This window comes from Maledivibacter sp., from assembly GCA_025210375.1.
In the GTDB taxonomy this organism is placed as follows: Bacteria; Bacillota; Clostridia; order Peptostreptococcales; family Caminicellaceae; genus JAOASB01.
This window is the reverse complement of the sequence record JAOASB010000005.1, coordinates 1-115343: the sequence shown is the minus strand read 5'-3', so window position 1 is coordinate 115343 and position 115343 is coordinate 1. Positions and strand designations below refer to the sequence as shown.

The 115343-nt window shown below is 32.5% G+C and carries 102 protein-coding genes and 1 pseudogene (1 of these 103 running past the window's edge); 31 read left to right on the top strand and 72 right to left on the bottom strand.

Features of this window, described 5'->3' with window-relative positions; all coding sequences use genetic code 11:
• Positions 1 to 746, bottom strand: the 5' portion of a protein-coding gene (locus N4A68_02115; GenBank protein MCT4563116.1) for a L,D-transpeptidase family protein. Its footprint begins 238 nt before the window's first position; 746 of the gene's 984 nt are visible here — the first part of the coding sequence; it begins with the start codon at positions 744 to 746; the stop codon falls past the left edge of the window.
• A 325-nt stretch (positions 747 to 1071) separates the two neighbouring features.
• Here N4A68_02115 and N4A68_02110 point away from each other — a divergent pair, with 325 nt between their 5' ends.
• The gene (locus N4A68_02110) at positions 1072 to 1758 is read left to right on the top strand and encodes a response regulator transcription factor (protein ID MCT4563115.1); all 687 of its coding nucleotides are present in this window, start codon (positions 1072 to 1074) and stop codon (positions 1756 to 1758) included.
• A complete protein-coding gene (locus N4A68_02105; GenBank protein MCT4563114.1) occupies positions 1733 to 3856 on the top strand; it encodes a sensor histidine kinase in 2124 nt (707 codons plus the stop codon). Before N4A68_02110 ends, N4A68_02105 begins: the two co-directional genes overlap by 26 nt.
• A gap of 93 nt (positions 3857 to 3949) precedes the next feature.
• Here N4A68_02105 and N4A68_02100 read toward each other — a convergent pair whose 3' ends face one another.
• The 8 genes from N4A68_02100 to N4A68_02065 form a co-directional block, all read right to left on the bottom strand.
• Entirely contained in the window at positions 3950 to 5014 is a 1065-nt protein-coding gene (locus tag N4A68_02100) for a Xaa-Pro peptidase family protein (GenBank protein ID MCT4563113.1), read from the bottom strand.
• A gap of 242 nt (positions 5015 to 5256) precedes the next feature.
• Entirely contained in the window at positions 5257 to 6213 is a 957-nt protein-coding gene (locus N4A68_02095) for an ABC transporter ATP-binding protein (protein ID MCT4563112.1), read from the bottom strand.
• 15 nt (positions 6214 to 6228) lie between these two features.
• Positions 6229 to 7251 (bottom strand): ABC transporter ATP-binding protein, encoded by a 1023-nt coding sequence (locus tag N4A68_02090; protein MCT4563111.1) that lies wholly within the window; start codon positions 7249 to 7251, stop codon positions 6229 to 6231.
• A 30-nt stretch (positions 7252 to 7281) separates the two neighbouring features.
• Positions 7282 to 8211 carry an ABC transporter permease gene (locus N4A68_02085; GenBank protein MCT4563110.1) on the bottom strand — a complete coding sequence of 310 codons (930 nt, stop codon included), beginning with the start codon at positions 8209 to 8211 and terminating at the stop codon, positions 7282 to 7284.
• 14 nt (positions 8212 to 8225) lie between these two features.
• Positions 8226 to 9146 (bottom strand): ABC transporter permease, encoded by a 921-nt coding sequence (locus tag N4A68_02080; protein MCT4563109.1) that lies wholly within the window; start codon positions 9144 to 9146, stop codon positions 8226 to 8228.
• Positions 9147 to 9402: 256 nt separating this feature from the next.
• Positions 9403 to 11061 carry a peptide ABC transporter substrate-binding protein gene (locus tag N4A68_02075; GenBank protein ID MCT4563108.1) on the bottom strand — a complete coding sequence of 553 codons (1659 nt, stop codon included), beginning with the start codon at positions 11059 to 11061 and terminating at the stop codon, positions 9403 to 9405.
• Between the two features lie 132 nt (positions 11062 to 11193).
• Positions 11194 to 12258, bottom strand: coding sequence for a Xaa-Pro peptidase family protein (locus tag N4A68_02070; protein MCT4563107.1), 1065 nt, complete (start codon positions 12256 to 12258; stop codon positions 11194 to 11196).
• A 641-nt stretch (positions 12259 to 12899) separates the two neighbouring features.
• A complete protein-coding gene (locus N4A68_02065; GenBank protein MCT4563106.1) occupies positions 12900 to 14357 on the bottom strand; it encodes a sigma 54-interacting transcriptional regulator in 1458 nt (485 codons plus the stop codon).
• Between the two features lie 220 nt (positions 14358 to 14577).
• Between N4A68_02065 and N4A68_02060 the strand changes: the two genes are divergently transcribed.
• Positions 14578 to 15576: an ABC transporter substrate-binding protein gene (locus tag N4A68_02060; protein ID MCT4563105.1), complete on the top strand. Its 999-nt coding sequence runs from the start codon at positions 14578 to 14580 to the stop codon at positions 15574 to 15576.
• Between the two features lie 145 nt (positions 15577 to 15721).
• On the opposite strand, the gene N4A68_02055 is transcribed toward N4A68_02060, so the two are convergent.
• A complete protein-coding gene (locus tag N4A68_02055; protein MCT4563104.1) occupies positions 15722 to 17314 on the bottom strand; it encodes a peptidoglycan DD-metalloendopeptidase family protein in 1593 nt (530 codons plus the stop codon).
• A 16-nt stretch (positions 17315 to 17330) separates the two neighbouring features.
• Positions 17331 to 17705: a BlaI/MecI/CopY family transcriptional regulator gene (locus N4A68_02050; GenBank protein MCT4563103.1), complete on the bottom strand. Its 375-nt coding sequence runs from the start codon at positions 17703 to 17705 to the stop codon at positions 17331 to 17333.
• A 229-nt stretch (positions 17706 to 17934) separates the two neighbouring features.
• Between N4A68_02050 and N4A68_02045 the strand changes: the two genes are divergently transcribed.
• Positions 17935 to 18738, top strand: a complete 804-nt coding sequence (locus tag N4A68_02045; GenBank protein ID MCT4563102.1) for a TIGR02206 family membrane protein — start codon at positions 17935 to 17937, stop codon at positions 18736 to 18738.
• A gap of 442 nt (positions 18739 to 19180) precedes the next feature.
• Here the strand turns inward: N4A68_02045 and N4A68_02040 are convergent, their stop codons facing one another.
• The 11 genes from N4A68_02040 to N4A68_01990 form a co-directional block, all read right to left on the bottom strand.
• The gene (locus N4A68_02040; protein ID MCT4563101.1) at positions 19181 to 19816 is read right to left on the bottom strand and encodes a methyl-accepting chemotaxis protein; all 636 of its coding nucleotides are present in this window, start codon (positions 19814 to 19816) and stop codon (positions 19181 to 19183) included.
• Between the two features lie 596 nt (positions 19817 to 20412).
• Positions 20413 to 20595 (bottom strand): hypothetical protein, encoded by a 183-nt coding sequence (locus N4A68_02035; GenBank protein MCT4563100.1) that lies wholly within the window; start codon positions 20593 to 20595, stop codon positions 20413 to 20415.
• Positions 20596 to 21090: 495 nt separating this feature from the next.
• Complete coding sequence (locus N4A68_02030; protein ID MCT4563099.1) at positions 21091 to 21459, bottom strand: hypothetical protein; 369 nt, start codon at positions 21457 to 21459, stop codon at positions 21091 to 21093.
• Between the two features lie 148 nt (positions 21460 to 21607).
• Positions 21608 to 22111 (bottom strand): Gx transporter family protein, encoded by a 504-nt coding sequence (locus tag N4A68_02025; GenBank protein ID MCT4563098.1) that lies wholly within the window; start codon positions 22109 to 22111, stop codon positions 21608 to 21610.
• A gap of 29 nt (positions 22112 to 22140) precedes the next feature.
• Positions 22141 to 23022 (bottom strand): L-serine ammonia-lyase, iron-sulfur-dependent, subunit alpha, encoded by an 882-nt coding sequence (sdaAA, locus tag N4A68_02020; GenBank protein ID MCT4563097.1) that lies wholly within the window; start codon positions 23020 to 23022, stop codon positions 22141 to 22143.
• Between the two features lie 26 nt (positions 23023 to 23048).
• Positions 23049 to 23720 carry an L-serine ammonia-lyase, iron-sulfur-dependent subunit beta gene (gene sdaAB / locus N4A68_02015; protein MCT4563096.1) on the bottom strand — a complete coding sequence of 224 codons (672 nt, stop codon included), beginning with the start codon at positions 23718 to 23720 and terminating at the stop codon, positions 23049 to 23051.
• 231 nt (positions 23721 to 23951) lie between these two features.
• Positions 23952 to 25301: a germination protein YpeB gene (gene ypeB / locus N4A68_02010; GenBank protein MCT4563095.1), complete on the bottom strand. Its 1350-nt coding sequence runs from the start codon at positions 25299 to 25301 to the stop codon at positions 23952 to 23954.
• Positions 25302 to 25317: 16 nt separating this feature from the next.
• Positions 25318 to 26208 (bottom strand): spore cortex-lytic enzyme, encoded by an 891-nt coding sequence (gene sleB, locus N4A68_02005; GenBank protein ID MCT4563094.1) that lies wholly within the window; start codon positions 26206 to 26208, stop codon positions 25318 to 25320.
• 514 nt (positions 26209 to 26722) lie between these two features.
• Entirely contained in the window at positions 26723 to 28024 is a 1302-nt protein-coding gene (locus N4A68_02000) for a peptidoglycan-binding protein (GenBank protein MCT4563093.1), read from the bottom strand.
• A gap of 320 nt (positions 28025 to 28344) precedes the next feature.
• On the bottom strand, positions 28345 to 29094 hold the full coding sequence (locus N4A68_01995; GenBank protein MCT4563092.1) for a tRNA threonylcarbamoyladenosine dehydratase: 750 nt from the start codon (positions 29092 to 29094) through the stop codon (positions 28345 to 28347).
• 278 nt (positions 29095 to 29372) lie between these two features.
• Positions 29373 to 29540: a hypothetical protein gene (locus N4A68_01990; protein MCT4563091.1), complete on the bottom strand. Its 168-nt coding sequence runs from the start codon at positions 29538 to 29540 to the stop codon at positions 29373 to 29375.
• Between the two features lie 222 nt (positions 29541 to 29762).
• Here N4A68_01990 and N4A68_01985 point away from each other — a divergent pair, with 222 nt between their 5' ends.
• On the top strand, positions 29763 to 30188 hold the full coding sequence (locus N4A68_01985; protein ID MCT4563090.1) for a universal stress protein: 426 nt from the start codon (positions 29763 to 29765) through the stop codon (positions 30186 to 30188).
• A gap of 59 nt (positions 30189 to 30247) precedes the next feature.
• Here the strand turns inward: N4A68_01985 and pepT are convergent, their stop codons facing one another.
• The 6 genes from pepT to N4A68_01955 all read right to left on the bottom strand — a co-directional run bounded on the left by pepT (position 30248) and on the right by N4A68_01955 (position 35233).
• Positions 30248 to 31471, bottom strand: a complete 1224-nt coding sequence (gene pepT, locus N4A68_01980; protein ID MCT4563089.1) for a peptidase T — start codon at positions 31469 to 31471, stop codon at positions 30248 to 30250.
• Between the two features lie 107 nt (positions 31472 to 31578).
• Positions 31579 to 32415 carry an aminotransferase class IV gene (locus N4A68_01975; GenBank protein MCT4563088.1) on the bottom strand — a complete coding sequence of 279 codons (837 nt, stop codon included), beginning with the start codon at positions 32413 to 32415 and terminating at the stop codon, positions 31579 to 31581.
• A gap of 146 nt (positions 32416 to 32561) precedes the next feature.
• Positions 32562 to 32768, bottom strand: a complete 207-nt coding sequence (locus N4A68_01970; protein MCT4563087.1) for a hypothetical protein — start codon at positions 32766 to 32768, stop codon at positions 32562 to 32564.
• Positions 32761 to 33027 carry a hypothetical protein gene (locus N4A68_01965; protein ID MCT4563086.1) on the bottom strand — a complete coding sequence of 89 codons (267 nt, stop codon included), beginning with the start codon at positions 33025 to 33027 and terminating at the stop codon, positions 32761 to 32763. Before N4A68_01965 ends, N4A68_01970 begins: the two co-directional genes overlap by 8 nt.
• Positions 33028 to 33159: 132 nt before the next feature.
• The gene (locus N4A68_01960) at positions 33160 to 34242 is read right to left on the bottom strand and encodes an endospore germination permease (protein MCT4563085.1); all 1083 of its coding nucleotides are present in this window, start codon (positions 34240 to 34242) and stop codon (positions 33160 to 33162) included.
• 157 nt (positions 34243 to 34399) lie between these two features.
• A complete protein-coding gene (locus tag N4A68_01955) occupies positions 34400 to 35233 on the bottom strand; it encodes a helix-turn-helix domain-containing protein (protein MCT4563084.1) in 834 nt (277 codons plus the stop codon).
• 133 nt (positions 35234 to 35366) lie between these two features.
• Here N4A68_01955 and N4A68_01950 point away from each other — a divergent pair, with 133 nt between their 5' ends.
• Complete coding sequence (locus N4A68_01950; protein ID MCT4563083.1) at positions 35367 to 36710, top strand: MATE family efflux transporter; 1344 nt, start codon at positions 35367 to 35369, stop codon at positions 36708 to 36710.
• Between the two features lie 95 nt (positions 36711 to 36805).
• Here the strand turns inward: N4A68_01950 and N4A68_01945 are convergent, their stop codons facing one another.
• Positions 36806 to 37684, bottom strand: a complete 879-nt coding sequence (locus N4A68_01945) for a cation diffusion facilitator family transporter (protein MCT4563082.1) — start codon at positions 37682 to 37684, stop codon at positions 36806 to 36808.
• 394 nt (positions 37685 to 38078) lie between these two features.
• Here N4A68_01945 and N4A68_01940 point away from each other — a divergent pair, with 394 nt between their 5' ends.
• Positions 38079 to 38243: an alpha/beta-type small acid-soluble spore protein gene (locus N4A68_01940; GenBank protein ID MCT4563081.1), complete on the top strand. Its 165-nt coding sequence runs from the start codon at positions 38079 to 38081 to the stop codon at positions 38241 to 38243.
• 146 nt (positions 38244 to 38389) lie between these two features.
• On the opposite strand, the gene N4A68_01935 is transcribed toward N4A68_01940, so the two are convergent.
• Genes N4A68_01935 through N4A68_01920 form a run of 4 tightly spaced genes read right to left on the bottom strand, consistent with a single transcriptional unit; the run spans position 38390 to position 42090 of the window.
• Positions 38390 to 39430 carry an ABC transporter substrate-binding protein gene (locus N4A68_01935; protein ID MCT4563080.1) on the bottom strand — a complete coding sequence of 347 codons (1041 nt, stop codon included), beginning with the start codon at positions 39428 to 39430 and terminating at the stop codon, positions 38390 to 38392.
• A 5-nt stretch (positions 39431 to 39435) separates the two neighbouring features.
• A complete protein-coding gene (locus N4A68_01930; protein ID MCT4563079.1) occupies positions 39436 to 40227 on the bottom strand; it encodes an ABC transporter permease in 792 nt (263 codons plus the stop codon).
• Positions 40221 to 41045: an ABC transporter permease gene (locus N4A68_01925; GenBank protein MCT4563078.1), complete on the bottom strand. Its 825-nt coding sequence runs from the start codon at positions 41043 to 41045 to the stop codon at positions 40221 to 40223. The genes N4A68_01930 and N4A68_01925 overlap by 7 nt, the downstream gene beginning before the upstream one ends.
• Positions 41035 to 42090: an ABC transporter ATP-binding protein gene (locus tag N4A68_01920; protein MCT4563077.1), complete on the bottom strand. Its 1056-nt coding sequence runs from the start codon at positions 42088 to 42090 to the stop codon at positions 41035 to 41037. The genes N4A68_01925 and N4A68_01920 overlap by 11 nt, the downstream gene beginning before the upstream one ends.
• Before the next feature lie 436 nt (positions 42091 to 42526).
• On the opposite strand from N4A68_01920, the gene N4A68_01915 reads away from it, so the two are divergent.
• Positions 42527 to 43186: an ABC transporter ATP-binding protein gene (locus N4A68_01915; protein MCT4563076.1), complete on the top strand. Its 660-nt coding sequence runs from the start codon at positions 42527 to 42529 to the stop codon at positions 43184 to 43186.
• On the opposite strand, the gene N4A68_01910 is transcribed toward N4A68_01915, so the two are convergent.
• Complete coding sequence (locus N4A68_01910; GenBank protein ID MCT4563075.1) at positions 43163 to 43330, bottom strand: hypothetical protein; 168 nt, start codon at positions 43328 to 43330, stop codon at positions 43163 to 43165. The two genes, N4A68_01915 and N4A68_01910, sit on opposite strands and share 24 nt — an antisense overlap.
• Positions 43331 to 43462: 132 nt before the next feature.
• Between N4A68_01910 and N4A68_01905 the strand changes: the two genes are divergently transcribed.
• Both N4A68_01905 and N4A68_01900 read left to right on the top strand, forming a co-directional pair.
• Positions 43463 to 45082, top strand: coding sequence for a recombinase family protein (locus N4A68_01905; GenBank protein MCT4563074.1), 1620 nt, complete (start codon positions 43463 to 43465; stop codon positions 45080 to 45082).
• 159 nt (positions 45083 to 45241) lie between these two features.
• Entirely contained in the window at positions 45242 to 46177 is a 936-nt protein-coding gene (locus tag N4A68_01900; protein MCT4563073.1) for an AEC family transporter, read from the top strand.
• A 50-nt stretch (positions 46178 to 46227) separates the two neighbouring features.
• Here N4A68_01900 and N4A68_01895 read toward each other — a convergent pair whose 3' ends face one another.
• A complete protein-coding gene (locus tag N4A68_01895) occupies positions 46228 to 47274 on the bottom strand; it encodes an FAD:protein FMN transferase (protein MCT4563072.1) in 1047 nt (348 codons plus the stop codon).
• Between the two features lie 130 nt (positions 47275 to 47404).
• Here N4A68_01895 and N4A68_01890 point away from each other — a divergent pair.
• From N4A68_01890 to N4A68_01860, 7 genes and pseudogenes are all read left to right on the top strand, one after another.
• Positions 47405 to 47593 (top strand): annotated as a pseudogene (locus tag N4A68_01890) (spermidine/putrescine ABC transporter ATP-binding protein).
• Positions 47586 to 48392, top strand: coding sequence for an ABC transporter permease (locus N4A68_01885; protein MCT4563071.1), 807 nt, complete (start codon positions 47586 to 47588; stop codon positions 48390 to 48392). The pseudogene N4A68_01890 and the gene N4A68_01885 overlap by 8 nt, the downstream one beginning before the upstream one ends.
• A gap of 16 nt (positions 48393 to 48408) precedes the next feature.
• Positions 48409 to 48843, top strand: a complete 435-nt coding sequence (locus tag N4A68_01880) for a DUF2935 domain-containing protein (protein ID MCT4563070.1) — start codon at positions 48409 to 48411, stop codon at positions 48841 to 48843.
• A 243-nt stretch (positions 48844 to 49086) separates the two neighbouring features.
• Positions 49087 to 49776: a DUF969 domain-containing protein gene (locus N4A68_01875; protein MCT4563069.1), complete on the top strand. Its 690-nt coding sequence runs from the start codon at positions 49087 to 49089 to the stop codon at positions 49774 to 49776.
• Positions 49777 to 49784: 8 nt separating this feature from the next.
• Positions 49785 to 50702 carry a DUF979 domain-containing protein gene (locus N4A68_01870; protein ID MCT4563068.1) on the top strand — a complete coding sequence of 306 codons (918 nt, stop codon included), beginning with the start codon at positions 49785 to 49787 and terminating at the stop codon, positions 50700 to 50702.
• Positions 50703 to 50780: 78 nt separating this feature from the next.
• Positions 50781 to 51422, top strand: coding sequence for a pyroglutamyl-peptidase I (gene pcp / locus N4A68_01865; GenBank protein ID MCT4563067.1), 642 nt, complete (start codon positions 50781 to 50783; stop codon positions 51420 to 51422).
• Between the two features lie 155 nt (positions 51423 to 51577).
• The gene (locus N4A68_01860; protein ID MCT4563066.1) at positions 51578 to 52261 is read left to right on the top strand and encodes a Crp/Fnr family transcriptional regulator; all 684 of its coding nucleotides are present in this window, start codon (positions 51578 to 51580) and stop codon (positions 52259 to 52261) included.
• A 69-nt stretch (positions 52262 to 52330) separates the two neighbouring features.
• On the opposite strand, the gene N4A68_01855 is transcribed toward N4A68_01860, so the two are convergent.
• From N4A68_01855 to N4A68_01840, 4 genes are all read right to left on the bottom strand, one after another.
• Positions 52331 to 53701, bottom strand: a complete 1371-nt coding sequence (locus tag N4A68_01855) for an ABC transporter permease (GenBank protein MCT4563065.1) — start codon at positions 53699 to 53701, stop codon at positions 52331 to 52333.
• A gap of 29 nt (positions 53702 to 53730) precedes the next feature.
• Positions 53731 to 55416 (bottom strand): efflux RND transporter periplasmic adaptor subunit, encoded by a 1686-nt coding sequence (locus N4A68_01850; protein MCT4563064.1) that lies wholly within the window; start codon positions 55414 to 55416, stop codon positions 53731 to 53733.
• Positions 55416 to 56117 carry an ABC transporter ATP-binding protein gene (locus N4A68_01845; protein ID MCT4563063.1) on the bottom strand — a complete coding sequence of 234 codons (702 nt, stop codon included), beginning with the start codon at positions 56115 to 56117 and terminating at the stop codon, positions 55416 to 55418. Before N4A68_01845 ends, N4A68_01850 begins: the two co-directional genes overlap by 1 nt.
• A 290-nt stretch (positions 56118 to 56407) precedes the next feature.
• Positions 56408 to 56728, bottom strand: coding sequence for a hypothetical protein (locus N4A68_01840; protein MCT4563062.1), 321 nt, complete (start codon positions 56726 to 56728; stop codon positions 56408 to 56410).
• A gap of 260 nt (positions 56729 to 56988) precedes the next feature.
• Here N4A68_01840 and N4A68_01835 point away from each other — a divergent pair, with 260 nt between their 5' ends.
• Both N4A68_01835 and N4A68_01830 read left to right on the top strand, forming a co-directional pair.
• Complete coding sequence (locus tag N4A68_01835; protein ID MCT4563061.1) at positions 56989 to 57783, top strand: endonuclease/exonuclease/phosphatase family protein; 795 nt, start codon at positions 56989 to 56991, stop codon at positions 57781 to 57783.
• 190 nt (positions 57784 to 57973) lie between these two features.
• Positions 57974 to 59761: a hypothetical protein gene (locus N4A68_01830; protein MCT4563060.1), complete on the top strand. Its 1788-nt coding sequence runs from the start codon at positions 57974 to 57976 to the stop codon at positions 59759 to 59761.
• A 792-nt stretch (positions 59762 to 60553) separates the two neighbouring features.
• Here the strand turns inward: N4A68_01830 and N4A68_01825 are convergent.
• From N4A68_01825 to lepB, 3 genes are all read right to left on the bottom strand, one after another.
• Entirely contained in the window at positions 60554 to 61279 is a 726-nt protein-coding gene (locus N4A68_01825) for a hypothetical protein (GenBank protein MCT4563059.1), read from the bottom strand.
• 192 nt (positions 61280 to 61471) lie between these two features.
• Positions 61472 to 62332 (bottom strand): methionyl aminopeptidase, encoded by an 861-nt coding sequence (locus tag N4A68_01820; GenBank protein ID MCT4563058.1) that lies wholly within the window; start codon positions 62330 to 62332, stop codon positions 61472 to 61474.
• Between the two features lie 483 nt (positions 62333 to 62815).
• Complete coding sequence (lepB, locus tag N4A68_01815) at positions 62816 to 63334, bottom strand: signal peptidase I (protein MCT4563057.1); 519 nt, start codon at positions 63332 to 63334, stop codon at positions 62816 to 62818.
• Positions 63335 to 64055: 721 nt separating this feature from the next.
• Between lepB and N4A68_01810 the strand changes: the two genes are divergently transcribed.
• A complete protein-coding gene (locus N4A68_01810; GenBank protein ID MCT4563056.1) occupies positions 64056 to 65078 on the top strand; it encodes a calcium/sodium antiporter in 1023 nt (340 codons plus the stop codon).
• A 72-nt stretch (positions 65079 to 65150) separates the two neighbouring features.
• Here the strand turns inward: N4A68_01810 and N4A68_01805 are convergent, their stop codons facing one another.
• Positions 65151 to 65702, bottom strand: coding sequence for an NADH peroxidase (locus N4A68_01805; protein ID MCT4563055.1), 552 nt, complete (start codon positions 65700 to 65702; stop codon positions 65151 to 65153).
• Between the two features lie 48 nt (positions 65703 to 65750).
• Complete coding sequence (locus N4A68_01800) at positions 65751 to 66155, bottom strand: transcriptional repressor (protein ID MCT4563054.1); 405 nt, start codon at positions 66153 to 66155, stop codon at positions 65751 to 65753.
• A 313-nt stretch (positions 66156 to 66468) separates the two neighbouring features.
• Between N4A68_01800 and N4A68_01795 the strand changes: the two genes are divergently transcribed.
• Both N4A68_01795 and prfH read left to right on the top strand, forming a co-directional pair.
• Complete coding sequence (locus N4A68_01795; GenBank protein MCT4563053.1) at positions 66469 to 67575, top strand: RNA ligase RtcB family protein; 1107 nt, start codon at positions 66469 to 66471, stop codon at positions 67573 to 67575.
• 4 nt (positions 67576 to 67579) lie between these two features.
• Complete coding sequence (gene prfH, locus N4A68_01790; protein ID MCT4563052.1) at positions 67580 to 68200, top strand: peptide chain release factor H; 621 nt, start codon at positions 67580 to 67582, stop codon at positions 68198 to 68200.
• A 95-nt stretch (positions 68201 to 68295) separates the two neighbouring features.
• Here prfH and N4A68_01785 read toward each other — a convergent pair whose 3' ends face one another.
• Positions 68296 to 68481 (bottom strand): aspartyl-phosphate phosphatase Spo0E family protein, encoded by a 186-nt coding sequence (locus N4A68_01785; GenBank protein MCT4563051.1) that lies wholly within the window; start codon positions 68479 to 68481, stop codon positions 68296 to 68298.
• Between the two features lie 297 nt (positions 68482 to 68778).
• On the opposite strand from N4A68_01785, the gene N4A68_01780 reads away from it, so the two are divergent.
• Positions 68779 to 69123 carry a helix-turn-helix domain-containing protein gene (locus N4A68_01780; GenBank protein ID MCT4563050.1) on the top strand — a complete coding sequence of 115 codons (345 nt, stop codon included), beginning with the start codon at positions 68779 to 68781 and terminating at the stop codon, positions 69121 to 69123.
• A 294-nt stretch (positions 69124 to 69417) separates the two neighbouring features.
• Here the strand turns inward: N4A68_01780 and N4A68_01775 are convergent, their stop codons facing one another.
• The gene (locus N4A68_01775; GenBank protein ID MCT4563049.1) at positions 69418 to 69621 is read right to left on the bottom strand and encodes a helix-turn-helix transcriptional regulator; all 204 of its coding nucleotides are present in this window, start codon (positions 69619 to 69621) and stop codon (positions 69418 to 69420) included.
• Between the two features lie 195 nt (positions 69622 to 69816).
• Here N4A68_01775 and N4A68_01770 point away from each other — a divergent pair, with 195 nt between their 5' ends.
• Together N4A68_01770 and N4A68_01765 are read left to right on the top strand one after the other, a co-directional pair.
• Entirely contained in the window at positions 69817 to 70167 is a 351-nt protein-coding gene (locus N4A68_01770) for a helix-turn-helix domain-containing protein (protein ID MCT4563048.1), read from the top strand.
• A gap of 126 nt (positions 70168 to 70293) precedes the next feature.
• Positions 70294 to 70950 (top strand): hypothetical protein, encoded by a 657-nt coding sequence (locus N4A68_01765; protein ID MCT4563047.1) that lies wholly within the window; start codon positions 70294 to 70296, stop codon positions 70948 to 70950.
• Positions 70951 to 71291: 341 nt separating this feature from the next.
• Here the strand turns inward: N4A68_01765 and N4A68_01760 are convergent, their stop codons facing one another.
• Positions 71292 to 71930, bottom strand: a complete 639-nt coding sequence (locus N4A68_01760; protein MCT4563046.1) for a DUF3841 domain-containing protein — start codon at positions 71928 to 71930, stop codon at positions 71292 to 71294.
• A 284-nt stretch (positions 71931 to 72214) separates the two neighbouring features.
• Between N4A68_01760 and N4A68_01755 the strand changes: the two genes are divergently transcribed.
• On the top strand, positions 72215 to 73798 hold the full coding sequence (locus tag N4A68_01755) for a tetratricopeptide repeat protein (protein ID MCT4563045.1): 1584 nt from the start codon (positions 72215 to 72217) through the stop codon (positions 73796 to 73798).
• Positions 73799 to 73924: 126 nt separating this feature from the next.
• Here the strand turns inward: N4A68_01755 and N4A68_01750 are convergent, their stop codons facing one another.
• The 5 genes from N4A68_01750 to N4A68_01730 form a co-directional block, all read right to left on the bottom strand.
• Positions 73925 to 76222: an ABC transporter permease subunit gene (locus tag N4A68_01750; GenBank protein MCT4563044.1), complete on the bottom strand. Its 2298-nt coding sequence runs from the start codon at positions 76220 to 76222 to the stop codon at positions 73925 to 73927.
• Entirely contained in the window at positions 76219 to 78729 is a 2511-nt protein-coding gene (locus N4A68_01745; protein ID MCT4563043.1) for a M28 family peptidase, read from the bottom strand. Before N4A68_01745 ends, N4A68_01750 begins: the two co-directional genes overlap by 4 nt.
• 263 nt (positions 78730 to 78992) lie before the next feature.
• A complete protein-coding gene (locus N4A68_01740) occupies positions 78993 to 79532 on the bottom strand; it encodes a DUF5698 domain-containing protein (GenBank protein ID MCT4563042.1) in 540 nt (179 codons plus the stop codon).
• Positions 79533 to 80446: 914 nt separating this feature from the next.
• Entirely contained in the window at positions 80447 to 81739 is a 1293-nt protein-coding gene (locus tag N4A68_01735) for a hypothetical protein (protein MCT4563041.1), read from the bottom strand.
• A complete protein-coding gene (locus tag N4A68_01730; protein MCT4563040.1) occupies positions 81736 to 83250 on the bottom strand; it encodes an amidohydrolase in 1515 nt (504 codons plus the stop codon). Before N4A68_01730 ends, N4A68_01735 begins: the two co-directional genes overlap by 4 nt.
• Before the next feature lie 240 nt (positions 83251 to 83490).
• On the opposite strand from N4A68_01730, the gene N4A68_01725 reads away from it, so the two are divergent.
• Both N4A68_01725 and N4A68_01720 read left to right on the top strand, forming a co-directional pair.
• Positions 83491 to 85104, top strand: a complete 1614-nt coding sequence (locus N4A68_01725; protein MCT4563039.1) for a M20/M25/M40 family metallo-hydrolase — start codon at positions 83491 to 83493, stop codon at positions 85102 to 85104.
• A 10-nt stretch (positions 85105 to 85114) separates the two neighbouring features.
• Positions 85115 to 86506, top strand: a complete 1392-nt coding sequence (locus N4A68_01720) for a sodium:alanine symporter family protein (GenBank protein ID MCT4563038.1) — start codon at positions 85115 to 85117, stop codon at positions 86504 to 86506.
• Positions 86507 to 86840: 334 nt separating this feature from the next.
• Here N4A68_01720 and N4A68_01715 read toward each other — a convergent pair whose 3' ends face one another.
• Both N4A68_01715 and N4A68_01710 read right to left on the bottom strand, forming a co-directional pair.
• Complete coding sequence (locus N4A68_01715) at positions 86841 to 87023, bottom strand: metallophosphatase family protein (protein ID MCT4563037.1); 183 nt, start codon at positions 87021 to 87023, stop codon at positions 86841 to 86843.
• 28 nt (positions 87024 to 87051) lie between these two features.
• A complete protein-coding gene (locus N4A68_01710; protein ID MCT4563036.1) occupies positions 87052 to 87756 on the bottom strand; it encodes a M48 family metallopeptidase in 705 nt (234 codons plus the stop codon).
• 201 nt (positions 87757 to 87957) lie between these two features.
• On the opposite strand from N4A68_01710, the gene N4A68_01705 reads away from it, so the two are divergent.
• Complete coding sequence (locus tag N4A68_01705; GenBank protein MCT4563035.1) at positions 87958 to 88347, top strand: hypothetical protein; 390 nt, start codon at positions 87958 to 87960, stop codon at positions 88345 to 88347.
• Positions 88348 to 88854: 507 nt separating this feature from the next.
• Complete coding sequence (locus N4A68_01700) at positions 88855 to 89559, top strand: N-acetylmuramoyl-L-alanine amidase (GenBank protein ID MCT4563034.1); 705 nt, start codon at positions 88855 to 88857, stop codon at positions 89557 to 89559.
• A 219-nt stretch (positions 89560 to 89778) separates the two neighbouring features.
• On the opposite strand, the gene N4A68_01695 is transcribed toward N4A68_01700, so the two are convergent.
• From N4A68_01695 to N4A68_01655, 9 genes are all read right to left on the bottom strand, one after another.
• On the bottom strand, positions 89779 to 90195 hold the full coding sequence (locus tag N4A68_01695) for a hypothetical protein (protein MCT4563033.1): 417 nt from the start codon (positions 90193 to 90195) through the stop codon (positions 89779 to 89781).
• Positions 90196 to 90239: 44 nt separating this feature from the next.
• The gene (locus tag N4A68_01690; GenBank protein MCT4563032.1) at positions 90240 to 91397 is read right to left on the bottom strand and encodes a hypothetical protein; all 1158 of its coding nucleotides are present in this window, start codon (positions 91395 to 91397) and stop codon (positions 90240 to 90242) included.
• Positions 91398 to 91731: 334 nt separating this feature from the next.
• Positions 91732 to 93699 carry an ABC transporter permease gene (locus N4A68_01685; protein ID MCT4563031.1) on the bottom strand — a complete coding sequence of 656 codons (1968 nt, stop codon included), beginning with the start codon at positions 93697 to 93699 and terminating at the stop codon, positions 91732 to 91734.
• Positions 93700 to 93701: 2 nt separating this feature from the next.
• On the bottom strand, positions 93702 to 94454 hold the full coding sequence (locus N4A68_01680; GenBank protein MCT4563030.1) for an ABC transporter ATP-binding protein: 753 nt from the start codon (positions 94452 to 94454) through the stop codon (positions 93702 to 93704).
• 154 nt (positions 94455 to 94608) lie between these two features.
• Positions 94609 to 95640, bottom strand: a complete 1032-nt coding sequence (locus N4A68_01675) for a sensor histidine kinase (GenBank protein ID MCT4563029.1) — start codon at positions 95638 to 95640, stop codon at positions 94609 to 94611.
• Complete coding sequence (locus N4A68_01670) at positions 95637 to 96311, bottom strand: response regulator transcription factor (protein MCT4563028.1); 675 nt, start codon at positions 96309 to 96311, stop codon at positions 95637 to 95639. Before N4A68_01670 ends, N4A68_01675 begins: the two co-directional genes overlap by 4 nt.
• A 215-nt stretch (positions 96312 to 96526) precedes the next feature.
• Positions 96527 to 97486, bottom strand: a complete 960-nt coding sequence (locus N4A68_01665) for a M23 family metallopeptidase (protein MCT4563027.1) — start codon at positions 97484 to 97486, stop codon at positions 96527 to 96529.
• Between the two features lie 189 nt (positions 97487 to 97675).
• Positions 97676 to 99496, bottom strand: a complete 1821-nt coding sequence (locus tag N4A68_01660) for a hypothetical protein (protein ID MCT4563026.1) — start codon at positions 99494 to 99496, stop codon at positions 97676 to 97678.
• Positions 99497 to 99571: 75 nt separating this feature from the next.
• The gene (locus N4A68_01655; GenBank protein MCT4563025.1) at positions 99572 to 101170 is read right to left on the bottom strand and encodes a FapA family protein; all 1599 of its coding nucleotides are present in this window, start codon (positions 101168 to 101170) and stop codon (positions 99572 to 99574) included.
• 470 nt (positions 101171 to 101640) lie between these two features.
• Here N4A68_01655 and N4A68_01650 point away from each other — a divergent pair, with 470 nt between their 5' ends.
• Positions 101641 to 102558: an exonuclease domain-containing protein gene (locus N4A68_01650; protein MCT4563024.1), complete on the top strand. Its 918-nt coding sequence runs from the start codon at positions 101641 to 101643 to the stop codon at positions 102556 to 102558.
• 126 nt (positions 102559 to 102684) lie between these two features.
• On the opposite strand, the gene N4A68_01645 is transcribed toward N4A68_01650, so the two are convergent.
• The 9 genes from N4A68_01645 to N4A68_01605 form a co-directional block, all read right to left on the bottom strand.
• The gene (locus tag N4A68_01645; protein ID MCT4563023.1) at positions 102685 to 103440 is read right to left on the bottom strand and encodes an exodeoxyribonuclease III; all 756 of its coding nucleotides are present in this window, start codon (positions 103438 to 103440) and stop codon (positions 102685 to 102687) included.
• Between the two features lie 101 nt (positions 103441 to 103541).
• Entirely contained in the window at positions 103542 to 104660 is a 1119-nt protein-coding gene (locus N4A68_01640) for an aminotransferase (protein ID MCT4563022.1), read from the bottom strand.
• A gap of 20 nt (positions 104661 to 104680) precedes the next feature.
• Positions 104681 to 105736, bottom strand: a complete 1056-nt coding sequence (locus N4A68_01635; GenBank protein ID MCT4563021.1) for an ornithine cyclodeaminase family protein — start codon at positions 105734 to 105736, stop codon at positions 104681 to 104683.
• Between the two features lie 180 nt (positions 105737 to 105916).
• Positions 105917 to 107077, bottom strand: coding sequence for a PucR family transcriptional regulator (locus N4A68_01630; protein MCT4563020.1), 1161 nt, complete (start codon positions 107075 to 107077; stop codon positions 105917 to 105919).
• Between the two features lie 180 nt (positions 107078 to 107257).
• Positions 107258 to 109516, bottom strand: coding sequence for a M56 family metallopeptidase (locus N4A68_01625; GenBank protein MCT4563019.1), 2259 nt, complete (start codon positions 109514 to 109516; stop codon positions 107258 to 107260).
• Positions 109517 to 109520: 4 nt separating this feature from the next.
• The gene (locus N4A68_01620; GenBank protein ID MCT4563018.1) at positions 109521 to 109922 is read right to left on the bottom strand and encodes a BlaI/MecI/CopY family transcriptional regulator; all 402 of its coding nucleotides are present in this window, start codon (positions 109920 to 109922) and stop codon (positions 109521 to 109523) included.
• A gap of 84 nt (positions 109923 to 110006) precedes the next feature.
• On the bottom strand, positions 110007 to 111740 hold the full coding sequence (locus N4A68_01615) for an ABC transporter ATP-binding protein/permease (GenBank protein MCT4563017.1): 1734 nt from the start codon (positions 111738 to 111740) through the stop codon (positions 110007 to 110009).
• Positions 111733 to 113544, bottom strand: coding sequence for an ABC transporter ATP-binding protein/permease (locus N4A68_01610; protein MCT4563016.1), 1812 nt, complete (start codon positions 113542 to 113544; stop codon positions 111733 to 111735). Before N4A68_01610 ends, N4A68_01615 begins: the two co-directional genes overlap by 8 nt.
• A 347-nt stretch (positions 113545 to 113891) precedes the next feature.
• On the bottom strand, positions 113892 to 114851 hold the full coding sequence (locus N4A68_01605; GenBank protein ID MCT4563015.1) for a threonine/serine dehydratase: 960 nt from the start codon (positions 114849 to 114851) through the stop codon (positions 113892 to 113894).
• Positions 114852 to 115343: the final 492 nt, after the last annotated feature.

The following is a 115343-nucleotide window of genomic DNA, read 5'->3' as shown; positions in this document are numbered from 1 at the left end:
AAAGGATTTTTAGGAGTCCCTCCTTCTATAGGATCTTTATGTCTTCCTCCACCCCAATATGGATCCTTAGTTTTCCCCTTTATTTTAAACTTTCCCTCTGGAGTAGCGTCTTTCTTTTTTCCCGTAGCTACAGAATATTTTTTGATAAGTTTTCTTCCCTTATAAAGCTTTAATAAATTGGCATCCTTATTAATAACTATCCAATAATCATTTGATAGAACTTTTTGTATTCTGGGCTCGCAATCAGGTAGTCTTATTTGCTTCTCCTTTAGTATATTATTCAAAGTATTAATTGTATACTTACCCGCAAATCCGTCAATCCTCAGATGATATCCTTGCTGAAAGGCTTTAACTGCTCTTTCTGTTTGTACGCTAAAGACTCGAGAATTCCTATTAGCTCCATAGCCTAAATAATATAATACTGTGTTCAATTCCTTAACGTCGGCACCAATACTATAAAGACCTAATGTTCGAAAAAAAGTCAATCTTTCTTTTTGATTCCTTACGGGATCATCATCTATGATTATCTCTCCAAGCTCTTCCTCCTCTCTAATTTTTTTTACTATATTGCCATTTTTAATTAGTCTATTAACAGAAATGACATTGCTATTACTTTCTTGCTGTAAAAATACCGAGGCCGTATTTAGATTTTTCATTATCTTAAGTGTACCTATAGAGATATTTACAAGAATGGCTATCATTATAGGATATAAAAATATACATTTCAAATCATACTTGTTTTTCATAAAATACCTCCTAAATTTATTATTTTAATTTAGAATGTATCTTATAATAAATATCTAGATGTAATATTTTCATTATTGTATTTATATTTAGATATTTTTCTATTAATTTGTACAATTTGTTTTTTTTTGAAAATTTGCGATCATAATATTTTATTCTTAAACTGAAACCCTATCTACCTCCCCCTATGTAGATTTAACTTCCTTAAGAAAAACTTAAGAATTTTATGAACCCTTTTGTAAGAAGTGAATGCTATTATCTTTATAGAGTTCATATTGAAAGGTTGTGATATAATATGTCTACAAAAAAAATTAGAGGTGATACGTTATGAACATACTTGTATGTGATGATGATAAGGAAATAGTTGAAGCCATAGAGATATATCTAAAGAATGAAGGCTATAACATTTTTAAGGCCCATAATGGATTAGAAGCATTAGAAATATTAGATAATACAGAAACTCATTTAATTATAATGGATATCATGATGCCTAAGATGGATGGTATGAAGGCTACAAATAAAATAAGAGAAACTAAAAATATCCCAGTTATAATGCTTTCTGCTAAATCCGAGGATATGGATAAAATCATGGGGCTAAATATAGGTGCCGATGACTATATTACAAAACCATTTAATCCACTAGAACTCACGGCTCGTGTTAAGTCTCAGCTCAGAAGATATACAACTCTTGGTAGCTTTACCCCTTTGACAGGAGTCTATAAAACCGGTGAACTAATAGTTAATGATGAAACTAAAGCAGTAACTGTGGACGGTGAATTAGTAAAACTGACACCTCTTGAGTATAAAATACTTAAGCTGCTAACAGAAAATTCCGGAAAGGTATTCTCAATAGATGAAATATATGAAAATGTTTGGAATGAACCTGCATATAACCCAGAAAATACAGTTGCCGTTCACATTAGAAGAATAAGAGAAAAAATAGAGATAAATCCAAAGCAACCAAAATATTTAAAGGTGGTGTGGGGAATTGGCTATAAAGTGGAGAATATTTAGTCATTCAATAATAACAAAACTTATTGTTTTTGTAATAGCTATAGCTTGCTTTTCTAGTGGTATAGCAATGTTTATAGATTTTATGGAGTCAACCAATGGTAATATAGATATAGTTTTTGAAGATAATTATTATCGTAGTTATGAATATATAGACGGACTAGACTCTTTAACTAATAATCTATCCAAATTAATTACAGTTTATAAAAGTAAAGATTATATATTATCTGGTAAAACCATTACTGGAGGAGAATTTGAAAAACAAAAAGAAATTCTTTTCTCAGAGTTTAAGGAAAATTCTAACAACTATAATCCTGATCGGTCTCTCGAAAAAAATTATGAAACATTTGAAAGATATGATGCTGATAAAATATTACAAAGCAAAAAGAAATTAATAGAAAAAGAATTAAAAGCATTTAATTCACATTTAAGAGAATTACAAAACTCAAATGAAATTTTATATTATGTAAGCGATGGTGAAAATGAATTTACCAATAGTCCAAGTAAATCTAAAGATTATTTCAAAAACCATCCTGCGTATATAGTATTTGATAAATCTGAAGAAATAGTATTTCCTGAGGAAGTTAAAAACAATCACAGGTACTATCGGATTACAAATGATACTGCACAATTAGAAGAGGGCATCCATACCATGTATATTGCCTTTGCCAAACAACCTTTGAATGACCGAATTAAAGAATGGGAAAAAAATAAAGCAAATACTACTGAAACCTTATATAAAATAGCAGGTTTATTAGCAGGCGTACTACTTGCTTTTATATACTTAATATTGGTTATTGGGAGAAAATCATTTAATGATAATAAGCTTCATTTGAATATCATTGATAGGCTATACAATGATATTAATATTGCCCTGTGCTTAGGTGTTATAGTATCATGGTTTGCCGCTATGGAATTTGTATTTATTAATGATATATATGAAATCATACTTCCTATAACAGCTATATTAGGCGCTTTTGGATTAATATTAGTTATATCATTAATTAAACAAATTAAAAATAGAACCCTTATTAAGCATACATTAATTTACAACATATTTAATAAACTATTTACATTGGTAAAGCAAATATTTAATAGCGGAAGCACTGGAATAAAGACTATATTAATAATGGTAGGTTATCCATTGATAACAGGCTTGGCTTCCTTTATGTTTGTACTATTTATAGATGATTTCATACCGGCTATGTTTATGTTCTTTGTATTTTTTACGACTATAGGTATAGCTACATGGATAACTCTAAAAAAAGTAAAGGATTTTAATTCAATAAAAGAAGGTGTGGAAAAAATAAAGAATGGGAATATTCATCATACAATAATGGTGTCTGAAAACGGAGAATTTGGTAAGCTTGCTTCTAATATAAATAGTATAGCCGATGGATTAAACAAAGCTGTTGCCAATGAACTTAAAAGTGAACGATTAAAGACAGAGCTTATTAGTAATGTATCCCATGATATAAGGACTCCCCTTACCTCTATAATAACCTATATAGATTTATTAAAAAAGGAGGGTCTAGCCTCCGAAAATGCGGATAGATACTTAGAGGTATTAGACCAGAAATCCATAAGACTAAAAACCTTGACCGATGATCTTTTTGAGGCCTCAAAGGCCTCCAGTGGCAATATTCCTGTTAATCTAGAAAAGATTGATATCATCTCTTTACTAAGCCAAGGTATGGGTGAATTAGATGATAAGCTAGCTTCTTCGGGACTAGACTTTAAGTTTAATTACCCAAGTGAAAAGGTATTTGTTAAGGCAGATGGAAAACTTTTATGGCGTGTAATAGAAAATCTAATGTTTAATATTTTTAAATATGCCCTTAAAAACTCTAGGGTTTACATTGATGTGATTGACTCAGATAATACTGCAAACATTATTATCAAAAATATATCATCCTATGAACTCAACATAGATGCAAATGAGCTTATGGAGCGATTTAAACGCGGCGATGAATCTAGAAATAGCGAAGGCAGTGGACTAGGGTTATCAATTGCTAGAAGCCTTGTAGAACTTCAGAATGGTAAATTCAATATAGAAATTGATGGAGACCTATTTAAGGCTATTATCATTCTGCCAAAATAAAAGCTCAGAGTCATAAAGTTGCTGGACTTTTGGTTAGATTTCTCTATGAGATATAAATGCGTCCTCTTAAGGACGCATTTATATTTTTAAGTTCTATAAAATCATCAAGTCTCTAGGAGTTTTTGTTAATATCTCATATCCATCTTCTGTAACTAGTATTACATCCTCAATTCTAACTCCACCCCAACCGGGGATATATATTCCAGGTTCAACTGTGAGGACATTGTTCTTCACTAAAATGTTTTTTGATGATTTACATAAAAAAGGTTCTTCATATAAGAATAAGCCTATTCCATGGCCCATTTTTTTATAATGATACTTAAGGTATCCCGCTTCCTCTAAAACTTTTTTTGACGCATAATATGGTTCCTTAGCAAGTACTCCACCCTTTATCCCTTTTATAGCCTCCATTTGGGCTTTTTGTACTACTGAATAAATTTCCTCCTGCCTTTCAGTGGGTTCCCCTACTACAACAGTTCTTGAAAAGTCCACTAAATAACCTTTATATCTTGCTCCAATATTAATTAGGACAAAATCTCCATATTCAATTTTTTTATCGGTAGGTAAGGCCACTATAAGGGACGAGCGTTTCCCAGAAAGGAAAACTGTTTCACTTGTTTTAGGATCTCCACCTTCAATTCTAAGATAATAATTTGCTTTTGCCACAAGCTCTTTTTCAGATATTCCTACTTTAATATCATTCAATATATTATTATATGCCCGCTCAGTAATATCACAGGCTTGTCTTAAATAGGATATTTCTTCTGGTGTTTTTATGACTCTCAATTGCTCAACTAGTCCAATTACTGGAGTTATCTCAGCTTTTATAATATCATACAGTTCGGTAAATTGTTTGTATGTAATATATTCCGCCTCAAATCCCAATCTATTTACTTTGTCTTTTATTACAATATCATTAATTGTTTCAGTTAGCCCTCTGCCATCTTCATTCCAAACTAAAATTTCAAAGCCTAAGCATTCCATAGCTGCAAGTTCTTTATATCTTCCATCTATTATAAGATATTGTCCTCTTTTCGTAATGACTGCATAAACATGTTCTTCTCTATATCCAGTAATATATTGTACATTAGATGGATTACTAATAAAGAAACCATCGATATACTCTTCCTTCATCATAGAAATCAGTTCATCTATCATCTTTTCACTCCCAATAGATTTATCCCCAATCAAAGCTACCTATATGTGAATTTCATTCCTAATTTTCCCTAAATTATAATTGAGGAAATTGCATAACTATTACTCCGATAGCCCTAATATGCAAATATTATCCTTGATTTAATTACTTAAGATATAAGCATATTTGATGGTACAGCTTTGAGGATTTTAGAACTACATGTAGTAAATATTTTTTATAGAAGGTAATTATGCAATTTGCTCAATTAATACAAATGACATGCTACGGTATGTCCATTTTCGAAATGTTTAGTTATAGGTTTTTCTTTTTTACAAATAGGTTTAGCAAAACAACATCTTTCCACAAATCTACAACAGTCCTTAGGATTTATTGGACTTGGAATTTCTCCCTTTAATATTATCCGGCTACTATTCCTTGATATATTCGGATCAGCCACAGGTATGGAAGAAAGTAGTGCTTTTGTGTATGGATGCATTGGATTCTTATATAAATCTTCTGATTTTCCTTGTTCCACAATTGTACCCAAGTACATTACAATTACTCTATCTGATATATATTTAACTACACTTAAATCATGGGCAATAAATAAATATGTCAAATTCATATTTTCCTGAAATTTTTTTAACATATTGATAACCTGGGCTTGTATGGATACATCTAATGCAGATATCGGTTCATCACATACAATAAACTTAGGATTAACTGATAATGCCCTTGCTATACCAATTCTTTGTCTCTGCCCTCCACTAAATTCATGGGAAAATCTTGACATATGCTCTTTATTTAATCCTACCATCTTTAACAGTTCTTCTATTCTATTTATTTTCTCCTTTTCCTTTAATTTAGAATGTAATCCTATTCCTTCTCCAATTATATCCCTTACAGTCATTCTTGGATTCAAAGAAGAATATGGATTTTGAAAAATCATTTGTACATCTTTGCAAAAGTTAAGCTTTTCCTTTCTTGAATAGCTAAATATCTCCTTATCCTCAAAATATATTTCTCCTGATGTAATATCATGTAGCTTCACTAGACATCTTCCAGTAGTAGATTTACCACAACCACTTTCCCCTACTAATCCAACGGTTTCGCCCTCAAATATTTCAAAGGATATATCATCTACTGCTTTTAATGTTTCCGTACTACTTACTTTAAAATACTTTTTCAAGTTATTAACCTTGACTAATGTTTTTTTTCCCATAAGCATCTTTTCACCCTATTCCATCGTAGTATTATTGACTTTTCTCCCTAAGACTACTTTAGGAGCATATTCATGTTGAAGCCAGCACATTGTTTTATGCTTGTCTGTTATTTCGTATTCCCTTGGCAGCTGTTCATAACATATCTCCATAGCATATTCACAGCGTGGGGCAAAAGGACATCCTATAGGAGGCGAAAATAAATCCGGAGGAGTGCCCTCTATGGGTTTCAAAACATAATCTCTTTCGATATTAAGCCCAGCAATAGAATTTAATAATCCCGACGTATAGGGATGCTTTGTATTATAAAATATATCATCTAATTCCCCAGACTCAACTATTTTGCCTCCATACATAACCAAAACTCTATCACATAAGCTTGCTATGACTCCTAAATCATGGGTAATAATAATTACAGATGTATTTAATTTACTTTGTAAATCCCTTAATAAATCTAAAATTTGTGCCTCTATTGTTACATCTAAGGAGGTTGTGGGTTCATCGGCGATAATTAGACTGGGCCGACCTATCAATGCTATGGCTATCATTACCCTTTGTTTCATACCTCCACTTAATTCGTGGGGGTATTGATCATATCTTTTTTCGCAGTCTGATATGCCTACCAATTTAAGGGTTTCCAAAGCTTTATCCTTAAGATCTTTTTTGGTATACAGGTTTCTTTCCACAAATACTTCTTCTATTTGCTTACCTATTTTCATAGTGGGGTTCAAAGATGTCATAGGATCTTGGAATATAAATCCTATTTCCAGCCCCCTAATTGCTTTCATTTCCTTTTCTGATTTTGTGATTACTTCTTCATCTTTATATCTTATGGAGCCCTTCTTAAAGAACCCTGGTGGCTCGGGATTAAGTTTCAATATACATTGGGATGTTACACTCTTCCCACATCCTGATTCCCCTACTATACCTACTATTTCCCCTTCTTCTACATTAAAGGAAACTCCTCTTACTGCTTTAACTTCCCCACCATAAGTATTGAATGAAAATTCTAGATCTGTAACTTCCAATATATTAGTCATTAAACTCACGTCCTTATAAAATTTCTAATTTTATAATCCTCTTAACTTGGGGTCAAAGGCATCCCTTAGTCCATCTCCTAGCAAATTAAGAGCAAGCATTGTCGTACTTATAAAAAAAGCAGGTATGAATAATTGATATGGATAAACCTTAAATAATCGTGCCCCTGCCTTTGCCAATTGTCCCCAACTACATTCTGGGGGCTGTATTCCAAGTCCAATATAACTTAGAAAAGCTTCTGAAAATATTGCATTAGGTACTGACATTGTCCAATTTGTTATTATTAATCCCATGATATTAGGAACAATATGTTTATATATTATAGTAAAATCCGACACCCCTAAAATTTTTGCCGCGGCCACATAATCTTGTTCCCTTATCCTTATTACTTCCCCTCTAATAAATCTAGCTGTACCTATCCATCCTACTATTATCATGGCTATTATCAACGGCATAACCCCTGCCCCTAATACAACCATAACTAAAATTGCAACGATTATATATGGAATACCATATAATACATCAATAATCCTCATGATGACCATATCAATTTTACCGCCGTAATATCCCGACAGGCCTCCCACCAGCACTCCTAAAAAGGAATTTATTAACGTTGCAGTAAACCCTATCATAAGGGATACCCGGGCCCCATTCCATATTCTAGCCCATAAATCTCTTCCCAGTGAATCCGTTCCAAACCAATGTTTTTGAGACATAGTTAAATTAGTTTCTTGAGCATTTGTAGTAGTATACTTATAATCTACCATGTATGGACCTGCAATAGCTAAAACAATATATATAATTATTATCATTAATCCAGTAAAAGCCACTTTATTTTTCTTTATTCTTCTCCATACATCCTTCCAGTAAGTTAAGTTTGGTCTTGATATCTCTTCCATTTTCTCATTGTTTTTTCCTACAACTCTAAACTTTGTTTCATCTACAGTTTTATAAGTATCCATATGTTTTGTCACTCCTACTTTTCAATAATTCTTATTCTTGGATCTATAAATCCATATAATATATCTACGATTGTATTGGCAATAACAAGAAAGGTTCCATAAAACACTGTCATTCCTAAAATCAATGTGTAATCTAAGGTTTGTACCCCTGCCACATAATATTTCCCCATACCCGGTATTGCAAAAATAGATTCTATAACAAATGTCCCCGTAAGGACCGATGCAGTAATAGGTCCAAGTACTGTTATAATTGGTAGTATTGCATTTCTTATTTGGTGCTTAGATGTAATTCTGAACTTGGATATACCCTTTGATTTAGCTGTTTTTATATAATCCTGTTGAACTACTTCAAGCATACTTGCCCTCATTAGTCTAGATACCAATGCTAATGTGTAAAATCCTAATGCTATTGAAGGTAATATTGTATATCTAAAACCTTTCCACTGGGCCACTGGAAGCAGTCCCCATTTTATTCCGAAAAAATATTGCAGCAAGGAGCCCATGATAAAATCTGGAACTGAAGTTCCAATTATTGCTATAATAATACATAAATAATCTAGAAATTTTCCCCTGCTCAAAGCCGCTCTAATTCCAAATATTAATCCCAGGGATACTGCAAATACCATGGCCCGGATACCAAGATTAGCTGAATTTGGAAATGAATCTTTTATTATACTATTAACTGTTATATTGACATAATTCATGGAGTAACCTAAATCACCCCTTAGTAAATTTGAAATATAGGTAAAGTATTGAATGATTACCGGTTTATCTAATCCATAGTATTTTTCAAGATTCGCTCTTATTTCCGGTGTCATTTTTTCACTTGCAAAAGGGTCTCCGGGCATAAGCCTAACTAAAAAGAATACTGCCGTTACCAGTACTATAATTGTAAAAAAAGAAATTATAATTCTTTTAAATATATACTTCCGCATTTCATCACCTCGTAAATTTAAATGAATTATAGAAGACAGTTCTCACCGTCTTCTCAGACTGCCTACCAATTCGAATTTCTTCGTTGTCGCTTCAATCAAGAACCCTTACGTATGTCTATATACGCTACGGCCTCTCGATTTCAGCACGCCTTGAACTTCGAATTGGTAGACAGCCTGTCATCTTATAGACTTTATCTACAAGATGAGAAGACAGTTCTCACCGTCTTCTATAACTCAGAATTAAAAGCATTATCATCTAATCTGTAAATCCAGCATAAATATAATCATAGTTTACTCCTACAAAGTATGTCTTAAATCCTATAAGATTAGGATTCATGATATATGCTTCTCTTCTCAATTGCATTGGTACTATTGCACCATCTTCTAAAATTGTCTTTTCTGCTTCAAACAAGGCATCCATTCTCTTTGCTTTCTCTGTACTTGTTCTTGCAAAATTTATTAACTCATCATATTTATTATTAGAGTAGGAACCGTGATTATAGGGTGAACTTGTTGTCCATAGTTCTAAATAAGTCATAGGATCAGAATAATCTGGACACCATCCAGAAAATACCATTTGGAATTTATGCTCTGCTTCCATTTGTAACCTTTGCTTATAGGGTACTTGTTTTATATTGATTTTGATACCTAAGTTTGTTTGTAACTGATCTTGTATAACTTCAGCTTGTATTCTTGATTTTTCCTGATCAGTAGTCAATAATTCAATCTCTATTTCAGCCGGATTATTAATTTTCAATTCCTTCATAGCTTCATTTAGATATTCCTTTGACCTTTGAATATCTCCTTTTTCAGGGAATGCTACTAAAGGATATTCATCTCCATATTTTCCATTTACTCCACTAACATCTGGTAATACATATCTAGTTCCGGGTTCATACATTCCCTGGGTCGTAATATCTACATAATCTCGTCTATTGATTCCATAATTTATAGCAAGCCTAAGATTTTTATTATCTAGCAAACATGTCCCATCCATATTTAACTTTAGAAAATCATCGGCTCCGTTAAAGTAATAGGTAGCTTTATCTTTATATTGAGGCAGTAATTCCGATGGAACATTTACAAAATCTAAGGAACCTTCTTCAAACATTGCCACTGCGGTCATTGCCTCTGGAACTACGATGATTTGAACTCCATCAAGTTTTATTGCATCCGCATTCCAGTAGTCTGGATTTTTTTCTAAGATCAATCTATCTTCGTGTTTCCATTCTTTTAAAACAAATGGTCCATTATAAACATTTTTATCTGCATCTGCTGCAAAATCCTTTCCATATTTATTTACTATATCCTCCCTTGCAGAATAAAGCTGCATCATGTGTAACATACTCAAGAAATATTCAGTAGGATTTTCAAGCTCTATTATTAAAGTTTTATCATCCTTAGCTTTAACTCCCATTTCATCAAGAGCTAATTCTCTAGAATTCACTTTAGCGGCGTTTTTAATTACGTATCCTAAAAATGAATAAGGGCTTCCTGTATCTGGATTCATTAATCTTTTCATCCCATATTCAAAGTCCTGAGCTGTTACAGGCTTTCCATCACTCCACTTTGCATCTCTTAAATGAAAAGTATAGGTCAATCCATCCTCTGAAATTTCCCATTTTTCTGCTATCCCCGGTAAAATTTCACCACCATAACTTCTTACTAAGCCTTCAAATATTTGAGCCCCTATTGTTGCAGTAGGTACAGCATTTGCCATTTGTGGGTCTAATGTAGGAGTATCGGCTCTTAATGAGTACCTCAATATTTTCTTCTCTGCTGAATTTTCTGCTGAATTTTCTATATTTGCATCAGCATTATTAGTTGGTTGTGTATCCTTCGATTTACATCCTATCAAACTAAATACTAAAATAAAAATTAAAAGATATGCACATATTCTCCCTATATTTTTCATTTATTTTCCTCCTCAATTTCTGTTTATCTTATTCATATACAATAAAGTCTCTATAAAATTTTTATTACACCTCCCTAGTACAATATTATTTCTAAGATTCGTTCTACATTCCTTATGTCTACATTATGAGTTTTAAATCTCGATCAATTGCTTTGGTGAATTTGTTAAAATCTCACAACCCTCTTTAGTAACCAAAACTTGTTCCTCGATCCTCACTCCTCCCCACCCAGGAATATATATACCTGGTTCTATGGTTATAACATTGTTTTCTTCAAGTATGTATTCACATAGTGGACTTATATAGGGTTCTTCATGAACTGCCAAACCTACACCATGTCCAATACTCCCATAATGATATTTTATATATTCTGTTTTTTCCATTGCTTTCAAAGAAGCATAGTATATTTCCTTTGTAGATTTTTTTGCTTTTATGGCACTGATTGCTTCTTCCCCGGATCTTTTCTCAATATCATATATTTCTTTTTGTTTCTCATTTGCTTTCCCAAGTACAACGGTTCTAGTCATATCCGATAAATAGCCATTATATCCTGCTCCGAAATCCATCAAAACAAAATCTCCATATTCCACTTTCTTATCCGATGGGATGCCATGTAGAAGGGATGTTCTTTTACCTGATACTAGAATATTTTCATAGCCCCTAGCATCTGACCCCTCCATTTTTAAATAATAAGCTAGCTTTGCAGATAGTTCCTTTTCTGTAACTCCTACTTTAATATCATTCAATATTCTCTCGAAAGCTTTATCACCTATCTCACATGCTCTCTTTATATACTCCACTTCCTTAGGTGTTTTTATGGTTCTTAACTGTTCAACTATTTTGGTTGTACAAGTAAGCTTAGCTGACACCATATTATCTAAATCTCTAAATTGTTTATAATTAATAGCTTCCGGTTCTATGCCCAATAGTTCTATATTTTCTTTTTTAGCTATATGATCAATTGCAGTACTTAGTTTCCCACCTACTATTTTCCAGTCTATGATTTCAAACCCTGGACACTCCTCAGCGGCTTGTTCCGTATAACGTGCATCTGTAATGAGATATTTTGCTTTTTCAGTCATTAGCAGATATGAATCATCACCTTTATATCCACTTAAATACCTCACATTATGTGGATTACTGATAAGCATACCATCGATATTATTCTTTTTAAATTCATTAATAAACTTATCTATCATCTTATCCTGCCTCCTATTTTTATATTTAGACATAGAGAAAATTGCATAACTCTTACTTGGCTAAGTTGCATATGCGAATATCATCCTTGATTTAATTGCTTAAGATATAAGCATATTTGACTGTATGGCTTTGAAGAATTTTAGACTACATATGGTAGATAGTTTTTGTAGAAGGTAATTATGCAATTTGCTCTATATATAAAATCCCAATATTTCTTTTATATTTTAATCTCTTAAATACTTTAAAAGCATTACCTATTCAAAACGAGAATGTGGATTTATTAGGGGTACTATATAGCTAAAAGCAATTATTATGCCAATTTTAGAAGGGAGTCTAAACCTACACTTCAGTATGACTATTCTCAATGGATTTCTCTCAATAAGAAGAAAATCATTTTTGAAATTTTAGAATTTTTTAATTTGCAAGAATATTTTGTCTGAATTATAGTCGCTAAAATATGCAATATTTTCGTCGTTTTGTATTTTTTTCGTCATGTTTTTATTGTCATAGGCTCCACCCTTGAACTTAAAATCATAAAACCCATTTATAATTTCTATAGTGGGTGATATAAAGCAATTTATATTTTAAAATAAAAAAATCTCCCAGTTATTAAAACTGCGAGATTCTTTTATCACTTTTTCTATTTTTCTAATACTTTTTTTAATTTAACCCCATACTCTTCTTCAATCCCATATTTATTTATCTTGCTATTCAGTGTTTGCCTAGGAATTTTTAAAATTCTAGCGGCCTTCGCCCTGTTCCCTTTTGTCTTTATAAGAGCTTTGGTTATGATTCTTATTTCTATATCTTTAACGGTATCCTTAAGTGGAGGAATTTCCTCTTCATCGATTTCATTTATTAATTCATTTTTTAATAATTTCTTTGACTCCCTATTAATATTTCTGATATACTCCGGCAAATTATATACCTCAATCCTATTATCATCTAGGAAACTAATTATATTTTCAATAGTATATCTCAACTCCCTAACGTTCCCCGGCCAATTATATTCATATAATCTTTCAAGGCATTCCTCGGATATCCCTACAATTTCCTTGTTTAGTGAATAACTATATATATCAATGAAATGCTTTGTCAATATTTGTATATCTTCTTTTCTTTCCCTTAAAGGGGCAACATTTAATGAGATAACATTTAACCTATAATAAAGATCCTTTCTTATTACACCTTTTTCTACTGCTTCTAATGGAGGTATATTAGTAGATGCAATAACCCTAACATTTATTCTTATGGTTTTATTACCACCGACTCTCCTAATCATGCCTTCCTGTAAAACTCTCAACAGCTTAGCTTGTAAATCAATATCCATAGAGTTGATTTCATCTAATAGCAATGTTCCCCCATCAGCTAATTCAAAAATCCCAGGTTTTTCTTTAGAATCAGTAAAACTACCTGCAGTGGTGCCAAAAAGTATACTTTCCAGTAAATTTCTAGGTATCGCAGCACAATTCTGTGCAATAAAAGGTTTTTTCCTTCTTTTAAAGCTAGCATTATGTATTGATTGAGCCACTAGTTCCTTCCCCGTTCCCGTCTCCCCATAAACCAATACGGGAGAAGAACTATCGGCGATCTTATATATTTTTTTCTTTAATTCTTGTATTTTATAACTATTTCCTAATATATTATTCAATGTATAAATCGTTCCATTTGATTTGATATCTTCATTATTTATTTTTGATTTCCCTTCAACATTTTGAAGTTCTAATATTTTTCTATAAAGTTCTTTATAATCATTTATATCCTCTAAAATTTCTAGTACCCCAATTATTTCATTGTCTTTAAACAAAGGTATGGTAGTAGTAACGGAAATTACTCTATTACCTTTAAAATTGTTAAAGGTATGGACATAATTAATTATAGGTGTGTTAGTTCTTAGCACACGATGAATTGTGCTTTCTTCTTTAGTTATTCCATCAAAAATATCAAGTACATTTTTACCGATAGCATATTTGGGATCTGATTCAAAAATATTTCCATTGGATTCATTAAAATAGACAATATTAGCATTATTATCGACTACTATTATCCCTTGATTTTTGAACTTTAAAATAATCTCTAATAAATATTTATAATCCACATGGCACTCCTTACTTGCTATTTTTTTGAATAATCATACTATTATTTTACAATTATTGAATATATTTGACAAGTATCATTATTTAGATTACGATCCCAACCAAAATTAGACTTTAAATATTGACCTATTATACAATTTCCTTATCCTTTCATTTGTAACCTTTAAAAAAATCCTGAATATAATAAAATTATAGGCAAATTTCTATTATGGAGGGATTTGAATGAAAAAATTTAAAGCTATTTCCCTGTTCATATCTATAGTGTTGATATTATCCATAGCTATAACAGGATGTGGCGAAAAAGAGCTTACAAAGGTTACAGTTGCAGAAGTAACCCATTCCGTATTTTATGCACCCCAGTATATTGCCTTAACCGAAGGCTTCTTTGAAAAAGAAGGACTAAAAGTAGAATTTTTAAATACTAAGGGTGCCGATAAAACTATGACCGCATTATTATCTGATCAAGTGGACATAGGCTTTATGGGTCCAGAGGCCTCAGTTTATGTTTATAACCAAGGCAAGGAGGATTACGCAGTAAACTTCGCACAGTTGACCCAACGGGATGGCTCCTTCTTGATGGGAAGAGAAAAGGCTGATAGCTTTAATTTTGACATGCTTAAGGGAAAAACCATTATAGGTGGAAGAAAAGGCGGTATGCCTGAAATGACTTTGGAATATGTACTTAGAAAACACGGTCTAGAACCTGGTAAGGATGTCACAGTTAGAACGGATATTCAATTTGCAGTAATGGCCGGTGCTTTTAAAGGAGGAGAAGGTCACTATGTCACCCTCTTCGAACCAACGGCAACAATGATGGAGAATGAAGGTGCTGGATATATAGTGGCCTCTATAGGCGAAGAAGGCGGATATATACCTTATACCTGCTACTGTTCTAAGAAAAGCTATATTGAAAAGAATCCTGAGGTGATTCAAGCCTTTACAAATGGGATCTATGAAGGAATGAAATGGGTGGAAAGTCATAGTACTGAAGAGATTGCAAAATCTCTACAACCACATTTCCCGGATGCTGATTTAGAAATCCTTACTGCTTTAGTGGAAAGATATAGATCTCAAGACACATGGAAGCCTGACTTGATTTTAACTGAAGATGGTTTAAATCATATGATGGATATTATAGATCAAGCCATAGGACTTGATAATAGAGCCCCCTATGAAAAAATAGTTACTACTGAATTTGCTGAAAAGGCTATGGAAAAGTAAGTGGATAATGTATGATTTAAAGTCCCTATGAATATAAAATTATTTAAGACCATTGCGATTTCAACCGCAATGGTCTTAGTCTAAAATTACACCAATTATGATATCCACATATGCAATTTAAGCAAATAAGAATTATATAATCTCCTTAATTACTTATATGTTTTTTATCAAGATATCCCTTGAAGGGGTCTACTGCTTTTCCGTCTTTTCTTACTTCAAAGTGTAAATGTGGGCCTGTAGACATCCCTGTGCTACCTACCTTTGCTATTTCATCTCCTGCATTTACTTTTTGGTCCTTTTTTGCTACTAATTCATTGCAATGTCCATAAAGAGAAACAATTCCGTCTCCATGATCAATAATTATTGTATTACCATAGGGCCCATACTCCTGGGAAAATATTACCTTCCCATTTGCTGCCGCAACAATTGATTTCCCAAGAGGCGCTGCTATATCTGTACCCGTATGTAACTTTTTCTTTTTCAATATAGGATGTACTTTCCATCCATAATGACTTGTTATCTTAGTATAATTAGGCAATGGCCATATCATTTCTTTAGTAGCTTCCCCTTTAGCTGAATCCCCTTGCCCACTATCCTCTTTTACTTCATTATCATCTTTAATAGAAACTGAGAGCTTCTCGCCTTCATCCTTCACTGGAATATTCTCCTCTACGTAGGTATCTGGCTGAGGAATTTCCTCTTTGGCATTAGTTAAAAACATACATCCCATCAATATTAAAATTCCTATTGACATAACTGACAATCTATAAGCATTTTTTTTGAATAAAGCTATCATTTTCATCCTCCTTTTAAGCTGTTTCTTTGATCCTAGCATTCCAGCCACCCCAATGTATTTTAAAGGCTGTGCAGTATTTTGTATTAAGTGAATTATGGTTTGCCCATATCCTTTGCAATCATCATGATCAACATAGGAAAGGGCTAAAGCATCACAAGAAATTTCACAATCTTGACGCATTTGATATAATCCATACCAAATAACAGGATTAAACCAATATAGTACCTTTATAAAGCTCATAAGCCAAAATGTGGAAATATCCTTTCTTTTAAAATGAGATAACTCATGAAAGAATATAAACCTTAATTCATTTTCATCTATCTGCCCTTCAATATTGAGGGGTAATAACAATCGTGGTCTAAACAGTCCATAAAGTGCAGGTGCCTTTACAGCACTTGTTTTTATCAAAGGTAAATTTGTATTAATTCCCATTTTCCCTTTGCATTCTTCTAGTATTTTTTTTGTGTTGTCACTTACCTCAAAACTGTTTTCCTTTATATATAATCCAAATTTCATATTTGCCAAAACGATAACTGCTAATAATATTATTGAGATTACAGCCCAAAGCATAACAAACTTGAACTGATTGCTACTTTGAAAAAATATACCCTTCAAAGTCAGGGGTGAATTATCATTAAATAATTCAGTTTCCATATTTTTACCATTGAACCAACTAATGATCTCATTTGGGTTATATTTCATATAGTTTTCTGATATAATGTTTTTGTGATCACCAAGGGTGAATATATTAAAAATGCTAATTGAACTTTGGGGGGCAAAGGGTATTATCAATCTTATCAAAGCTAAGAACCATATATTGTAATGCCATCTAGCCCCCAAACTATTTTTCAGAAGCCATTTAATTAATATGATACTTATTATCAAAAAGCTTCCCTTTATGGATGTATCTACCAACCAATATAATATCTTTGAATAATCCATATACAGCTACCTCACTTCAATCCTTCTTCTCATCTAAAATCCGTTTCAAATCGTCAATATCCTCTTGGGATAATTTCTGGATTTCTAAAAAATTTGCAATCATTGGCTTCAACGCCCCTCCATATACTTTTCTTAGAAATGACTTGCCTTCTTCCTTAGCACACTCTGACTCAGTTACTAAAGGAAAATAGTAATAATATCTGTTTTTTTTCTCAAAAGCCACGGCATTCTTCTTTACCAATCTACTGATCAATGTCTTCACAGTAGTAGGTCTCCAATTAGTACTCTCCCCTAATATTTCAATGATTTCACCAGCTGTCTGTGGTGATTTTTCCCAAAGTATCTTCATAATTTTCCATTCTGAATCTGATATTTGCGGTATTTCCTTCATCATTTTCACCCCCTTTCGACTACATTTGTAGTTTATAATCAGTCTACGCTTGTAGTCGCACTTTGTCAATACATTTTTTGATAAATTTATCCAAATTGATGGTTAATATGATATTCTTAATGTTTTCTTAAATTTATTATTTATGATATTCTTCCACTTTTAATGTTTATATTGTTATATTATAATAGATAATGAAATAATTTGTCGTTAATGAAGGGAGTAAATCAGGTTGTTACTATTATTTGCTGTTGTTAAGGGTAGACTTGCTTTGTGTGATATTTTTGACATGAACTTATTCTGGAATAATACTGTGGGAAGGGGTATATATGATTCTTTTTCTAAAAGCCATATATTAACTTTATGCTTTATTCTAGGTCTTATTTTTTTGATGTTTTCTAATAAAGAGAGGCTTAGAGAACCAAATACTAGAGTAAAAATAGGAAGAGTATTGGCATTCATTCTATTTCTCCAATCCTTTTTTCTGCATTTTTGGTATATTGAAAGGGGAGTATTTACTATCCAAGAATCATTGCCATTATATCTATGTAGAATAACTGTTATACTTTGTATTTTTATGATCTTAAAAGAAAGCTACTCTATTTTTCAAGTAGTTTATTTTTGGGGATTAGGAGGTGCAAGCCAAGCCCTTTTATTTCCTGATACGGGGGGATTTCTATTTCCCCATTGGATGTTCATTGAATTTTTTGTAGGTCACGGTGCAATATTAATTGCTACCTTTTTCATGATAATTGCCTATGAATATAAACCTACACTAAAATCCTTAAAGAAGACATTCCACTGGAGTTATATATATTTGGCCTTTGTTGGAATATTTAATTATATAGTTGATGGAAATTATTCATATCTGAGAAGTAAGCCGTTGGCATCATCAGTACTTGATTATTTCCCTCCATATCCATACTATATTCCAATATTAGTAGCGGGAATGTTCCTTATTTTCACCCTCATATATATACCTTACTATATACATGATCTGAAAAGAAAAAAACTTGATAATGTGATAAAAGCTTAGAGTATACTTTGCTACTATTTAGCTTTATTATTATAGACAAAGTCTACAATATGATAGGCCGATAATCTAAAGTTCAAAGCCTACTAAAACCCAGAAACCACGGCGTATATAGACATACGTAAGGATTCTGGGTTTTATCGACAAGGAAAAATCTCCACTTGTTAGGTAAACTAAAGACTCCCGAACATAAACAGGAGTCTCAGATTGTTGACAAAGTCAACAAGATGGTAGGCTGCCTAACAATTCGAAGTTCGAGGCGTGCTGAAACCGAGAGGCCGTAGCGTATACAGACATACGTAAGGGTTCTTGGGTGAAGCAACAACGAAGAAATTCGGGTTGTTAGGCAGCCTAAGACTCCTGAACATAAACAGGAGTCTTATTTTTTATAGAAAAATCTGATCAAAAGTCCAGAGGCTTGACACACTTAAATTTTTATTTTAATTTAAAGACTTTTAGCTAAATCCTTTAAAGAAATAATTAAGCTATTTAATTCTTGAACAGCAGCAAATATTTGCTCTATATCTTCGACATGCTCGCTGGATATGGATCTACTCTTTTCAACTAAGCTTTTTGTTAATTGATTCGATTTTTTTATTTCTTCTAGTATAGTTCTGACATCATTAACTGCATCGGCACTAGAAGCCCCAAGTTTTTTCACTTCATTGGCCACAACACTAAAACCTCTACCAGCTTCACCTGCCCTAGCTGCTTCTATTTGTGCATTTAATGCTAAAAGATTGGTTTGATTTGAAACCATTTTTATAAAATTTAAAACCTCGTCTGTCTTTTTATAATTATCTTCGGAGCCTTGTACAGTTCCCACCATATCTTCACTTATAGTCTCTTGGCTCTTGGAACCACTGGATATTTTATTTATGTACCCCAAGATGTTTTCTATGGATTCTAAAAGTCCTTCACTAATATTAGTTATATTTTCTTCTACCTCAAGTTCATATCCTAATGCTACGCCTCCCACTATTGTCCCATTTTCATCCTTTATCGGAATATAGATAGCTTTAAATGGAATCCCATACAGTTCTCTCTCTACCTTTATTTCTAAGGATTGTCCTGTCTTCATCACCTTCATCATAGGATCATCGGGGGGAAGCATTGAGTTAGGTTGTATCTGTAAATCTATAACTTCATTTGGAAAATATTTTAAGTTTTTTTCTAAATCTGTAATCCCTATCATAAAACCATTTCTTCTACCCTTTGAAAAATAAGGTGCTACATCAATAATTTTTTGAATAACAGGATGTATATTCTCCAAATCTAATCCCTCCAATTTAAAAATATAAATAATAATACTTGATTGAGCAAATTGCATAATCACCTTCTATGGAGGAGTTAGGGTAAATCCTAATTTATACATAGCAAAATATTATACACCTCTGCCAAGTGAGAGTTATGCAGTTCCCTCAAGTAATTAGTTCTTAACCATTAATCATTACTATCGTTTTCCTATTATATTTTCAATACAATTGTAACATTTTGCCTATATTCAGTCAATATTTTATGCAATATTATATTTGTTTCTTTTTGTTTATATTTGTTTATTTGTGTTCCGTTGTGTTTTTAGGCTTTTGTGACTTTTCGAAATAAATAAAGCATCTTGCTTAAAAGCAAGATGCTCAGATTGTTGACAAAGTCAACAAGATGCTTTATTTACTTTGATTATTCCCACTCAGGTGTATAAAACTTACCACTTTTCTTTATTCTCTCCCCTTCTTCCTTAGTAACTATGTATGCCTTTTTTCCTTCTTGCCCATATTCTTTTGCCATATTTATTGCCTTAACTCTATTCATTGGCTGGGATATAGAATTATTTTCACATACAATAACATATTTTTTATCCATTTTTTGACCTCCACTATTTTTATACAAGGAAATTGCATAACCTTTAATTGGCTAAGCCGCATATGGGAATATCATCCTTAGTGTAATTACTTAATACATAGGGATATTTGATGTTATAGCTTTTGAAATTTTAAAACTACATGGGGTAGATAGCTTTTATGGAAAGCGATTATGCAATTTGCTCATATAATTAGAATTTCTCCTATATACTTTTATATTCATAAATCTATAAAATTTTTCATTGATTATTGAGGAAATTACATAACTCTTACTTGGCTAAATCTAATATGGGAATATCGTCTTTGATTTAATTCCTTAAGATATAAGCATATTTGATGGTATAGCTCTGAAGATTTTCAAACTATATATAATAGATAGTTTTTATAGAAGGTAATTATGCAATTTACTCTATTATTAAATGCTCGGATAATATGGTGTCAATTACTATATATTTAAAAATAAAAGATAGCTAGGGTTTTATCCCAAAGCTATCTTTTATTGATCTGAAGCCTTACTAATTTCTTTATTAAAAAATGCTATATTTATTAAAAATAACGAACCTGCCTTAATCATTGGAGAATCGATTCCCAACCTATTTAATGATGTTATGGCAATTACTATTGCCCATGGAGCAAGTACTGATTTTACAAATAGCCCCTTGACATTTCTTTTCTCACTTTTGAAAATAGCAGAAAAAATTGTGCCAAAACTTAAAGAAATAAATATTAGTGGTATTATAAACCCTACAACTCCACTACTATGGGCAAATTGAATTCTTGATAACACTCCTGCTATAAGCAGTATAAAACCTGTGGATATAGATATTATTTTACTCCCAGTTAATAATCTTAATATTCTTTCCATTCAAAAACCCCCTTTATCATATAGCTTATCAAAGATACGAGGGCCTAATCAATACAATATTTCTGGTCATATTAGAAAAATTAGCCTATATAGCTTGCGACACATTGAAGAAATAAACTGGGTATCTTACTCATTCCTTTAATTTTTTCTATCTAGTAATTCTCTTTAAAGCTAATAAAAGATACTTTGTTGTTAAGCCAACAAATATACCCGTACCTATTGCAGCAATAAATAGTATGGGTAAATATATAAATATATTTATGTTGTTAATAATAAGGGCTGCTGCCAATAATTGTCCTATATTATGAAATACTGCCCCAACAACACTTATTCCTATTACACTGACATTTTCCTTCCCCAGTCTTTTAATAAACGCCATGGCTAAAATACTCAGTATCCCACCTGAAACACTATATATAAATCCCGATATTCCTCCCCCAAATATTGAGCCTAATAATATCCTAGCTATGAGTACAATAAAGGCATCTTTAAACCCAAAGATCATAAGGACAGTCAAGGTTATTATATTGGAAAGTCCCAGCTTTGCTCCAGGTGCTATAAAGGGTACAGGTATCATTTTTTCATATATATTAAGGGCTAGAGCCATTGATATAAATAACCCCAGCATTACTAATTTTCTTGTGCTTCTCATAATACAATCCTCCGAACGTAATCTATAGCCTATGTATGAAAAATTTCATTCATTATTCTTTTACCCGTTGGGGTAGCCGCCAATCCACCCAATGCCGTTTCTTTTAAAGCTATTGGCAAAGATTTTCCCACCCTATACATGGCATTAACCACTTCATCGAAGGGTATGATGCTTTCTATACCTGCTAAAGCCATATCCGCTGAAATCAGTGCATTTGCTGTTCCTATGGCATTTCTCTTTACACATGGACATTCTACTAAACCGGCTATAGGATCACATACTAATCCCAAAATATTTTTTATTGTCATTGCAGATGCATGGAGGGCTGACTCAGGGCTTCCCCCTAAGATTTCAACAACAGCTGCTGCCGCCATAGCAGAAGCAGTTCCAGTCTCAGCTTGGCACCCACCTTCAGCACCAGAAACAGTGGCATTTTGAGCTATAATGAGTCCAATAGCGGAAGCAGTAAATAAACCATTAACTAATTTTTCTTCATTTACACTAAGCTCTTCACCAATAGTTATCAAAACTCCAGGTAAAATTCCACAGGAACCTGCAGTGGGAGCCGCTACCACTTGTCCCATAGATGCATTCACTTCTAAAACTGCCATTGCACTAGCCACTGCCTTAAGCATTCTACTTCCGGAAACAGTTTTTTTATCTTCATATCTTCGTCTAAGCAGTTTTGCATCTCCTCCAACAAGACCACTCACAGATTTAATATCCTGTGTAAGTCCTTTTTCAACGGCTTTCTTCATCACATATAGATTTTCCTTCATCAAATTGAAAATTTCTTCCTTGGTCTTATCTGAATTTTCAACTTCCCTTAAGATCATAATCTCCCATATCTTTTTATCGTAATTTTTACAAAGCCCTACTAGCTCCTCACCACTATTAAATTTATACTTCATACGACTATTCCTTTCTTCCTTATAGATTATATAGAATTTATCAAGTAAATATTTTTTATTTCGTCTACGGACTTCTGTATATATTCAACTAGCTTAGGCTCTAACCTATTATCGGACTCGATTACCATAAATGCATCCTGTCCCTTATCCTGTCTATATACACTCATAAAGGCTATATTAATTTTATAATAGGCTAAAATTTTTGTGATTTTTGCTATAATACCTGGATGATCTGAATGTCTAGTTATGATAGTTGGATACTGTCCTGTAAATTCAAGCTTTAACCCATTCAACTCAATGATTTTTATGTTTCCCCCACCGATAGATGACCCCATAAGTTCTATTTTTCTTCCATCGGATTTTTCAATCATAAACTTAACTGTATTTGGATGAACTTCTCCTAAATCATCCTCCAAAAATTCATAGTCTATATCCTTATTTTCTGCAATCTTAAGGGAATTTTTGAGTTTCTCATCACTTTCCTTCATACCTAAAATCCCCGCCATAAGGGCCCTATCTGTCCCATGTCCTTTGTATGTTTTAGCAAAGGATCCATGAAGTATAAATTTCACCCTTTTAACATCATAATTTGCCAGCTTACCCGCGATCTTTCCCAACCTAGCTGCCCCAGCAGTATGGGAACTAGAGGGTCCAATCATTCTAGGGCCTATTATCTCAAATGCACTGTAATTATTCATTTTTTCTCCTCCATATATCTTTCATAAACATACAAACAAATAATCTGAGATTAATTTTATCATATCTTAAATATATAATCTACGAATTCTTTATAGGTTAAAGGAATTTAAAATGGCCCCCATACATTATAAAAATGAAGGCCACTCTGCATATGTAAAAAAGTAAGGCATATGAAAAAAAGTCAGAAGGATAGGTGAAATAGCCAGTTTATTTTTCGAATTTACCTAATACTACATCATCAATATACCTTGTTTTTTTATGATCATTTGTAATATTCTTTCCTCTTCTCCATTTAAAGCATTGACGTATATTAGAAAGGAATCTTCCTTATAATCAGCTATAACTTCGTAGCATAGAACTTCCTTAGAGCCTTCCGTGGGTATAATAGCTAGTCTGATCTTTTTAACCTCTGCATCTAGACTTATCATATTTATAGCATCTTTTTGGGAGATTTTAGGCTGTTCTATATTTCTTTTATGGTGGTTTGATAAATATCCATCGGCTTCATATCCTACAATACTCCCATCCTCTAAACTTACCTTTACCTTAATCAAGTCAGTATAAACTAGTACATCATCCTGCTTATATGCAAAGTTAATAACGCTCACTCCATCATATTCTTCAGAATAAGTTGGAACCATATTATTTAGACTATTCTTTTCTAAAAACTCCTTGGCTTTTTGAATAGCATCCTTTGGGCTCAAGGTTTTATCAATAGAAGGTTTTGTATTTAGCATCCATATGACTTTACCGGCCTTCTTAGTTATAGCCAACGTTATATATCCTTCTTGGTTTTCTTCATTCAGCTCAATAACATAAGCGGGGAATCTTGTGTTTTCTGTCTCCGATATTATGGTGGCGATATATTTTTTATTATCCTTTAAAAATTCCCTAGCGAGACCCTTTGCCTCATTTTTTGATATTTCTTCTCCCTTTAACCTAGGTTTGATATTCTTTAGATGCTCAGAAAAGGGTCCATCATATATTAATTCGGGATATTCTTGCATTCTTTCTTCCACGTTTAAAAAACTGGTGTTGAGCATATTATCATTTGTCTTATTTAATTCTTTATTTGTTTGTATTACAAGACCATTCAATCTGATATCATTCTGATTAATACCCTTCTGAAGCTCTAAAAGGCTTTGAGCTAAATAATTAGAATAATTATGTAATTCCTCTATTGTTTTAATATCCTCCTGGGTTAATGGTATTCCCTTTAAACATTTTTTAGACATTGCCATACTAAAATCTCCTACTTGACTTAAAAACTTCTGGGTTTTACTAACATCTTTATGTTTGATTGGAAGCTGTGTTAACCCTTCTTGGGCGTCATAGCACTTATACATCAGATCAGTAAATAATAGAACGTTTTGCTTTGGTGTTGCAGAAACCATTACCTTAGCAAGATTTGACTGTATATTTTCAACATTTCCAACTAAATCATAGAACATCCTTCTGAACTGATTTTCAACATATACGTTATAGTTACTAAGCTGGTCATGCTGGTTATATCCCCAGTTAAATGTCAATCCCAATATTATTAAAAGGGAAACGACCATACCTACTAATATATTTCTCATCCTTAGTCCCTCCCTACTATTTTTTTGCAAAAACATGTTTTCCGATTTTAAGAGTTGGTTTCAGTCTGGATATCCATCCACTAGTTGCCTTTGTAGGATTCCAATAATACAATGCTCCTCCTGTAGGGTCCCAACCATTCATAGCGTCTCTAGCTGCTTTCATAGCACTTGATTTTATGGGCTTATATACCTGTCCATTTGATACTGCTTCAAAGGCCAGTGGTTGATATACAACCCCCGGGATGGAATTCGGGAAGGAGGGATTCTTAACCCTATTAAGGATGACTGCACCTACTGCAACTTGTCCTACATAGGGTTCACCTCTAGCCTCTCCATTTATTGCCATAGCTAAGAGGGTTACCTCATCAGACTTCGATACCCCCTTACTTGTGGCTGCATATCCTTTACTTGCAGTTCTTTGGGATATTCCTAAGGCTTTACTAGTTTGGGCTCCAATATATCCATCAACCCTTAAACCATTTCTCCTTTGGAATTTTTTAATTGCATTATATGTTTGACTACCGTTAATCCCATCTATAGCTCCTTTATAGTAATCCCATTGCTTTAATTTTCTTTGGGCTGTCTCAGTGAGCTTGTTATAGGCTGGAGTTTTTCTAGTTTTTATAATTCCCAAAGCTTTTTTTGTACCATCTCCTACCAATCCATCAGCCCTTAATCTATTTTTTCTTTGAAAATTAATTACTGCTCTATAGGTTTCTTTTCCATATATCCCATCTACAGTTCCCCTATAATACCCCCATCTCTTTAATTTTTCTTGGACTTCCCTCACATCCCCTCCCCGAGTTCCCCAGTATAGGGTTCTTGCATAGCATACGTCTATATAAAATATTCCTACAAGCGTTATAACTAATAGCAACGATAAAAAAGTCATGTATTTTCTTTTCATTTTAGTCCTCCTCTTATAATAAAGTTACTAATATTTTCTGTTATATATCCCATATTATTCATAGTAATTCAAAACAAAAAAACTATAAGATTCCCTATGAAGGTTTCTTATAGCTTTAACTCATAACTATTTAATTTTTTCTGTAATCATTAAATGTTTTCATTATATCTATAGATACATAAGACAGTATTGCTACAAACTATCTTATATTAACGACATGGCTACTCATATTTAGAATAAAACCAGCGATTCCAAAAATAATTGAAAAGTATGTTCCCCCAACAACTAGGGCTTTAATATTTTTCATTTTTCTGTCTACCCCCCATAAAACTAATTATTTATCACTATAATGTATATAACACTTATTCCCTTATTGTAGATTATACCACAAATCATACTATCTTAATCACAAATTACATTCTGTAACAGTATTTTAACATCGAATCCATAATTCAAGTCATAATATATGGATATAAATATAATTTATTTATATAATCAAAAAATATTGTACTTATTATTTGATGCCTGCAGCCTTCTTTATACATACCTGATGCTTAGGATCCTTTTTATTATCCTTATGCCTTCTACTGTTTTTGAAGTGAATGTCTAAATGTCCAGAGATTCCATTCCCCTTAATGAAATCAAAGTTATATCCATAACCATATCCTCCACTTCTACCGGACACATTCTTTCCAGCAGGCTTGCTTTCAACTCCAGCATGGGGCATAGCTGTCATAGAAGCTGCAATCACTCTACCATTTAAATATACCAATGCAGGTCTTCTCTCCCAACTAAAGCCTCCCCATATCTTCTTTATGACATTTGTATCATTTTTTGATACAGGCTCTACATCTGCATGATTAGAACCAGCAGTTACCTTTACTTTGAATTTCAAACCAGTACTTAAATCCTTAACCGTTAATACAGTTTTATTCCTTACAAGCAACTTCTTTACATTTTTCCAATCTAAATACTCTCCTGCTCCTCTTTTTGCACTACCCCTACTAACTGTAAAATTTATTAATCCAAGGGACTTCATCTTCTCTAGAGTCCCTCCCCCTACAACTCCATCCACAGCTAGTCCATATTTACGCTGAAAATCCTTTACTGACTTTTCTGTTACAGAACCAAAATATGTAGTGAAACTATCTTCGTTAAAGGTTCCGCACTGTTTTAAAGCCCGCTGAATTATTTTAACCTCGGGATGGGACATCCCCTTTTCATACTTAGCTAATGTAAGATTACCTAAAACCCCTGAAACACCAATATTGTGGGTTACTAGTCCCAAGATCTCCATTTTCTTTATTGTTGACCCACCTACAACTCCATCAGAAGCTAATCCATGCATACCTTGAAAATCTTTAACTGCCTTTTCTGTTACTGAGCCAAAATACGTAGTAATGCTATCTCCTTTATAGGTACCGATATCACGAAGTGCTTCTTGGATAATTTCTATATCAGAGTGTGTCATTCCCGGCTTATATACCCTTAAAGAAAGATTTCCATGGGTAAAAAGCCCTAAAGAATCCATCTTATCTATTGTAGATTTTCCAATTATACCATCGGCCGTCAAGCCATATTTTTTCTGAAAGCTTATCACAGCATTTTCAGTAATAGTTCCATAGTATGTAGTTAATTCATTATGATTAAAAACACCATCCTTCTTAAGTGCTTCTTGAATCACCTTTATATCCGTGTTATCCATTCCCTTTTTATAGCTCGAAAATTTAAAATATTGACTCTCAGCTGCAAAAGCTGTTGTAGTTGTACTTATCAAACAAATTGAAGTTAAAATAGCCGCAACAATTCTCTTCACAAAATTCCCTCCTAACAGTTTGTGGACAAACTCTCTTAATATAACTATATCACTTTAAACATCCTTCAATCAAGTACATATCCAAACTTAACACTTTTTTCCTATGAATTTAGTATAGCAATCCTATGTACAATTGCTTATGAAAAATAGTTTGATTTTAAAAACAAAATAAAAGCGACTAAGGCCGCTTTTATAATTAAGAAGTTCTTAAATAACTATTTGATATATTTCTTTATTTTCCTCTTTGTAATTATTTCATTTAAAGGATTATTATTTATACATGGGTATTTATTAACTTATGCTATATGAGACTGAATCTCTTATTTCAACAAATCCTTTATGACTTCAGATGCTATTATTAATCCTGCCACAGAAGGAACAAATGCAATACTGCCGGGAATTTGTCTTCTTACGGTGCAAGTTCTTTCCTGATTAGTACAAATGCAATCTGTCTTGCAATCGGATTCTAATTCAATGGGCTTCAATGGCACTTCCTTGGAATATACAACTTTTAAATTATGGACATCCCTTTTTCTTAATTCTTTTCTCATCACCTTGGCCAAAGGACATATAGATGTCTCAAAGATATCAGCTATTTCAAATCTAGTGGGGTCTAATTTGTTTCCAGCCCCCATACTACTCATTATAGGTATATTTCTTTTATAACATCTTTCTATTAGATCTAATTTAGAGCTTACCATATCTATTGCATCAACCACATAATCATAGGTATTATCTAGGAGCTGCTCAGCAGTTTCAGCTGTATATAGCATTTTATAGGTTGTTATCTGGGCTTTAGGATTTATATCTAATATTCTATCCTTCATCACATCAACCTTTGCTTTACCAACGGTACTTCTAAGTGCATGTATTTGTCTATTTATATTGGTTAAGCATATATCATCATCATCAATCAATATAAATCTTCCAACTCCTGATCTGGCAAGAGCTTCTGCCACAAAGGTACCAACTCCACCTATTCCAAATATGGCTACTGTTTTTTTCGATAATGTTTTAATTCCTTCTTTTCCTATTAATAACTCTGTACGGGAAAAAGAATTTAATGCCATCTTTTCTGCCTCCTATATTAGTAATTTTTAACCTTTATAATACTCAGCTTGTTCTTTATAGTATATCATTTACCCTTAGTCATCTTTTCATGAATTTCAAAATTTCCATAGGAAAGCTCAAAAATATTAGTTTTTTCCCTTCGGTCAGATTTTTTCATGGAAAATCATAGGCAAAAAAAGAACTGTCTCAAAAGACAATCTTTTTTTAAGCCCTAGGGTGCTTGAGAATGAAGCTCATCATTCTTACACATCCCTTTAACAAATATTTTCTACATGTATTACTCCATTAATTCCTTAGATTCCATTAAAAACTCTATCTTGTTTTTAGTTATATACGTATATTGTTCTTGATCTATTCTTCCATTTCTTTTTAATTCGTCTGCAACCTCAACAAATTTTTCAACCAATGATATTAATTCCCTCAATTCATTTCCATTATCAATCATCTATATAGATCCTCCAAATAGATTTACTATAATCCAAGCTACTTAATAGAGCCTGGATTGCTAGATTATTATTAATATTATACACATTTTTTAGAATTCCTTCTTTTTTTTGTTAATTTTTCATTAATTTTTTTCTTTTTTATTCTTTTTTGAACTTATTTCATAACTATACTTTAAATAATAAATAATAATGATATAAATATACTTTGAGGAGGTATACCTATGAAAAAAATATTTTTGCCTATTGACGGTTCAGAAATCTGTCCTAAAGCCTATAATCATGCTAAAAAAATAGCACAAAAATTCGACTCAGAAATAATCATATTTAACGCTCAAGATTTGACGCCTCCCTTTGGATGGCTATATGATCCCGTCATGTCCAAAAATGAAAAAAACAATCCTGAAAAAATTGCAGAAAGAATTGTGGAGGATGCAAAAAAAGCCTTTGCTGAAACCGGTATAAGAATAACCACTAAAACCGCTTTAGGTGATCCTGCAGTTACTATTTTAGAAGTAGCAGAAAAGGAAGGCTGTGACCTAATAATCATATGTACCCACGGAATGTCAAGGAGCAAAAGGTTCTTATTAGGTAGTGTTACAAACAAAGTAGTACTGCATAGCAGTATTCCCGTATTAGTTATAAGATAAAGGTGTTAAAGTATAACTTTTAGGCTGTTGAGAAACCTAAATTTCTCAACAGCCCTTTATTATTTTGCAAAAAGTTCAGCTATCTTAAGTATAACATCTACTGATTTCTTCATAGAATTTATTGAGATATATTCAAACTTTCCATGGAAATTATGGCCTCCTGTAAAAAGGTTAGGGCATGGAAGACCCATATATGAAAGTCTTGCACCATCGGTTCCCCCTCGAATGGGTTTGATTATAGGTTTAACCGCCACCTCTTTCATAGCCCTCTCAGCGATTTCTACTATATGCATAACAGGCTCTATTTTCTCTTTCATATTGTAATACTGATCCTTCATATCTAATTCTACAGTACCTTTTCCCATATTGCCATTTAAATATTTTACAATATTCTCAACTCTTTTTTTCTTTTCTTCAAATTTTTCTTTGTCATGATCTCTAATAATATACTCTAGAATGGTTTCTTCTACATTACCCTTTATATCATGCAAGTGATAAAATCCCTCATATCCTTCAGTATATTCGGGAACTTGGTTTGTAGGTAACATTGAATTAAATTCCATAGCTATTGATATTGCATTAATCATTTTATTTTTAGCCGTACCTGGATGTACATTTCTTCCATTTATCTTAATCTTAGCATAGGCTGCATTAAAGTTCTCATACTCTAATTCTCCGATTTGTCCCCCATCGACTGTATAAGCAAGGTCCGCAGCAAACTTTTCAACATCAAATTTGTCTGCTCCCCTTCCGACCTCTTCGTCGGGAGTAAAGCCTATTTTTATAGTACCATGCTTTATCTCTGGATTATTTATGAGATGCTCTACAGCAGTCATTATCTCAGCTATACCTGCTTTATCATCGGCACCTAAAAGTGTAGTTCCATCGGTGGTAATTAAATCTTCTCCAATATAATCCTTTAGCTCTGGAAAATCCTTTGGGGATAACACGATATTTTTCTCACCATTTAATAGGATATCATTGCCATCATAGTCCTTAATAATTTGAGGTTTTACATTTTCCGCTGTCATATCAGGACTAGTATCCATATGGGCTATAAATCCTAGATTTGGTAGGTCTTTATCGGTATTTGATGGTAATGTAGCCATTACATAACCATTATCATCCATAGCTGCATCCTTTAAACCAAGTTCCTGAAGTTCCTTGACAAGTTCCTTTCCTAGATTAAACTGTTTTTCTGTACTCGGACACGAAGCTGAATTTGGGTCAGACTTTGTGTCAATCTTTACATATTTTAAAAATCTTTGTACTAATTTTTCCATTTAAACCAACTCCCCTTCATCTTGATTATACAATTTACTCAATTAAGGCAGATTCAAAAATAAACTTTTCATCCTATATTACTAGTCCCGTTTATTTTTTCATATGCCTAAATATTTCTCCTTTTATTTATATAATTTTGCTTATCCTTTTCATATATTTCAATGATTTTATTAATAATATCATTTTTAGACAAATCAAATCCTATTCCATCTATATTCTTAATAGGAAGTACATTAATTGAGGTTCCCGTTATAAAAGCTCCTTCATACTTACTTATACTATCTAAGGATATCTCCTGCTCAATAATATCTATGCTGCTCTGGCTGCATAATTCTATAATCTTAGAACGTGTAACTCCAAGTAATACCTCATGGGCAGGGGAGGTAAAGAGTTTTTCATCCTTTACAAAAAATAGGTTTGATCTGCTTCCCTCGGTTATCTGTCCATCATTATTGACAAGTAAGGCTTCAAATGCATTTCTTCTTTCTAATTCTATGGCTATCCCTTTTTTAAAGCTTCCATTAAAGGTTTTAGCATTTGGATTTTGTCTCTCACTTTCATAGGCTATAGTATGTATACCTTCTCTATACATTAATTCAGGAGGATAAAAACTTTTTATAAAGTATATATAAAGTTCTTCAACTTCTCCACCTTCTGCAACACATAATATTTTTACATTCAAATTATTTTCATCATTTATCTCTATTAATTTCTTAATTTCATCGGTTAATTCCTCATAGGTTCTATTCAGTTTTACATTGAGAAGTTTAGCAGACTTTGCAAGCCTTTCAAGATGTTCTTCTAAATATAAAGGAATTCCATCTATTATCCTTATGACCTCGTAAATGGAAACCCTTTCTGTATTTGGCCATATATCTATTTCTTTAGTGGAATAAACCCTACTGTTATATATCAGATAATCTAAGATGGCTTCTTTTACCATAAAAACACCTCCGCCCCTATTATATATCTTTTGCCCCCTAGTGGACAATAGCAAAAAAAGATACTATTATATAAAAAACACTAATAAATCAAGGTATAAAAGATTTATTAGTGTTTTTTATATAAATAATATCTGTTTTTAAGCTTCTAATACTCTATACAATCCCCTCTTTTACATTTTTTAACGTTTCCTTCAAACATACAATCCTTTCCCACACCACTTGTATTACTTAAGTCCCGCCTATTGGCTAAGGATATATATTGGGGTGAAAAATATTCGTCAATAAATCTTTCTACTTCCTTGCTTTCATTTATTCGCATAGTATCATCCTTTACTTTTAAGTCATTACTCATCAAGCGAACCTAGTTCGCCTTCAACATCCCTTAATCCCTTTAGGATAGAAACCATATCACCATAGTCTTTGTCTACTTTCTCACTTTCTACTATAAAATCACTAGTCAAAATACTCTCTGGATAATTTTCTTCTAAATATGAAATACTTTTACCAATCCATCTATTTCCCTTTTCTTCAATACCTCTTTGATTATAAAATTCTTTTTGTGTTTCCCTTCCTATTCTTTCTCCTTCACCAATTAGACTACTTAATTGCATTTACCTTAATCTCCTTTAAAATTTGTACTGTTCCTGTAATTATTATTAGTGAAAACAAGATCATTTATATAACTATTTTTTGTTCTCCTTTGACAATTTTTAGCAAGAAGGAATCAGAGTTGAAAAGTTGAATTAATTCAATTGTTTTTTCCTTATTTCAGCGGCAATCCAGATAATACATGGCAGAATCACTTGAAATACAGATGAATAATATGGCCATATTCCTTCAGCAAATTCAAATATTTCCATAATACTATCATTTTGAAAATAGGTTGCATTAATTGACATCAGTCCCATGGGTAAAGCTATAAATCCATATTCTCTAAATCCAAATGTTTTAGCTACCCCTTTACAAGAGGCAAATAGAAATATACTTATTTTCATAAATGCTCCTAATACTAAAACTATACCTATTATCACTTCGAATCTTTGTAGAACATTGAAAATTTTTACTCTGGTAGCGGCTAAATAGGTAGGATAATATACTGTTGAGACTGTATTCACCGATAAAACTAATAAGTTCGTTAAAGCAATTGTGTACATCATAAACCCCCCTATCAATAAACCAGTTATATGAATTTTATAAGGAGATTTTTTATTATCAAAACGAGTGAAAATCATTGTGAACACGTATGTCTCAGCAAAGGGAAATGTAAAAACTGAAATTCCTCCATATATTATGGGTATTATTCCGTTGTTCATAACAGGTAGGACATTATTTATACGCATTCTGGGTATCAATAAAAATACAAACGCACCTAATAAAATGACAATTATGGGAAGAAAAAAAACTATCCATTCACACATTACTTTTATTCCTTTTTTCACCGCCCACATAGCCATAATGGCAATAACAATTGTTGGTATAACTATAGGGGTTCTATATAATGAAACTGTATTGATAAATGTACCTACATTCTCCAAAATTAATGCTGCATGATGTAAAGTAAACCATACATATAATAAACAGATTCCTTTGCCTATAATCTTCCCAAAACAAATTTCAAGAATATCAAACAAATCCTTACCCAAAAAAATAAAGTGCAATCTAGCATAAATAAGTGTTATTGGAAATGATATAGCTATCCCCAAAAGAACAGCTAGCCATGCATCTTTTCCAGCTTGAATCCCCATTACCATTATTGAAGATGAACCCACTAGTAATATGATCACAAGATATATTCCTTGCTTATCAGAAATAACCTCTTTATTCATGATTTTCCCCTCCGAATTTACCTATGATTAGTCTTGACCAATTTCTATATTTATACTCCTAGTAGAAAGTATAAATATTAGTTATAGGCTTATCTAGACCAATTTTGAGGGAAAGAAAAAGGGATCAGACCAGCTAGTAAAAGTCAAGATATTTCTACTAGTTAGTCGGATCCCATTCTATAGGTATTTTTATTTCATTTAAAAATTCATTTTCATTATTAACTATAAAGCTGCTAATAATTGATGTAATAATAATATCTCCTCTTATTTGTAATTGTTTCATACTAATATATTCCTTTATTCTTAAAAAAGTATCCTTTATTCTATGGTGTGGCCCTTTATGGTAGGCTACTATACACATACCAAGCTGGTACTCCTGAACATTTGGATCATTAATAAATCGTTGATTAATTGGGATTGCTATCTTTTCCATATACTTATTTCTGGTGCAATGTAAATACTTTTCATTATGGATACATGATAAACCATGATTATGTCCAATTTCCGAATAGTTAGGATAATTATTAGTAAGCTCCAGTAATTTAGTTTCAAATTCATACCAGTCATTACTTGTTTGGCAATCTCCAATAATGCCATACAAAGAACCACAATTTTTGATTTGTATTTGTTTTTCCCCAGCCTCACTTGTGCCCTCTATGGTTTCTATAATATTCTCGATGTTTTTTGCCACAGCCTGCATTTTTTCGATTTTGTTTTCCATCTGTTTCCTTTGTGACCTAAGGGTTTCTAATGCTTCCTCAACATTATGGATATCCTTAAATTTTTTTATTTCTTCCAAAGACAATCCTAATATTTTGTAAAACTTTATACGATCAACATCTATAAATTGTTCTAGGGAATAATACCGATAATTGTTTTTATCGTCCACTATTTTAGGGGACAATATGCCAATTTTATCATAATATCTTAGGGTTTGAGCATCTATATTTTTGATCTTAGATATTTCCCCTATCCTATATCCTTTTTTCATGATGACATCAACTTCCTTCATTATATTTCAAATATTTTAAAAATATATTAGTATTTGCTATTGACTTTATAGTTACTATAAGGTTTATAATTTTTTTTGTCAACTAAATACGCATGAAGGAGAATATCAAAATATGCAAAAGCATAATTTACTAACGGGCAGCATACCAAGTCATATGCTGCGTCTAGCATTACCTTCCATAGCGGGTATGTTTTCATTTACTATATTTAATTTGACCGATACCTATTTTGTTTCACAATTAGGTACTAATGCACTCGCCGCTATGGGATTCACATTCCCCGTGGTTATGATAGTAGGAGGGATTTCAAGCGGTATGAGCAGCGGTGCTGCCTCACTTCTTTCCCGTGCAAAGGGTGCAAATGACCATCATCTAATGCAACGTATCGCTACGGATGGAATCTTGCTGTCCTTAATTTTTGTAATGTTCATTAGCCTTATAGGAATATTTAGCATGGATAAAGTGTTCACACTACTAGGAGCAGATTCCGACACCTTGGCCTTAGTTAAAGACTACATGCTAATATGGTATAGCTTTGTCGTCTTGGTAGTTACTCCCCCTGTCTGTGATTCATGTATGAGGGCAAGTGGAGACATGGTACGCCCCTTTATTGTGATGATCGTATGTTCAGTAGTCAACATTATATTAGATCCTCTTCTTATCCATGGGTATTGGATATTTCCAAGACTTGGCATACGAGGAGCTGCACTGGCAACCGTTATTGCACGTTTAATAGGTATGATCGTAACACTATCATTTACACATTTTCATCACCACTTACTGTCGTTTGAGTTTAATAGTAAGAAAGAAATCTTCGAATCATGGAAAAACATTTTAAAAATAGGCTTGCCTAGCATTACTGTGCTTTTTATGCCTCAATTATTACGTAGTGTGCTTACAGCATTGGTATCATCATCAGGTGGCACAGCCGCAGTCGCAGCAATCGCTGTGGGTACTCGTGTTGAAAGCTTTGTAACAATAATAACTGCAGGAGTAGGATTGTCTCTAATCCCTATAATTGGTCAAAATTGGGGAGCCGAAAATTATGATAGAGTATATACAACGAGAAAGATGGCTATAAAATTTGCATTAATATATGGAGTAATAGTATTTGCCCTATCTATTCCTCTGGCCAAGCCCGTGTCCCGTATATTTACAACCGACGAGGAAGTGGTATTATATAGCACACATTACCTATGGATAATGATATTTGGAATGATAGGTTTAAATATCACAAATTGGATGAGCCAAGCATTCACCACCATTGGACGCCCTATTTGGACTGTTGTGCTAAATGTCATAGGGATACTTGTCATAGTACTTCCCCTTGCAGTACTAGGAAAAATGATATATTCCTATATAGGCATACTTCTAGGCATTTGTCTTGGTCAAATACTGGTAGGTATAGGTGCTATTATATTATCTAAAAACAAGATGAATCCAAACACAGTTTCTTAATATCAATAAAGGTCGAAATCCTTTACAAAAATTTGTAAAGGATTTCGACCTTTATTGATATAGTAAAGTTTTAAATTTGTGGATATCGATGCCCATTAATTCTCTTCAAATGGATTCACATGAACCATACAATGCTTTACTCTTCTTATACCCTTCTCAATTTTGATATGTACATTTTCTGCTATATCATGGGCCTTCGACAGTGACAAGTCCTTGTTAACAGAAATCTCTAAATCAACATATAATTTATTCCCATGCATTCTTGTCTTTAAATCATCTATCTGAATAACACCTTCAGTTCCAAGTATTATTTTTTTTATATCATTTATGGTTTCTTGATCTGCCGATGAATCAATTAACTCCTTAACAGATTGAAGATAAATATCCATAGCAACCTTTGCAACAAATACACTAATAACAATCGCAGCTATAGAATCTAATATGGGATAGCCTAATATAGCTCCAGTAACACCTATTAAACTACCTATAGAGGATAATGCATCGGTTCTATGATGCCAAGCATCGGCGAGCAAGCCTGAACTTTCTATTTTTTTTGCCGCTTTAACCGTATATCTATACATCCATTCCTTAACTACAATAGAAAAAACGGCAGCATATATGGTAATTTTACCTGGAACAGTATAATCGCCTTGGGTAATACTTTTTATACCGTTATATCCCATAAATAATGCTGTTAAAAGCAAAATATTTGCAAGAATTTTTCCCATAACTGGTTCAATTCTCTCATGTCCATAGGGATGATTTTCATCATCAGCTTTACTAGCAAGCCTAATCCCTATTAAAGCAATAACCGTACTAAAAACATCGGACAATGAATGAAACCCATCCGCAATAATAGCATTACTTTTTCCTATAAATCCTATGATAACCTTTACTATTGATAAAATGATATTTGCTATTATTGTGATAAAAGATACTTTATTTGCTATTTTTATTTTTTCTTCCCTATTCATTCCTACACCCCCATAGTAACGAATTGTACATTAATACAAAGTTTCTTTTCAATTGATAATCCAATTTCTGACTATATATTATATTATAACGCTGTATTTTCTAATTTGCAACATCTTTTTCATTCGGAAATTTATTATCAATTGATAATGACATCTATTAAAATATGAATTATTCTATCAGTCCTATTTATTCTTCCCTAATATATCTAAACAACTACAAAAACTATCCACTATGATATAGTTTTAAAATCTTCAAAGTTATACCATATATATTATGACCTTAGCCAAGTCAAAATCATGCAATTTTCTAAGGTAATATTTACATGCATCATGGAGACCCAAATGGAAAAAATAATATTAGTTTTACATTATACAGTTAAAGGAGGTTATATAGATGTCCCATAAAAAAACCGATAGAAATGCTAGAAAAGCTTTAAATGAATTTAAATATGAAATGTCAAAGGAATTAGGAGCAAATGATTTTTCAAATAACAATGTAAATACTAAGAAATTCAATAAAAATGCAAAGAAGAGTATGCGTAATAGGAATGAATTTTAAGAATAAAAACCTCTTTCAATAAAACGAAAGAGGTTCTTACTATAGAAATCCCAACAAATCCTTTGCATTTTCACTCATCGAATACCCTATAAGCATTGGTTATTTGAAAAATCAAAATGCAGCTTTATAAGTGGGTTCTATATATATTATTTTGCGGCCTTTATCTCAGTCCAAATACGGTCATATACCTTTACCATTTCTCCTAAATCCCTATAAACTTCACATTTTTCTAGTATATCATCATCGGGATAAGCTACAGGATCATTAGCAATCTCTGGCTCTAGCATTTTCTTTGTTTCAGTATGAGGAGTTGAATATCCTATGAAGTTAGTATTTTTTAATGCTGTTTCCGTTTCACACATAAAGTTTATGAACATTTCAGCCTCTTTTTTATGCTTTGAGGTTTTAGGTATAACCATAGCATCAACAAAAACATTACTTCCTGTTTTCGGCACAGCATAGGCTAAATCAGGATTTTGTTCCATCATAAAAACGGCATCACCGGCCCATACTACTGCTAAACCTGCCTCTCCACCTATCATTTTATCCTTTACCTCATCAACAACATACGCCAACACCAATGGTTTTTGCTTTATAAGCTCCTGCTTTGCTTCTTCTAACTCGTCTAAGTTGTTTGTATTTAAAGAATATCCTAATTTTTGCAGTGCAACACCTATGGTTTCTCTTTGACTATCTTGCATAAGAATTTGCTTTTTATATTTCTCATCCCACAATACATTCCAGCTATCCACTGGTTCTTTTACGATAGTTTTATTATATAAAATGCCTACAGTTCCCCACATATATGGTACAGAATACTCATTATTCTCATCATATTCAAGGTTTTTAAATTTTTCATCAATATATTTATAATTAGGTATATTACTGTAATCCACCTTATAAAGCATATCTTCATCTATCATTTTGCTTACCATATAATCCGATGGGAATGCTACATCATAATTAACTCCACCTGGCTTTATTTTTTGATACATAGCCTCATTTGTTTCAAACATTTCATAATTCACATTGATACCATGCTTTTCTTCAAATTCTCCAATAACGCTTTCGTCAATATACTCTCCCCAATTGTACACATTAATCGTAACCTTTTTTTCTCCTTGACATGCTGCTAAAGAAACAATCACAAGCACAGCTAAAGAAATCAATACACATTTTTTCATCATTCTTTTCAACTAACATCTCCCTTTCCTTGTTGATTTTTATTGGTTCTATTATTTATTATTAAAAGCAATGCTAAAACCGTACCAAACATTAAGGTTGATAAAGCATTGATTTTAGGCTTTATTCCCCTTCTAGCCATGGAATAGATGATAATTGATAAATTAGATACACCGGATCCTGTAGTGAAAAAGCTTATAACAAAATCATCTATAGAAAGTGTAAAGGCAAATAGTGCCCCTGTAATTATTCCAGGCATTATTTCGGGTAGTATAACTTTTCTTATTGCATACCAAGGTGTAGCCCCAAGATCTAGGGCGGCTTCATATAAATTATTATCAAGTTGCTTGAGCTTTGGAAGTACCGACAAAATTACATATGGAATATTAAATGTAATATGGGCAATAAGTAAAGTAATAAACCCAAGTTGCAACTTTAAAAAAATAAATAAAATCATTAGCGAAATTCCAGTTACGATATCCGCATTAAGTACTGGTATATATGTCAAGTTCATAATAAGGTTTTTTTGCTTTTTATTCATCCTATGTATTCCTATAGCAGCGGCAGTTCCAATAAAGGTAGCAATAGCAGAAGAAACCACAGCAATACTTATAGTATAATAAAGGGCTGACATTATTTGAGAATCCTTAAATAATTGCCCATACCATTTTAATGTGAAGCCCCCCCAGCTGCCACGTGACTTTGAATTATTAAAAGAAAATGCTATTAGGATAAGGATAGGAGCATATAAAAATAGATAAATCAAAAAGCTGTAAAGCTTTTTTAAAAAGCGATTTACCACAATCCCACTCCTTCCTTGTCTTTATCATATTTGCTTAAAATGAGTGAACTAAGGAGTATCAACATAAGCATAAGCATGGATATTGCAGAACCAAAATTCCAATCTCCCGCAGTTAAAAATTGTTGTTCTATAAGGTTTCCAATCAAAGTAAACTGGCCTCCACCGAGCAACCTTGAAATTACAAAGGTGGTTATGGCAGGCATAAATACCATTATGAATCCTGAAATTACTCCAGGTAAGCTTAATGGAAGGGTCACCTTTAAAAAGACCTCTAATTCATTGGCTCCTAAATCTTGAGCTGCCTCAATGAGGTTTCTATCTATTTTAATAAGCACAGAATATATGGGTAGTACCATAAATGGCAAGAAGTTATATACCATACCCAATACTACAGCCCCATTAGTATACATAATATTTAGTGTAGGCAAGTGCAATAGCTTTAAAAATTTATTTATTAATCCACTTCGCTCCAAAAGACTCATCCACGCATAGGTCCTAAGCAAAAAATTCATCCACATAGGTATTACAAAGAATAAAACCATCATATTCCTATTCCGATTAGAAGCTTTTGCTATAATCATAGCCATAGGATAACCTAAAACTAGACATATAACGGTACTAATAAGGGCCAAATTGATGGAATGTATAAACACATTAATGTATAGAGGATCAAAAAATCGTTTATAATGCGCTAAAGTAAAGGTTAAGCCTGAATCATCTTTGTAGGTTATGCTATAGGATAATACCAAAAATATTGGAACTACGATAAATAGTATCATCCATATCATATAAGGATAGGTAATTAATTTATTCTTCATCTATTACCCTCTCCTTTTTCATGATATGTATATCATCTGGTTCTATTATAAGTCCAGCTTTTTTACCTACTGGTGCAATTTTAGTGCTATGTATTTTAAACAAGTGATTACCAGTTTTTATAAGTATTTCATAATGAACACCTTTAAATATCACGGATTTTACCATCCCCACTAACATTCCTTCATCAGGAGCTACTACTTTTATATCTTCAGGACGAATAACTACATCGACGCTTTCTTTTTTCTCAAAACCTTCATCTACACATTTGAATTTACATCCTGCAAATTCAACTAAGTAGTCTTCATGCATTATACCATCAACGATGGTACTTTCTCCGATAAAATCAGCAACAAATGCATTTTCAGGTTCATTATAAATATCCTCTGGAGTACCTATCTGCTGAAGTCTTCCATCCTTCATGACTATGATTGTATCAGACATAGTCAATGCTTCTTCCTGATCATGGGTAACAAAGATAAATGTAATTCCAAGACTTTGCTGTATACGTTTAAGCTCAGTCTGCATTCCTTTTCTTAGCTTTAAATCCAATGCCCCTAGGGGTTCGTCAAGCAAAAGAACATCGGGCTCATTTATCAATGCTCTAGCAATGGCAATTCTTTGTTGTTGTCCACCACTCAGTGAATTTATCGAACGTTTTTCAAATCCATTTAAGTTCACTAAGCACAACATATCTTTGACCTTTTTATCCATAAGCTTCTTATCCATCTTCTTCACCTTTAGCCCGAATGCAATGTTATCATACACATTCAGATGGGGAAAAAGAGCATATTTTTGAAAAACTGTATTTACCTTTCGCTTATAGGGTGGAAGATCAGCAATATTATTGTCTTCAAATAAAATTTCTCCCGATGTGGGATACTCAAACCCACCTATAAGTCTGAGTGTAGTAGTTTTTCCGCAACCACTTGGTCCAAGTAAAGTTATAAACTCATTTTTACGCACACAGAAATTTACATCTATCAATGCTTTATGTCCTCCGAAATTCTTATAGACATTTCTGAGCTGAATAATATTTGGGGCCATCTATCTACCTCCTTAAATTAATCATAATTAAGTCTTACACCTGTAGAAATTCCCAAGTGAATATTAATTTATACATATTTAAAATCCACGGGGATTCGTAAAAAGTCTTTTATATATAAATTAAAGTTTCCCATGGAATTTCTATATAAATATTTATAGTATATACGAATACACATTTATACTAAACTTTTTGTTTAGATTAACTAAACATATCCAGAAGAATTATATATGATTTTGGCCCTAATTGTCAATATAAAATAGGTATTAATATATAAGTTTTTTGAGTATTTGAAAGTGATGCACATAGCTTAGTATTCCATATAAAAAATGATGTATTTGTTTAAAAATATTAACTTATTCACAAAATCCAAATATTACGAATAGACTATATTATGACTTTTTTTGATGGGAGGATATCCAGTTGTATCATAAAGTAATGGACATACAAAATGTATCTAAGACATATCACACATTAGATGGAGAAACCCTAGCTATGAGCGATCTTTCTCTATCGGTCTATGAAGGTGAAATAGTATCTATAGTTGGACCAAGTGGATGCGGTAAAAGCACTCTATTATCTTTAATTGCAGGGCTTATCAAGCCATCCTCTGGTAAAATTTTAATAAATGGCGAAGAAGTAAAAAAATATGATAAGAAGATAGGATATATGTTTCAAAATGACAATCTTTTTGAATGGCGTACTATTCTTAAAAATGTGCTTATTGGACTAGAAGTACAAAAAAACCTAACACAAAAAAACATATCAAAGGTCGAAGCTTTGCTGACAACCTATGGCCTAAAGGATTTTAAAAAACATTATCCAAGTCAACTTTCAGGAGGTATGAGACAAAGAGTAGCCCTAATAAGAACATTATCAACGGAGCCTGAAATACTTCTCCTGGATGAACCCTTTTCTGCACTAGATTATCAGACACGACTTAAGGTAGCCGATGAAGTGGGCACAATACTTAAAAGGGAAAGGAAAACAGCGGTTTTAGTAACCCACGACATAGCAGAAGCTATATCTACAAAAAGACAAAAAATCCAAGTCAATATATCTACGAATAAACATTTATCTTCCCTTCATTTCTTCTAAAACCTTTTCTAGCACATATCCTTTATACTCCACTGGCAAATCATCTATTCTTGCCATAATTATCTCTCCTAAAACCTTGGCTATTGATTCCTCCATATTTTCTCCCCTTGGGATATTTACCTTGACCTGTATATCCTTTGCCATCTTCCTGCCTCCCTTTAAATAAATAATATTATAGAATGAGCTTGTTCTATTCATTTCCTTGTAATAATATCTGAGCATATTCTGTATTATTTAATAAAAAGAAAATCAATCTCAATTTCATATTTAAAAGAGGTGATAGCTATTTCTGTTATAGCTATATATTCACGCAAATCCAAGTTTACTGGTAAGGGGAATTCTATTCAAAATCAAATTGAATTATGCAAAGAGCATGGAAAAAAGCACTTTTCAGTAGAACACTATCTGATATATGAGGATGAGGGATATTCTGGAGGAAATACTAACCGTCCCATGTATAAGAAAATGCTCAAGGATGCATTGGAGCATAAGTTCGATGTGCTGATATGCTACCGTCTAGATCGTATAAGTAGAAATATATCTGACTTTTCTGGACTTGTGGAATTACTTAGGGATAACGATATAGATTTTGTATCCATACGGGAAAGCTTTGACACATCAACCCCAATGGGCCGTGCTATGATGTATATAGCTTCTGTCTTCGCTCAACTGGAAAGGGAAACCATATCAGAACGAATAAAGGATAATATGTATCATCTAGCCAAAACCGGAAGATGGCTTGGGGGCAGAACACCTACGGGCTTTAAAAGTAAGCAGGTAGAATATTATGATAATGATGATAACAAAAGAAATATATATGTATTAACTGCCATACCAAAGGATTTGGAGCTAGTTAAAGCTTTATATAATAAATATCTTGAATTAGGCTCACTTACAAAGCTTCATCAATGGACCTTGGAGAACAACATAAAAACTAGAAGCAATAAAGCATTCGACAAAAGCATATTGAGGTTTATACTTTCAAATCCAGTCTATACTATTGCTGATAAAGCAATATACGAATATTTTTCTCTTCTTCACTCTAAAGTAGCTAGTCAAAAAGAGGATTTTGATGGTATCCATGGATTAATGGTCTATAATAGACATAATGAAAAGAAGAATAAAGTAATAAAAAGACATGAATCAGAATGGATAGTTTCAGTAGCATTACATAGGGGGATTATATCCTCTGAACATTGGATAGCAGTACAAAACCTACTAAAAAGCAATAGTAGAAAAGCTCCTCGGGCCGGTACTGGAAGAACTGGACTAATTACAAATTTACTTAGATGCCAATGCTGTGGCTCTAAAATGGGAATATCTATATCTCGCAAAAAAAATGAAACCTACTATTACTATAAATGTATGGCAAAGGAAAAATCTAGAGGTGCAAAATGTAATGTTAGCAATCTCAACGGAAAAACTGCCGATGAATTAATACTCAATGAAATAAAAAAATTTAAATTTAATAAAAGAGACATATATAACAATCTCTACAAAACAAGAAAAACTCTGGATTCCTTATCCAGTAAAGAACTAGCCAGTATATATACCAAGGAAAATAAAATTAATTACTATAAAAACTGTATAAACAACTTAACATTAAGATTATCCGAAACTGAAAACTCCAAGGCTTCAAAATACATAATCAATCAAATAGAAAAATTTGATAATGAGCTTTCAAAACTAAAAAATAATGCAAAACATACAAACGAAAATATTAGAACAATAAATACTAAGGAAAGAAGCTTAAAATTAATATTAGACCTAATAAACAACTTTCCAAGCAATCTTGATGCCTTAAATTTTTTAGAAAAGAAAAAGCTTATCCATATGTTGATTGATGGGATAAGCTGGGACGGCCATATATTGACCATAAACTTTGTAGATATATGATTTTTAAACTACATGTAAAGATAAGCAATTTAAAGGTTTAATATATTTTTATAGAAAGTAATTATCCAATTTGCTCAATTACTAATTTATTTGGTGTTTTTATATGTTATAATCATTATTATCTGTAATTGCCATGTTCTAAAGAAGGGTGGAATGTAGATGCTTAATGGTTTAAGTAGTGTATTAACTATCTTTATGATGATAGGTACAGGTTTTCTACTTACAAAGAAGGGTTTTTTAAATAAAGACACCAGTAAGCTTTTTTCTAAGATTGTTGTAAATGTCTCTTTACCTTTAATGATGATTGTAAATATTCCAATGCGTTTTAGCAAGGAAAAGCTATTTAATTCATTAAACGGTATAATAGTAGCTTTTTTATCTATCCTTATAGCATTTTTAATAGCCGTAATTATAGCACGCATTTTTAAGATTGATGAGGAAAAAAGGGGAATTTTTTATGTAATGTTTGCTTTTTCAAACTCAATTTTTATCGGCCTTCCTGTGAATCTTTCATTATTTGGCGAGGATAGCGCCACCTATGTATTCCTCTTTTACCTTGCTAATACAAGCCTATTTTGGACCTTAGGAGTGTATAACATAAGAAAAAACGGCTCAAATATAGATAAAGCTTTTTCTAAAATGGATTCCCTTAGAAAAATCTTTTCTCCTCCATTTCTAGGATTTATAATCGGAATACTCCTCGTGCTTGTAGATATACGATTACCTGATTTCATGATAAATTCCTTTAGATATATTGGAAATCTAACTACTCCTTTATCTATGTTCTTTATTGGTATAGTTATATGCTCAATAAATATTAAGGATATGCGGCTGGATCTTACAAGTGCTTTAATCCTAATTGGAAGATTTTTAGTAGCTCCATTTATAATGTTTATGTGCCTTAAGATATTTGAATTACCTACTTTACTAGGCAATGTTTTCATTGTAGAAGCAGCTATGCCCATAATTACCCAAGCAGCTTTGGTCTCAGAATTTTATGGCGCCAACTCCAAATATGTTTCATACATGGTTGGACTTTCAACTGTTTTAATGATTTTAATCATTCCGATCTATTCACTTATTTTAATAAGATAAAGGGATCTCTCAGAACTAAAATTTCTTCGTTATTTGAAATTTTAGTTCTACTAATCCCTATTTACTATCTTAAATCTAGTATCCTCTAGTTTAAAATTATCCTTGAGTCCAGAAGTCATATAAACCTCTGAATCCCTAGTTACAAATACAGCATCTACATTCCCTAGCCCTTCAATAAGCTCCATACCTTTTTCAAGTCCTAGGGCAAAGGCAGATGTAGATAGGGAATCGGCATCTATTGAACTATTTGCAATTATTGTGATCCCCACAACATTGTTTTCCACAGGATATCCTGTATGTGGGTCCAATATATGATGATACCTCTTACCATCTTCTTCAAAATATCTTTCATATACCCCAGAGGTAACCACAGTTTGATCCGATACCCGCACTATGCCTAAATACTCTCCCCTTTCTGACAATGGATTTTGAACGCCAATTTTCCATCCAGTTCCATCGGGCTTATTACCATACGCAAATATATTACCTCCGAGATTGATAATTGCATGCTTCACATTATTGTCTTTAAGTATATCCACAACTTCATCGGCTCCATACCCTTTGGCAATTCCACCCAAATCCAATATCATACCTGATTTCTTCAGCATAACGCTTTTTTCAGACTCATTTAAAACAACATCGTTATAATCTACCCATATCTTCTTGTTTTCTATTTCCTCCTTATTAGGAACCTTTGCCTTGTCCGTTCCAATCCCCCATAGTTTGACTAGTGGTCCAATGGAGATATCAAAACGACCCTCAGATAACCTGGAAAAATGCTTCCCACTCTTTATTACATAAAAGGTATCATCGGATACCTTAACAAAATCCTTTCCAGCATTTGAATTAATAGCTATGACCTCACTATCATCGGCATTTATGGTCATTCTATTTTCTATTTCTCTTAGTCTAGCAAATGCCTTGTTAAAGACTTCTTCAGTAGCATTATCATATAACTTTATAGTTACTACTGTTCCTAAAACGAATTCTGTTTTAGCAACTGGCTCATTATTTACCCTAGCTGAACAACCAGAAACAATTAGAATTATTGATACTATCATAAATAAAGCTGCTATTATTTTTCTTTTGATTACCATATAAGTTCCTCCATCTAAAAAACATATACTTTTCCCACACCATATTATAACACATAAATAAAGTCATATAACAAGGCTTTATGGACTTTAAATTTCACAAGAATCCCTATAAATTTTCTGTCTTTTCATAGATATACCAGAAGCTATATCTATGGCAGACAGAGTTATTGTACTTTCAAACCGACCCGCGAGGGTTAAGTCTATACATGAGATAGAATTAACTTTAGATATGGATAGAACCCCTTTAACCTCCAGGAAGGCACCTCAATTCCGAGAGTATTTCAACATCATCTGGAAGGAGTTAGATATACATGTCTAAGACCAATTATTCAAAGGAACATATTGATTTTTTGCAAGATATAAAAAGAAAAAAAAGACTTATCTTTATTACCCAGATATCTATACTCATTATATTTTTTGCTTTGTGGGAATTGCTGGCTAAGCTTCAACTAATAGATACTTTTCTCACCAGTTATCCATCACAAATGTGGAAACTATTTTTGAAGCTATCCGCCGATGGTTCATTATTTATGCATATTGGAATAAGTGTCTTTGAAACAATTGTAGGATTTGTCTTAGGGACTATTTTGGGAACACTAATAGCCATACTTTTATGGTGGTCGGATTTTATTTCCAAAGTGCTAGACCCATACATGGTTATCCTAAATGCTTTACCTAAAACCGCATTAGCACCAATAATCATCGTTTGGGCAGGTGCGGGAATATGGGGTATTATAGTTACTGCACTAATGATTTCCCTAGTGGTTACGGTTCTAGGAGTATACGGTGGCTTTAAAGAGGTGGAGCCCGATAAAATCAAGATGCTTGAAACCTTTGGAGCAACTAAATATCAAATATTGCAAAAGGTAATAATCCCCGCCAGCATACCCACAATAATAAATGCCCTTAAGATAAATGTAGGCTTATCCTGGGTAGGGGTAATAGTAGGAGAATTTTTAGTTTCAAGAGCTGGTATTGGTCACCTTATAGTTTATGGAAGTCAAATCTTTAAGCTGGATGTTGTTATGACTAGTGTAATTATATTGGCAATTTTAGCGGGATTGATGTATCAAGGGGTAGCCTATATCGAAAAAAAATTATTAAGCTGGCGTCAGTGATATGGGAGGTGAAAAAGTGTATTGCTACACAATCATTAATAATCTGAATTGTGTGTTAACGGAACTTGATTTTTGGTCTAAAGCTTCAAAGGAACATCATACATTCATACTTAAGTTTGCTGATTGCAGAAATATTAGATTGAGTCATGATTTAATTACGGAAATCAAAAAATCTAGACAATGTTTTAAAGAACTAAATGAGGAAATAAACGATATAATTGCGGAATGTGAAAAAGGTGCCCTTCAGAATTATTATCAAAAGCTAGTTAAGGAAATCATACATCTACTTCAAAAGTTCATTAAATGTGATAAGAAGTTTATAGCTATCTTGAAGGAACTACAAACAATATCCAAAAGGGATGATATCTGGCAAACATTAATAGAACATATCATTCATGAACAAAAATATTCATTTAGATTAATGAAAAACTTTAAAAAACAGCTTCAATAGTATATTTGATAGTCTAACGGGCAGGATTACCTGCTCTTATTTTAATGGGGTATATTATATATATTCATAAATTTTTATGAATATAATTTATCAAAAATTTCAAAAATTGTGGTCTAGAACACAGAATTTAATTCATGCATTAATTTATAATATTCTTAATATTGATAGGCCTATCATACTTGCTTACTAAATTACCCTAATTAATAAGCATACATAAATAAAAATTTAAGGAGGGACTGATACATGTTAAAGCTTATAGGTGTTCTCATCATATTAATTGGCTTTATAAAGAAATATAACACCATAGCGGTGGTTCTTGTGGCCGGTATAGTAACTGGCTTAGTTGGAGGACTTGAATTTGTTAAAATTCTTAATATTATTGGAACTGCATTCGTAAAAACAAGATATATGTCACTGTTCTTATTAACTTTACCTGCAATAGGAGTTTTGGAAAGATATGGACTAAGGGAATATGCTTCTAAACTTATTAAATCAATAAAATCGGTTACAACTGGAAAGGTTTTAACTGTATATACATTTGCTAGAGAAATGGCTGCTGTTTTTTCCCTAAGGTTAGGTGGTCATGTTCAATTCATCCGTCCTTTAGTACATCCAATGGCCCATGGAGCCGCTGAAATTAATTTTGCCGAGGTTGGTGAAGAGGAAGAAGACATCATAAAGGGATATTCAGCCACAGCGGAAAATATAGGAAACTTTTTTGGACAAAATGTTTTTGTTGCATCAGGGGGTGTACTACTAGTTGTTAGTACATTAGAAGAACTTGGGATACAGGTTATACCCCTTGATGTATCGAAGGCCGCTATTCCTATAGCTATTTTAGCATTTATATACGCTTTAATTCAAAACTATCTACTTGATAAAAGGCTTGAAAGAAAACTAAATAGAAAAGCAAACAATATTGAAGGAAAGTAGGTGTAGCTATGAAGTCAATGTTATTAGAAATATTTTATGTACTTGCAGGACTGGTATCTATAGCAGCTGCAATATACGCTTTAAAGGATAAAAAGCATCCTGCTCCAAAAGGTACTGCTACTTTCTGGGGAATCTTCGGACTGATATTTATAATAGGTAAATACCTCCCACCAGCCTTAGTTGGTTTACTTATACTAGTTATGGGATGTTTAACTGCAATAAATAAAGTTACATTTGGGTCTTTAAAGAATTCAGAGGAACCATTTAGACAGAAGGAAGCCAATAAACTGGGATACAAACTATTTATCCCCGCATTAACTATAGGTATAGTTGCCTTTTCCGTTGCTCAATTTTTACCGGATTTAGGGGGACTTGTTGGGTTAGGATTTGGTGCAGTTCTATCCATATTATTTTGCCTAGGAATCACAAAATCTGCCCCTTCTAATTTAACCTATGATGGCAGTCGCTTGTTACTCCAGATAGGTGCAGCTAGTATACTACCTCAGCTATTGACAGCTTTAGGCGCATTATTTAAGGCTGCCGGAGTTGGTGAAGTAATTGCTAGTGGAATCGGAAGCATCATTCCACAGGGCAATATACTAGCAGGAGTAATCGCATATTGTGTAGGAATGGCGGTTTTTACAATGATTATGGGAAATGCTTTTGCAGCTTTTGCAGTCATTACTACGGGTATTGGAATGCCCTTTGTATTTTCCCAAGGAGCTGACCCCGCTATAGCTGGTATATTAGGATTAACAGCTGGCTATTGTGGTACACTGATGACTCCAATGGCAGCAAACTTCAATATAGTTCCAGCCGCCGTTTTAGATACCAAAAACAAAAACAGAGTCATCATTTCACAGGTTCCATTCGCCCTAGCACTGTTTGTTACACATATAGTTTTAATGTATGTATTGGCATTTTAGATAAACCCCATATTTATGACATAATTTTCTTATCATTATATTAAGGCAGTTATTTAACTGTCGTAAGGAGCTGATAATTTGAAAGTATTAATAACAGGATTCACTCCATTTGGTGGCGAAAAGATTAATCCTTCCTATGAAGCAGTTAAGCTTCTAAACGATGAAATAGCTGGAGCTAAGGTTGTTAAACTAGAAATACCAACTGTATTTAATAAATCAATTGAAGCCTTAGATAAAGCCATTGTAGCTGAAAACCCCGATATAGTTATGTGCATTGGACAGGCTGGAGGAAGATTTGAAATCTCAGTTGAAAGAATCGCTATCAATATGGATGATGCAAGAATCGGGGATAATGAAGGAAATAAACCCGTTGATGAAGCCATCTATCAAGATGGTGAGAATGCTTATTTTTCAAGTCTACCTATAAAAGCCATGGTGAAAAGGATTAGGGAAAATAATATTCCTGCAAACGTGTCTAATACTGCTGGCACCTTTGTTTGTAATCATATAATGTATGGATTACTTTATCTAGCAAATAAAAAATATCCAAATATAAAAGGTGGATTTATACATGTTCCATACATACCACAACAGGTAATAGATAAAAAAAACATGCCCTATATGACCTTAAATGAAATAGTAGATGGATTGACCTATGCAATAGAAGCTGCGGTAGAAAATAAAGAAGATATAAAGTTGTCCTGTGGTAAAATCTGCTAGAGTATGCTCGTAAATGAGTGCTACCTAGGGAATACTCCAAAACACTTCGTACTCCGAAGTGTTTATTTTTTTCATATGACTAAAACAATCTATAAATCCCCTCAAATCATCTGGTATAATAATATTATTCAGATTTAGTGTTTGGGGGATTTTAAATGTATAAGGAGCTATTTGATTTAAAATTGCAAAATGAAATGACTTCTTTTTTCTTAAATCACTTATCAAGATTAGGTGACCATAGATTATATAAGAAAGGGCAGGAAGTTAAGTCAACCCATGCGGACGAAATATATATTGTCCTAAAGGGAAGCTTAAAAGAAGTTCTATATAGCACCGATGGGGATGAAGTATGCTTTTTTAGATTACCAAAGGGTACTATTTCAGGAGAGATGGACTACTTTGATGGACATAGAACCTGTGTTATCACAAAGGCCATGCAAAACAGTATTGTATCCGTTATCCATAGAAAAATTTTAGATAAGGAGCTACAAAAAAACCCTAAAATTCATGGATATTTTATCCATAGTATCACTAGAAAATATCGTCTATTAATGCTTAAAATAACTGATGACAAGTTTAATGATTCTATAGGCAAGGTAGCCAGTACCCTGTTACGGTTCACTGCACTTCAAGAGGGCGAACCTAAAAATGGCACCAAACTGGGCTACCAATATACTTACACCCATGAGGAATTAGCTAAATATCTAGGTTGTTCAAGAAGCACTATTACACATGTATTAAACAGTTTTAAAGAAAATAATCTTATAGATGTTCAAAATAGACGTATAATAATAAAGGATGTGGATGGTCTAAGAAAACATACTAAATCAATATGGTGATACGGCAAATAAGACCTGATATAAAATCAGGTCTTATTTTATAGTTTATACTACCCCTAGATACTTTTTTTATTGACTTCTTAAGGCTTCTACCGGTGGTACTGAGGATGCTGATATTGCAGGATATACTCCAAATAGTAATCCCGAAGATAATGCAACAACAGTTGCTATCTTTATGGCCTTAAAACTAACTGCAGTTTCAAAGCCTTGTCCCTGAAATATACTCAGCCCCCATATACCAGCAGCAACACCTGCTACTGAACCTATCAAACTTACATATAATGCTTCTAAAAGAAACTGTAATAGAAGGTCAGTTTGTTTCGCCCCCAAAGCTCTCCTAACACCTATTTCAGTTTTCCTCTCGGTAACTGAAACAAGCATTATGTTCATAATCCCAAGTCCACCAACTAAAAGGGATACTGCCGCAATACCTCCAAGAAGTAAAGTCATAACCCTATTGGCTTTATCAGCCTCCTGTACAAGTTGGTTAAGACTGGTGATACTTATAAGCTCATCCCCGGAGCTTTGTATAATTGGATTAGGATCTTCGGATTCCATGGGCTTCGATGACATCATAGAATTCATCCCATCCATGCCATCCATAACATTCATTTCGCCCATTTCCATATCATCATTTCTCTCGGGTCTGCTTGATTCTCCTCCTGAGCTATGGGTTGGTGCCTTCTGATCTAGTCCTAGTTTCCTTCTAAATATTCTACCTAGCTGAACAATTACTAAATCCGCATCCTTCTCAGAAGCTGCCTTTCCCCATATAGCATCAACAGTTCTTTTTTCTGCGATCTTTAGTGCCGACGTATATGGTACTACTATTTTATTATCTATATCATCGGCTTTCCCTTCACCCTTTGGACTAAGTACACCAATTATCCTATATGTATTACCATTTAAAGTAAGGGATTTACCTACAGGGTTTCGACCTCCTAAAAGGTTAGTTCCTACATTATATCCTACGACTGCCACAGGAATTCTTTGCTCAACATGGGCCTTAGTAAAAAAGTGGCCAATAGCTAATGGATGATCCCTTATAATCGGAAATTCATTATCTACACCTACAATTCCAACCTTTCCCCTCGTTCTTCTCCATTTCATACTTGATTTAGTATTAACTACTGGGGTAGCCGCTTCTAGTCCTTGTACTCTTTCTACCAACTCTTCACTATACCCTGGATCAAATTCTACAGAAGGATCATGGGCTGTAATTGTAATAACATTAGAACCAAAGCTTTGAAATTGTTCCACAACTGCCATTCTGGCACCTTCTCCAATTCCCATCAAGCTTACTACAGAAGCTACACCTATTGCAACCCCCAGTATTGTGAGAGCAGAACGTAAAGGATTAGCTAAAATTCCATGTAACGCCATTTTTGCAGTAAACCACCATCTTACTAAAAAGGAGCCTCGTTTTTTATTATCGTGCATTATTTATTCCTCCTTTATTAGACGGCATATTAATTAACTTTTCCCTCTTTATCCTTTGATTTGTCCTTTGTTGGAAGTAAGTTATCCTTGTTACCTAAACGTTGACTTGGAAGCAAGTCAGCAGTACTTCCTGTTATTACCTTATCTCCTTCTTTAAGTCCTTCCTTTACTTCCGCCAATCTTGCATTCATTAACCCTAGCTTAATTGGTACTGCTTTTGCATTACCATCTTCATCGAGTATCTCTACCATTGTCTTACCTTCTTCATCAAAGACCGCTTCCATTGGTACCAATAAAACGCCTTTAGCACTTCCAGCATCTATATACGCTTTAGCCTGCATACCCGGCTTTAATTCTGCATTACCTTCAACATCGATACGTATAGGATACTTAGTTACACCATTATTATTACCGCCCCTTGAACCCGTTCTTATATCCACTACTTTACCCTTAAATATTTCTCCAGGTAAAGCATCAAAGGTAACTCTAACCGGTGAATCTACCTTAACATTCAAAATATCTATATCATCTATTTGTGAAAATAGCTCCATAGAATCAAGATTGAATAAATCACATATATAGTTTCCTGGCCTTACTGTTTCCTCAGCTTGTACATCCATATAAGCAATAACACCATTAGCAGGAGCCCTAACCTCAAGATTATCTAAACCTTCTTTAAGCTCACTCATTTCTTGTTTTATGCGTTTTATCTTATATAATTTTTCTTCTATAGTATCCTGTATATTCTTACTTGCCATAGTAACTATAGGATCACCTTTTTTAACCTTTTCCATTTCATCAACATGTATCTCTGTCACAACGGCCTTGGCTGTATTTGATACCTTTTCTTCCTTAGCAAATCCAATTACTTCAGCCATATTACTCAAAAAGATAACATAGCTATTATCACCCTTAAGGCCCACACTTACCTCCATCCCATTCTGAACTAAACCTGGATTTTTTGCTTCTATTTCAGCTATATGAACAAACCCCTGGGCATAAGACTCATCGTTTCCTTTTTTTCCATTATTAGGTACAGGATTAGCATTGAGCTTAGTAATTTTTCCTGGGTAAAAAGCATCAAATAAAGGAAATTTTAAAGAAACTTCATCTCCAACTTTAACTCTACTAAATTCAGTGCTAGTCAACTTGGCTTTTATTTTAAAAGTACCATCATCAACTATTCTACCTATAACTTGGCCAATTTCAAGCTCTTCAGCCTCTTTAGCCTTAATATCTATTATAGTACCATCAATGGGAGCCTTTAAAACAATACCCTTTGCAGGGTTAAGATTGTATACTTGATCAGTACCTACACTAGCCATATTAGCTAGCTGTTCAACCTCTGTTCTTAACTCCTCTTCCTTTTCTTTAACCTTTGAACTTATATTGGAAGCATCAAGGGTAACGATTACTTCATCCTTCTTTACACTATCCCCTTCTTCAACAAGGATCTCATCTATCTTATATTCCGCAGTACCCCAATCATAATAACGTCTTTGTCCTCCAACTCTTACTCCATTTGATCTAGAAGATTCTAATGATCCAGTAACTTCTACTCCTACGGAAATATCTCCACTTACAACCTCCTTAGTAGAATACACTGGTCCCTGAGCTTCTTCTGTCTCAGTTGGCATAAGCTGGTTATATGCATAAAATCCTCCGCCAAGCACAACTATAATTATTAAAGCTATCATACCGATTCTTTGAAACATTAAACTACACCTCCTGATTGTATTTCTTCTATCCTTTCGATTAAACCATCTAATATGTGATAAATCCTTTGTCCATGTAATGCAACATCATAATCATGGGTTACTTGAACAACAGTCATTCCTAGATCCTTGTTTAACTTCTTAAAGATGTCCATAATATTGCTACTTGAACGGGAATCCAATGCTCCTGTAGGTTCATCAGCAAGTATTACTGCAGGCTCCATGGTGATGGCCCTTGCTATGGCAACTCTTTGTTTTTCTCCACCTGATAATTGGGATGGCAGGTGATGAAGTCTATCTCCTAGTCCTACAATCTCAAGGGCTTTAGTAGCTTTAACCTTACGTTCATTCCCCCATACCCCTCTATATACCAGTGGTAATTCTACATTTTCCCTGGCACTTAAGTGGGATAAAAGATGAAAGTGTTGAAAAACAAAACCTAAAAATTCGTTTCTAATATCAGCAAGTTTCGAATCCCCTAGCTTTTCAATTCTGTTATCATCTATCTCATATGTGCCCGATGTTGCTATATCTAAACAACCCAATATATTAAGCAAAGTAGACTTACCAGAACCCGAGGGACCCATTATAGAAACAAATTCCCCCTTAGAAATCTCTAAATCAATTCCTTTTAATACATCAACACTAATTTGACCCATTTTATAGCTGTGATGTATATCCTTTAATTTTAACAGCGCCAAATTTTACTCCCCTCCTTAATAGAATTGCATCTATAATCATTAGACAAATCCTAAATGGTTTTTGTTCCCATGTGAAACCTAAATTATCAACCAAAATTCGACAACACCATTTCCATATTTTTATAGATTTTCCACTGTAAATTATAACATATTATTAATAAAAAATTTCTTACAAAACAATTACGATTCATAAAATTATAACTTTTTTACAATAAAGACACATAATCCACCCATAAAATTTATGTTTTAACAATAAATCACATGAAAAAAAGCCTTTCTTCGGCTTTTCTTTAATTCAGCATGCTACTAATGGCAGTATAAGTTATTTCCTTGATTGGCATAAACCTATCTATAATAGTAATTACCAAGCTCGCTATACCACATAGGGCCCCTATTTTATAGAACCTCTCAAGATGTTTTTTCTTCCTATATTCTTCTACCTCATACTCCCAAGCATATTTCCTTGATCCACTACCACATTGGGAATTTTCATTTTTAGTACTAATTTTACTATCTATCATTGCTAAATTAGGATTTGAGTTTTTTATTCTCCTAAGAATTTCTCTTTTATTTTTTTCAAACTCTCTATCTCCCTTTAATAGACTTCCCAAGTTTCATCCCCCTTTCTGTACCCATGATCGTTCACATATTATTTTACTACAAATACCTTTGTTTTCCTCCATAATTTTTCATGAGAAAGAAGCTTTTTGTTGATTTTTACAATATTTAGGTATAAAGTCCCATCCCTTCCTTTTACAATATTTTACCTGGAGGTAATGGCAGAAAAATGTCGAAATTATTTATATCTTTAATATTCAAAAAAATCTTGCATATTTTTTAATATAACATCATATTGAAGGGATAGTCATCTATGAAATATAAAATTATTTCTTATTTGCTTTGCTGCTATATGATTTTTTCACAAATGAATCCAGATGTTTCTTCTACATTTTTTAATGAAAGCTTTGCTTCTCCTGGAGATAACTCTATTCGTGTAGTTAGCTATAATATTCATTTCGGAGCTAGTAAAAAGGGAAAACCCGCCATATCCGTAGTATCCAGATTTTTGAGCCTTATAGACCCAGACATACTTTGTTTACAAGAAGTTGACCAAAATACCATAAGAAGCCTATTTTTAGACCAATCCACTAAGTTAAACGAAGACTTATCTATGAAAATTGCTTATGGAATAACAGACAATATAATCCTTGGTAAAACGGGTAACCTTATCTTAAGTAAATTCCCTATATTATCCGTAAAAAATAGGGTTTTACCTTCTTCCAAATATAAAAGAAGTGCCTTAAAGGTAACCCTAAAGACTCCTATAGGTAAAATTAATGTTATAAATACCCATTTGTCCTTATCAAGGAAAGAAAGAAAAAAGCAAATAGAAATTATTAAAACTTGGATTCTAGAAGATAGGCTACCGACCATCTTAGCAGGTGATTTTAATACAACGGATATGACGGAGCTAAAACCGCTACTCTATTTTTTGAACGACCCCGCTGACATAACAAATCAAACTCATTTAAAAACCTTTAAAGATCATAAGTATCACGCCAGAATAGACTATATATTTGTACCCAAAACCTATTTCATTAAGTCCTATGGGGTTTCGGACTTTGATTTTTCAGATCATTATCCAGTTATCGTTGATATATATTGATTCAACTTTGTTCAACGATTTCCTATCCCTCTCCCATATGAAACTCCATGCCTATGTTATATGAAATATAGATGAAATTTTATATCCTAGCAGGAATTTAGGAATAAATGAAGAATTTCTTATTTTAACCAAGAAATTTGTCGGATATTATTTTTTCAAATATAAATCATTTAAAAGGCAGGTAATGCATGTGAGTAATTCATATACTAATAAATACGAAATACTTAGAACCTTCAAAAGGGATGATCGTCAAAATGTATTGATTGGCTCAAATAAAGAAGACAGCAATGAAGTTGTTGTTATCAATATCTTATATAAGGACAAAGTATCAAAGGTAATATCTAAGTCTCAGTTCCCAAAGGGCTTGCATAATCTAGTTCATTTAGAGGAAGAGGATAATGACTTAATTGTTATAACCGAATACAAGGAAGGAACTCCTCTTGATTCATACCTAAGCTATTTTAACACTACAGTAAAGCATAAGATTAATTTAGCCTATGAGTACATGACGAAAATAGTAAAGTACGATATTTTCTCCAACTCCATAAAGAAAATATTGATTGATGAATCCCAGGTAAATATTAAGAATAATGAACTCTATTTTAGCGAATTATTATTTCTTAATAATAATTTTTCTGAATCAACGGATTTTGATATTATAGTTTCTCAGATAGGAGATATAATTGAAAAAATTGTTTTCTCCAATGCCCCTACTGAGGACAAAGATAACGCCCTAGCTTCCCAAAAAATTTTAGAATTCATACACAAATTAAAAAATGGTGATCATGATTTCAATACCATCGAAGGGGTATATAATGGTTTTAGAAAAATATACATTTATGATCTTTTCATGGGGGATGAGTACAAATTAGCTGCAAAAGAGAACCCCCATGTAATTCCTTTACCTATAGGAACTACCGATACTGATATCATAGTCAATAATGAAATATCTGAGTCCGGAGAAAACAAGAAAGCTAATAGTACTCACCTACAAGAAAACAAAATGCTTGATGATGCCATAAACGGTTCCTTAGATTATATAGCAGATAATTCTAATGTCGGGGACTCCCCTGGCATAAACCACAGGGAAGTACTTATAGGAAACGAGATGGCAATTGATGAAAGAGAAGAATATAATGATCATAAAAAAAGATCAAGGAATTATATACCTATGGCAGTAGTTGGTATACTTCTAGCTTTACTTTTATCTAGTGCAATATTTTTATACAAGCCTGTACTTAACACCTTTAAACTGCAACAGAAGACTCCTCTGCAAAAGCCAAATGCCTATTTTGAATATAGCAAGGTGACTCCTAATACATATTATTTTGAAGATAAAAGCAAAGTTTTTGGTGATGATAATAGGATAACTGAAATATCATGGGCCATATATAAGGGGGATGAGGTTGTAAAAGAGGCTAGTAATTCAACCCGTTTTGAAGTAACATTTGAAAATGAAGGTGAATACAAGGTAGTTGTAAGCATAAAGGATATATATAATAATATCGATGATTATAGTCAAATTATATATAATAATCAAATACAAATAGATGAATTGAAAAATAAAGTTGATTCTTTAGAAAATCTTGAAGCATTAAATCTAGTATATTCAAATAAATCTATAGTGAAGGATTATAGTGCCTTCAGAAGTGGCAACTATTCCTTAAAACTTGGTGAGGCAGGAAGAACTAATTCTGAAAAAATAATCATAAATGATATCAAAATTAATGATAAACCCATCATTTCCATGTGGCTTGCCTCAAGCTCAAAGGAAAATATTAAGATATCGGTAGGGGGTTATAAAAACAATAAACTAAAATTTCAAAAACAGCTTTCATTTACTCCAAAGGAGATAAATGCCTGGGAAATGATTGAAATTGGTGATACAACTACTAGCATAGATAAAATAGAAATAACCTTTAAAGACTTCATCTCTCCTATTTGGTTAGATGATATTCAAATAAGTTCATATAAGTAGCAAAAACGTCTAATAAGACGCTTCAGGCTGCCTAAAAACCCGAATTTCTTCGTTGTTGCTGAAACCAAGAACCCTTACGTATGTCTATATACGCTGCAGTCTCTTGGTTTCAGCACGCCTCGAACTTCAGATTTTTAGGCAGCCTGCTATCTTGTTGAGTTTGTCAACAATCTAAAGCGTCTAATAAGACGCTTTTTTAGTTGCATATCCCATGTTGGATGTTCAAATTTACAAGTTTTAATATCAGTCTTCAAGGCTCAAGAGTTCAGATTCTAGAATTCAGACAAAAAAATAATATAACCGATTCTTATATAATCTATAAGAACCGGTTATGGGTTAGATTCTAATTCACTTAAAAGCTTTGACTCTTCTAACTGTATTGAATCCTCATTCCTTTCCTTGAAAACAACCAAATATAACAATACTTCTAATTCTTGAATGTTAATATCATGTTGCTTAATTAATCTAATATTTATGTCATATCCAAGTCGCAATTTTACAGGCATTCCGCAAAACTAACAAATCCTTAAGCTAAAAAAAGTTATACATTAACTAAAATCCTAATCTTCATTACTGTTTAAAAAATTTTTAAAAAAAGTGAATTAGAATCTGTTTTAAGAAGATTTCTCTTCTTATTTATATTATACCATAGATTTTAAAAAATATGCATACATTATCAGAAAATTCCGTTGATTATTTTTGTAAAAATTTACATTATTTTCATAGTGATAATAGCATTAAATTTGAGCTTTTCTTAACAGCCTAAAACACAGCATAAGCTGTGCTTTGGATCTATTGTTTCTCTTCAATTATTTGTTTTACAGCTTCTATCTTTTCCTTAACTAAATCTGTGCGGTTGTCTAACTTTTCAAAGATTTCATTTAATATATCGTTAACTTCGTCTGCGTCATCTTCTTTAACTGCTTCAGTCAAGGATTTTCTAAGTTCCTTTATTTCTTCTCTTTTTTCCTTAAATTCTTCTCTCTTTTCTTGTCTTTTTTCTTTAAAATCTTCTCTTTTTTCTTTAAAACCACCCTTTTTATCTTTTATGTAATTCTTAAATTCTTCCTTGGCTTCTTCCTTAGTAAGTTCTCCAGCCTCAACCTTGTTTTTTAGCTCTTCTCTGAATGATTTTCCTTCTTCTTTCTTGTCTTCCTTTCTTCCACCCGCTAATTCCTTTAACTCGTCACGCAGCTCATTTAACTCTTCCTTTAAATCCTTTTTTTCTTCAAACAAATCCTTCCAATCATCTAAATCCCCTTGTGCATATTTTTCAATAACACTAAGCAATCTTGCATGATCTCCGTCTTTATATTTTTCTCTTGATGCCTTTAGCTCTTGTCTTCTTTCCTTGAAGTTTTGTTTCTTTTCCTTTAGATTTTGTCTTTTTTCAATAGCTGGTTTAGATCTGTCCTCTGTGACGTCATTTTCGTTTGCAAATGCCGCTGTTGGAACCAATAAAGTCACCGCTAAACTCGCTGTTACAATACCCTTTAATAATTTTGAATTCCTTAACATTTTCTACACACTCCTTTTTTTGTTTTTTGTTCCTTTCTTATTTTTATTATAAATTCTGATCTTGGAATAAAATTGTGATAAATGTGTAAAAAGTGTGTAAAAATATTAGTTTGCTTCCTCATCTCTTATTGAATTCATGAATCTTAAAGCTATTTCAGCTATAGTTATGAATACTACGTATACTTGTAATAATCAAGTCAATATCTCTGTTCCTGTTTCCGTAATAACAATAGTATGTTCCCATTGTGCCGATAATCCTCCATCTATAGTCTTTATAGTCCAATTATCACTCATTTGTCTGCAAAAAAACAAACCTTCATTTATCATTGGCTCTATGGTAATAACCATACCTGGAATTAAAATCATATCATTTTCATTTGTATCAAAATGATGCACATGGGGCTCTTCATGGAAATCTAAACCGGTTCCATGGCCTCCTAGATCCTTTACCACTGAATACCCCTTTTCCTTAGCATACTTTTCTATTTCCATCCCCTGGGCTTTTAACGTTTCAAAGGGCTTTACCATGCTTATTCCTATATCTAAGCACTCCTTGGCAGTCTTAACTAAGTCCTCTGCATTATGGGATACATTTCCTACCTTATACATCCTACTTGAATCTGCATAATATCCATCTAGTATAGTGGTTATATCAATGTTAATTATATCCCCTTCCCTTAAAACAGTTTCATCGGGTATACCATGACAAATCACATCATTGATAGAAGTACACACACTTTTAGGAAATCCATTATAATTTAAGGGAGCAGGACGGCCACCGTCTTCAATTGTTACCCTATGAACTATATTATTTATCTCATCCGTAGTAACTCCAGGACGAATAAAGTCTTGTAATAAGTCGAAGATTTTTCTATTTATATTTCCACTTCTCTTAATACCTTCTATTTGATCATGGGATTTTATTAGTTTCCTCGAGGGTATCCTATACCCCTCTAATTCAAATTTTCTAAGCATCTCATCGATTTCTAAGTGACACTTCTTATATTTTTTACCGCTACCACACCAACACAAGTCATTTCTTGAAAGCTTCATCATTACATTACTCCTTCTAAATTATATATTAATATAAATAGAACCTCCCTAAGGCACATTTAAAAATAAACTAGTCATCCTACTCGCTCCCCTAATTCCTTTCGTCGTTACTTCATCCCTTACATATGGTGAGTATGCCCAAAATGAACTACTTAAAAAAAATCAAAATCACTTCACAATCTAACTTGTTTATTTTTTCATCTGCCAAAAGCTAAGCCCTAATAACATTCAATCTACAATATTTCATTTATAATAATATATTCAAATGCATATTTAATTGATTCTAGAAAGTTTCGATTGTAATCCCTATATTTTAAATACTAGAGGAAATTGCATAACTCTTACTTGGCACAATTGCATATGCGAATATCATCCTTGATTTAATTGCTTAAGATATAAGCATATTTGATGGTATAGCTTTAAGGATTTTAAAACTACATGTAGTAGATGGTTTTTACAGAAAGTAATTATGCAATTTGCTCACTAGTTAACTCTTCCAATTCTATTAAAGGGAAAAAGCCTTACCAAAGCCTTTCCTTCTATATTATCAATATCAATTGTTCCTAGCCTTCTACTATCAAGGCTTCCCTGCCTATTATCTCCCATTACAAAAACATTATCCTTTGGAACCACTACATCAACATCACCGGGAGTAACGCCTCCATTGATATAATTCTCTTTAAGCTCTTCATCATTAACATAAACTTTGCCATCCCTAATAACTACTTTATCTCCCTCTTCCCCGATCACCCTTTTAATTAAATTCTTAGCCTTACCCTTCTTTGATTTCAAACAACTCTCAAACACCACTATATCCCCTCTTTCAGGCTTATGAAACCTATAGGAAATCTTATTGAGCATCAGATAATCATTTGAGTTCAATGTAGGATACATGGAGGACTGCTGTACCAAAGTAGGTCTCGCAATAAATGTTGTGATAAACAAAGCAATAACTACGGATAGTCCAATGGTTTTTATCCATTCAAGTATTTCTTTAGTCATATTATAATCATCCCCTTTATGTTAAAAATAATATAATTCAAACCATTTTATCTAATTTATCATTCATATCATTGATTTTTCTTTCTAGCTCATCAATCCTCCTATCACGTTCCTTCCCCTTCTTAGGCAGCTTGAATATCAAATAATAAATAGCATAAATAAATCCAATTAGGAATATTGTATTTATTAATTGAGGAAATTGCATAACTCTTACTTGGCACAATTGCATAATATATATGGTATAGCTTTAAGGATTTTAAAACTACATGTAGTAGATGGTTTTTACAGAAAGTAATTATGCAATTTGCTCAATTGCCATATTATACTGTGTATGGATATACCTACAGACCCTAAGGCCTTCATTACAACCCCTCCTTCAATCCTCAAATAAAAATCATTATCTAATGGAATCTATTAACAATAATTCTTTATCCATACCTATTATCCTCCAATATTTTTATTTTTGCAAATAAGATTGACAAAATTTATTAATTAACTTATAATTACTATCGTGAATAGAGGGAGTAACTGACCTTGAAAAAGGGATCAAAGTCGTCATTTCGGAAAGGATATTTTCCCGGCTTTGATGGCAAATATGTCTGGTGAGACTCTACGATCAACCGAGGTTGATTGTAGAGTCTTTTTTATTTTTTCAATCTACTCCTTTAATCCCGATACATTATAAACCATAAACCATGTGGAAAAGAAAGGAAGTATATTTATGGAAGAACTTATTCTCAGTTATTTAACATCATTTCCTACTCTAGTATTGGTCTTGATTGTGGCAGCCATGCTGTACACCTTAAGTAAAGGTGCAGATATGCTAGTTGATGAAGCTGTTAGCCTTTCTATACATTGGGGTGTACCTAAAATTATTATTGGAGCAACTATTGTATCCCTGGGAACCACCCTTCCCGAAGCAACTGTTTCAGTCCTAGCAGCTGTGAACGGCAACCCTGATCTTGCTTTAGGCAATGCCATTGGGTCTATAATAGTCGACACCGGACTTATAATAGGTTTAGCTGCCCTTATTGGGCATCTCCCAGTAGATAAAATGGTGGTTGATAGGCAAGGCAGGATTCAGTTCCTTTCTGGTCTTTTATTAGCCATCGTCAGTCTTCCTATTTTATCCAACGGTGTGACTGGTAATATAAGCCAATGGATGGGATGGCTCTTTCTCCTAATACTTATAATTTATACTTACGTTTCATTAAAATGGGCTAAAAATACGAACTGTCCCGGGGATGATGTAGCAGATGAAGCAGCCTTCGCTGTAGAAAAAAATCCCATAGTAATTCAAATACTAAAGCTAATCATTGGCATATTACTTGTTATCGTCTCATCCAAGATACTTATACCCTCTGTAGGTATTACAGCTGTTAGAGTAGGTATCCCACAGAGTATCATTGCTGCTACCCTAGTTGCTTTTGGTACCAGTTTACCGGAACTAGTAACGGCTGTAACGGCTGTGAGAAAAGGACACGGCGAATTAGCTGTAGGGAATATAGTCGGGGCCGATATCCTCAACGTACTATTTGTAGTTGGTAGTGCAGCTGCTGTAACAAAGGGTGGACTGGATGTTCCCGTTAATTTCTATAAGCTTCAGATACCAGCAATGCTTATCATACTATCTGCATTTAGAATTTTTTCAAAAAATAAAAATGATGAGATTTCAAAGAAAGAAGGTCTATTCCTTTCGGGTATTTATTTTACCTACCTAGTTTTGAACTATGTATGGATATAGATATATAGGAAAAAAAAGATAGCATCGTTGTCAACGATGCTATCTTTTTATGTAGAAATAATAATTCCTGTATTACTCTCCAAAATATCTCTTTAATAATCCTTTAAATGCCATACCGTGTCTAGCTTCATCTTTACACATCTCATGTACTGTATCATGGATAGCATCATAGTTTAATTCCTTTGCCCTCGTTGCAAGATCCTTTTTCCCTTGACAGGCACCATGCTCAGCATCTACTCTCATCTTTAAGTTAGTTTTTGTATCAGCTGTTACAACTTCTCCAAGAAGCTCTGCGAATTTTGCGGCATGTTCAGCTTCTTCAAAGGCTATTCTCTTATATGCTTCCGCAACTTCTGGAAAACCTTCTCTATCGGCTTGTCTACTCATAGCTAAATACATACCTACCTCTGTACATTCACCCATAAAGTTAGCCTTTAATCCTTCTACTATCTCTGGGTCTACTCCTTTGGCGATACCTATTTTATGCTCATCAGCCCACTTTAATCCTTCTGTCGCTACTTGCTCTTTAAACTTATCAGCTGGGACCCCACATTGTGGACATTTTTCTGGTGCGTTTTCCCCTTCATGAACATAACCACATACAGTACAAACAAATTTCTTCATTTTTGAATTCCCCCATTACTTTAATATTTTTATTTAAAAAAGCATATTTTATATGCACTTTTTACATATACCCTTCAAATACAAATGATACTCATCAATTTGAAAATCATCCATATCTTTTAATATGGGCATCTCAGTTTTGATATCATATACTTCATTACATTTTTTACATTTAAAATGTCCATGAAATGTTGTATCCACATCGTATCTTGTTTCATTATCTTCTATGTTTATCAATGCTACAATCTTTTTATCCACAAATAGTTTTAATGTATTATATACAGTAGTTTTGGAAAGTGTAGGAATCCTATTAACTAGCTCTTGATAAATCATATCTACTGTGGGATGATTTTTGTTTTGTATTAAATATTCTAAAATTTTTATTCTCTGGTAGGATGGCTTTATATCATTACTCTTTAGATACTCATCTATCTTATCAATTCTTAATTCCATTTGATCACCAACCTTTGAGATAAACTTATTTCCCACTACTATTTTGTAACAATTCCAAGTTTGTAACGATTACAAATATAGAATACTATATTCCTCTATTCTTGTCAACTTTTTTATGTTAATTATTATGTATAATGTGATAGAATAATCTATAAAGCCTAAACATCATAGGCTATATAATTTTTTGAAGGGACGTGATCAATATGATGAATAAATATAATACGGTGAGAGAATATAGATAGAATTAGACACTAATAATGATTCATATCTTTATTCTCTCTATAGGTGAAAAACTAAAAATTAAGGAGAGAATATGGATAAAAAGATTATAATAGTTAAAAGTGAAAAATCATGGATTGAAAGTAATGCTGTAGAGCAATTGAAAAAAGTATCAACTTTACCTGGGATCATAAAGGCCGTGGGGCTACCAGACTTACATGTTGGTAAAACTCCAGTTGGTGCCAGCTATATGACAAAGGATGTCATCTATCCCCATATCATAGGAAATGATATAGGCTGTGGAATCGCACTTTTTTCAACGGGCATAAAGAAAAGGAAATTTAATGTAATTAAAATAATGAAAAAACTTGAAAATTTAAAGGATACTAATCACATTGATATCAAGCACATGATTGAGGATAAAATATACGTGGATATTCCTTTCAAAGAAAAACTAGGAACTATCGGCTCTGGTAACCACTTTGCAGAGCTTGAGGAAATTGACACAGTTTATGATAAAGATGCTTTAGAAGATATAGGGATAGAAAAAAACAATATCTTTCTATTAGTACATAGTGGATCTAGAAGCTATGGTGAATACATCTTGAACAAGTATATAAAGGAATACTCTTGTCAAAATGGTCTTAATATTGAAGATATGGGATTTAATCAGTATCTAAAGGAGCATGATAAAGCTATAGACTTTGCAACTTTAAACAGAGAACTGATAGCCCATAGGATTTTAACTGCCATCAGCAGCAAAGAAAATATAAAGCTCTTAGATAGTATTCATAATAGTATAACAAAAAAAGAATACAATGGTGAAACCTACTATATACATAGAAAGGGTGCAGCCCCTTCTGACATAGGCTACGTGGTTATAGCAGGCTCTAGGGGATCAAAATCATATATAGTTAAACCTACGGACAATCTATTTGAATATGCTTTTTCTATTTCCCATGGAGCAGGAAGAAAATGGTCACGGCTTGGTTGTAAAGAAAGATTAGAAAAAATCTACTCTAAAAAATCCATAAGACAAAACAAATTTACAACAGGCATCATATACAAGGACAAAAATCTAATATATGAGGAAGCCCCGGAAGCATATAAAAATATAGATAGAGTAATTGAGGATATGGTAGGCAAAAAAATGATAAAGCCTATTGCTAGTTTGAATCCCTTAATTACCTATAAGGCTTAAAACCATGTGGGTTCAAATAAGCGCCGGGTCGGCGCCCATAGAATGTTGTAGATTTGTCTACCTTTTACTAAAAAAAATCGAAAAGGAATGTATTCGTAAAGATATTAAAACTACCCTCCTTGCCTATACTGAAGGTGAGGAAAGGAATACTCTAAAGTCCGTTTTTCTTAGATTGACAGGTAAAGCGGCTAAAGACTATGTGGTATCTATAGAAGGAAGTATGCTATGGGTATGCAAGAGTGAATTTAGACCTAATCATAAAAGAAAAAATTGGTTTATTGAGATTGAAACCTTTAATGAGGAAGAAAATATAGCTTTGAGCTTAAAGGATATTAAGATTGAGACCATGAGGTCCAGCGGTAATGGAGGTCAAAATGTCAATAAGCTTGAGACAGGGGTCAGAATCACCCATAACCCTACGGGAATAGTTGTAAAGGCTCAAGAGGAAAGAAGTCAATACCAAAATAAAAAGCTTGCTATGATTAGATTAAATAGAAAACTCGAAGAATTAAATAATGAAAAAAATAAAGAAAGACATAAAACTCTTTGGGAAAAACATCACAGCATTAAACGTGGTGATCCAATAAGGGTATTTAAAGGAAAAGAGTTTAGAGAAGTAAAATAAGCCTCCATGGAGATTTCCATAGGGGCTTGCCCTTTTTCCATATAAAATACTTAGTTATTACCCTATTATGTAACCCTACATGGGCAATCTAGTATCTATTCATCTCCGCTCTTTCTCATAGCTTCTCGCTGGGCAAAAAAAATATATTTATCTAATTCTTGACTCATCTTAACTACTTCCTTAGTATGTCCTTGTGTCTCATATACTTCATTTAATTCTAATCTTAATGTATCGATTCTGTTTTTGATATTTTGCTTAATCTTTGCTTCTATCTCTTTCATTATATACCACCTCCCAAACTATCCCTTTATGATGTTCATTGAACTTCCTTAAGCTTTACTACCTCTTTATATCAAGTCACTTCATAAATAATTTCAAATTTATAAATAATCCATTTTTCACCATAATATTTCAGCGGAATATATGTAACATTGAGTTACAACCATAAAACAATAATAGTAAATTTTTATATGATTGTCAATTATTATCATAGTTTTGCAACTTATCGTTTCAGTGGATTACTAGAAGCCCCATTTCATGTTACAATCAAAATGAAAGTCATTTTTAGGAGGCCCAAAATGTCATTTGGTAAAAAATTATCTTTATTACGCAAAGAATTTAATTTAACACAAAGTGATCTAGCAAAACAAATAGGTGTTTCTAGAGGCACTATAGGTATGTATGAGATTGATAAAAGAGACCCCGATACCTCCACACTAAAAAAAATATCGTGTATCTTTAATATTTCTATAGATTATTTACTTGATACCGCAGATGATCCAAGCCAAATACAATTAAGTAAACATTATCTCACCAAAGAAATATCCCATGAATATCTAATATTAGCCAAGGAAATACAAGATAAACAAATATGTCCCGGAGATATAAAAAAATTTATTGATATACTACAAAGGAATAAATAGAACAAACAAACGTTCGGGATGCCTCTTGGTATATTTTACCACAACATATATATTTTTTTCAATCCTTATTAAGAAACAATTTGAATTTAAATATAGTTTTTTATGGGCTAATAATAATTTGTAGAATATACCACGGGAACTAACCCATTTGACATGCTATCTTCATAATATGTCTAGGGGTCTGTCCCCGTATTATAATATAAAAGCTAATAGACTTTATATCTTCATAATAATAACTTTCCTTTCTTGCATCAATTCATTCCTCTAGTCTGTTTTTATGCAGCATTATATATATCACTCATTGTGAACTTTTTTCCCAAAAGCAATTTCTTCTATTGGTACTTCAAAAAATTTAGCGAGCTTTTTAGCTCTTTTTAAACTAGGCATTCTTTCACCTATTTCATACATTGCAATAGAACTCATTGGTATACCCGTTTTCTCATGTAATTCCTTTTGGGTCAGCCCAAGTTTCTGCCTTAGTCCACTAAGAGTTTCCACTAAACCACCTCCTCTACTCTTCACGTTATGTGAGTGTCGACAATAACATTGTATCACATTTAGTGATATTGTCAACAACTATTATATGCAATTTTCACTTTTTGTGATTTTGTCTTTATTTATTTGATAATTCTCACATTTAGTGATAAATTAGTTATATACTATGATACAAAATAAGACTAACAGGGGAATTGTATGAATGCAATATTAAAACAACTAAGAAATGAAAGAAAACTCACCCAACGACAATTAGCAAAATTACTTAATCTATCTCCAAGTACAATAGCCATGTATGAAACGGGACAAAGAAAACCTGATTTTCAAATACTCCAAAAAATTGCTGATTTTTTCGATGTTTCAACAGACTATCTTCTAGGAAGAACAGACATCAGAAATTTATACAAAGAAATAGTCCTAAAAGAAAGCAAAGCTTCTTATACCTTAGATGTAGGTGATCTGTCTAAGGAAGATATAGCTAAGGTTAAAGAATATGTTGATTTGTTGAGGCAGAAGGATAGTTTTGGTAAGGGAGTAGATAGGAAATAATTTTATCCAACTATATCTATGATAGTCAATATCTTTATTTTCACAAATTGTTATAGAAGCAAAAGCTGGGTTTTCCAGCTTTCTGTACTTTCATAATGATATAATCAAATCCCGAAGGAGTCTTTTATGCTATTTCTAATTCTCTTCGATATAATGCCGGTCTTAATAATCCTATATCTAATAGGTACAGCTTTAAAGAAGTATAATTTCAATAATAAAAAATACCTCATAGCATTAGCAGGGATGTTGGTATTAAATACTATAATCACATATAAATACATACAGATCAAAAGCAGCCATAATACTTCTACTTATATAGCCTATAACTTTGTAGAAGAAGCTTTTCATGCTATTAAATATCCAAATAAAATGGAAAATGAAGGAGATATTATCAAGCTTGTAACCATAATCGAAGAAATAAATAAAACGCTACAGCTCCTAGAGCTAGATTTGAGAGCTTCCAAACTAACCTATGATAGTGAGCGTTTCTATTCCCTAGTTAACAGCCTAAAAAATAACTTGAATGAATTTATCCATGTACACAATACCTACTTTTCAAATGATAAACCAATTACCCCACAGCTTTTAAATAATTATAAGAAACTGAAAGTTGAATTGGTGATGATCGAGCATTATCTAAGTCAACTAGGAAGCTCACAAACTAGTCAGTTTGGTATTAAACAGTATGAATTATTTTTATCGGGCAAAGAAAAATATGATTGGATTTTAAAGCTTGAAGAAAGGGTTGCTAATATAGATAAAATTGTTGAGAAGATGCATTAAAAATCGGGAATATGGAGTTCATTTAATACTACCTCCAGATTATTTTTTATGTCCTATATGGCAATTTATGTGTGATTTGGGGTATTCTATAATACTAAGAGATGTATAGTGTAAGTTACTTCTTATGATTACATTGTAATTCTTGTATTACTTTTTTATCAACAAATGGAATTTGTAAAAAGAATGGTTGAAGAAAATATTGACCCGGGAGTACTCACTGATGGTATAGAAAAATTACAGATGTTAAAAGAGTCTTTGGATAAAATGAACGGTAGGAGATGAAAAAAATTTCCACTGCAAGATAATGAAAACCTTAGTACTTTTATAAACTACCGTTTTCATTATTTTGCAATAAATCCCTTCACATCAATTACCTGCTCCCATCGCAGTTCCCAAAAAGTTGCTTGAATTGACTTTTTATCCTTTGGATAATTTATATATTTGTCGTACCACTCCAAATCAAATATTAAATCCCAGCTTTTTTCTATCCTCAATCTTAAATCATCAATTACCCTTGAATGTTTATTGAAATCCTGCAAGGTAAATAATTCTATTTGATTTTTCTCCATTTCAAGTTCAAATGATTTATCATCTTTTTCACCCTTAGGCAGGTACCAATAATTTATCACATGATGGAACAGGTCAAAATCCGATAACAATACTGCTTCCTCTTCTATCTCAAATTCAACTCTGTACCCTTTTTTCCCTTTTGGCAAATGGGCTGTATATCTTAAATCTGGCTTTCTTTTATTGGTACCATTCCACTGATACCATGCCCAGACTGGATATGTAGATAAATCTACTCTTGGGGTTTTGAGTCTCTTTTCCATCTGCTCGATCATCCATCTATATGGCCTTCTGAAATCATAATCAACATATTCAATATTCCCACTGAAAACTTTATTTTCTTTTAGTTGATTATATCCTCTTTCGTCTTGTATAGTCCAAAGTCTTATAAAAAACACCTCTTTCTTATCCATTATAAAAGTGGCTACTTACTACCTATAAGATGTAACACCTACTATCTTATTCTACTTTTTTGGTGTATAATCTTAATTATTGAATATTTTATTTTTTTTGATAATTTATGCCTAATCGTAATTATAATGCTGTACCTATAAATAAAAATTTCCTAGGGTATTATATCATAATTTTAGTAATAGGTATTATTACAGCTCAAATGTTGAAATTAAAAATGGAGCATGTAAAGCTGGTTGGTTACATACCTTTTAAGGTAGGATAAAAATTAATGGAGGTGTACCTAATGAAAAAAGGTCTTTTTATCTTTTTCATTGTAATGATTATGGCTTCTATGGGGATATCGGCTTATGGTGAAGAAAATGGAAACACAGCTGCTAGCAGTAATGAAGAAAAATATCCTGATTTATATGAAGCATATAAAAAGCTTAATATTTCAGATTATAATGGAGAAATAACAACCATAGATAATGTAGAAATATTAGAAAATGAAGTTACTCATAATGTGAATACAAAAACTACTATATTGTTAAATGAAAATAATATGGAAATTGTCTTTGATAAACAGGATAACTGCTCCGATAATCCATCTACTAGAAAAGTACATTATATTTTAGCAGATGGTAAATTGTATTTTAATGAGAACGATGGTTCTTGGATAAAGGTTAAAACAACAACCAAGGAAGATTTGAAAAAGGAAGATTTGGAAAAAGAATTCTTAGATATAAATGAAACTATAAATATTTTTCTTGAAGGATTCAATCTGCTAAATGATATTAGTGTAAATAAAATCACTGTTGAAGATAAAGTATATACAGAGTACACCATTGACTATAAAAATATAGATTCTCAGCTACTTTTTCAGTCCATAACCGGTAATATCGGCCTTAAAAAGTCTGATATTGAAAATTATATTTTAAAGGCTGTTATAGACGAAAACAATGAACTTATAAAAGAAACTACGATATTTGAAACTAAAGAAACAGAAAAGGGTAAGCTTAAAATTTCAAGGGAAATGACTTCAAATAAAAAAAATGTTCTTATCAAGGCTCCCGTCTGTGATCCCATTGCTTGTGCCAATTTTTATAATGAATACGGTTATAAGCTACATTCCGATGGAAGATATGAAGATGCCATAAAATATTATAATTATGCCATTGAATTTGATCCGGAGCATGATTCTGCCTATAATAATATTGGTTGGGCACTGATTGAGTTGGGAAAACCCGAGGAAGCATTACCCTATATAGATAAATCCATAGAGATAGATCCTATTGATGCTGCTGCACCCTACAATAATAAGGGAAATGCTTTAAAGAATTTGGAACGATATGATGAAGCTTTAAAGTGCTATGACAAGGCTTTAGCAATAGATCCGGAAGTGTCCTTTGCATATTATGGCAAGGGAATAACATATTTAGCCCTTAAAAAATATGATAAAGCATTAGAAAACTTTAAAAAGAATTTGGAATTAGTTCCAAATGATATAGATGCTTATTTTTATATTGCTGATATATTATTTGAACAAAAGAAATATAATGAAGCCATTGAAAATTATGATAAAATCATTATGATAAATCCTGATATTGAAATAGCTTATCTTAACAAAGCAGATGCATTGTTTATGTTAAAGGAATACACAATGTCTATCTCAAACTATGACAAATGCATAAAATTATATCCCGATGCAGCCGAGGCATATGCTGGTAAAAGCCGATGTTATGCTATGCTAAAGAATCATGATGAGACAGTTGCAAATCTAAAAATAGCAATCAGCCTTGATGAAAGCTATTTAGATTTGGCATTAGCGGATGATGTATTTATAGGTATAATTGGTCCTAAGGAATTTGATGAGCTAACGGGTGAATAGTTAATAAAACTAGACTGACTAGTAAGAATCATGAAAATTTCAAAGGCAAGGGTATGGGATTATGGCTTAGTTAACATAAAGTTTCATGGAAGAGCCGACTTCTATTCCCTTGCTTTATTCTTCACATCAATAATTGTTTTCATTTATAGTCCTAATTAATATCCTTCCAATATCCTCTAAATCAAACCTACCTTCATTATCTTCATCTGTAGTTCTAATAATGATTGTTGCGATCCCCCTTTCTAGGAACATGAGATTATCTACAAGGCTACCTTGTAATTTAGTCTGGTAATAATTCTTTACCCCATACTCTTTGATTTCAATTTCCTTTTCTTCACAGTTTTTCTCAAGCTGATGGCCTAGACTCCAGCCAAAATATCTAGTTAAAGGTGCTTGGGCTGTACTATAATTCAAGTAATCATATTTATAAGAGTTTAATTTACTTAAATCTATATAGACAGTACTTTTTTTAACAGGATATATGGGATTTTCTACATAATCCCTAATACCATCGTACTCATCCTTAATTGTCCCATCCCAAAAAGCAAATATAATCGACCTATTTCTATTTATATTGTCCTGGGAAAGTCTTTTCATAAGTTCTAAATCAAACTGAAGCCTTTTTTCTCCAAGTTCTTTATCAGTATAATTATAGCCTAAACCTACTATAATAGCTTCCTCCCCTACCCTTTGATCTTCTCCACGGAGTATTCCTAGGACATTTCTTCCTACGGAATTCAACTTATTACTTTTGACAGAAATATTTAAGTTTACATCCTTATTATCGATCAGAACCTTCCCCATATCCTTTGTTATTACAGCTACTATCCCACCATAAATATCATGTCCCAAGGACGTTGGCAGTTCTTGTTTTTCCTTGGCAATACACAGGACTCCCTTAGCACTGGATTTTTCAAGTATATTGTTAGCAAAATATTTTACTGCATCCTCGGTGTAAAATCTTGTATTGATAAGTACAAATTTATCTGAAAACCTATTATAATCCTTTATGTTAAACATGTCATCCCTAGTTGCGTCATAAATCTTCCCTGCCCTATCAATATCACCAAATCCAATAAGTGAATAATCCTTGCCTAATATTAATTTTCTTTTTTCATTACCCACTTTCATCTCAAAACTCTCCCATGTGGGAACATAAATATCCACAGTCTTGTATTCCTTTATAAATCCTTCATCATACAAAGGCTCTAGTCCTATTTCTTTCATCTTCATAGCAATATCCAAGGCTACTTTTTCAGCCTCATCGGATCCAATTACCACTTGATTTTCGAGGCTTGAAGTAAAGTTATATGTGGAGTTATTAAGACAGAATTCATATTTATTAGCCTTAGCATAAAATATGCCTGTAGCTGCAATTAAAATTACCAGAAAAACTGTTATGACTTTATAGTTTATACTCCTTTTTCCTCCATCACTTTGGAATGGGGATTTAAGCACTTTAAAATCAAAGGATAATATTCTTCTTAAAGTAGGAATGAATTTTGAATCTTTTTTTTGTAAATACCCCCTCAAGCCTTCACCAAATAGATTAAATCCTAATACACTTATAAAAAATGCACATGCAGGTGAAAAAACATTCCACGGTGCGCTTCTTATTTGGTTTCTAGCTGTACCAAGCATACTTGCCCATTCGGGTTCAAAGCTGATGTTTTTCGCTAATATTTTTCCACCCTCTGTATCCTCAATAATCCTAAGATTTCCAACAAAAACACCAAATATTCCAAGCTGCATGATTAGAGTAAGAGCCCTTGCTATTTCCATAAAGAAAATCACAACTATTTCAGCAGCTAGATGGGGAATAACATTTTCTATTGCTATTTTAAATCTACTCTTCCCTATGGCTATCTCATCTTTGATAAAGGGTTTAGCCAAAATCTCCTGAACCCTTTCCATAATAATCAATCCTAACTTAGCCCAGCCTACAAAGGAAAGGACAATAACAAAGGCAACAATAGACTGGTGCTTATCTAGATTCACAAAAAAATCTAGTTTTAGTACTATTAAGCTTATTAAGAGAGCCGGTATGGCACTGAAAATAACATTAAATTGATTAATTACTGCCTTTGATATTAAACTACCAAAGCCAGCTGTCATACCTATAGGCAAAGCAATTAAGAATCTGCCTATAACAACAAGTAAGCCTAATGAAATAGTTAGCTTTGTCCCGTAAATAATGAGGCTTAATGTATCTCTGCCTAATTCATCGGTGCCAAGTATGGCATCCCTAGAAGGTGGAAAGGGTGCGGCCTGAAGTTTAAACTTACCCACTTCTTCAGTCCATGTTTTAATCTGCTGTATACCATAGGGATTGACCTTGGTGAAAAAACTAGGAAACACCATCACCACAATAACAAGGAATATTATTATTCCTCCTAAAATTAATGGTAAATTAAACTTCTTCATTGGGCACCCTCCCTCTTCATAGGATTAATTAATTTTGAAACTGCCTTAGATACAGTAATAAATAGTATGTATATTAACCCCAGGGCCAGGGAGAAACCTATAAAGCTAGTTACATCATGACCCTCATAGAATCTATAAAGATTAAAAAGAATCCCTTTATAATTCAATAGATACTCCACTACAATTAAGTTTGAAATTATTATTGTAATCAATGTTGGGATGGAGTCAATAACCTTGAGTATTACGGAAATCAATATGTGTTTAGTAAATACTTGAAATTTCGTTAAGCCCTTACTTCTAGCTGCCACCACATATCCTTTTTGTACTTCCTCTTGTACAACAATAAATGTGATTCTAGATATATAGACCATTGGAATTATAGATAAAGTTAGTAGTGGTATAATAAATCCCCTAAGAACCTTTAAATCAAATAACTGCCTCATGGTATCACTCTTGGAAATGAAAGTAATCAACAGCATCCCACATAGAACTATTAAGACGTCTGGCAGTGAGAAGGTTATCAAGGTTCCTAACGTTCTTAAAGCTCCTTTTCTTCCACCTCTATAGCTATCAAACATCCCCTTTAGTACTCCCAATACTAAGGAAATAGCAATTGTTGTGAGTATTAGCTTCATACTTCTACCTACAGATGCATACATGATTTTAATTATTTCAACATGATTTTCTGTTGTACCTAGTCCATTAAAAATCAAATTTCTAATATATAAAACACTTTTTTTCAAGCTTAAATACATTGATAGATTAGTGTATACCTGACCATTATGAAATTCTAGGTTAAAGCTCGGAGGCAAGTTTGCTATAAAAATTAAAGAAAATAATATTATGAAGGCTGGGGTTACAAAATAATAGAATTTCAACAAAGCATTAAATCCCGATGAATAATATATATCTTCTATAGTTGCACTGAATATACTGATACCTAAATTTCCTTTATTAAATGATAGGATTATATAAATTAATACAGCTCCCAATAAAAATACAATTATTAATGCTAACTCAATACCATTAAAGAAGTCTGGAAGAGTGTCTTTAAAGACCTCTCTCTTGATATAGCTTGTTAAGACTATTCCAATTTTCTCTAATTTCTCTTTACTAACATTGTCTATAGTATCCTTATATGTATTCATATTTGAATAACCGTCTGTCACATTAATTGCAGGAACCTTTGCCTCTATAAAGGGCATATGGTCGCTCCAGCTCCCTACCTTTGCTTCAATCCCTTGTATTTCTAGTTTTTCTGTATCCTTTAGATCCTCTGAATACTGAAAAAACTTATTTCTTAATATCTTTCCAACCTTCTCTTCACTTTCAAAAATAATTTTTTCTTCGTTTTTATTGCCAATACACCCTAAATTGATAACTTGAGTTTTTCCCAAGGAATACAAAGGATTTTCCACATAATATTGGGACCCGGCGGCAACATTTTCCCTTGCATTCCATCCAGCAAAGATAATCGTTTTTTCCGGTAAATTCCTTTGAGATTTTATGATCCTTGCCAGTTCGAGCATCATTCCTGTTCCCGAAGCATTATTCAATGCACCAGGGAAATACTGACCATCTATTCCACTCCCTACATGATCAATATTAGCACCTATTATTAAATATTCATCCCTTCTTTTTCCTTCAATCTTTCCAAAAATATTTACGGATTTAACAACTGGGTAATCAATATCACACTTTAGGTCTACCCCCTTTAACAAGCCTACACTCCGGGGTATTTTTCTCTTTATTTCAATATCCTTTAGGACTTGTTTATCTATCGCTTCATGACTGGAATGATGCTTTATCTTGTAATATGCATCGCCGCCTAGATATCCAAAAAATATACTTTTCCCTGTTTTTATGGTGTTTTCAACCTTTTTCTGAAGCTGAAGCTCTCTATCCAGTTTGTCATAGGGAGATGTCCTTCTAAATAATATACCCCTACTCCCATTTTCAAGTACATATTCTACATCCTTTATCCTAATATCAAAGGTTCCCATAACAACTATTTTATCCTTAAGCAATTGCTTTGGAACATCATACAAATGCTTATCAACAAATAAAATGTCTCCTTTGAATCTTCCCCCTCCACCATACCAATAGGTGAAGAATTTATAATCCTTAAACAGTTTAAATTCTTCAAGAATTTCTCCATCCACATTTTCAATGGTAAAGTGCGGATTTGAGTCAATTTGAGTTATCATGGTATCAAAATCTTGATAATAAGTACCATTCTGACCGCCCGGCTCAATTCCCAGGTTTTTAAAGTGATTTTCTACATATTGAAGAGTTAATTCATTCCCGCGGCTCCCAACTAATCTGCCATTATACTTAGACGATGATAATTCTCTTATGTGATCATGGATATTATCAACACTAAAAATAGTTTCATCAAATGATCTCCCATATGCAACGATAAAGTATGTTGTTATTAATACTAAAACTAGAATAGGAACTAAGAAATTAAATAGCTTTATTTTTTTTCTCTTCTTTAAACCATACATTTTCTAGCTTCCTCCCGTCCAACGCTTTTAAGTAAAATCTTTCCCATTAATAAATACTTCTATATTGTTCTATGGATTCCTTTTATTACAAACAGTAAAACAAGAACACTTTAATACAGGATTAGTTTCCACAAAATAATATCAACATACAGCCTTAGCTATTAATCCCGGGTAAACATATCCTAATATTTTTATAGTCATAGAATGCGTTGAAGGAGCTAGGTTCGAATTTCAACCTAACTCCTTCTTCCAAATGTAATATATTATGTTGTTTTGATTCTTGTAGTACTTATTTTACCATTTACCTTACTTAGATTTTTAATCTTTAAAGTCGGATTACTTACACCGTATTTATCCATAATATCTTCAAGTATTTTAAATTCTTTTCTTTTAATTACCACTTCAACCTTGTACCTTCTATCCCCATTATTACCTCGTGCCAGAAAATTATTTACTGTATATCCTTCATCTCTCAGGTTCTCTGCTATCTTGATCATTTTATTTTTATTATCTAAAAATATATCTACTTCCAAAATACCAAGGGCTAATCGTTCTTCAAGCTTACTACCTATAAATACTCCCATCGTCCTCCCCAGAGCATATGCCATTGTAAAATGAAGTCCCTTTGAGCTAGTTACTTTAGTAACCACTGTTGCAAAAATCATAGCATCAATAAATACTACAAGATAAACCGGGTTCATAATTTTTTTTGATATCAATATAGTTTTTAGAGTTGCTAAGATATTGGTAAATGACGTTATTAGAAATAAACCTATCAGTGGAAATATAACACTTCTTGTCATTATAACACCTCCCTCATAATTTATTTATTGTTATTTTTTATTAGCCTATTATTTATATTAAAGCTATCTGCCATCAATCGTTTCTATAGTAGCTCTTAGCTCTTTACATTATAGATTTATCTGAGTTTAGGAATACTCAGCGTACTTTTCTTTTCACAAATTTTAAGCATAAAAAAACTAACATAGTAGAAGTATGTTAGTAAATAATCAGTTATTTAAAGATTTTTCATAATTTAAAACTTAAAGGCTTCACATAAAATATGTATATTTTTATTATGGGATAATAACATTCCATATCGTATTAAAGATTAATAAGAGTAATTATGTAATTGTTCATTTAAATAATCCATATTGAAAATTTAAGAATGGAATAAAACCGCTTTCATTAAATCATTCAAATATTTTGAGAATCCCCAATTAAAAACAAGAAAGGCATCTTAATTCTTGAAATCATTAGAATAGGATGAAAAGCATCTTGATGATACTTTTTTAAAGCAATGATAAGATTACTGTAAAAAATATCCTGTTGTTATCTATCCAATTTCCCTCAAACAATAAACTAACTTTTATAGTATATCATATATATTTAATATTTGCAATTTATTTTTACCCATACATTATATATATCACAGCAACTCTAGATATTTCCTCTAAATGCCTATATCTTTCTTTTTTACTTTACTATCCCATACCGAAAAATACACTATACAGATAAAAGGCGGCTCGATGGTTTCATATTCTAAATATAGAAAGTAATTATGCAATTTGCTCTATAATTATAAATTCTACATACAATTAGAAATACTATTAGTAAAGCTGCTATAATTTTTTATCCTATTACATCCTCCTAATCACCCCTACTTACATTCTTATTGAATATTATTTAGCCAGGCGAATGATTTTTCTTAATCTTTTCAACATATAACATTAACACTATCCTCGCTGTTAAAAGCTTTGAGAAATTGATCCACTCTGTTATGATACCAATTGGTATTATATATACCGTATATATATACCTTTTCTCTATATGCGTTTCTATATAAAAATGAGATCAAATCAATGGTTTTATCATCCAAATAATGTAAATTCCATATCTTTATAATTACTTTTTTATCTCCTAAAAGTCTAAATAAGTCTACTATTTTTCTAAACATATGGTATTCTTGTAGCTTATAGGAATGTTTTATGTCACTTATTATTTCAACTATTTTTTTATATTCATTAATACTATATTTATTCAACAGAGCTTCTATACCGTCCAATATTTCAAAGATTCCCTCATAGTCTATTCTGAGTCCTGGAGTAGTTGCAATATCAATTATATAATCTTTATCATTATAGATATTTGAGAGAATTTGTGAATAAGACTTTAATTTCTCAGGTATATTGGATTTAAATATCTTGATTTGAGTTTTAGAAAGATTAGTAGTATAATCTTGGAATTGTATCCCTTTATTTTCTGTATTTTTATAGGACTTTTCCATTAATATTTCATTATATAAGTTCTGAAGCTCTATTGCTGGACTTATATTTAACTCGTCTCTTAGAACTTGTTTTATCTTCTTATATGTATTTACTGCTGCAACTCGATTGCCTATTTGTTTTTGATATTTCATCAAAGTAAAATATACTTTTTCGTTTAATGGATCAATTTTTATTAGCTTGTTTAGTTCATTAGTAGCCTTCTTAAGTTCATTGTCACCTGCATATATTGATGCTAGCTTAATTTCAATATCAAAATATTTTCTCTGAAAATTTTCTCGCTCATTAAATATCCAATCATTAAAATATGTAGCTCCGTAAATATAGAAATTTTCCATGAAATTACCTCTATATAAGCTAGCAACTTTTATTAGATTTTCTTTATTGCACTCACTACTAAGATAGTTAAACTCCATAGCATCGATATTAAAGTATTCCTTTTCTAAAGTCAACTTGTTTCTTCCATTTCCTCTTAAAACATTGTATGATAGGTACTCATTTAAGACCCTTCTAATTTTCCACACTGTATATCTTAAGTTTCCATACGCAGATTCTTTAGTGTGACTATTCCAAAGCATAGCCGCAAGTTTCTCCCGATAAAATGTATCTTTATTACTAATCAGCATATACGCCAATAGTCCAAGTCCTTTTTTTGACAATTTTGAGGTTATATCATTATTTTTAGCATATACTTTAATATCCCCGAGGATCTTCATCTCAATCATAGATCGATCCCCCCAGCAGCTGTATATATGGATTTTCCTCCTTTAATTGTATTGAGAATATTGATATACTTTATCTTGTCCTTATCAGTTTTTAACGGGTCCTTATCTAGCATTATTAAGTCTGCAAGCTTGCCTTCTCCAATTGTCCCCTTTGTATTCTCATCAAATAACGAATAAGCACCGTTTTTAGTATACATCTTTAATGCATCAAATACAGATACTCTAGAATATATATTAGGGTGGTTTACTGCAGAATGCACCCCTAGCAGTGGATCTACTGGCATAACATCACTATCTGAGCATCCAATAACCACTATATCATTATCTAATATTTCTTTAAAAGGATTTGTCTTCAAAGATCTTTCCATACCTAATCTAGTATCATACATATCTCCTTTCCCCCTAAAAAAATACTCATATGTTGGATGCATTGCTAAAATCAACCCAAGCTCTCTTACCCTCTTAATCTGATTAGTAGTTGGAAGCTCAAAATGCTCAATTCTATGACGATAATCAAAAACATTTGAGTCTCGAAGAATTTGTTCATAGCAATCTAAAAGCATATCTATAGCTCTCTCTCCCACAGCATGTACAGATATCTGAAGTCCTAGACTATGGGCTTGTCCCATGAATTCCTTTAATTCCTCTTGTGTAAAGAAAAGGTGTCCATAGTTGTTGAGATCATCGGAGTAAGGTTGGTAAATGGCTGCATTTTGAGATCTAAAAGATCCATCTAAAAAAATGTCTCCACCTATCCTTGTAAGATCATATTGTATAGCCTTTTTTATATCAGTGGTGGAATAAAATATCTCTACATCAAAAGGAAATCTTCTTAAATTATCTTTAATCAAACGTATATGCTTTTCATGAAATAATGAACCGCTCTCCATGGTTACTGTAGTAGTTACCCCTTTACTTATTATTTTTTGTACAGCAGAGTCTATTCCCCTTAAATGATCTTCGTCACTCATCATTGCAAACATTTTTCTTCTTGCTATAAAGCTTCCTCTATTTCTTATCTTCCCAGTAAAATTGTTACAGATATCCTTCTCAAAGGAATTGCTTGTAAATGGGATGTTGAATAAATGCATTGCATAGGAATTCAATACTACGGTATGAAATTCAATACTACTAATGATTACAGCAACATCTGCTGCAACTTTGTCTATATCTTGTCTTGTAGGAAAGCTTCTCTCCTTCAAAGTGAATTCTGAAAGTCTATTCCCATAAAGCAAACTACCTTTTGAAAGTCCCTTAGCTTTATCACTTATCATCTGTAATACTTCTTCAATACATGTAGCCCTTTCAAAATTGAGAGAAATCTCATTTATTATGGTTGACATAAGGTGTAGATGTGAATCTATAAATCCAGGTAAAATCGTTTTTTTGTTGAGGTCAATTATCCTATCCTCATCCCAAGCTTTATTTAATATCTCTTCATCACTACCAAGGTCTACAATTTTCTCATCTTCAATGATTAAAGCACTGCAATAATCCTTCTCCTTAGTCATCTTTATAATGTTACCATTAAAAAGTACGCTTCTCTTTTTTATAGCCTCCACCTCCAAGATGTTAATACCATTGGATAATTACTATTTCTATAGAAAATTCTATTCCCCTTTGAATTATTACAATAAAATTACCTTTTTTTGTATATTTAACGTTGTACTAACGCTAAATAAATTACGTAATAAACATTAGAGTATTAGAATTATATATAAGACACTATATAAACAAAGGGGGTACAACTTTTGATTAATAGTAAGTTAAAAGAGGAAATAATGGAATTATTACTGAAAACCGTTGAATTTCAAAGCCATACGGGAACTAAAAGGGAAAGAGAAATTGAAAATTATCTACTAGACTATATATCTAATATTGAATATTTTAAAAATCGGAGCACACAATATGGTTTAAGAAAATTGGACAATGATCCATTACAAAGAGGCTTTATATGGGCTTATTATAAAGGTACAGGATCTAAAACCATAATCTTACTTAACCATCATGATGTAGTAGATAGCTTTGATTACGGTTCACTGTCAGATATTGCTTACTATCCTGAAAAGCTCAAGAAACAATTAATCAAACTAGATTTCAACAAAAATATTATGGATGACTTATCCTCAAAGGATTGGCTTTTTGGCAGGGGAACTGCAGATATGAAAGCTGGTCTAGCTATACAGCTTTCAATCCTAAAACAGATTTGTTCATCGCAAAGGCTTGCTAGTAACATTCTGTTTGTTTCTGTTCCAGATGAAGAAAGTCTGTCGGCAGGAATGAGGAATTGCAGTAAATTTCTAGTCGAGTTAAAAGAAAAGCTTGGTTTTGACTATAAGCTTGTTATAAACTCTGAGCCCCATGAAAGATCTGATAAAAACAGCTATAGAATATATGAAGGATCAGTAGGCAAAACCATGGCCTTTGTATATGTCAGAGGCAAGAAAACTCATATAGGTGACATTTTTAATGGAATAAACCCAAGTCTAATTCTTTCCAACATATTGCTAAAAACCGAAGTGAATAGTAAGTTTAGTGATAAATCCTGTGGACAGATCTCCCCACCACCTTCATGGAGCTTTGCCAGAGACTTTAAGAAAAGATATGACGCATCAGTTCCTCTTTCTGCTGGAGGTTATTTAAGCTTTCTTACATTAAATAAAACACCTAAGGAAATATTACTGAAGTTGAAAGAAATATGTCATGATAGTTTACTTGAGTCTATCAGTCAAATTAAATCAAATTATACCGAGCTTTATAATAAAGAATTTATAGGTTACAGACCCAAAGTCAAACTCTATAGTGAATTATATGATGAAGCAATAAACAATAATAAAGAAAAGACAATTGATGATTTGAATAGAGTTTTCTCTATTGTATCAAAAAGAATAAATGATAGTACTTTAACAATTCCTGAGAGTAACTTTTATATAGTTGAAGCTCTTCTGGAAAACATAGAGGATAACAACCCTACAGTAATAATAGGTTTATCACCACCATATTATCCTCATATATCAAATAATATCAGAGGCTTTAAATTAGATTTGAACCACCTTCAAAGCATATGCTCAAATTATTTCTCTAATAATCTACAAATAAGTGAGTACTTTATGGGTATTTCGGACTTAAGCTATTTGGGACTACAGGATAGTGATAAAGTTATTCCTTATATTCAACAAAATATGCCATTACTTTTAAATAACTATTACACTATTCCTTTAGAGGAAATGAAGCAGTTGAACTTACCCGTTGTTAATATTGGTCCTTGGGGGCAGGACTATCATAAACTCACAGAAAGGGTTTATTTACCCGATGCGATTGGTCAAACACCTATGTTAATACTAGAAACAATAAAAATGATTTAGGGGGAATTTGATGAAGGATGTTATCATTAATGCTGTTAATTATCTCACTGGACTTTTATGGGGCCCATTTATGCTCATATTGCTGGTTGGCGGTGGTGTATTTTTAACCATCAGATTAAAGTTTATACAAATCACTCATTTTAAGTATATGTGGAATCAAACCTTTGGTTCTTTGTTTAAGAGAAAATTAGAAAACAATGATGATTGTGATGGCAGCTTAACTCCATTTCAAGCTGTTACAACAGCTTTAGCATCTACAATTGGTGCTTCAAATATAGTTGGAGTACCTGTAGCTATTTTCTTTGGAGGCCCTGGAGCAGTTTTCTGGATGTGGATTACAGCAATTCTTGGAATGATTACTAAGTACGCTGAAGTTGTTCTAGGTGTAATATATAGAGAAAAAAATGCAAATGGAGAATTTGTTGGAGGCCCAATGTACTATTTGAAAAATGGCCTCAAATCTAAGTTTCTAGGTAATCTATATGCATTCCTATTTATGCTAACTATAGTTTCAGGAATAATGGTTCAAGCTAATTCAGCAGCAGGTTCAGTATCCACTCTAGGTATAAATGTGTATTTTTCAGGTGGCCTAATAACTCTCTTAGTAGGATTAATCGTTGTAGGTGGAGTTAAAAGAGTTGGTAAGGTTTCTGAAAAATTTGTGCCATTTATGGCTTCTTTATATGTATTAGGATGCCTAATTATAATCATAGCTAATATCAATCAGATACCTGCTGTATTTGCTTTAATATTTAAGACCGCTTTCACTGGACACGCAGCGATAGGTGGATTTGCAGGAAGCACACTTTCTATATGCCTAAGGTGGGGAGTTGCTAGAGGAGCATATTCAAATGAAGCAGGTATGGGTAGCGCTCCAATAGCCCATGCAGCAGCAAAAACTGACCACCCAGTTAGACAAGGAATGTGGGGTATGTTTAGTGTATTCTTTGATACCTTGCTAATATGTACAATGACAGCAATGGTTATATTGACAACTGGTATATGGCAAAATAATGATATAGTTGCATCAGGAATGACAGCAGAAGCATTTACTAGTTTCTATGGTGAAATTGGTGGAGGAGTAGTTAGTTTTTCCGTACTTTTATTTGTTATATCAACTATTTATGTAATACTTTTCTACGGTGAGAGATTGGCAGAATATCTGTTTGGTAAAGGCTTTTCACTATTTATGAGATATGTATATCTTGTAGCGTGCTTCATAGGTGCAATTGGCGGACTTAAATTTGTATGGGTTTTCTTAGATTTACTATTTGGATTAGCAGTTATACCAAATATGATAGGTGTGTTACTTCTGTCAGGAGTCGTAGCAGCTAAAACCAATGAATTTTTTACTTCGGAAAATTATTATCTTAAGGATATTAAACAAAAAGCTTATAAATAGTTATATTTATTATTTGTTTTGCCCCCAGTTTAAAAGCCAATGATGCTACACAGCATCATTGGCTTTTAATGAAACCTATAATACTTACGAGAAAGACATCATATTCTATACATTATTTCATCATAATCAATTATAGACTTAATAAATTTCACTTCTTTCTTATTTAAATTAAGGAGTTGTATTTCCTTTCCACAAAAGAGGAACCATCATATTAAATTCTGAAATTAATCTATGACTACGCTTGGCATGTACCATCAGAGCTTTTTCATTATTTATTTCTAAATCCATGTACCTTGGTAATGCCCTAATCCTATCTAATCTTTCCTGTCCAATCCTATCTTTTATCCACTATAATAGTGTCAAATACCTCACAAGGATTTGATCCGTTTTGGATAAAATTCCCCAAATTCAGAACATACTCTATTTCTTTATCCTTCTCCATATACTTTATAAATGCTTCCAATGCATATTTATTTGCCTTTATATCAGATATTATTGCTATCTTTTCTGCATCCACTTCTATTCCTCCATTATTAAAGCTAACGCTAAAGCTCAAGCCTATGGCCATTGATCCTTAGCCATTCTCTTTTCTCCAAATAGTCGGGCATATATTCCTCAACTAAATTCCAAAACTCCCTTGAATGGTTCATATGTCTTAGGTGACAAAATTCATGTAATACTACATAATCTATTACCCTTATTGGTGCCATAGCTAGCTTAAAATTAAAGTTAAGATTTCCCTTACTGCTACAGCTTCCCCATCTCTTTTTTTGTTTTTTTATTCTGATCATATTGGGCTTTAAACCTAACAAGCCCTCGTACTTTAATGAAAGACTAAAAATAATTTCTTTAGCCTTTATTCTATAAAAGGCTTCTAATACTTGTTTTATCAATTCAGATTTAGCCGATGGAGAATTTACTATAAGCTTATGTGATTCCAATGCTACACTGGATTTTTTATGATTATTTTCTGTAATGGATAATATATATTCATCCCCATATAAAAGGAGCTTTTCTCCCTCTACATATTTCCTATCCATAACCTGTATATTATGCTGTTCAAAGAAATCAAGCTTCTTCTTAATCCAGTTTCTCTTCCCCTCCACAAATGCTTTTATCTCCATGTTTGAAAAACCATAGGGAGCTTTTATACTAACATTATCCGGTGGTAATAGCTTAATCTGTATAGTTTTTCTTCTGCTATACTCTATTTTACATATTAATTGACGATCATATATATTTACATTCATCCATATGCACCTCATGGTCTACTATAATATGCTATTTATCATTTCTATAGCTTCTAATAAATAATTATACTACTTTTTTTCTTTCACTCCTATATTTTCAATAAATTTATATTTTGAAAATACCTTCATCCCATGTAAACTTAAGTGCATAATATTATATATATACATATATATATAGTAAAAAGGAAAGGAAGTGTATTAATGAAAAAAATAACTGCTACAGTTCTTATTATCCTATTAGTTTTTGGAAACTTGTCATTTGCCCTAGCTAATAATGGTTGTCCTTGTGGCGATAAAAATGTAGATACAGTCCCACATATCCCAGAATGCAGATATTACAATCCGAATTGGCAACCTCCACAGAAAGTAGTAAATCAACTAACATCCAATAACTATTCTTTCAGTTATAGACTTAAGTATTTCCCTCAAAATAAGATTGCTTGGATCGTAACATTCCATTTTACCAATGGTAGCTTAGTTACGTTTGAGGCCGCCCAAACTATAGAAGCACAATGGAAATGGGTTAAAATATCGGGGGGCAGCGGTGGTGGTAGCCACAATGATCCACCGGATGTAGGTTATCAAAAATAAAATGCAATACTATATATAAGAATTGGACTTTAATCATTTTAGAATTATATCACCATAATTTTTAAATAGAATAGAAAAAGCTTGTAATGATCCATGGGTTATTACAAGCTTTTTACTATGAAATTCAAATATAGAGAGTTCCAAGTAAATCTTAATTTATAAATTGAAACAGGATTGTGGGGATATGCTAATATAGGTCTCAAACTACCAACTCCAGATGATCGAAGAGAATATGCATACAATATTCAAGCTATGGTAGATCTAAGACCACCCTTTGATGAAGGTCACATGAACAATTTCCATCAAGATGCTAGGAGCATTAAAACCATACAATATCTGTTATTGAACAGGAGCCAAAATATACCCATTAGTATAGGCCTTATATAGTATTTCTTTTTGTGGAAATTTCACATAAACAGATTCATTTCCAAATATATATAGTATAATTAAATATGATGCAATAATTCATTAAATATTACAGGTCTGTTATCAAGGGGAGTCTACTTTATGAGGGTGAATTCTAAGAATATATATATATCCAATAAAAAACGTTTCTATAGGAGTATATTTATACTCACGGTATTAATTATCACTATAACTGTTTTTATTTTTATAAAATGTTCATCGGATCATATTTTTACTATTTGTATAGACCCTGGACATGGTGGATACGATACCGGTGCAGTCAATGAAACCTATAATGTTTACGAAAAAGACATAGTATTAGATGTTTCATTAAGATTAGGCGAGCTTCTAAAGAAAAAAGATGTAAAGGTTATATATACTCGCAAAAAGGATAAAGTCCCTTGGAAAAATCAAAGGGAATCATTAGAAGGCAGATGTAAAATATCTAATAAATATAATGCTGATATTTTCATATCCATACATGCTAACAATTTTCCAAAATCCAAGGACGTCAAGGGTACCGAGGTATGGTGCAGGTTTAAAGATACCGAAGCAGAAGTCCTTGCTAATGGAATCAGCAACGGTCTTTCAGATATAGGTTATACGAGGAATAGGGGCTTAAGGTATGAAACGGATAAGGGGCTTTATGTCTTAAGAAATACTAACTCAACTTCAATACTGGTTGAATTGGGCTATTTGAGTAACCCAGAGGATTTAATGTTTCTAATGTCAGAAGATGGTAAAAATCAGTGTGCCGAGGCTATGACTAAGGCTGTTATGAATTATTATTCTACAAAGAATGATTAATTTTAAAGACCCTATAATATGGAACTAACTAGAAGCATCGGATATTTTGATATGTATAAATTAAATTTAACTTTGGGAAATCTATATTATAGATAGGAAAAACCAATAATCTAAAAAGGGACTGTCCGAAAAGACAGTCCCTTGAGTTCAATCCCGAAATGTTTTAGGATACAATATCTAAAAGAACATAGCTAAATACTAAAAACCTCAACGATTTGCTTATTTAAGCTTTTTTACTACTTCCACATCCCTATTTCTCTCAGTTAACCTATTTGAGAAATGGTTAAATAGATATTTTTGTCCAAAATCAATTTCTCCATTATTTGTTTCATCCTCTTTTTTTTGTCTATCTCTATCATTGGATTTAACTTTCAAGTCAAAATCATTGGTTTCAAGTACTCTAACTCTATGATTTTCAACGGATTTACTACTTACTCTTTCTATTTTCTCTTTATCATCATATTTTATATCACGACTACTTTGTGCTTCACTTATTAACCGCGTAATATTACTGTTCAATTCATCAATTTCATTATGTAACTGTTGAAATTTTTTCCTCTGTGTGATAATTAAATATAGCAAAACCCCAGCAATAATGATGAGTGGAATCAATACAAAGAAAACATCACTCTTCATTCATAATGCCTCCTTAATATATAATCAATAATACATAAATTATATTATATTTTATCTAATCTCTCATTTTTCATTACTTTTATAGCTGAACGTGCATTAAACCAAAGTGCATCCTCAACATGTACTAGTTCAAATCTATTCTTCATGCTTTCTTCAATAAAATCTTTCATTAGGATTGAGCCCCCGCCAAAAGTGTATATCCCATATATTTTATTATTCATATTTACATCTATTCTATTGTCGAATGTATTTAGAGTGTTCTTTACACTTCTACGAAGCTCTACGGTTACAACTTCTTCTATATCCAGTTGAGTTCTTCCAAAGGGATATTTATTATCGAAATCCAATAAAACAACATTTAATTCTTCCACACTAATATCCACTTCTTTGTTATACTCACTTGCAATATATTGTTGTAATACATTTCTTACTCTATACAAGGGTTGTCTTATTCCTTCTCCAACATGATGGCAAAGCTGTGGTACAGCTTTTTCATTTCTTAATGCCCCCATATCAGTAGATATCGAACCAATATCTATCCCAATGATATAGCGATCACCAACATCTTCTGAGAACTCATCATTATAGGTACCATCATTATTATAATACAGCCCTTTCAAAGCTATAGTGCTTTCAGGATATAGAAAAACATCTCCTTTATCCACATTATATTCTACTGTTCTTCCCTTCAATGCACCCCTATTAAATTCAATCCTTACACTTCCTATGAATTCTTCCATCATTTCATCATATATATCTTTTTTTAAAAATTCAGCCATAGGTAAGCAAGTCCCAAACATAATATTTTCTTTTTCTATATGATCTTCTCTAGGATTTCTTTCTAAGATTTTAAGTGCTGTAGCTACATAGGAACAGATATAAGTCTGTTTGTCTTGGGCCTTTTTTATACTTGCATTTCTTCTTCCTGCCTTTGAACTAAAGTATTCAATTGCTAAATTTCCTAAATAATATCGGCCTAAATTCTTTCCATTTTTAAATATGGTTACATCAAGGCAATCATATACGGCTTTTCTTTCTTTCTGAAACCTTTCTTCGATTTCTTCATGATTATTGGCCTCAATATCTGTGACTTCTGTGGCAATATTCAGAAAATGAACTCTTCCAAAATCTTCATCCATAGCCTTTATCGATTCATTTCCATTATCATTAAAATAAATCTCTATATCGTCATAATTTTTCATATATACACGCCCCTTAATTTAAGAATTAAGAATATCAAATTATCTAATATGACTTTCCATTAGATAACATTATACTTCTTTCATCTTGTTTTTCCTGCATATTATTCCAAAATTATGCTAAATACGACAAAAGCCCTATGTTCTTCCCTTGCAACATAGGGCTTTTGTCCTATATTAAAATAAAACTACAATTGTCGACTTATGAAAAACAATTAAATACATTGGATTCAAAGGATAAAAAGAGGGGGACAAACCTATGAGCCCACTTAAAATCAAGGATCCCATAGGTCCACCCCCACGCCACACTTTATGGAATAAATACATGTCTTTACTTCTATTTTACTATCCTTGAATACTGCCTTTGAGTAATAAAATAGAATATACTATAGACTACAGCATATATTCCATACATTACAAAGGAACACATAAGTACCCTGGCATAGGAATTTTCTACTGATATCATATTTGAAAAGACCATTGTATCGGCGGATTTCATGGCAAATATACTATGTACAATGCCGACCAGCAAAGGCACCGCAAATACTGGTATCAATCTCTTTGCTATTACTATCTTCTCTGTCACTTCATTCATTCCAATCTTTCTAAGGATTCTATACTGATGTCTCTCTTCCTCTGCCGCCATAACCTGTTTAAAGTATAGTAGGCTAGCTGTCATCAGTATAAATACGACCCCCATAAAGAAACCTATAAAGCACACCAACCCAAAGATTTGTAAGGATTCATCATAAAGCCTATATGCGGTTCTAAAACTACCTACTTTGCCAGACAATATGTCAGTTAATTCTTTATTCAACTTTGGTGAACTCAAAGGCCTTTCATATTTAAATACCGTTACCTTGTCATAGAAATGATCTACACCATCTTTGTCGGTTATATCACCTTTTTCTAGAAGCTTATCAAAATCATTATCGCTGATAATAATCATATGAATTGCCCCAAAGGATAACATGTCTGACTTTATAGTCTGTGTAATAGTTAATTGTTTATCTGTATAATTAAGGCTCTGACCAATCATTGCATTCCCTATTCTATCAGCTAAAAAGGGATAGACATATATGGCCTCACCGGATTTAATCTTAGCAGGATTGTGATCACATCTAGTCAAGGACATAAGCTTGTTATACATTGATTCAGAATATACTCTAAAATAATCATCCTTAGTTATTTTAAAATATGAATCTTTAACCCGAGAAACCTCAATAGTTGATGGGCATGTATATCTCTGGGTAGTAAACTGTTCAATGACTTTATTGCCATGTCTTTCAAAGGCAGCCTCTACCTCCTCCAATACTTGTTCCTGCCCCCCATAGAAATACATATCATAGCCCAATTGCTCGTAGACATTGTTCTCGATATTATAATATAAAGTATATCCCGTGGCGATTGCCGTTGTAGCAACAGCTGATAAAACTGCTATCGTGGCCATGACAAGACCTATGGATCTCATCCTATGTGAAAATATGGAGATCGAGATTAGATTTACTCCTTTATAATAATTATTTTTGCTATTTTTCATGAGGCTCAGTACCTTAGGTAATCCCCCCCAAAAGAATAGATATGTTCCACTTATAACTAATATAAGTATGGGAATAGCCGATTTCACAACGGTCACCGGATTAGGCCTTGAAGCCAAATAATAGCCCGATCCAATCAGTAACAGTGATATAATAAGTGCTATGACTGAGCCCCTAGATTTTCCCTCTGACATCCTATGGGCCTTAAATAAATCTACCAGTTCAAATTTATTTATAACTATGAATCCTGACAATCCCATAATGGAAAATATCCCTATAAATATCATAGCTGTAATATAAGCTGCCCTAGGAGCAATAGTAAATTTTATATTGCCCGTAAAGGATGCTAGAGAAATATTCAATAGAATCATGGCTATAAGCTTTGACAGAAATATTCCTGCTGCTATACCTATTAGTAGGGCCATAATTCCCACTATCATAGTTTCAAGAAATAAAAGTCTTCCTATTCTACCATTTGTCATTCCTAAAAGTGAATATGTTGAGATTTCTTTCTTTCTAGCTCTAATAAAGCTCCTATTGGAGCTTATCAAAAAGAACATTACAAATACTATTATAATGATACCAAAGCTTTTAAGCATGGTTTTATATCTAAAATCATATGTGAACGCCATGGATACATATTCATTTTGCATCAAGGCAAAAAATGTATATGCAGTAAACACACTAAAGCTTAATGAGAAGAAATACATGACATATTTTTTTAGATTCCTTTTTATATTGGAGATAGCTAATGTGGTCAGCTTCATTTCTATTCACCTCCAATCACACTCATAACATCAATTATGGAGTCAAAAAATTCCTTCTTATTATTTCCCGAATACAACTCATTATATATCTCTCCATCACGTATGAACATTATTTTGTGACAATAGCTTGCGGCAAAAACATCGTGGGTTACCATAAGTATTGTAGTTTTGTATTCATTATTTATATAGGATAACAATCCAAGTAAATCCTTCCCAGATTTTGAATCTAAATTGCCCGTAGGTTCATCGGCTAATATGATTTTAGGACTTGTTATTAAAGCACGACACGCAGCGGCACGCTGTTGTTCTCCTCCCGATACTTCATAGGGGTATTTGTCCAATAGCTTATCAATTCCCACATTTTTGGTGATTTCCATTAGTTTTTCTTCCATGATTTTAGGTTCATGACCTGCCAATGCTAATGGCAGTATTATATTCTCCTTTAAGGTCATTGTCTCCAACAAATTATAGTCCTGAAAAATAAAACCTATATTCTCTATTCTATGCTTTGCAAGCTGCTTTTTATTGAAGGCCGTTATATCTCTATCTCCCATAAAAAACCTTCCCGTTGTGGGTTTATCAATACTTCCTAATATGTTAAGCAGCGTGGTTTTACCAGAACCAGATGGTCCCATTACACCGATGAACTGACCTTCCTCTACATCGAAGCTTATGTTATTTAAAGCCACATACCGCTTTGTGCTTTTTTTGCTTCCATATATTTTTCTAATATTTTCTACTTTTAGTACTTCCATTATGCTCCACCTCCATATTATTTATAAACAAATCATACTTTATAAATAATCCTAGGAAAATCGAATAGCCTTACATTTTGGCTGCTTCATCTTACATTTTCGTCATATGCTTTATATGCACTTTCATTATTGTTTGTCCAATTTATACATATGCTTAGTGGGTTCTTATCACACTATATACAGTGTCATTGTTTATGAAGGTAAGACTGAACTTAGCGTATTTCCCATACTTAGATTCCACAAGAAGCTCGTGCCCTAACATATCACTAAGTTTTTTTGAGAGATACATCCCATAACCCGTTGCCTTCATTCCATCTCTATCCTCCGATGAAGTATAACCTTTTTTAAATATTTGATTAATGTCTTTATCTAAAATCCCTTTACCACTGTTCTTTATCTGTATTGTGATTCTATTGCCACTTTTAATTGTATTGATTGATATATATCCATTAGTAGGCGTATATTTAACAGCATTTGAAAGTATCTGGGAAATGATATATCCACTCCATTTTTCATCGGTTAATACTCTATGATTATCCTCTGAAATAGATATATTTATCCTTTTATAGCTAAAAAAGCTTGAGTAGTTCTTAAGGGCGTCCCCAATCAATTTTTTGGTACATACCTCGGAAATTTTGTAATCATTATAGAGTGTATTAGCCTTAATATTATAGAAAACTCTTTGGGAGCAATGCTCTATAGCTGCTATTTCTGTATCCATCCTACGATAAAAAGCTTGCCCTATATCATCATGACTTTCTAAAATCAACCGCATAGCAGCTATGGGTACCTTTATATCATGTACCCATTTTGTAATAAACTCTAATTCCTCCGAGGACTTTGTATGTATATCCGATTTAAATTTTTCATATTCCTTAAATATATTATGAACGCTTTCCCCATATTCTCTATCCATAGGGTATACAAATAAATCCAAGGCTTCATTAGATAAGGCATCATTTCTACAATAGCTTTTAAAATTCTTTATCCTACACCTATAAATAATATAATCTATTGTACTAAATATAATCAGTAATAGAAAAAATCCTATAATAGCATATGTTGCATTTGACTTTGACATAGTAAACTTTCTGTCTAATTTATATACTGTAGAAGTGAATGTAACACTAGCTACAATAAAAGTATATATTAACCATTTTTCCTTTAGATAATTAATAATGCTCATATGAGTTTATACCCCTCACCCTTTATAGTCTCTATATAATCATCGCATCCTAATTCCCTTAACTTCCTACGCAACCGATTAATGTTTACAGTTAAAGTATTATCATCCACAAAGCTTTCATCATCCCACAGCGCTTTAATTAAACGAGGTCGAGTTATAATTTTATTGGAGTTTCTAATGAGAAGAGATAGTATCTTGCATTCATTATGGGTTAGTCTGATTTCTTCTTCTCTACAAAATACCCGCGAATCCTCTATGTTCAATAAAATATCCCTATGCCCAATTACATTTAACGTCTGGTCGCTATATGAATATGCTCTGCGTAATATCGCCTGTATTTTTACTATCAGCATATCTAGCGAAAATGGTTTTTCTATATAATCGTCTCCACCTTGAGTTATGCCACGTATCTTATCACCCTCTGTATCCCTTGATGATATGAAAATAATAGGAATCTTTGATATCTGCCTTATCCTAGCACACCAAAAAAAACCATCATAGTATGGTAGGTTTATATCCATTAATACGAGATGGGGCTGGAAGGCTGTATATTCTGCGATGACATTATTAAAATCTGAAATTACCAATGTATCGTATCCCCATTTATTTAATTTATCCCCCATGATTGAGGATATAGTATCATCATCCTCAACAATTAATATCCTATACATAATTATCACTCCTTGCTATTATTATATCAGAGTATCCAGGAATAAAAGCAACCTTACATTTTTGTTAGGCACATAAAAACAAGTTGGCTCATAAGGTAATTCCGATTATTTTAAAGGGACGAGTAAGATGGGCAGCTTATTTTTTAAATGTAACTTAGGTCAAGGAATGGCAAAACCAGGGCCTCACATTGAAAAATCATGAGTCAGCCCTGGCTTTAATTTTTCTTTTCTACTAATGTAACCCTATAATCATCTAAAAACTTAACAATATCATAGGGATTAAACCAAGTATAGCCCTTTGAAAATTCTCCCCTCCTAAAGCCTATCTGCACATGTAAATGGGGTGGGAATTTCCCCTTCGTACCCGGAGGTCCATACCCGGTATCACCAATGTACCCTATTATATCTCCAGCTCTTACCTTTTTACCCTTTACCATACCCTCAGCGTATCTATCCATATGAGCATAGTAAAAATACGTTCCTTTACTTGTAGTAATACCTATTCTTTGTCCACCATACTCAAGCCACCCTATTCTAGTTATTTCTCCATCTGTCATGGAAACTATGGGCGTACCCAAATCCGCAATCAGATCATTTCCTTCATGGGTCCTATCTCCACCATAGCTTCTAGCTGCTCCAAAATCATCCTCGGATATATAACAATATTCTTCAGTATCCTTCATTTCCCATTTATTTTTATTTTCATTCCATATATATATTTCTTTTTTATTAGGTATTGGCCCAACCCTAAGATCATCAAATACCTTTGCATAAATATCATAGAGGGCTTTTTGAGGTTTAGTCATTTCTTCATTTTTTTTAGCTAATTTCACTGCATTTCTTAATACTTTATCTGTATATGCTTCCACTGCAAAATCAGCTTCATTAGCTGAGTAAGTTAATAGCTTTGGAAAGGATATCCCCTCGCTATTTGCTTTAGTATATGCTTTTTTCAAATATTCATTGGGGATATACAAATCTTTTTGTGTTCTGATCTCATATACATCTGAAGGTTTTTGTTCAGATATATTTAGAATAAACATTATTAGCATGGGTATAAGAAGAATTAACAAAGATACTATAATGCCCTTAAAGCTAATAAATCTTCTTTTTCTTTTTTTTATCAATCTGCTTCTTATTCTAGCTTTAAGTAAATATTTTGTTCTACTTTTCATCTTGTCCCCCTTTTCCTATATTAAATTTTATATGCATAAAGTGGTAAAGAAAGAACAAGGATTTTTATCTTCACCTCTAGCTTTTTCATATAGATTCCAGCCAGAACTTTAATTTATACATACAAAAATACATTAGGGGGTCCTATTCATCTAAGATCAAAAATACAACTCTTAAATACTCAAGAACTTCTAATACGTAATTCCCTCAAAGGCTTCAAAAATCTCATTGAAATTGTTCAATTCCAATACTCCTTCAAAATCTTCATCCCTTAATTTATACTCACTTAAAACAAAAACGTAATTATCAAAATAATAGTATTCTAAATCAAAATATGGTGTAGTATCTATTTCCTCAAAGGGTTTTTTAATTATTTTTTTATAGTATACTCTAAAATCAATGTAGTATTTCTCTTTATTATAAAGCTTCTCCTTCAACGCCCTTAGGAATAACTCTTGCTGATCCTGAACATATTCCTTCTTCATTCTTTGTACATTATTCAGCTGCCTTATTACTGGAGCAATACTTCCACTTATTGTATTGATAAGGAGAATTTCTTCGGGTTCAAGACTCCTTTTGGTTTTAAATACCACTATGTATCCTAAAATATTATCCTGTGTGTCAAAGCCAATATTACTTATGGCTAAGGGCGAAATAACCAAACAATTGCTGTCTCCCACATCTACACATAGTTCTTTATTAAAGTATTTATTATTATGGACTGAAGAGAACTCATAGGTTATACCATTATTATCTATGGACTCCCATATATCATTTTTATATATTGTATCGATGGTTGTATGAAATCCAAGGGTATCTACTATGCAATAATCTGCATTATTTTTAAGAATAATACAGCCCTTTTCAATACCAAATCCTATGTTTAACGTTCGCATAAGCCGCTTAGAAAGTCCTTCTATATTTGAGGTTGAATTTATGTTTTTTATAATCTTGCTAAGTTTATGTAAAATATTATATTTCTTTTCAATAAGAACTTTTTGCTCATTGGTTTTCTTAAATAAATTAGCATTGTTTATTGCTATGTATATAATTGAAGCCAAGCTCTTAATAAGATCGAACATTAATTCATTGTATTCTCTATCATTAACTGGTTTACTGATTGTAATAAAACCATGTATTTTATCTTGAACTATTAAAATAATGTACTCCGTATCCAACTCCTCAAAAGCCTTCCAGTTTTTAAATATTTTTTTGATTTCCTCTTTATCCTCATGATAGTTCAAAATTATTTTATTACCCTTATATTCTCTATCTATTAATTCAAACTCTGAATAATATTTTGTGAAGCTAAAGATGTCTCTATAACTTCTTAAAATAATTTTCCCCTTTATCCCATCATACAACCCAAATGTAGTAATTTTGCTACAAGCAACCTCTCCAATGATATCCGTACATAATGAATATATGGATTCAATATCCAACTCTGATAACAAGGTTTTAGTAGTTTGGTATATAAAAAAAAGATTATATATCTGTGTATCCAGTTTTTTATTGTTTTCCTTTAATTCCTTAGCATACTGTCTATTTTCTAAGGATTTATTTATCAATCTCATTAAAGCCGTTGCAATCTCAAAATCATTATTATCTAGTTCTCCAATAACCTTTCCATCTGAAATAATAAAACCTAATGTCATATCCCTAACAATCAAAGGAATAATTAACTTAGGTTTAAACATCTCTATGTCTTTATCATCTAAAAAAGCAGAAAAATTAGAATTAATTATATTACCATGGAATCTTGCTATATTTTCAAGCTTATCCGAAGCATATATACCATAGCTTTTCAGTCCATAGTTCTTTGATTTATGTAAAACAAACTCATGGTTTTTCCTTAGAAATATAGCCGTGGAATTTAAAGTTAATATTTCATTGGTAAAATCAAAGGCGTGTTTTTCAATCTGGTATGTAGTAAATCCTTGGGAAAAAAAATCTATTGCATAAAGTAATATCTTGTGTCTATATAGCTTACATGTATTGTCATTATTGTACATCAATTCCCCTCCAAGTGGTCCCGTCACTATACTAGATAACCAATATAAAATTCATTTACTAAAGTCTGTTTTTATTTAGTCCTCATCAAAAAAGAGATCTCTGCCATTTATATAAAATGTACCCTTGACTAATGAATCTATCCTTTTTGTAACTCTTTTAAGCTCTAAGTATGTTTTAGGATAAGCCCCTGTGGCTATTGAAACCTGTCCTTCACCTTTAGATTTCAGTATTTCTTGAAGCTTAATTCTTTCCTCATCCAGCTGTGCAATTCCTTCAATTAATTTATCATACTTTTCAAGCTGCTTATTATAGTCTTGTACTAAACTTTCATCTTCATTTACCATAAAGTTTAGATCATAGATATCCAAATCGGCCTTTAACTCCTCTGCACGAATTAATAGCTTCCTATATTTCTGTAAAACCTCTTCATACTCCTTTTTAATTAATATTCTATCGAATCCATCTACGTTAACCTTTGTTTTTTTTTCAAATTTATTACCAATGGTTCCTGTTATGATTTGACTTCCAGCACATACATTTCCGCCAATCAATCTCCCATTTTTTTGATCCATCAATATTTTCTCTGCCTTTAGATCACTATCTATGGAATAATATCCAATATCTATTTTCCCACCAGCAGTTATTTTAGTTTCATTACAATATTTTATATAAACATCCTTTTTAGCTTCAATTTCTGTAATTAATTTTCCATTGACTCCTCCTTTAATAAAAATACTACCTTCAGTAGATTGAATTTTACCTGTAGCCCCTATACCCATTTTACTATGTATAGAAATATCATATTTAGCCTTGATTGAAAAACCATCCTTTACAGTACCATTAACGGTTACAAATCCATCAAAATCAATATTCCCACTGGAATAATCAACATCTTCATTTATAGTCAAGTGGTTTTCTACACATATTTTTCCATTATTAAAGGTAACAGCCCCATCCACCAAAGCTTTCAAAAAGAATTTTCCATCCTTGCCATACATTCCAACTGTTTTCCTATCATATCTTAAGGGCTTGTCCTTCCCCCGTTTTGCAGGTAAAGTCTTACCCGTAACCGTTATTCCATCCTTGCCTTCAGTTGGTGGTATTTTTTCTCCTAGCCAGTCATTTTTATAAACAACGTCGATTAAATTTAATTCATAATAATTAGTACTTCCATCCTTTCTAATCTGTGGCTTTCTCTCAGACATTTCATAATATTTTACTACTGCATCATCACCGTTGGTCGGCAATACTCCATTAGCCACCACAAACTCTTCACATGCCACTATGTCATTATTAATTGCATGGGATATTATCCCTTCTGTGATGCCTTCCTTCTTTAACTCCATAAGAATATCCGTAGTAATATTCTTGCTGTTCTCAAAAATATATTCCTTAGTATGGTTTACTCTAACCTTGCATTTCATCTCATCCTCAGATAAGATTACTTCTACCTCAGGTCTAAATTTACCTATTTTAATTTCATCATTATTGGCATCCTCTAAAGCCTTTTTTAGTCCTAAAAAATTAGTTAAACTCCCCCGTGGAATTTCTTCTAAGACTCCATTAAAATTTTTCATGTCAAATCCGGGTTTACTAACTTTGATGTAGACTTCATTATTATATTCAAGTAAATTAAAAAAATCATTGCTATATAAGTTGTTATACAAAATCATCTGTCCCACCTAACTTTTCAATCATATTCAAAATTATTATATACTTTTTTAAAATAAGGATATGTCAAATCTTGTCGAACGTTTTAAGCCTAATTATATAATTCTATATGCTTAGTATCTATTAAATTCTTTATTTAAAATAAAACCCATTTCAAATGAAATACAAATACCTACATTACATATATCGTCATATTTACAATAATTATTAATCTAAAAAACACCTGAAACAACTAATCCTATATGGGTTTTAAGAATTTATCATATAGGGGTTTTAGTATAACTTAATTTATACTATGAAAATCCTATATAGGAATTTTAGTATAGACTTTAACTTATACATGCCCAAAATGCCCAGAACCATCGCATATTTGTCCATGTATAAATTAAGTTATACTATGAAAATCCTATATATATGATAAAATCAATATATAAAAATTAGCTACTGAAGTGGGAATTAGGAGGATATCTATATGAATTTTGTAGCAATAGATTTTGAAACAGCTAATTCTAGAAGGTCTAGTGCCTGTGCAATGGGAATAGCCGTTGTTAAAGATGGTGAAATAATCGAAAAAAAATCCTGGTTAATACGTCCTAAGGAGCTTAGGTTTGATAGAATCAATGTTTATATTCATGGAATAACAAAGGAAGATGTTAAGAATGAACCTGAATTCAATGAGCTTTGGGACTCTATAAAAACCTATCTAGAAAATCAGATTGTTGTTGCCCATAATGCTAGTTTCGACATGAGTGTCCTCAGACATATTCTAAATGAATATGACATCCCTTATCCAAGCTTTGACTACCTATGCACCGTCGCTGTTTCAAAAGCCACATGGCAGGAACAGGTTAACAACAAGCTCGATACCCTGGCTAATATGCTCAATATCACCTTCAAACATCACGATGCGTGTCATGATGCTGTTGCATGTGCAAAGGTCTTATTAGCAGCTTTGAAGTCAACTAAGTCGAATTCCGTTGAGGATTTATGTATTAATACTAAAATTAAGCTAGGTAAGATTTATGAAAGAGGATATGAACCATGTAAGCAGCATAGGCATAGTACAAATATCAAGAAAGTAAAACCGATTGACCAAAAGCCCTTAAAAGCATGGGATAAAAACCACCTATTTTATCATAAAAAAGTCATATTTACGGGCCCTTTGCGATCCATGACCCGCTCTGAGGCCAATAAAAAAGTGGAAAGCCTTGGAGGATTTAGCGGATATGGTGTTACAAAGGATACAAGTTATCTCGTGGTAGGTATCAAGGATTATAAAACACTAAAATTCCATGAATTAACTACTAAATTGAGAAAGGCTTATTCCTATATTGAACAAGGAATTAATATTGAAATAATCCCCGAGGAAGATTTCTTAAGAATGTTATAATTTTTTTCAGTGTCATCTCCTCATGTCATAATAGATAAATCAAATACAAAAAACCTTTATGCTTCTTATTATTAAGCACAAAGGTTTTCTATTAACATTAAATATGATTACTTATAAGATATATAATTATAAACCTATTTCTAGAAAAACAGGACAATGGTCACTGCCCATTATATGGGAATGAATCTGTGCGTCCTTTAATAAGCCCCTTAGTGCTTGGGATACAATAAAATAATCGATCCTCCATCCAGAATTCCTTTCCCTTGCTTTCCTCATATATGACCACCATGAGTAAACTTCTTCCTTGTCGGGATAGAAATGTCTAAAGGTATCAATAAATCCTTCTTCCAATAGCTCTGTGATCTTCCCTCTCTCTTCAATTGTGAACCCAGCATTTTTAGTATTAGTTTTTGGATTTTTTAAATCTATCTCTTTATGGGCTACATTTAAATCCCCACATAAAATAACGGGTTTTACAGAATCTAAATCCTTAAGTTGGCTTCTAAAGGCATCCTCCCATAACACCCTATAGTCAAGTCTTGCCAATCCCCTTTGAGAATTAGGCGTATAGACATTAACTAAATGGAATTTGTCAAATTCAAGGGTTATAACCCTTCCTTCTTGATCATGTTCTTCAATTCCTAAACCATATTTAACGGATAAGGGCTTCTTTTTTGTAAATACTGCTGTACCTGAATACCCTTTTTTAACAGCATAATTCCAATATTGTTCATATCCTTCTAAGTCTAGATCAATCTGCCCCTCTTGTAATTTAGTTTCCTGAACACAGAATATATCTGCATTAACCTCTTTAAAATATTCTAAAAATCCTTTCTTAACACAAGCTCTAAGCCCATTAACATTCCAAGAGACTAGTTTCATATTATTACCTCCATATGTATTATCAATAGTATAATTGTACCATCCAAGGGAACACCTTACCACATTAATCTAAGAATCCATCAATATTTTAACCCAATATACTATAATTCCCTTAGAAATTCTGAAATCCTTTCTAAACCATCTTCAATAATCCTAGGAGTATTGGCAAAGCCTATCCTTAAATAGCCTTCCATGTCTAGTGCCTTACCGGGCAATAACATAACACTCTTTTCCTTAAGTAACCTTAAACAAAATTCCTCGGAAGACATATCAATATCATATTTTAGAAATGCTGTTGTTCCAGCTCTTGGTTTTACATATGTCATTAGTGGCTCATTGGCTATCCATCTATCTAGGGTCCTAAGATTCCTTCTAACTATTTCAAGATTTCTTTTTACGATTGCTTCCTTGTTTTCTATTGCAATAGCCGCCAATCTATCGTCGATCATTCCACAGCTAATAATATGATAGTCTCTTTGCTTATTTATTCCTTTAATAAAGTCCTTTGGCCCAGCTGCCCAACCAATTCTTAGCCCCGCCAATGAAAAGGTCTTGGACATACTACCAGTACTAATACCCTTTTCATATAAATCTGCAATTGAAGCAGTGAAGCTCTCCCCCTCATGGTTCAGCCCCCTATAAACCTCATCACTAAGAACATAGGCGTCACATGTTTTAGCAATTTCTACTATTTCCATTAAAAATTCCTTATCCATCAATGCTCCCGTTGGATTATTGGGATTATTGATGCAAATAAGTTTTGTTCTATCATTAACATAGGATCTCAGTTCATCTAAATCGGGCAAAAAATTATTTTCAGGTCTTAACTCTAATATCTTTACATCGGCACCTATTGATTCTGGAATAGAATAATGCTGCTGATAGGTTGGAAGAACTGAAATCACTCTGTCCCCAGGTTCAACTAATGTCATAATAGAAAGTGCATTTGCTCCAATTGCACCGTGGGTAATTGTTATATTTTCAATATCCATATTTTCATATAACCCAGTAATTCCCCTTCTTAACCTATCAGAACCTTCTATGGCTCCATAGGTAAGCTTCATGTTTAGGATTTCATCAATAATTTCCTTTTTATCATCTGTATAATTTAAGAGTTGTTCAACGGTTAAGGATTCAACACAGGTCTCCGCCAAGTTGTAATCGCAGTCATTTTCATATAATCCCATCCAAATTTCAACACCAAAATCTTTGATCTTCATAACAATTTTCCTCCACTTTTTTATAAATCTACCTCTACCCCTAATCCCCTTTTATTGGCAATATCTAAAACCAGCTTTGAGGTTAACAGGTCTTGAAGTGCAATGCCCGTTGTGTCATAAACAGTTATGTCATCTTTACTTATTCTGCCCTGTTTTTTTTCTATGATTACATCTCCAATTTCAGCTATAATATTTTCTTTTTTAATTATTCCCTTTTGAATTGGAATTTCTGTTTCTCCTACTTCTACGGCTTGGTTAATATCATCAACATATACTCTTGCACTACCAAAAATATTTTCATCTATTTCCTGCTTCCCTTCCATATCGGCACCTACACAGCTGAAATGTGTTCCTTTTTTCACCCATTCCTTCATTATCAAAGGCTTTCTAGAAGGAGTTGCAGTGATAATTACATCACTTACACCTACAGCTTCTTTAATATCCGATACGACTTCAAACCCTATATCAAATTTTTCATTTATTTTCTTGTATATTTCTGTACCTTTTTCATACTTAGATAAGAATTTATCCATTAAGGTGGATTTAATTGATCTACTTAATTTTTCGGCATTTTCATAGTTAATAGGATCATATATTCTTACTGTCTTAATGTTATCCATAGCAATTAGTACAGCCGCAATTTGAAATGTAGATATGTGCCCTGCTCCAACCATCAATAGGTTTTCCGAATCCTTTCTTGCCAAATATTTTGCTCCTATCGCTCCAGCAGCCCCGGTTCTCATTCCCGTAATATATTCTGCATTTAACAATCCTAATGGCATACCTGTTTTAGCATCAAATACCATAGTACTCCCAATCAATGCAGGCAAATCCTTTTTAGGATTTTCACCGAACCAACTAACTAACTTCAACCCAAAAATATCTGCCCCCTTAAGATATCCCGACTTAATATCCATATCAGCTACGCCTCTTTCAAATTCATGGAACACCATTGGAAAAAGCTCTGTACTTCCTTCTGATTTCAATGTGTAAACCCTTTCAACAATTTCAATAACTTCTTTCATATCCAAAATTTCTTCAATAACATCATGATTTAGAACCTTGATTTTAAACATTTTTTTCCTCCTCTTTTATTAGATGATAACCCTCAATGGATTCCCATTAACTTTTAATATAAATATTCAATTATTCTAGACCCATTCCCTTTGTAATAAACTATAATCTAACAGTATATTTTTGTGATTTCATAAAGAATATATGAAGATCATGAAACTTATATGTACTAATATGATAAGTTAACTTTTGCTAATAATTTTATGTATCTTTATGGCTATAGAAAGCTGTTCATAGAAGCCCCCATCTAAATCCTCCATATTTAATATTTCTTTCATTTTATTAATTCTATATCTAATAGTATTATCATGCTGAAATAATTCCTGGGAAGTTTTTTTAACATTACCATCATTCTCAATATATTTTATTGCAGTGGTTAAAATTTGAGTGTTATACTTTTCATCATAGCTTTTCAGTGGCTTAATTATTTCTTCATGGAAGTCTTTTATCCATACTTTATCTATAAATGGCATTACTATTTTATAGATACCAATATCCTTATAAAATGACTTCTTCTCTCCAGAAATCTCACTTACCTTTACCGCATACATACTTTCATTAATGCCCCTATCTAGTTCATTTAGATTAACATGACTGTTACTTATTCCAATAGTGTATTTGTCATTATCTATCCCTATATTATCCATTAAACCGTAGAGTTTATTTATCACAGTATTATATTCTATATTTTCAAAGCTAAAAATTATAAGGATACCACTTCTGTATTTAAAAACTGATTGATAAATACTTTTTGTTTTATTTCTTTTTAGTCCCTCTATTAGCCTAATAATATTTTCATTATTAATATACTTTTTTTCTTTACAATAAGCCACAATGAAGTTTTCTTTAAAGGAAGTATTTATCTCAAAGGCCAATTCCCTTACCATTGATTTACTTATACCATTTTTTATGATTATATCAATTTTAGTCTCAAGAAGCTCGTAATCATCCTTATTTCTAATAGCATCCATAATATCAGTTATTATGTCTTCGAAATATACGCTATTCCCAAAGATAAATACAGGGAAGGATCTTTCATTGGCATATTCAATTACTTGGATGGGTAATTCACTATAAAATATGCTTTTAATTGCTAAACCACTAACTCCTGCTTTAATCAACTTTTCAATGGATTGTATTAATAAATTAACATCATTTCTTGCAACAGTAAAACTGGTCAGTACAAAATCACCTTCCCCAAACTTGCCTTCTATTTCATCTATTATTTCATAATCCAATATACCAACCTTCTCTATCCCCTTATCAAGACCCCATTCACCGGCTACGAGCCTAAAATTCATTAAATTGTTTAACTTAAGAGCTTCTTTTATAGTTATAGACATAGAACCATCCCCCTTGAATTCAACTTTAAGTATAAAGCAATTATTTATATTTGTTTTTGAAACTTCTTTATGAATGTCACATATACCTTCTTACTTTTGGATTTAGACAAAAAAATCGAGAACATTCTAATAATAAATGTTCTCGATCTTCATTGTAAATTTAAAAGACCTCTTAGTTATTTAGTTTTCCTTAGAATTATCAATGACGAATTTTTTAATCATTAAATCCCGTCCATGCATATCAAATTCCTTTTCAGGATGGTTTTCATAGGGAAAACTATTTTGATATGCAATATATATTTCATTATTTTGCATATAAATTTCCACATTACCCAGTGTTCGTTTTTCATCCTCAGCCTTAATACTTTTAACTAGTATTTCAGCCTTTCCATCTTCAAATCTAGCTAATCCCATTTGTGGCATATATGATTCATCTACTGTATAATCATATGCCATATATGGAGTCCCCTTTTGAATAGCTAAATAGACATTTTGTAATCCATCTATATCCTCTAAATATCCTATCTCATTCCAAAGCTTACCATCATACTTCATCACAACAGCTCTCATATTACTTTCATCGGAATCATTACTTTCTTCCACATAGGCTATATATGGAATATGGTCTTCGAAGAACAATGAAATTTTATTATAGGAATTTTGTACATTATTCAAATTTGCCCCTAAATCTTCCCAATCAGTACCATTAAATCGTTTCACTGCTATTTTCCCTCGTTTATCCTTAGCATCCATATCTCCAGAGTAGGGCACAGAATAGACAATGTATGGTATTCCATTATCTACAACTAAACTATGGGTATCACATTCTTCTGTAGAAACGTTTTTGTTACCAACTTTTTGCCATTTATTTTCACTAAACATCCTAACCGTTAGTTCCTTTGTTTCGTGGTCATATTCATCTATATATGGTATACCATCATATACGTACAATGAATGATTAAACTCTTTAGTTATCCACTCTTTACCTAAAGCTTCCCATTTATCACTATTATATTTCATTACCTTTAATACAGTCTCCTGGTTATGCCATACACTATAGGATACATATAAATTACCTTTATCCACAAATAAACTTATAGATTCTACGGGCTCCTTTTCAAAATCAAAGTTTCCAATTGTTTCCCATTGCTCATCAGTATATTTCATTACCTTAGGTAAATATCCATGACCTTCGGTATATGAAGAAAAAGCAATATATGTATCTCCGTCATACATATATAAAGGTGAAAAATCACCGACTTCTTCAGATATATTATAGGTTTTAGCATTTATTGATTTATGAATATCCTTACTATTCTTAATTTCTTTGATATTGTTAATTGCCTTTTTATCATTTGGAAAGACACCTGCTGATGATGATAGTACTAATAATAGTACTACCACTACGGAAATAGTCATGGTTGCAACTATGCCTTTTTTCTTTTTCTCTTTATTCATAATGGTTTTTAACCTCCTTTTAAGCTCCTTTTTTTCTCCATAAAAATAATGTCCAAATATGGTTTCTGTATCCTTTGCATAACTTATTTCGTTAATTATAAATCTACCATAGCTTTCCTTTACCTTCTTACATTGATTAAATACTACTTGTTCATCGCAAGAAGCCTCACATTCCGTAGATATATATCTACACATAATATGTACAACTGGATTGTACCAGTGGATTGCACTTACTATAAATAGGATTAGCTTATAGTACACATCTTTTCTTTTATAATGTGTAAGTTCATGTTTGAAAATAAACCTTAGTTCTTCCGATGTATATTCTTTCTTTGATATAAATAATGTGGGCTTTAAAAATCCTATAATTAATGGACTTGATATTAGGCTGCATCTTTTCAAAGATATATTACTGCTTATGTCCATGTCCGCCTTCAATTGATTGAATATATGAATAATATTATTGTCTTTTATATCTACACTCCAGCTTCTAAGCTTTTTTAGAAACAATATGTATTTGAAAATACTATACAATATATACAAACCTGCTATCAATGGCCATACAATAATTAGCAATCCAGGGTCCATGACTTTTTTTTCTTTTATTGGCTTCCATCTATCAGCCTTTATCATTTGCTTTGTTTCCCCATCATATTGATGCATTTTGTGGGTTGAATCATCTGCACTATTATCTATATCCTTTGGTTTTACAATATTTTGCTGTTGTATACTCTCTTTATGTATATCTTCTTGGGATAATTGTTCCTCTAGTACCCTTTGGGGTTTTATAAAAATCTTATCCATCTTAAGATTTATAGGCATAACTAAGGCTATGATGATTGGTATCCACATGTAATACCTAAACTTTGCACTATATTTTTTTATATGAATATTTGACAAAAGCAAAAGGGATATTATTATAGCCGTCATTCCTATTGATATATCAAAATATTTCCAAAATATCCTTATTAATATTTCCAACTATCTAATCCTCCTTAACTTGCTCTGAAAACCAATCTGCTATGTCTTCTATATCCTTCTGGCTTATACTTTTATGCTTATACAAAGTTGTTACTAAATTAGGTAAGGAATTTCCAAACAGTTTACCTATGAAATGTTCTGCCTCAAAGTGTAAATATTTATGTTCTTCAACTAATGGAAAATATACCTTCTCTTTTCCTATCTTCTCGGCACAAAGAAATTCCTTTTTTATTAATCTATTTAAAAGAGTCTGTACCGTGGATATATTTAAATCCTTCTTTCTCCTTTCATTTAAAATCTCTCTTACCCTCCCCGTTGATATAGGCGGCTTTTCTCCCCATATAACCTGCATAATTTCAAGCTCAGAGTCTGGCAATTTCTTCATATTATTATTTACGACAAACACCTCCTACTAATGTAGTATGTTTTAATACTACGTTAGTAGGAGGTGTTTGTCAATACTATAAATCTTTATTTTTTTGAATGATACTTAACCATTCTGATATTGTGCCTTTACCATTGATGCGAAAATTTCTTGTCTTTCTTTTAATTCCGAAGGTGTACCGGTTTCTGCCACGGAGCCATCCTTAATAACAACAATTTTATCGGCCCCGGAAACTGTTCTCATACGATGAGCAATAATTAAAACCGTTTTGTTTTTTATAAGCTCACTAAGGGCACCTTGGATTTTACTCTCATTTTCTGTATCAAGGGATGCCGTAGCTTCGTCTAGTAAAATAATCGGAGCATCCTTTAGCATTGCTCTAGCTATTGATATACGTTGTCTTTCTCCTCCCGATAATCGCTCCCCATTCTCACCAATCAAAGTATCGTATCCTTCTGGAAGTTTTTTTATAAACTCATGGCACCTGGCAAGCTTTGATGCCTTTATTACTTCTTCATCGGTGGCATCTTTTTTCCCAAGACGTATATTATCCATAACGCTTGAATTAAAAAGTGTAACATCCTGAAAAACTATTGAATAATTATTTAAAAGAGTTTCAGGATCAACTAGAGAGATATCCTCTCCACCCAAGGTAATATGTCCCTTGTCTATATCCCAAAATCGTGCAGCCAGCTTTGCTAGGGTACTCTTACCTCCACCTGAAGGCCCCACCAATGCTGTTACCTCTCCTTGTCTTGCAGTAAAGCTTACGTTACTTAATGTTTGCACGCCGTCTCCATAGGAAAAATCCACATTCTTAAATTCGATATCGTAATTTTTAGGATAAAACTCAGATTTTCCCTCTTGCCTTGGCATTTCATCCATCTCTTTCATACGTTGAATACGTACATTTAGATAGATAAGAGCCGCAAAATGCTCCATTATATTCATTATAGGGTTATAAATACGTGCAGCCACTATAAGAAAAGCAATGTAAGTAAAAATATTTATTGAACCCGCTGATAAAAGATATGCTCCAAACAATATAACACTTGGAAGCCCAAGCTTTAATAATACGTGGGACAGATTAACAAACGCACCTATCAAAAGCTCTCCTTTAATCAAATCTCTTTCATAATTATCTAACTTTGAGTTTAAAGTATTTGAAAAAGTTTCTTCTCTATTATAGGATTTTATCTCATGGGCTGAGTCAAGTCCTTCTTGAATTTTATCTGAAATATCCCTTTTTATTTTATAAAGCTTTTCATGGGTGCTGTTTTGAAACTTCTTCGATAGATAAAATACTAAAGCTGCAACTGGAACTACCCAAAATACAGCAAGGGATAGTTTCCAATTATAAAAGAACATCATTATTCCCATAATAAAAATAGTTAATCCCGATGCATATATCTGAGGAACGGAATGGGAAAAAAGCATCTCTATCTGTGTAGCATCTTCCATTATTGTTGAACTCAAATCAGCAATATCCTTTTTACCAAAGAAAGCTAAAGGCAGTTTTCTAAGTGTTTCCGCCAGACTAATCCGTCTTCGGGCACTTTCTTCATAAATTTTGGTATAAGTAGCGTTGTATTGAAAATAAGTAATGGCAAACATTACTATAAAAACCACTATGGACATAATAGCATAGTAGAGGATGCTATTTTTTTGATTGCTTGGAGAGTTCAAAAGTACCCCCATATATTCATCTAGAAATTTAAAGCTGAGGACTACAGGAACCATAAAGCTTATTTCCATTATTACAGTCCAAACAATGGATTTCAAAAAGTCTTTTACACCTTTTTCGGACATAGCATATTTATTTTGAAAATATCTAATCATTTTGTCCTCCTCCTTTTTCTCCATTATCCTTAGAGATTATTTTCCATGCTACGGATTTTTGGTATTCATCCCACATTTTTTTATATATACCACCTTTATTGATTAGTTCATCATGGGTTCCTGTTTCCGCAATTTTTCCTTCTTGTATAACCAAGATTTTATCCACATTTTTTATACTCGTGAGACGATGGGCAATCATTAAAGTAGTTTTATCACGACTAAGCTCTTTAAGGGCACTTTGGATTAAATGCTCGTTTTCCGGATCTGCAAAGGCAGTGGCTTCGTCTAAAAGTACTATGGGGGCATCCTTTACAATTGCCCTGGCAAGTGCAATCCTTTGCTGTTCTCCCCCTGAAAGATATGTTCCTTTAGAACCTATTATGGTATCAATGCCATCCTGTAGATTTTCTATTATATCCCTTGACTGAGATAAATCAATTGCCTTATCTACTCCTTCTTCTACCACATTTTCTTTACCAAAAACTATATTTTCCCTTAATGAGCCCTTAAATAGCTTTGTACTTTGAAAGACAAAAGAGATATTGTCCATCAGTTCCTTCTTTGGAATATCTTTGACATTTATTCCTCCCACTAATACTTCTCCTTCATCTACATCCCAAAAACGGGCCGCCAACCTAGCAATAGTAGTTTTTCCTCCCCCAGAAGCTCCAACAAGTGCAATAGTTTCACCCTCGTTTAATTTGAAGCTGATTTTATCTATAGCACGTTTATCACTTCCTTCATAGGAAAAAACTACATCCTTGAATTCTAGGCTGTGATCTTTAATATTCTTAGCTTCTTCTATATGACTCATCTTTGGATAAGCTAAAAGATTATCTAATCTGTCAATAGCTTGCCCTGCAATCAAAATATTTTGCTGAAAATGCATGGATTTCATCAAAAGCGTAGTAAATATAGGAGATATAAGAATGTAAAAAATGAAATCTGCCAACACAAGGGGAAGATTTTCTCCTCTTCCTATTAAAAAGATAGCCATGGGAATTAGAAAGAATGCCGCCGATTGCATAATCGTAGTGAAAAAAGACATGGGTCTTCTCCAAAGAAGAGTATATGCATGAACCATCTCTTTATATCTAATTATACTGTCATAAAATCGTTTAAAGGAAAATATACTTTGTCCAAAGGTCTTTACAACCGGGATTCCCCTGATATATTCCACGGATTCAGAACTCATCTCTTCTAAAGAATCATAATATTTTCTTTGAAATTCTTTACCTAAAGTGGTTGACATAAACTTCATTGTTATAAAACCCAAGAGAATTGGAACAAGGGAAGCAGTACCCATTCTCCAGTCTACAGTGAAGATCAAAATTATAAGAATAATAGGTGAAACAATGCTCCCCGCCATATCCGGGAGCTGATGGGCTAAAAATCCGTGGGTCGTTCCTGCACCATCGTTTACTATTTTTCTTATTTTCCCACTTGAATAATTATCAAAAAAACCAAGTGGCATAGATATAATTTTTTCCATACCAACTTTTTGCATTCCTACCTCTACTCGAAATGCCGCAAGATGTGAACTCAAAAGCCCACAGAAATACACTACTATTCCTCCTACTGCACTTGCAAAGGCAAGCCACGCATAAAAACTGACATTCGACACATCGATTGATTGGGGAGACAATAATATATCCCGTACTATATACCACACAAGAACAAAGGGCAAAATATTTAAAACCGCTGAAATTCCTGTCAATACTAGTGCTAAGGGCAAAAGTGCTTTTTTCTTGCCCATATAGGGGGTAAATCTTTTTAAAATAGACGTTTTTTTATTTTCGGTCATAATCTTCATCCTCCTAAATCTAAAATATTTTAAATATCTTAATTTTATATTTTAATAAGAAATTTAAATTCTCTGTGATTAGTTCTTCAAAACTACATCTACAATAGAAATACATCCACTTAAAAGTTAGATTAATCTAACTTTTATGCAAAAAAAATATAACTTCAAGTATTTCTAGCCATATTTTTTGTAATAAATAAGTTAATCAACATCTATTATAACCCTAAATCCGTATTATTTCAACTAAAAATTTATTTTATATTCTAATTTATATATTTTTTTATAAATATGGTAAATATTTATAAAATGATACTTCACAGAAAAAATCAAAGGTATAAATGAATTGATTAATATTTATTTAATAGTTCAACCATTAAATCTTCATCTATATTCCCACCTGAAATGACTAATGCCACATTTTTACCTTTAATTCTGTGTTTTTCCTGCATAATAGCAGCAATACAAATGGCACTAGAGGGCTCAGCTATAATCTTTTCTTTTTTAATTGTATGTGCAACGGCCTTTTCAATAGATGATTCCTTAACCTCAATAATTTCATCTATACAATCCTTTGACATTTGATATGCTAATTCTCCAATACCACCGACCAATGCCTCACAAATAGATGGTTTTGTTGGATAAGCATCATAAAAAATATTATCTTTTATAGCTTTAATCATAGCTGGACAAGCTTCTGTTTGTACTCCAACAATTTTAACTAAAGGATTAATTTTCTTTGCAGCAACACTTATTCCTGTTATCAATCCTCCACCACCTATAGGTACCAGTATGGTATCAATGTCTGGATTTTGGTCAAATATTTCGATAGCTACCGTTCCCTGACCTGCATATACAATAGGATCATTGTAATATGCATCTATATAAGTCATATTATAATTCTTTATATGTTCCATTCCATATTCATGTACTTCATCATAATTTTCACCGACAATCTTAACATTTCCCCCATAGTATCTTATTTTTTCTATTTTACTCTGTGGAGTAGCCTTAGATACAAATATCATTACATTATCTATTCCCATTAACCTAGAGGCATAACTAACTGCGGCTCCATGGTTACCGGAGGATATTGCCACAACCCCTCTTTTCTTTTCTTCCTCTGTAAGTGTAGTCAATTTACTTAAAGCACCTCTAATTTTAAAGCTTTTAACAGGTTGAAGACACTCTAGCTTTAAATAATAATTTATATTTTCATTACTTAAATAAATTGATTTATCTAAGGGGGTCTTATAAATTCTATCCTTTATTCTTTCATATGCATTTACCACATCAATATGACTAAACATAGAAAACTTCCTTTCATCGTAAATTTCTTCAAGCCAAAATCTTAAAAAATTTTATATTCTTGTAACAAATAGCGAGACATACCACCAAATATGCTATATCTTAAATATTCAATTTTTACCAATCTATTTCCTTTATGATAAACTACAAAGTTTTCAGTATTTTTTTGTATTTTACTAAAACCTCTTTAAAAATTCATACAATTTATTTTAATGGATAAAAACAATTATTCCTAATTCAAAAAGTTAAATATAAGCATAATTTATTTATACTTCAACATATTGAAATTTTTATATTATTAAACATTTTTATCCTTTTGTCCGATAATTGTGTTGATAGAGGAAATTGCATAACTCTTACTTGGCTAAACCTAATATGCGAATATCATCCTTGATTTAATTGCTTAAGATATAAGCATATTTGATGGTATGGCTTTGAAGAATTTTAGACTACATATGGCAGATAGTTTTTGCAGAAGGTAATTATGCAATTTG

Excerpts from the sequence above, each read along its gene's own strand:
- N4A68_01730 (MCT4563040.1), bottom strand. The coding sequence starts at position 83,250 with ATGACTAAGGAGAAGGATTATTGCAGTGCTTTAATCATTGAAGATGAG.
- N4A68_01760 (MCT4563046.1), bottom strand. The coding sequence starts at position 71,930 with ATGGATAAGAAAGAGGTGTTTTTTATAAGACTTTGGACTATACAAGAC.
- N4A68_01780 (MCT4563050.1), top strand. The coding sequence starts at position 68,779 with ATGTCATTTGGTAAAAAATTATCTTTATTACGCAAAGAATTTAATTTA.
- N4A68_01660 (MCT4563026.1), bottom strand. The coding sequence starts at position 99,496 with ATGTACAATAATGACAATACATGTAAGCTATATAGACACAAGATATTA.
- ypeB (MCT4563095.1), bottom strand. The coding sequence starts at position 25,301 with ATGAGAAATATATTAGTAGGTATGGTCGTTTCCCTTTTAATAATATTG.
- N4A68_01855 (MCT4563065.1), bottom strand. The coding sequence starts at position 53,701 with ATGCACGATAATAAAAAACGAGGCTCCTTTTTAGTAAGATGGTGGTTT.
- N4A68_02085 (MCT4563110.1), bottom strand. The coding sequence starts at position 8,211 with ATGGATACTTATAAAACTGTAGATGAAACAAAGTTTAGAGTTGTAGGA.
- sdaAA (MCT4563097.1), bottom strand. The coding sequence starts at position 23,022 with ATGAAGTATAAATTTAATAGTGGTGAGGAGCTAGTAGGGCTTTGTAAA.
- N4A68_01805 (MCT4563055.1), bottom strand. The coding sequence starts at position 65,702 with ATGAAGAAATTTGTTTGTACTGTATGTGGTTATGTTCATGAAGGGGAA.
- N4A68_01820 (MCT4563058.1), bottom strand. The coding sequence starts at position 62,332 with ATGAAGCTTTCAAGAAATGACTTGTGTTGGTGTGGTAGCGGTAAAAAA.
- N4A68_01960 (MCT4563085.1), bottom strand. The coding sequence starts at position 34,242 with ATGAATAAAGAGGTTATTTCTGATAAGCAAGGAATATATCTTGTGATC.
- N4A68_01605 (MCT4563015.1), bottom strand. The coding sequence starts at position 114,851 with ATGTTTAGTCATATTGATGTGGTAAATGCATATGAAAGAATAAAGGAT.
- N4A68_01640 (MCT4563022.1), bottom strand. The coding sequence starts at position 104,660 with ATGAAGATCAAAGATTTTGGTGTTGAAATTTGGATGGGATTATATGAA.
- N4A68_02090 (MCT4563111.1), bottom strand. The coding sequence starts at position 7,251 with ATGACTAATATATTGGAAGTTACAGATCTAGAATTTTCATTCAATACT.
- N4A68_02080 (MCT4563109.1), bottom strand. The coding sequence starts at position 9,146 with ATGCGGAAGTATATATTTAAAAGAATTATAATTTCTTTTTTTACAATT.
- N4A68_01785 (MCT4563051.1), bottom strand. The coding sequence starts at position 68,481 with ATGAAAGAGATAGAAGCAAAGATTAAGCAAAATATCAAAAACAGAATC.
- N4A68_01900 (MCT4563073.1), top strand. The coding sequence starts at position 45,242 with ATGCTTAATGGTTTAAGTAGTGTATTAACTATCTTTATGATGATAGGT.
- N4A68_01630 (MCT4563020.1), bottom strand. The coding sequence starts at position 107,077 with ATGTCTATAACTATAAAAGAAGCTCTTAAGTTAAACAATTTAATGAAT.
- N4A68_01965 (MCT4563086.1), bottom strand. The coding sequence starts at position 33,027 with ATGCAATTAAGTAGTCTAATTGGTGAAGGAGAAAGAATAGGAAGGGAA.
- N4A68_01825 (MCT4563059.1), bottom strand. The coding sequence starts at position 61,279 with ATGTTAAGGAATTCAAAATTATTAAAGGGTATTGTAACAGCGAGTTTA.
- N4A68_01685 (MCT4563031.1), bottom strand. The coding sequence starts at position 93,699 with ATGAAGCTGACCACATTAGCTATCTCCAATATAAAAAGGAATCTAAAA.
- N4A68_02110 (MCT4563115.1), top strand. The coding sequence starts at position 1,072 with ATGAACATACTTGTATGTGATGATGATAAGGAAATAGTTGAAGCCATA.
- N4A68_01615 (MCT4563017.1), bottom strand. The coding sequence starts at position 111,740 with ATGATTAGATATTTTCAAAATAAATATGCTATGTCCGAAAAAGGTGTA.
- N4A68_01955 (MCT4563084.1), bottom strand. The coding sequence starts at position 35,233 with ATGAAAAAAGGATATAGGATAGGGGAAATATCTAAGATCAAAAATATA.
- N4A68_01950 (MCT4563083.1), top strand. The coding sequence starts at position 35,367 with ATGCAAAAGCATAATTTACTAACGGGCAGCATACCAAGTCATATGCTG.
- N4A68_01735 (MCT4563041.1), bottom strand. The coding sequence starts at position 81,739 with ATGATTGAGATGAAGATCCTCGGGGATATTAAAGTATATGCTAAAAAT.
- sleB (MCT4563094.1), bottom strand. The coding sequence starts at position 26,208 with ATGAAAAGAAAATACATGACTTTTTTATCGTTGCTATTAGTTATAACG.
- N4A68_01645 (MCT4563023.1), bottom strand. The coding sequence starts at position 103,440 with ATGAAACTAGTCTCTTGGAATGTTAATGGGCTTAGAGCTTGTGTTAAG.
- N4A68_01795 (MCT4563053.1), top strand. The coding sequence starts at position 66,469 with ATGGATAAAAAGATTATAATAGTTAAAAGTGAAAAATCATGGATTGAA.
- N4A68_01995 (MCT4563092.1), bottom strand. The coding sequence starts at position 29,094 with ATGGCATTAAATTCTTTTTCCCGTACAGAGTTATTAATAGGAAAAGAA.
- N4A68_01765 (MCT4563047.1), top strand. The coding sequence starts at position 70,294 with ATGCTATTTCTAATTCTCTTCGATATAATGCCGGTCTTAATAATCCTA.
- N4A68_01705 (MCT4563035.1), top strand. The coding sequence starts at position 87,958 with ATGAAAAAAATAACTGCTACAGTTCTTATTATCCTATTAGTTTTTGGA.
- N4A68_01800 (MCT4563054.1), bottom strand. The coding sequence starts at position 66,155 with ATGGAATTAAGAATTGATAAGATAGATGAGTATCTAAAGAGTAATGAT.
- N4A68_01770 (MCT4563048.1), top strand. The coding sequence starts at position 69,817 with ATGAATGCAATATTAAAACAACTAAGAAATGAAAGAAAACTCACCCAA.
- prfH (MCT4563052.1), top strand. The coding sequence starts at position 67,580 with ATGTGGGTTCAAATAAGCGCCGGGTCGGCGCCCATAGAATGTTGTAGA.
- N4A68_01985 (MCT4563090.1), top strand. The coding sequence starts at position 29,763 with ATGAAAAAAATATTTTTGCCTATTGACGGTTCAGAAATCTGTCCTAAA.
- N4A68_01895 (MCT4563072.1), bottom strand. The coding sequence starts at position 47,274 with ATGGTAATCAAAAGAAAAATAATAGCAGCTTTATTTATGATAGTATCA.
- N4A68_02050 (MCT4563103.1), bottom strand. The coding sequence starts at position 17,705 with ATGAAGGAAATACCGCAAATATCAGATTCAGAATGGAAAATTATGAAG.
- N4A68_02100 (MCT4563113.1), bottom strand. The coding sequence starts at position 5,014 with ATGATAGATGAACTGATTTCTATGATGAAGGAAGAGTATATCGATGGT.
- N4A68_02055 (MCT4563104.1), bottom strand. The coding sequence starts at position 17,314 with ATGGATTATTCAAAGATATTATATTGGTTGGTAGATACATCCATAAAG.
- N4A68_01910 (MCT4563075.1), bottom strand. The coding sequence starts at position 43,330 with ATGGCAAAGGATATACAGGTCAAGGTAAATATCCCAAGGGGAGAAAAT.
- N4A68_01755 (MCT4563045.1), top strand. The coding sequence starts at position 72,215 with ATGAAAAAAGGTCTTTTTATCTTTTTCATTGTAATGATTATGGCTTCT.
- N4A68_02035 (MCT4563100.1), bottom strand. The coding sequence starts at position 20,595 with ATGGATAAAAAATATGTTATTGTATGTGAAAATAATTCTATATCCCAG.
- N4A68_01745 (MCT4563043.1), bottom strand. The coding sequence starts at position 78,729 with ATGTATGGTTTAAAGAAGAGAAAAAAAATAAAGCTATTTAATTTCTTA.
- N4A68_01665 (MCT4563027.1), bottom strand. The coding sequence starts at position 97,486 with ATGAAAAGTAGAACAAAATATTTACTTAAAGCTAGAATAAGAAGCAGA.
- N4A68_01740 (MCT4563042.1), bottom strand. The coding sequence starts at position 79,532 with ATGACAAGAAGTGTTATATTTCCACTGATAGGTTTATTTCTAATAACG.
- N4A68_01650 (MCT4563024.1), top strand. The coding sequence starts at position 101,641 with ATGAATTTTGTAGCAATAGATTTTGAAACAGCTAATTCTAGAAGGTCT.
- N4A68_01810 (MCT4563056.1), top strand. The coding sequence starts at position 64,056 with ATGGAAGAACTTATTCTCAGTTATTTAACATCATTTCCTACTCTAGTA.
- N4A68_01860 (MCT4563066.1), top strand. The coding sequence starts at position 51,578 with ATGTATAAGGAGCTATTTGATTTAAAATTGCAAAATGAAATGACTTCT.
- N4A68_01990 (MCT4563091.1), bottom strand. The coding sequence starts at position 29,540 with ATGATTGATAATGGAAATGAATTGAGGGAATTAATATCATTGGTTGAA.
- N4A68_02040 (MCT4563101.1), bottom strand. The coding sequence starts at position 19,816 with ATGAAGACAGGACAATCCTTAGAAATAAAGGTAGAGAGAGAACTGTAT.
- N4A68_01720 (MCT4563038.1), top strand. The coding sequence starts at position 85,115 with ATGAAGGATGTTATCATTAATGCTGTTAATTATCTCACTGGACTTTTA.
- N4A68_01925 (MCT4563078.1), bottom strand. The coding sequence starts at position 41,045 with ATGAAGAATAAATTAATTACCTATCCTTATATGATATGGATGATACTA.
- pepT (MCT4563089.1), bottom strand. The coding sequence starts at position 31,471 with ATGGAAAAATTAGTACAAAGATTTTTAAAATATGTAAAGATTGACACA.
- N4A68_01655 (MCT4563025.1), bottom strand. The coding sequence starts at position 101,170 with ATGATTTTGTATAACAACTTATATAGCAATGATTTTTTTAATTTACTT.
- N4A68_01935 (MCT4563080.1), bottom strand. The coding sequence starts at position 39,430 with ATGATGAAAAAATGTGTATTGATTTCTTTAGCTGTGCTTGTGATTGTT.
- N4A68_01675 (MCT4563029.1), bottom strand. The coding sequence starts at position 95,640 with ATGAGCATTATTAATTATCTAAAGGAAAAATGGTTAATATATACTTTT.
- N4A68_01940 (MCT4563081.1), top strand. The coding sequence starts at position 38,079 with ATGTCCCATAAAAAAACCGATAGAAATGCTAGAAAAGCTTTAAATGAA.
- N4A68_01670 (MCT4563028.1), bottom strand. The coding sequence starts at position 96,311 with ATGTATAGGATATTAATTGTTGAGGATGATGATACTATATCCTCAATC.
- N4A68_02060 (MCT4563105.1), top strand. The coding sequence starts at position 14,578 with ATGAAAAAATTTAAAGCTATTTCCCTGTTCATATCTATAGTGTTGATA.
- N4A68_01610 (MCT4563016.1), bottom strand. The coding sequence starts at position 113,544 with ATGACCGAAAATAAAAAAACGTCTATTTTAAAAAGATTTACCCCCTAT.
- N4A68_01750 (MCT4563044.1), bottom strand. The coding sequence starts at position 76,222 with ATGAAGAAGTTTAATTTACCATTAATTTTAGGAGGAATAATAATATTC.
- N4A68_01700 (MCT4563034.1), top strand. The coding sequence starts at position 88,855 with ATGAGGGTGAATTCTAAGAATATATATATATCCAATAAAAAACGTTTC.
- N4A68_02075 (MCT4563108.1), bottom strand. The coding sequence starts at position 11,061 with ATGAAAAATATAGGGAGAATATGTGCATATCTTTTAATTTTTATTTTA.
- N4A68_01695 (MCT4563033.1), bottom strand. The coding sequence starts at position 90,195 with ATGAAGAGTGATGTTTTCTTTGTATTGATTCCACTCATCATTATTGCT.
- N4A68_01690 (MCT4563032.1), bottom strand. The coding sequence starts at position 91,397 with ATGAAAAATTATGACGATATAGAGATTTATTTTAATGATAATGGAAAT.
- N4A68_01710 (MCT4563036.1), bottom strand. The coding sequence starts at position 87,756 with ATGAATGTAAATATATATGATCGTCAATTAATATGTAAAATAGAGTAT.
- N4A68_02025 (MCT4563098.1), bottom strand. The coding sequence starts at position 22,111 with ATGAGAAGCACAAGAAAATTAGTAATGCTGGGGTTATTTATATCAATG.
- N4A68_01680 (MCT4563030.1), bottom strand. The coding sequence starts at position 94,454 with ATGGAAGTACTAAAAGTAGAAAATATTAGAAAAATATATGGAAGCAAA.
- N4A68_01875 (MCT4563069.1), top strand. The coding sequence starts at position 49,087 with ATGTTAAAGCTTATAGGTGTTCTCATCATATTAATTGGCTTTATAAAG.
- N4A68_01945 (MCT4563082.1), bottom strand. The coding sequence starts at position 37,684 with ATGAATAGGGAAGAAAAAATAAAAATAGCAAATAAAGTATCTTTTATC.
- N4A68_01970 (MCT4563087.1), bottom strand. The coding sequence starts at position 32,768 with ATGAGTAATGACTTAAAAGTAAAGGATGATACTATGCGAATAAATGAA.
- N4A68_01975 (MCT4563088.1), bottom strand. The coding sequence starts at position 32,415 with ATGGTAAAAGAAGCCATCTTAGATTATCTGATATATAACAGTAGGGTT.
- lepB (MCT4563057.1), bottom strand. The coding sequence starts at position 63,334 with ATGACTAAAGAAATACTTGAATGGATAAAAACCATTGGACTATCCGTA.
- N4A68_02070 (MCT4563107.1), bottom strand. The coding sequence starts at position 12,258 with ATGATAGATAAGTTTATTAATGAATTTAAAAAGAATAATATCGATGGT.
- N4A68_01870 (MCT4563068.1), top strand. The coding sequence starts at position 49,785 with ATGAAGTCAATGTTATTAGAAATATTTTATGTACTTGCAGGACTGGTA.
- N4A68_02095 (MCT4563112.1), bottom strand. The coding sequence starts at position 6,213 with ATGGGAAAAAAAACATTAGTCAAGGTTAATAACTTGAAAAAGTATTTT.
- N4A68_01635 (MCT4563021.1), bottom strand. The coding sequence starts at position 105,736 with ATGTTTAAAATCAAGGTTCTAAATCATGATGTTATTGAAGAAATTTTG.
- N4A68_02030 (MCT4563099.1), bottom strand. The coding sequence starts at position 21,459 with ATGGAAAGAATATTAAGATTATTAACTGGGAGTAAAATAATATCTATA.
- sdaAB (MCT4563096.1), bottom strand. The coding sequence starts at position 23,720 with ATGAATAATTACAGTGCATTTGAGATAATAGGCCCTAGAATGATTGGA.
- N4A68_01850 (MCT4563064.1), bottom strand. The coding sequence starts at position 55,416 with ATGTTTCAAAGAATCGGTATGATAGCTTTAATAATTATAGTTGTGCTT.
- N4A68_01915 (MCT4563076.1), top strand. The coding sequence starts at position 42,527 with ATGGACATACAAAATGTATCTAAGACATATCACACATTAGATGGAGAA.
- N4A68_01835 (MCT4563061.1), top strand. The coding sequence starts at position 56,989 with ATGAAATATAAAATTATTTCTTATTTGCTTTGCTGCTATATGATTTTT.
- N4A68_01920 (MCT4563077.1), bottom strand. The coding sequence starts at position 42,090 with ATGGCCCCAAATATTATTCAGCTCAGAAATGTCTATAAGAATTTCGGA.
- N4A68_01885 (MCT4563071.1), top strand. The coding sequence starts at position 47,586 with ATGTCTAAGACCAATTATTCAAAGGAACATATTGATTTTTTGCAAGAT.